The organism is Pseudomonas sp. SORT22, assembly GCF_018417635.1.
Lineage (GTDB): Bacteria > Pseudomonadota > Gammaproteobacteria > Pseudomonadales > Pseudomonadaceae > Aquipseudomonas.
In genome coordinates this window covers 3220854-3336196 of sequence record NZ_CP071007.1, presented here as the reverse complement: position 1 = coordinate 3336196, position 115343 = coordinate 3220854, and the positions used below count along the sequence as shown (strand labels likewise).

The 115343-nt window shown below is 64.0% G+C and carries 87 protein-coding genes (2 of these 87 cut by a window edge); 36 read left to right on the top strand and 51 right to left on the bottom strand.

What is annotated here, in order from left to right:
- The 8 genes from JYG36_RS15200 to JYG36_RS15165 all read right to left on the bottom strand — a co-directional run.
- Positions 1 to 380, bottom strand: the start of a protein-coding gene (locus JYG36_RS15200; protein WP_093383373.1) for a FepA family TonB-dependent siderophore receptor. Its footprint begins 1867 nt before the window's first position; only the first 380 of its 2247 coding nucleotides appear in the window; the start codon lies at positions 378 to 380; its stop codon lies beyond the left edge, outside the window.
- A 183-nt stretch (positions 381 to 563) separates the two neighbouring features.
- Complete coding sequence (locus JYG36_RS15195; RefSeq protein ID WP_213601447.1) at positions 564 to 3488, bottom strand: TonB-dependent receptor; 2925 nt, start codon at positions 3486 to 3488, stop codon at positions 564 to 566.
- Positions 3489 to 3603: 115 nt separating this feature from the next.
- Positions 3604 to 4548: a FecR domain-containing protein gene (locus JYG36_RS15190; protein ID WP_213601445.1), complete on the bottom strand. Its 945-nt coding sequence runs from the start codon at positions 4546 to 4548 to the stop codon at positions 3604 to 3606.
- Positions 4545 to 5057 (bottom strand): sigma-70 family RNA polymerase sigma factor, encoded by a 513-nt coding sequence (locus JYG36_RS15185; RefSeq protein ID WP_249744355.1) that lies wholly within the window; start codon positions 5055 to 5057, stop codon positions 4545 to 4547. Before JYG36_RS15185 ends, JYG36_RS15190 begins: the two co-directional genes overlap by 4 nt.
- A gap of 149 nt (positions 5058 to 5206) precedes the next feature.
- Positions 5207 to 6652, bottom strand: a complete 1446-nt coding sequence (locus JYG36_RS15180) for a curlin (RefSeq protein ID WP_213601443.1) — start codon at positions 6650 to 6652, stop codon at positions 5207 to 5209.
- Between the two features lie 16 nt (positions 6653 to 6668).
- Positions 6669 to 7139, bottom strand: coding sequence for a curlin (locus tag JYG36_RS15175; protein ID WP_045198721.1), 471 nt, complete (start codon positions 7137 to 7139; stop codon positions 6669 to 6671).
- 16 nt (positions 7140 to 7155) lie between these two features.
- Positions 7156 to 9384, bottom strand: coding sequence for an Ig-like domain-containing protein (locus tag JYG36_RS15170; RefSeq protein ID WP_213601441.1), 2229 nt, complete (start codon positions 9382 to 9384; stop codon positions 7156 to 7158).
- Between the two features lie 35 nt (positions 9385 to 9419).
- Entirely contained in the window at positions 9420 to 10766 is a 1347-nt protein-coding gene (locus JYG36_RS15165) for a hypothetical protein (RefSeq protein ID WP_213601439.1), read from the bottom strand.
- A 249-nt stretch (positions 10767 to 11015) separates the two neighbouring features.
- Here JYG36_RS15165 and JYG36_RS15160 point away from each other — a divergent pair, with 249 nt between their 5' ends.
- The 5 genes from JYG36_RS15160 (at position 11016) to JYG36_RS15140 (ending at position 19442) form a co-directional block, all read left to right on the top strand.
- The gene (locus JYG36_RS15160) at positions 11016 to 12473 is read left to right on the top strand and encodes a sensor histidine kinase (RefSeq protein WP_213601437.1); all 1458 of its coding nucleotides are present in this window, start codon (positions 11016 to 11018) and stop codon (positions 12471 to 12473) included.
- A gap of 235 nt (positions 12474 to 12708) precedes the next feature.
- Positions 12709 to 15489, top strand: a complete 2781-nt coding sequence (locus JYG36_RS15155) for a multicopper oxidase domain-containing protein (protein WP_249744354.1) — start codon at positions 12709 to 12711, stop codon at positions 15487 to 15489.
- Between the two features lie 15 nt (positions 15490 to 15504).
- Positions 15505 to 16440 (top strand): SCO family protein, encoded by a 936-nt coding sequence (locus tag JYG36_RS15150; RefSeq protein ID WP_093383339.1) that lies wholly within the window; start codon positions 15505 to 15507, stop codon positions 16438 to 16440.
- 112 nt (positions 16441 to 16552) lie between these two features.
- Positions 16553 to 18040 (top strand): sensor histidine kinase, encoded by a 1488-nt coding sequence (locus tag JYG36_RS15145; protein ID WP_213601433.1) that lies wholly within the window; start codon positions 16553 to 16555, stop codon positions 18038 to 18040.
- Positions 18015 to 19442: a sigma-54-dependent transcriptional regulator gene (locus JYG36_RS15140; RefSeq protein WP_093383333.1), complete on the top strand. Its 1428-nt coding sequence runs from the start codon at positions 18015 to 18017 to the stop codon at positions 19440 to 19442. Before JYG36_RS15145 ends, JYG36_RS15140 begins: the two co-directional genes overlap by 26 nt.
- 88 nt (positions 19443 to 19530) lie before the next feature.
- Here the strand turns inward: JYG36_RS15140 and JYG36_RS15135 are convergent, their stop codons facing one another.
- From JYG36_RS15135 to JYG36_RS15120, 4 genes are all read right to left on the bottom strand, one after another.
- Positions 19531 to 19836, bottom strand: a complete 306-nt coding sequence (locus JYG36_RS15135) for a hypothetical protein (protein WP_213601431.1) — start codon at positions 19834 to 19836, stop codon at positions 19531 to 19533.
- 80 nt (positions 19837 to 19916) lie between these two features.
- Complete coding sequence (locus JYG36_RS15130) at positions 19917 to 21110, bottom strand: DUF8534 domain-containing protein (RefSeq protein ID WP_213601429.1); 1194 nt, start codon at positions 21108 to 21110, stop codon at positions 19917 to 19919.
- 83 nt (positions 21111 to 21193) lie between these two features.
- Entirely contained in the window at positions 21194 to 21661 is a 468-nt protein-coding gene (locus tag JYG36_RS15125; RefSeq protein ID WP_093383327.1) for a VOC family protein, read from the bottom strand.
- Positions 21662 to 21770: 109 nt separating this feature from the next.
- Positions 21771 to 23390, bottom strand: coding sequence for an NADP-dependent glyceraldehyde-3-phosphate dehydrogenase (locus JYG36_RS15120; protein WP_213601427.1), 1620 nt, complete (start codon positions 23388 to 23390; stop codon positions 21771 to 21773).
- Positions 23391 to 23529: 139 nt separating this feature from the next.
- Here JYG36_RS15120 and JYG36_RS15115 point away from each other — a divergent pair, with 139 nt between their 5' ends.
- Entirely contained in the window at positions 23530 to 25788 is a 2259-nt protein-coding gene (locus tag JYG36_RS15115) for a putative bifunctional diguanylate cyclase/phosphodiesterase (RefSeq protein WP_213601425.1), read from the top strand.
- Here JYG36_RS15115 and JYG36_RS15110 read toward each other — a convergent pair.
- The gene (locus JYG36_RS15110) at positions 25761 to 30092 is read right to left on the bottom strand and encodes a dermonecrotic toxin domain-containing protein (protein WP_213601423.1); all 4332 of its coding nucleotides are present in this window, start codon (positions 30090 to 30092) and stop codon (positions 25761 to 25763) included. The genes JYG36_RS15115 and JYG36_RS15110 overlap by 28 nt on opposite strands.
- A gap of 66 nt (positions 30093 to 30158) precedes the next feature.
- Entirely contained in the window at positions 30159 to 34337 is a 4179-nt protein-coding gene (locus JYG36_RS15105; protein ID WP_213601421.1) for a dermonecrotic toxin domain-containing protein, read from the bottom strand.
- A 334-nt stretch (positions 34338 to 34671) separates the two neighbouring features.
- On the opposite strand from JYG36_RS15105, the gene JYG36_RS15100 reads away from it, so the two are divergent.
- The 4 genes from JYG36_RS15100 (at position 34672) to JYG36_RS15085 (ending at position 41068) form a co-directional block, all read left to right on the top strand.
- A complete protein-coding gene (locus tag JYG36_RS15100) occupies positions 34672 to 34869 on the top strand; it encodes a hypothetical protein (RefSeq protein WP_213601419.1) in 198 nt (65 codons plus the stop codon).
- Between the two features lie 286 nt (positions 34870 to 35155).
- A complete protein-coding gene (locus tag JYG36_RS15095; protein WP_213601416.1) occupies positions 35156 to 35512 on the top strand; it encodes a hypothetical protein in 357 nt (118 codons plus the stop codon).
- A 175-nt stretch (positions 35513 to 35687) separates the two neighbouring features.
- Complete coding sequence (locus tag JYG36_RS15090; protein WP_213601414.1) at positions 35688 to 36425, top strand: hypothetical protein; 738 nt, start codon at positions 35688 to 35690, stop codon at positions 36423 to 36425.
- A 167-nt stretch (positions 36426 to 36592) separates the two neighbouring features.
- A complete protein-coding gene (locus JYG36_RS15085; RefSeq protein WP_213601412.1) occupies positions 36593 to 41068 on the top strand; it encodes an RHS repeat domain-containing protein in 4476 nt (1491 codons plus the stop codon).
- Between the two features lie 215 nt (positions 41069 to 41283).
- Here JYG36_RS15085 and JYG36_RS15080 read toward each other — a convergent pair whose 3' ends face one another.
- The 16 genes from JYG36_RS15080 to JYG36_RS15005 are packed head-to-tail and all read right to left on the bottom strand — an operon-like array spanning position 41284 to position 59190.
- Positions 41284 to 42072 (bottom strand): carbohydrate deacetylase, encoded by a 789-nt coding sequence (locus JYG36_RS15080; RefSeq protein ID WP_213601410.1) that lies wholly within the window; start codon positions 42070 to 42072, stop codon positions 41284 to 41286.
- Complete coding sequence (locus JYG36_RS15075) at positions 42044 to 43216, bottom strand: GNAT family N-acetyltransferase (RefSeq protein WP_213601408.1); 1173 nt, start codon at positions 43214 to 43216, stop codon at positions 42044 to 42046. The genes JYG36_RS15080 and JYG36_RS15075 overlap by 29 nt, the downstream gene beginning before the upstream one ends.
- Before the next feature lie 4 nt (positions 43217 to 43220).
- Complete coding sequence (locus JYG36_RS15070; RefSeq protein ID WP_093383306.1) at positions 43221 to 43910, bottom strand: N-acetyltransferase; 690 nt, start codon at positions 43908 to 43910, stop codon at positions 43221 to 43223.
- Positions 43911 to 43944: 34 nt separating this feature from the next.
- The gene (locus JYG36_RS15065) at positions 43945 to 45864 is read right to left on the bottom strand and encodes a hypothetical protein (protein ID WP_213601406.1); all 1920 of its coding nucleotides are present in this window, start codon (positions 45862 to 45864) and stop codon (positions 43945 to 43947) included.
- Positions 45861 to 47165, bottom strand: coding sequence for an oligosaccharide flippase family protein (locus JYG36_RS15060; RefSeq protein WP_045198756.1), 1305 nt, complete (start codon positions 47163 to 47165; stop codon positions 45861 to 45863). Before JYG36_RS15060 ends, JYG36_RS15065 begins: the two co-directional genes overlap by 4 nt.
- Complete coding sequence (locus tag JYG36_RS15055; RefSeq protein ID WP_213601404.1) at positions 47162 to 48172, bottom strand: polysaccharide deacetylase family protein; 1011 nt, start codon at positions 48170 to 48172, stop codon at positions 47162 to 47164. Before JYG36_RS15055 ends, JYG36_RS15060 begins: the two co-directional genes overlap by 4 nt.
- A 9-nt stretch (positions 48173 to 48181) precedes the next feature.
- Entirely contained in the window at positions 48182 to 49318 is a 1137-nt protein-coding gene (locus tag JYG36_RS15050; protein ID WP_213601401.1) for a glycosyltransferase family 2 protein, read from the bottom strand.
- Positions 49311 to 50276, bottom strand: a complete 966-nt coding sequence (locus tag JYG36_RS15045; protein WP_213601399.1) for a glycosyltransferase family 2 protein — start codon at positions 50274 to 50276, stop codon at positions 49311 to 49313. The genes JYG36_RS15050 and JYG36_RS15045 overlap by 8 nt, the downstream gene beginning before the upstream one ends.
- Positions 50273 to 51643, bottom strand: a complete 1371-nt coding sequence (locus tag JYG36_RS15040) for an O-antigen ligase family protein (RefSeq protein WP_093383291.1) — start codon at positions 51641 to 51643, stop codon at positions 50273 to 50275. The genes JYG36_RS15045 and JYG36_RS15040 overlap by 4 nt, the downstream gene beginning before the upstream one ends.
- Positions 51640 to 52728 (bottom strand): glycosyltransferase family 4 protein, encoded by a 1089-nt coding sequence (locus JYG36_RS15035; RefSeq protein WP_213601397.1) that lies wholly within the window; start codon positions 52726 to 52728, stop codon positions 51640 to 51642. Before JYG36_RS15035 ends, JYG36_RS15040 begins: the two co-directional genes overlap by 4 nt.
- Entirely contained in the window at positions 52725 to 54314 is a 1590-nt protein-coding gene (locus tag JYG36_RS15030; protein WP_045198768.1) for a GumC family protein, read from the bottom strand. Before JYG36_RS15030 ends, JYG36_RS15035 begins: the two co-directional genes overlap by 4 nt.
- Positions 54315 to 54334: 20 nt before the next feature.
- The gene (locus JYG36_RS15025; protein ID WP_045198770.1) at positions 54335 to 55357 is read right to left on the bottom strand and encodes a polysaccharide biosynthesis/export family protein; all 1023 of its coding nucleotides are present in this window, start codon (positions 55355 to 55357) and stop codon (positions 54335 to 54337) included.
- A 22-nt stretch (positions 55358 to 55379) separates the two neighbouring features.
- Positions 55380 to 56027 (bottom strand): CpsD/CapB family tyrosine-protein kinase, encoded by a 648-nt coding sequence (locus tag JYG36_RS15020; protein ID WP_045198772.1) that lies wholly within the window; start codon positions 56025 to 56027, stop codon positions 55380 to 55382.
- The gene (locus JYG36_RS15015; protein ID WP_045198774.1) at positions 56028 to 56774 is read right to left on the bottom strand and encodes a sugar transferase; all 747 of its coding nucleotides are present in this window, start codon (positions 56772 to 56774) and stop codon (positions 56028 to 56030) included.
- Positions 56771 to 57841: an NAD-dependent epimerase gene (locus JYG36_RS15010; protein ID WP_093383288.1), complete on the bottom strand. Its 1071-nt coding sequence runs from the start codon at positions 57839 to 57841 to the stop codon at positions 56771 to 56773. Before JYG36_RS15010 ends, JYG36_RS15015 begins: the two co-directional genes overlap by 4 nt.
- Positions 57838 to 59190 carry a UDP-glucose dehydrogenase family protein gene (locus tag JYG36_RS15005; RefSeq protein ID WP_093383285.1) on the bottom strand — a complete coding sequence of 451 codons (1353 nt, stop codon included), beginning with the start codon at positions 59188 to 59190 and terminating at the stop codon, positions 57838 to 57840. Before JYG36_RS15005 ends, JYG36_RS15010 begins: the two co-directional genes overlap by 4 nt.
- A 405-nt stretch (positions 59191 to 59595) precedes the next feature.
- Between JYG36_RS15005 and JYG36_RS15000 the strand changes: the two genes are divergently transcribed.
- Together JYG36_RS15000 and JYG36_RS14995 are read left to right on the top strand one after the other, a co-directional pair.
- On the top strand, positions 59596 to 61305 hold the full coding sequence (locus JYG36_RS15000; RefSeq protein WP_213601394.1) for a sulfatase-like hydrolase/transferase: 1710 nt from the start codon (positions 59596 to 59598) through the stop codon (positions 61303 to 61305).
- An 85-nt stretch (positions 61306 to 61390) separates the two neighbouring features.
- Entirely contained in the window at positions 61391 to 66481 is a 5091-nt protein-coding gene (locus tag JYG36_RS14995; protein ID WP_213601392.1) for a dermonecrotic toxin domain-containing protein, read from the top strand.
- Positions 66482 to 66514: 33 nt separating this feature from the next.
- Here the strand turns inward: JYG36_RS14995 and JYG36_RS14990 are convergent, their stop codons facing one another.
- Positions 66515 to 67474, bottom strand: coding sequence for a LysR substrate-binding domain-containing protein (locus tag JYG36_RS14990; protein WP_093383275.1), 960 nt, complete (start codon positions 67472 to 67474; stop codon positions 66515 to 66517).
- Between the two features lie 146 nt (positions 67475 to 67620).
- Between JYG36_RS14990 and JYG36_RS14985 the strand changes: the two genes are divergently transcribed.
- On the top strand, positions 67621 to 68997 hold the full coding sequence (locus JYG36_RS14985) for an L-serine ammonia-lyase (RefSeq protein WP_213601390.1): 1377 nt from the start codon (positions 67621 to 67623) through the stop codon (positions 68995 to 68997).
- A gap of 114 nt (positions 68998 to 69111) precedes the next feature.
- The gene (locus JYG36_RS14980) at positions 69112 to 70410 is read left to right on the top strand and encodes a serine/threonine transporter (protein WP_176794261.1); all 1299 of its coding nucleotides are present in this window, start codon (positions 69112 to 69114) and stop codon (positions 70408 to 70410) included.
- On the opposite strand, the gene JYG36_RS14975 is transcribed toward JYG36_RS14980, so the two are convergent.
- The 4 genes from JYG36_RS14975 to JYG36_RS14960 form a co-directional block, all read right to left on the bottom strand.
- Positions 70407 to 71171, bottom strand: coding sequence for a hypothetical protein (locus JYG36_RS14975; protein ID WP_213601387.1), 765 nt, complete (start codon positions 71169 to 71171; stop codon positions 70407 to 70409). The genes JYG36_RS14980 and JYG36_RS14975 overlap by 4 nt on opposite strands.
- A 76-nt stretch (positions 71172 to 71247) precedes the next feature.
- Positions 71248 to 72336, bottom strand: a complete 1089-nt coding sequence (locus JYG36_RS14970; protein WP_093383266.1) for an HNH endonuclease — start codon at positions 72334 to 72336, stop codon at positions 71248 to 71250.
- A gap of 44 nt (positions 72337 to 72380) precedes the next feature.
- On the bottom strand, positions 72381 to 74039 hold the full coding sequence (locus JYG36_RS14965; RefSeq protein WP_213601385.1) for an alkaline phosphatase D family protein: 1659 nt from the start codon (positions 74037 to 74039) through the stop codon (positions 72381 to 72383).
- Between the two features lie 91 nt (positions 74040 to 74130).
- Positions 74131 to 74808: a DUF3313 domain-containing protein gene (locus JYG36_RS14960; protein WP_093383260.1), complete on the bottom strand. Its 678-nt coding sequence runs from the start codon at positions 74806 to 74808 to the stop codon at positions 74131 to 74133.
- Positions 74809 to 74973: 165 nt separating this feature from the next.
- On the opposite strand from JYG36_RS14960, the gene JYG36_RS14955 reads away from it, so the two are divergent.
- Together JYG36_RS14955 and JYG36_RS14950 are read left to right on the top strand one after the other, a co-directional pair.
- The gene (locus JYG36_RS14955) at positions 74974 to 76047 is read left to right on the top strand and encodes an NAD(P)-dependent alcohol dehydrogenase (protein WP_093383257.1); all 1074 of its coding nucleotides are present in this window, start codon (positions 74974 to 74976) and stop codon (positions 76045 to 76047) included.
- Positions 76048 to 76125: 78 nt separating this feature from the next.
- On the top strand, positions 76126 to 76626 hold the full coding sequence (locus JYG36_RS14950; protein WP_213601383.1) for a GNAT family N-acetyltransferase: 501 nt from the start codon (positions 76126 to 76128) through the stop codon (positions 76624 to 76626).
- 126 nt (positions 76627 to 76752) lie between these two features.
- Here the strand turns inward: JYG36_RS14950 and JYG36_RS14945 are convergent, their stop codons facing one another.
- The 3 genes from JYG36_RS14945 to JYG36_RS14935 are packed head-to-tail and all read right to left on the bottom strand — an operon-like array spanning position 76753 to position 80125.
- The gene (locus tag JYG36_RS14945) at positions 76753 to 77499 is read right to left on the bottom strand and encodes an enoyl-CoA hydratase-related protein (RefSeq protein WP_213601380.1); all 747 of its coding nucleotides are present in this window, start codon (positions 77497 to 77499) and stop codon (positions 76753 to 76755) included.
- Positions 77500 to 77523: 24 nt separating this feature from the next.
- On the bottom strand, positions 77524 to 78129 hold the full coding sequence (locus JYG36_RS14940; protein WP_045198793.1) for a helix-turn-helix domain-containing protein: 606 nt from the start codon (positions 78127 to 78129) through the stop codon (positions 77524 to 77526).
- Positions 78130 to 78175: 46 nt separating this feature from the next.
- Positions 78176 to 80125, bottom strand: a complete 1950-nt coding sequence (locus tag JYG36_RS14935) for an oxidoreductase (protein WP_213601378.1) — start codon at positions 80123 to 80125, stop codon at positions 78176 to 78178.
- Positions 80126 to 80309: 184 nt separating this feature from the next.
- Here JYG36_RS14935 and JYG36_RS14930 point away from each other — a divergent pair, with 184 nt between their 5' ends.
- The 17 genes from JYG36_RS14930 to JYG36_RS14850 all read left to right on the top strand — a co-directional run bounded on the left by JYG36_RS14930 (position 80310) and on the right by JYG36_RS14850 (position 101341).
- On the top strand, positions 80310 to 81347 hold the full coding sequence (locus JYG36_RS14930; protein ID WP_213601376.1) for an ABC transporter substrate-binding protein: 1038 nt from the start codon (positions 80310 to 80312) through the stop codon (positions 81345 to 81347).
- A gap of 71 nt (positions 81348 to 81418) precedes the next feature.
- A complete protein-coding gene (locus JYG36_RS14925) occupies positions 81419 to 82174 on the top strand; it encodes a class II aldolase/adducin family protein (RefSeq protein ID WP_045198799.1) in 756 nt (251 codons plus the stop codon).
- A 206-nt stretch (positions 82175 to 82380) separates the two neighbouring features.
- Entirely contained in the window at positions 82381 to 83025 is a 645-nt protein-coding gene (locus JYG36_RS14920) for a TetR family transcriptional regulator C-terminal domain-containing protein (RefSeq protein WP_093383240.1), read from the top strand.
- A 69-nt stretch (positions 83026 to 83094) separates the two neighbouring features.
- Positions 83095 to 83811, top strand: a complete 717-nt coding sequence (locus JYG36_RS14915) for a response regulator (protein WP_045198803.1) — start codon at positions 83095 to 83097, stop codon at positions 83809 to 83811.
- A gap of 4 nt (positions 83812 to 83815) precedes the next feature.
- Positions 83816 to 84589 (top strand): substrate-binding periplasmic protein, encoded by a 774-nt coding sequence (locus tag JYG36_RS14910; RefSeq protein ID WP_045198805.1) that lies wholly within the window; start codon positions 83816 to 83818, stop codon positions 84587 to 84589.
- A complete protein-coding gene (locus tag JYG36_RS14905; protein WP_213601374.1) occupies positions 84586 to 86841 on the top strand; it encodes an ATP-binding protein in 2256 nt (751 codons plus the stop codon). The genes JYG36_RS14910 and JYG36_RS14905 overlap by 4 nt, the downstream gene beginning before the upstream one ends.
- A gap of 202 nt (positions 86842 to 87043) precedes the next feature.
- Positions 87044 to 88447 carry an amino acid permease gene (locus tag JYG36_RS14900; protein WP_045198808.1) on the top strand — a complete coding sequence of 468 codons (1404 nt, stop codon included), beginning with the start codon at positions 87044 to 87046 and terminating at the stop codon, positions 88445 to 88447.
- A gap of 255 nt (positions 88448 to 88702) precedes the next feature.
- Entirely contained in the window at positions 88703 to 89494 is a 792-nt protein-coding gene (locus JYG36_RS14895) for an enoyl-CoA hydratase/isomerase family protein (protein WP_213601372.1), read from the top strand.
- Positions 89495 to 89525: 31 nt separating this feature from the next.
- Positions 89526 to 90686, top strand: a complete 1161-nt coding sequence (locus JYG36_RS14890; protein WP_045198812.1) for an acyl-CoA dehydrogenase family protein — start codon at positions 89526 to 89528, stop codon at positions 90684 to 90686.
- A 14-nt stretch (positions 90687 to 90700) separates the two neighbouring features.
- Complete coding sequence (locus JYG36_RS14885; RefSeq protein WP_093383225.1) at positions 90701 to 92791, top strand: acetate--CoA ligase family protein; 2091 nt, start codon at positions 90701 to 90703, stop codon at positions 92789 to 92791.
- A 4-nt stretch (positions 92792 to 92795) separates the two neighbouring features.
- Positions 92796 to 94409, top strand: coding sequence for a 5-guanidino-2-oxopentanoate decarboxylase (locus JYG36_RS14880; RefSeq protein WP_213601370.1), 1614 nt, complete (start codon positions 92796 to 92798; stop codon positions 94407 to 94409).
- 28 nt (positions 94410 to 94437) lie between these two features.
- On the top strand, positions 94438 to 95628 hold the full coding sequence (locus JYG36_RS14875) for a pyridoxal phosphate-dependent aminotransferase (protein ID WP_213601368.1): 1191 nt from the start codon (positions 94438 to 94440) through the stop codon (positions 95626 to 95628).
- Positions 95621 to 97036 carry an aldehyde dehydrogenase family protein gene (locus JYG36_RS14870; protein WP_213601366.1) on the top strand — a complete coding sequence of 472 codons (1416 nt, stop codon included), beginning with the start codon at positions 95621 to 95623 and terminating at the stop codon, positions 97034 to 97036. Before JYG36_RS14875 ends, JYG36_RS14870 begins: the two co-directional genes overlap by 8 nt.
- 40 nt (positions 97037 to 97076) lie before the next feature.
- On the top strand, positions 97077 to 97778 hold the full coding sequence (locus tag JYG36_RS14865; RefSeq protein WP_195883949.1) for an NAD(P)H-dependent oxidoreductase: 702 nt from the start codon (positions 97077 to 97079) through the stop codon (positions 97776 to 97778).
- A 113-nt stretch (positions 97779 to 97891) separates the two neighbouring features.
- Entirely contained in the window at positions 97892 to 98995 is a 1104-nt protein-coding gene (locus JYG36_RS14860) for a polyamine ABC transporter substrate-binding protein (RefSeq protein WP_213601364.1), read from the top strand.
- 32 nt (positions 98996 to 99027) lie between these two features.
- Positions 99028 to 100446: an aminotransferase gene (locus JYG36_RS14855; protein ID WP_213601362.1), complete on the top strand. Its 1419-nt coding sequence runs from the start codon at positions 99028 to 99030 to the stop codon at positions 100444 to 100446.
- 73 nt (positions 100447 to 100519) lie between these two features.
- The gene (locus JYG36_RS14850) at positions 100520 to 101341 is read left to right on the top strand and encodes a helix-turn-helix domain-containing protein (RefSeq protein WP_045198827.1); all 822 of its coding nucleotides are present in this window, start codon (positions 100520 to 100522) and stop codon (positions 101339 to 101341) included.
- A gap of 7 nt (positions 101342 to 101348) precedes the next feature.
- On the opposite strand, the gene JYG36_RS14845 is transcribed toward JYG36_RS14850, so the two are convergent.
- Complete coding sequence (locus JYG36_RS14845) at positions 101349 to 102245, bottom strand: universal stress protein (RefSeq protein ID WP_213601360.1); 897 nt, start codon at positions 102243 to 102245, stop codon at positions 101349 to 101351.
- Positions 102246 to 102400: 155 nt separating this feature from the next.
- On the opposite strand from JYG36_RS14845, the gene JYG36_RS14840 reads away from it, so the two are divergent.
- On the top strand, positions 102401 to 104017 hold the full coding sequence (locus JYG36_RS14840; RefSeq protein WP_213601358.1) for a mechanosensitive ion channel family protein: 1617 nt from the start codon (positions 102401 to 102403) through the stop codon (positions 104015 to 104017).
- 2 nt (positions 104018 to 104019) lie between these two features.
- On the opposite strand, the gene JYG36_RS14835 is transcribed toward JYG36_RS14840, so the two are convergent.
- The 10 genes from JYG36_RS14835 to napE form a co-directional block, all read right to left on the bottom strand.
- Positions 104020 to 105117 (bottom strand): AI-2E family transporter, encoded by a 1098-nt coding sequence (locus JYG36_RS14835; RefSeq protein ID WP_213601356.1) that lies wholly within the window; start codon positions 105115 to 105117, stop codon positions 104020 to 104022.
- 30 nt (positions 105118 to 105147) lie between these two features.
- Positions 105148 to 105693, bottom strand: coding sequence for a PqiC family protein (locus JYG36_RS14830; RefSeq protein WP_213601354.1), 546 nt, complete (start codon positions 105691 to 105693; stop codon positions 105148 to 105150).
- Positions 105694 to 105709: 16 nt separating this feature from the next.
- A complete protein-coding gene (locus tag JYG36_RS14825) occupies positions 105710 to 107362 on the bottom strand; it encodes a PqiB family protein (protein WP_093383180.1) in 1653 nt (550 codons plus the stop codon).
- Positions 107355 to 107981, bottom strand: a complete 627-nt coding sequence (locus JYG36_RS14820; protein ID WP_213601352.1) for a paraquat-inducible protein A — start codon at positions 107979 to 107981, stop codon at positions 107355 to 107357. The genes JYG36_RS14825 and JYG36_RS14820 overlap by 8 nt, the downstream gene beginning before the upstream one ends.
- On the bottom strand, positions 107978 to 108577 hold the full coding sequence (locus JYG36_RS14815) for a paraquat-inducible protein A (RefSeq protein WP_093383177.1): 600 nt from the start codon (positions 108575 to 108577) through the stop codon (positions 107978 to 107980). Before JYG36_RS14815 ends, JYG36_RS14820 begins: the two co-directional genes overlap by 4 nt.
- A gap of 205 nt (positions 108578 to 108782) precedes the next feature.
- Positions 108783 to 109379 (bottom strand): cytochrome c3 family protein, encoded by a 597-nt coding sequence (locus JYG36_RS14810; RefSeq protein ID WP_045198838.1) that lies wholly within the window; start codon positions 109377 to 109379, stop codon positions 108783 to 108785.
- 9 nt (positions 109380 to 109388) lie between these two features.
- Complete coding sequence (locus JYG36_RS14805) at positions 109389 to 109874, bottom strand: nitrate reductase cytochrome c-type subunit (RefSeq protein ID WP_093383174.1); 486 nt, start codon at positions 109872 to 109874, stop codon at positions 109389 to 109391.
- Positions 109875 to 109885: 11 nt separating this feature from the next.
- Positions 109886 to 112390: a nitrate reductase catalytic subunit NapA gene (napA, locus tag JYG36_RS14800; RefSeq protein WP_213601350.1), complete on the bottom strand. Its 2505-nt coding sequence runs from the start codon at positions 112388 to 112390 to the stop codon at positions 109886 to 109888.
- A complete protein-coding gene (locus JYG36_RS14795; protein ID WP_045198844.1) occupies positions 112387 to 112647 on the bottom strand; it encodes a chaperone NapD in 261 nt (86 codons plus the stop codon). The genes napA and JYG36_RS14795 overlap by 4 nt, the downstream gene beginning before the upstream one ends.
- Before the next feature lie 22 nt (positions 112648 to 112669).
- Complete coding sequence (gene napE / locus JYG36_RS14790; protein ID WP_213601349.1) at positions 112670 to 112840, bottom strand: periplasmic nitrate reductase, NapE protein; 171 nt, start codon at positions 112838 to 112840, stop codon at positions 112670 to 112672.
- Between the two features lie 150 nt (positions 112841 to 112990).
- Here napE and JYG36_RS14785 point away from each other — a divergent pair, with 150 nt between their 5' ends.
- Together JYG36_RS14785 and JYG36_RS14780 are read left to right on the top strand one after the other, a co-directional pair.
- On the top strand, positions 112991 to 113359 hold the full coding sequence (locus JYG36_RS14785; RefSeq protein WP_093383165.1) for a DUF3302 domain-containing protein: 369 nt from the start codon (positions 112991 to 112993) through the stop codon (positions 113357 to 113359).
- 2 nt (positions 113360 to 113361) lie between these two features.
- Positions 113362 to 114321 (top strand): HlyD family secretion protein, encoded by a 960-nt coding sequence (locus JYG36_RS14780; RefSeq protein ID WP_045198850.1) that lies wholly within the window; start codon positions 113362 to 113364, stop codon positions 114319 to 114321.
- A gap of 28 nt (positions 114322 to 114349) precedes the next feature.
- On the opposite strand, the gene JYG36_RS14775 is transcribed toward JYG36_RS14780, so the two are convergent.
- Together JYG36_RS14775 and JYG36_RS14770 are read right to left on the bottom strand one after the other, a co-directional pair.
- Positions 114350 to 115090, bottom strand: a complete 741-nt coding sequence (locus JYG36_RS14775; protein WP_093383161.1) for a Crp/Fnr family transcriptional regulator — start codon at positions 115088 to 115090, stop codon at positions 114350 to 114352.
- Between the two features lie 60 nt (positions 115091 to 115150).
- Positions 115151 to 115343 carry the end of a glycoside hydrolase family 94 protein gene (locus tag JYG36_RS14770; protein WP_213601348.1) on the bottom strand. Its footprint extends 8408 nt past the window's final position, so only the last 193 of its 8601 coding nucleotides appear in the window; its start codon lies beyond the right edge, outside the window; its stop codon occupies positions 115151 to 115153.

Here is a 115343-nt window from a genome sequence, read left to right as displayed (position 1 = left end):
AGGGTGTTTTCCGGGCCCATGCCGCGCAGGTCGATCTGGCGGTTGTTGCCACGCGCGCCGCTGCTGCTGTTGCCGGTGAGGTTGACCCCCGGTTCGCGGCGGATGATGTCGGAAAGATCGTTGACCGGCGGACGCTTCTTGATGTCTTCAGCGGTGATGATCGACACGCCTGGCGCTTGCTTGAGCTCCTCTTCGGCGGTGCCCAGCACCCGGGTGTTCTCCAGCTCGATCGCCTGCCGGCTGCCGTCCACTGGCAGGTCGGTGGGCTGCACCTGGACTTCATCCGGTTGCAGCTCCAGGGGCGCTGCGGCCAGTGCCGTGGAACCCAGGGTGGCCAGCAAGGCAATGCTCAAGCGGCTGAGGTTGAAGCGCGACACCATGTCAGATCTCTCCTGAAACAAAGGGTGAACGGCCTGGACGGAAGGGCCGGGCCGTTCGGGAAGTCGAGAATGATAAGAATTACCATTCGCGTGTAAACCCTTAAGGAGAAAAATAAAATATTAACGAAGCAGGGCGGTAAAACCCTGCTACGGCGATTCCGACAGATTAATGGCAAAAGGCCTTTAGAACTGTAGGGATGCTGCCAGGCTTGAGGTGCGGCCGGGTGCTGGCATCATGCTTTGCGACATGGGGTCGAGGTAGTACTGGTCGGTAAAGTTGTAAACATTGAAACTGACCTTGAGTTCATCGCTGACCTGGTAGTCGGCGAAAAAATCATAGATGCGCGCTTCCAGGTAGTGCTGCTGCGGTGTGGTGGTGCCTACGTGCCAGCTTTTGTCCAGCACGTACATCGGCCCGCTGGTGTAGCGCATGCGTATGCCACTGGCCAGTTTCTGCTCGAAGGCCTTGGCCCCCAGCACCAGGTTGACGCTGTAGCGCGGCGGGTTCTGGGTGTTGGTGTAGGAACCCTGGAAACCGCCGGTGGTGCAGTCCGGCGTTTCGCTCTTGCCGCCGTCGCGCAGGGCCTGGGCAAAGGCGCGGTCGCAGGTTTCGGCCTTGATGTTGTAGACGTACGAGGCGTCGGCGAACCACCAGGCGCTGTCGTAGTGGCTTTGCAGCTCGATGCCCTGGGTGGTGAAGCTGTCGACGTTGCGGATCTTCAGCTCGCCGTTGAAACCGGGGCGGCCCTTGGGGTTGTAGCGGTAGTTGCGGGTGACCATGTCATCGATGGTGTTGTGAAAGTAGGCCAGCTTGAACCCGGCCTGGTCGTTGTCCAGCAGCAGGTTGCTGCCCTTGAACGATGCGCCGACCTCGAAGGTTTTCATTCGCTCCGGGCGCAAGTCGTAGTTCGGTTCTGCCGACCAGCTGCCCAGGGTGGTCTCGAACAGCGACGGCATGCGCATGCCCTGGTTGTACAGGGCATACGCCATGACATTGGGGGTAAAGGCATAGCTGACGCTGTAGGCCGGGGCGAAGCCGTGGCCAGACAGTTCGGCGTTGTCGGCGAAGCCTGCAAATTCGGCGTTCCACCATGGCTCGTCGGGGCCGGCCCCGGCCGGCGCGGCATACAGCGCCTGGCGGTTGCGGTCGTAAATGCGGTAACCGCTGTAGCGCCCGCCAGCGGTGAACGTCAGCTGCGGGACCGGTTTGTATTCCAGGGCGGTGCTGAGGCTGTATTCGTGGCGATAGCCATTGCGTTCGATGCGGTTGTTTTCCAGGTCGTCCTGCCACGGCTTGCGGCTCGGGTCGATGCTTTCGTACTGGTACGAGGCGCCATAGGTCAGGGCATAGTCACCACTGCCGGTGACGAAGCGGCTGGTGTTACTGAGGTCGGTGCCGACCTTGAGGTTGCTCAGGTCGGACTTGAGCGATTGGCGGTAGTGCTCGCTTTGCTCGTCCTGATAGCCCTGGCCGCGTTGCGGCGCGGTAAAGCCGACGTTGTTGTACATGATGCTGCGCCCGAAGGTTGCCCAGGCATGACCGTTGAGGTCGATGTAGCGGGCCAGGCTGTCGTCCTCGGGGCGCCATTTGAACTCGCTGGTGAGGGTGTGCAGCTTCATGTTGCCGGGCTTGAACTGGATCATCTGGTTGGCGCCGCTGTAGTCGTAGACCGGGTCGAGGGTCTCGCGCACAAAGCAGCCGGTGCTGTCCCACATATTGTCGCCGTCCGGCACCGGGGCCGCGATGGCCGAGCATTGCTGGTAATACTCGGGGGCGGCGCTCATCCAGAAGGCTTCGTCGTAGCGGTCGATGTCTTTTTTGAAGTCGCCCAGTGGCTGGGTCATCGACGGGCCTGAGCGGCCAATCTGCGAGGGCATGATTTCGCCAAAGCTCGAATCCATGTAGCGGTAGCCCAGGCCCAGCTCCAGGCCGTTGTCGCGGTACAGGGTGCCCTTGAGCATGAAGGATTTGTTGTGGGTGCTGGAGTTGAGCACCTCTTCGCCGGGCCAGTAGTTGCGTGCCACGGTGTTGGCATCGACCAGGGCGCCGCCACTGATTACCGAGGTGTCGTAGCGCGAATAACCGTGCTTGCCGGCAAAGTAGTTGTTGTTACGTCGCTCGGCGTAGGCGGCGACCACATCGAAGGCTTCGTCCTTGTGGGCGAAGGCCAGGCTGCGCGACCAGTCGTGCGCGTGCAGCAGGTCATTGCGCTCGGTGCGTGGGCGCACCCGATAGTCGCTGGGGACGTCGGCGCTGCTGTTGTCCGCCAGCGAGCCGCGCAGGCGCCAGCCGGTGGTTTCGCCGGGTTTGAGGATGTCATCGACGGTCAGCGTCTGCATCTCGACCGAGCCGCCGATGGCGCCGGAAGCACCGGCGTCCAGGCTCGGGCCCTTGTTGACGGTGACGCTGCTGATCAGGTCCGGGTCGATGTAGGCGCGCTGTGCAGTGCCGGCGTAGCCGCGGTAAACATCCAGCGACTGCTGGCTGCCATCGACCTTGACCGGCACCCGGCCCTGGCCCTGGATGCCGCGGATGTTGACTTCGATGCCGCCGCCGTTGCGCCCGTCGGAGGTCTGCACGCCAGCGATGCCGGCGAGCAGGTCGGCATTGGAGCGACCGCGAAAACGCTCCAGTTGCTCCAGATTGCGGGTTTCCACCGAGCGCGGCACGCCGTAGTCCTTGAGCCCGTCGTCCTCGGCCTGGCCCTTGACCCGGGTGGCGCCGAGCTCCAGGGCATCACTGGCGTGCGCGGACTTTTCGATCAGCACCCGGCCGTCGTCACTGAAGTAGGCGCTCAGGCCGCTACCGGCCAGCAGTTTGCTCAAGGCCTGGGCCGGCGCGTAATGGCCCTGCAGGCCCAGCGACGGCTTGCCGGCGGTCAGGCGCGCATCCACCGACAGCAGCAGGCCGGCACTGGCGGCGAACTGGGTCAGGGCCTGGTCGAGGGTGCCAGCGGGAATCTGGTACAGGCGTTGTTCCTGGCGGGCAGCTTCGGCCTGGGCGGGCATGGCCAGGCTGCAGCAGGCGCTGCCGAGCAGGCCGGCGAGCAATCCGCTGCGGATTGCCAAGCTCAGGGGGGACGGGCAGGGGGGCGGCAGGTTCGGCATCCCGAAGACTCCTTTGAGAATGCGTATTGGTTAGTTTTGATGACTAACCCGAACGAGCGGCGCAAACCGACAACGGCTTGCGCAGTTATTTTTGCGAAAGTGCAAGCACGGGCGGTCAACGCGCGGTGACGGTCACCCAGTAGCGGCTCAGGTAGTGCACGCGGATCGGCAGGCTGTCTTGCAGGGCGGCGAGGGTGCGCTCGCTGTCGGCGAGGGCAAATACGCCGGTGATTGGCAGTTCGGCGATGGCCGGCTCGCAGCGGATGACCCCGCGCCGATGGCGGCCCAGTTCCTCGAGAAAGCGCCCCAGCGGCTGGCGCTCGGCAATCAGCCGGCCGTGCTCCCAGGCAATGCTGTTGCTATCGGCCGGATGCTGTGGCCCGCAGCCCTGGCGGTTGAACCACAGGCCGTGGCCGGCCGTGAGCAACTGCTCGGTGCCCGCTCCGGGTCGAATCATCAAGGCGCCTTCGAACAGCTCGACGCGGCTGCCACCCCGCAGCTCGCGCACGGCAAAGCGGGTACCGAGGGCCTGTACTTCACCGGCCAGGGTCTGGACCTTGAGCGGCCTTGGGTCTTTGCCGCTGGTCAGCAGCAGCTCGCCTTCGAGCAGGTGGATGCGCCGCTCTTGTGCGCTGAACTGGATGTTGACGCTGCTGCGGCTGTTGAGCAGCAGCTGGCTGCCATCGGCCAGTTGCAGGCGGCGCACTTCGCCGGGGGCGCTGCGCTGGTCGGCCATCGCCTCGCGCCACGGCAGGTGCTGCTGGCCCAGATAGCCACTGCCGCCCACCAGCAGCAGGACGCACAGCTGCCTGAGCAGAGTACGCCGGCTCTGGCGCTCTTCGAGCACGCTGCGGGCAGTTTGCGCAGGCACGGCGGCGAGGGTCTGCTGCAGGGTTTGCAGGCGCTGCCAGGCGCGCCGGTGCTCGGCATCGGCCGCTTGCCAATCGGCAAACGCCAGGCGTTGCCCGGCATCCAGCGGGCCGTCCCAGTGCAGCATCAGCCAGTGGCTGGCCTGCTCGACAATCGCCGCGTCGATCGGTGCATCGTTTACCGCGCTCATTCGCTGTAGAGCACCTGGTAGCAGGCCTGGATGGCGCGGATCATGTACTTTTGCACCGAGCTTACGGTGACCCCCAGGCGCTCGGCGATCTCGGCATAGCCCAGGCCTTCGAAGCGCGACAGCAAAAAGGCGCTGCGCACCTTGGCCGGCATGCTGTCGAGCATCTGGTCGATCTGTTGCAGGGTCTGCAGGATCATCGCGCGGGTCTCCAGCGACGGCGTTTGCGGTTCGTCCAGGTGGGCGATGCTGGCCAGGTACGCCTGCTCGATGCGTTGCCGGCGCCACTGGTCGATGACCAGGTTGCGCGCCAGTTGCACCAGGTAGCTGCGGCCCTCGTCGTGGCCGGGCAAACGGCCGCTGACCAGCAGGCGCAGGAAGGTGTCGTGGGCGATGTCGGCAGCACGCTCACGGTCGCCCAGGCGCTTGCGCAGCCAGGCCTGCAGCCAGCCGTGGTGATCGCGATAGAGGCCATGGAGCTGTTGCTGGGGAGCGGGGGAGGTAGGGGACACCCGGAGATCCTGAAACATGAAAGATGCAGTTGCGAATTGTTCGCATTATAAGGGCAAAAAAAGAACCGTGACCAGCCTGTCGGCGAGTCACGGTCAAGGGGGGGAGAATCAGATTGCCGGCGATGGGGCGCGAAGCGGCCCCGAATTAATTACTGCTGCAACACCGTCGCCTGGTTACCCGCACCAAACTGCTGGATGGTCGCGGCCATGTTTGCGCCGCTCTGGTCGACCATCGCCTGGTTGGCCGAGCCGCCCTGGGTCACGTAGGCGACGTTGACGCCGTCGGTCTGCTTGATGTTGGCCTGGTTGTTGTCGCCGTACAGCTGCCAGGTGTAGCTCTGGTTGCCGCTGCCCGATTGCTCGACCTTGACGCTGTTGCCGGCGCCGCTGCTGACGCCGGTGGCGTAGTTGGCGGTGCCGCGCTGGTCGGCGATCAGCAGGTTGTCGCTGCCGTTCTGTTCAAAATACAGCTCGTTGTTGTTGTCGACCTGGGCAAGTTCGGCGCTGTTGCCGCTGCCGTTCTGGTTCAGGCGGGCGAGCTGGGTGCTGCCGTCCTGGGTGAAGTTGGCACTGTTGCCGCTGCCGTTCTGGTTGACCTCGGCGCGCTGGGCGCTGCCGAACTGGCCGCCGGACTTGTCGCCCTTCCAGTTACTGGCGAGGATCTTGTTGCCGGTGCCGGTGGAGCTCACCGTGAGCACGTGGTTGTCGCCATTCTGGTAGGTGTAGTGGACGTTGCCCTGGCCGTTCTGGAACACCGTGGTGGTCGACTGCTGCGATCCGAACTGGTCGGCATAGCTGGCGTTGAGGCTGCCGGCCTGGGTGATGCTGGCCACGTTGCCCTCGCCGAAGCTCTGGTCGAGCACGCTTTCGTTGGTTTGCCCGTACTGGGTCACCGTGGCCTGGCTGCCCAGTTGGGTGTCTTGCCAGACTTCGCTGGAGTTGGCGCTGCCGGTCTGGCTGATGGTGACGCTGCCATCCTGGCCTTCGCGCTGATCGCCATAGGCCCAGTTGTCATCGCCGGCCTGGTAGATGCCGATCTGGCCATTGTTGTAGTTCAGGTGCTCGGCGGCGCTGTAGTTGCCGCTACCGGCCTGGATGCTCAGGGCGTTGTTGCCGCCACCACCGTACTGTTGCTCGACAAAGGCGCGGTTGTTATCGCCAAACTGCAAGGTGGTGCCCTGGCTGCCGGCCTGGGTGTCCTGGTAGATGAACGAGAAGTTACCGGTGCCTTGCTGGGTCTGCTGGGCGCTGTTCTCGACCCCCAGCGACTGGCTGGCGTGGGTGTTGTTCAGGGCCCCGGCGTTTTGCTGGTTGATCTGGCTGCCGAACTCGTACAACTGCTCGGCGTAGCCGGCGTTGTAGTCGCCGGTGCCGCTTTGCTGGATCTGGCTGTTGCCGCCGTCCTGCTTGGCGGCGTGGTTGTTGCCCAGGCCCAGCTGGTTCTGGGTGGTGGTACTGAGCGGCGCGGCGGTCTGCTTGACCTCGGCGATGTTCTCGGTGCCGAACTGGCTCTGGGTCGACTGGCTGTCGTCAGCCATGGCCTGGCCGGCAACGGCCAGGACAATGGCGGCGCTTAAAGGAGCGAGCTTGAACATGGTGGTGCCTCCAGGTTTAACGGTATTGGTTGACCTGCACGCGCTGACCGTTGCCGGCCTGGATCACCGAGCTGGAAAGCCCGCTGCCGGCCTGCTCGATGCTGGCGCTGTTGCTGTTGCCGTATTGCTCGATCTGCGCGCGGTTGTTGCTGCCGCTCTGGCTGATCGAGGCGCTGTTGCCGTAGCCCTGCTGGCTGATCGAGGCCATCAGGTCGTTGCCTTGTTGCAGGATGTACGCCTCCTGCGCGCCACCTTGCTGGACGATGCGCCCGAGCAGCGCCTGGCCGTCCTGGCCAATCGCTGCGCGGTTGCTCTGGCCGTTCTGCTCGACCAGCGCCTGCTGGCCGCTTGAAGGCGCCAGTGGCTGCATCGACAGCTCCCCCAGGTCGCTGCCCATGGCCAGGTCAGCGTTGTCCATCAGGTCGTCGGCCAGGGCGCCCTGAGCGCTCAGGCTCAGGCACAGCAGCAAGGTGGTCAGGCGCGCCATGGTCGTTCTCCTGTGGTTACTGCACGGTGACCGGCACAGTGCGCACGGTGCCCAGGCTGGTGGTGACGGTTGCCGTCGGTGCCGGTGTGCTCGGCGCGACGCTGTTGGTGACGCTCAGCCGCCAGCGTCCGGTCAGCGGTACCGGGGTGGTGCCCAGGCTGACCAGGCCGGTCGGGGTGCTGACCTGCACGGTGACGGCGTTGAGCAGGATCGCCGAGGTGGTGCCGGAGATGTCCCAGGTAAAGCGACCGCCAGCCCGCGCCGTGACCGTTGCGGCGGTGACGGTGAAGTTCTCTGCCGGTGGCCGTGGCGACACCTGCACCGTGACCGTGGCCGGTGCCGACAGGGCACCTGCGCTGTCGCGGGCGATGTAGGTGAAGGTGGTGCTGAACGCGGCCAGGATCACTGCCGGTGGGGTGTAGGTGACCTGGTTGCCGTCGCTGCTGACCGTGCCGCGGCCCAGCGCCGGCTGGGTAACGCTGGCGACCGTCAGCGGTACGTTGCCATCCGGATCGCTGTCGTTGCCCAGCACGTTGATCGGCAAGGCCACGCCGAGGGTGCTGGCGGTGTCGTTGACAGCCAGCGGCGGCTGGTTGGCGGCGACATTGACAGTAACGTTAGTGACGGGTGATTTCAGCCCTTTGCTGTCCTGGGCACGGTAAGTGAAGGTGGCCACCAGCGGCGCATTGACCACCGCCGGTGGGGTATAGGTGACGGCCGTGGTGCCGTTGAGCACTACCGTGCCCTGGCCGCTGGCCGGCTGGGTGAGGTCGCTGATGCTCAGCGGCACGTTTTCGTCAGGGTCGCTGTCGTTGGCCAGCAAGTTCAGGCTCAGCGGCACGCCAACGCGGGTGCTGCCGACGTCGGCCTGGGCCACTGGCGGCTGGTTGGCGGCGTCGACCGGGGCATTGCCGATTACCACCACCGGCTCGCTGTCGCTGCCGCCGGCGGCGGATTTCACCGTCACGATCGCAGGCGGCTGGGGCAGGTCGTTGACCGTCAGGGTCTGCAGGGTGCCGGACTTCGACAACCGCCCGTAACCCTGGGCGACCAGGTCGGGCACCTGCACTTCATCGCTGGAGCTGGCCTCGATGCGCAGGCGCTTGTTGGCCCAGTCATAGCGGGCGGTGGTGACCTTGACTACGTCGCTGAGCTTGCTCGACAGCGCGGTGGGGCGGGTGGCGCCGGTCGGGTCGCTGGCGGTGATGACGATGACTGGCGGCGGTGCGGCGCTGCTCAGGTGCTGGGCGAAGAACAGGCCATTGTTGTCGGCCAGCAGGTTGAACTGGCAGGGCGAGGGCGGGGTGCCCGGCACCAGCGCAAGGGTCTCGCGCATGCACAGCGTGGCGTTGTTCGGCGCCTTGGCGAACACCTCGACGCGGGTGCCGTCCGAGGTGCGCCGGTAGCTGGCCCGCTGCAGTTCGGCAGGGGTTTGCTTGCGTGGGTCGAGGACCTTGCCTGAGACCGTGAACAGGTTGGTCTGGATGGTCCCGGCCGGGCCCTGGATGCGCACGAAGTTGGTGTTGTTGGGGCTGCCGGTGACCGCTTCGGTGATGTTCGGGTCGCCGACGTAGGTTTCGCTGGCGCCGGTGTCCGGGTTGATCTCGGTGTAGGGGCCGCCGACGCCGCGCAGGAACGGCCCGATCGCGCCGTTGAGCACGCCGCTGAAGTTGCCCGGGGCGCCGATGCCGATGTCGCGGGTAATGTTGATGGCGCGGCGCCCGGCGGTGGTGACGTTGACCGTCTCGACCCCGTACGGGTGGGTGATCACGTAAGTGCCGGTGCGCGGCACCGAGGCGCGGATACGGATACGGGCGAAGCTTTGCTGGTCGCCGTCCACCGGGTTTTCGGCGGCAAACGCCGCCTCGATACCGGCGACATAGACTTCCAGCTCGTAACCGCTGTTGCCCACTTCAGGGATTTCGGTCTCGGCCAGAAACCAGAACATCTCCGGCGGCCAGTTGTCGGGGAACACCAGCGGCAGGGCGTCGTCGTACACCCCGGGCTCCGGCAGCAAGGTACACATGTAGGCCGGCGGCACCGAAACCGCTACCCGCGAGCTTGCCGCCCGCGACTGGCACAGCTCCAGCGACAGGTTGCCGTGGTCCTGGTACCACATCGGGTAACGCCCGGTGGCCAGGGTGTAGGGGCCGGGATCGACCGCCTTGAGGCCGGCCCAGGCAGTGCCGGCCAGCGAGAGGGAAAGCCCGGCTGCGCAGAGCGCCAGGCGTGGCCAGTTGTTCATGCTGCCTCCTGCTACGGGACGTGGCGTAAGAGTGTTCATGGCACGAGCACCACTTCTTCGCTGTCGCTACCGCCGTTGGTGCTGGTCACCGTGACCTTGGCGGGCGGAATCGGCGACAGGCCGGTGGTGAGGGTCTTGACCGCGCCATTGCCGCTCAGGGTGCCGATCGTGGCGCCGTTGCCGGTGCGGGCGCTGAGCACTGGCGGGCTGGTTTCGTCGCTGGTGCTGGCAACCAGGGTCAGTTGCCCGGAGGCCAGGCTGTACTCGGCGCGCTCGATCACCACCAGGTCGGTCAGCGCCAGGGTCAGGGTGGTAGGGGTACTGGTGGAGATCGCCAGGCTGTTGTCGGCGGTCACCTGCAGGTTCAGCGGCAGCGACGGGTTGAGCACCGACTGGGCGTACCAGGCGCCAGTGGTGTTGGCCTCGCTGAGGTTGAGGTTGGGGGTCTGGCTGACCAGGGTGGCGGTCGCCGGTGGCGGCGGGGCCTGTACGAACAGGTCCTGCTGGGCGCGCAGGTCGCCGTTTTCGCTGTGCCGCGAATAGGTGCTGCGCTGGGCGATCACCGGGGTCGGGCGGGCGACGGTGGAGAGCTTGCCCGAGACCGAGAACAGTTCGGTCCGCAAATCCAGGCCGTTGGGGCCCTCGATGCGCACGAAGTTGGTGTTGAACGGGCTGCCGGTCACCGCTTCCTGCAGGTTCGGGTCGCCGATGAAGCGTTCGCTGGCGCCAGTGGCCGGGTTGGTTTCGCTGTAGGGGCCACCGGCACCGCGCAGGAACGGGCCGACATCGCCCTTGAGCGCGCCGGTGTAGGTTTTCGGCGCGCCGATGCCGATGTCGCGGGTCATGTTGATTGCCCGCCGCCCGGCCGCCGGTACATCGAACACTTCGACGCCGTAGGGGTGGGTGACGATGTAGGTGCCTGGCGTGGGCACGTCGACGCGGATACGCACCCGGGCAAAGCTGACCTGGTCACCGTCGACCACGTCTTCGGCAGCGAAGGCGGCCTCGATGGCGGTGCCGTAGGTCAGGTCGATGCCGCTGGCGGCGTCGGTGATGGCGGCATCGGCGGTGAACCAGAAGGTTTCGTCGGGGTAGTTGCTCGGGAAGCTGATCGGCCGGGTGTCGTCGAACACCCCGGGGGCGGGGTTGAGCACGCACATGTACGACGGCGCCCCGGGTGCACCGGGCACCCGCGAACTGACCGCCTTGGACAGGCACAGGTCGAGCACCCGGCCATGGGTGTCCTGGTACCAGGCAGCAAAGCCGCCGGTAGCGGGCAGGTAAGGGCCGGGGTCTACTTCGAACAGGGCGGCCTGGGCCGGTGCCTGGATAATGCTCGCCAGGATCAGCAGAGCCAGTGGGTGGGGCGTTGGACGGTGCATGAGTCTTCCCTCTTGCAATCGGGCCCATGGACTTGGGTCGTCTGCACAGGCATCGGCAACATCCGTACCAATTTATTCTCAAGACCCTGCAGGCCTTGCTGCACAAGGCCTGGCGTGCGGTTACAGGGTGTCGGCAGAGCCACTCGACTCGGGGCGCTGGCCCCAGGGTTGGGGGCAAGTGGGGCAAGCGGGCGGGGGAATTGCGCGGGCTGGGCTATAACCTAAGGAGCGTTCATTCGGGAGTCAGTGATGAGCAGCCAGCCACGCCTCGATTCGTCGTCCCTGCAGCTCGCAAGCCCGGCCCCGGCCGCCGCGCGCAAGCCGTTCAACCTGCTGCGCTGGTACGCCTTCGTCAGCCTGGCGATCATCCTTTCAGTGGCCGTGGGCCTGGGCTTGATCTCCAGCCGCTTCGTGATCAACGAAAGCGTCGAGCGCGACGCCTTGCTCACCGCCCAGTTCATCCAGGCCATCGCCCTGGCCGAAGTGCGCCACGTGTCGATCCCCAACGTGCGGACCATGGGCGAATTGCTCGACCCGCGCCTGGACCAGGCCTTCCCGGATGTCGACCCCGAGGCCCGGCGCAGCGCCCGGGGCGAGTTCCTCGACCATATCGCCCACCTGCCCGACGTGTTGCTGGCCAATATCTACGCCCCGGACCGCATGGTCATCTGGTCGAGCAACCCGGCGCTGGTGGGCAAGATGATCGACGCCGATGACGACCTTGACCATGCCTTCGACCAGAAGATGCGCGTCTCGGCCAGCTACCACGACGTCGACCAGGCGCGCAGCGAGCAGAAGTTCATTACCCCGCCCGAGCAGTTGTTCATCGAGAACTACATCCCGCTGTTCGATGCCGAGGGCGGCAACGTCACTGCCATGGTCGAGATCTACAAGGAGCCCCGCGACCTGATTTTGCGTATCGAACGCGGCCTGTTGCTGATCTGGCTGGCCACGGCGATCGGCGCGGGGCTTGTGTACATCGGCCTGTACGGCATCATGCGCCGCGCCGCCCGGCAGTTGGCGGTGCAGCAAAAGCGCCTGATCAACAACGAAACCTATGTGGCCCTGGGCGAGATGTCGTCGGCGGTGGCCCACAGCCTGCGCAACCCCCTGGCGAGCATTCGCTCCAGCGCCGAACTTGCCCAGGAGATCGAAGAGGGGCCGGCGCAGAAGAACATCGGCGACATCATCAGCCAGGTCGACCGCATGTCCCACTGGGTGCGCGAGCTGTTGCAGTCGCTGCGGCCCTTGAACGATACCCCGGAGCCGGTAGACCTGCTGCGGGTGCTGCAGGACAGCCTGCAAGGCTTTGCCCCGCAACTACTGCGCCAGGGCGTGCGCCTGCAGATGGGCGAGTTGCCCCAGGTTCAGGTGCTGTGCCAGCCGGTACTGCTCGGGCAGATCTTCAACAGCCTGATCGCCAACGCCCTGGAGGCCATGCCCGAAGGCGGTGAGCTGCGTGTCGAGCGGCGCCGGCACACGCGCCAGGGCCTGACCCTGCAGTTGTGCGACAGCGGCAAGGGCATGACCGAGGAGCAGCAACGCATGGCCTTCAAGCCGTTCTTCAGCACCAAGCAAGGCGGACTGGGGGTTGGCCTGGTGCTGGTGCGGCGGATCATGGAGCGCTTTGGCGGAACGGTGAAGCTCAGTAGCGAGGAGGGGCAGGGTACGTGTGTGTTGCTGACGTTCAGGGTGGTGGGGAAGTAACGGATAAAGAACTTTAATAAATACTAATAACTATATGAATTTAAACACATTGCTGTTTTTTAGCTCCCGCAGGGTAAAGACCCAGAACTGGGGGTGGTTTTCCAGCATCACTCTTCGTAAATAATATTAGGTAGTAGGAATAACCTATTGATAATTAACGAATACACATCCTGATACAGATGTGGCCAGGTAATTGCAAAACGACATTACCGGTCCCTGAATCTGGGTGAAGATGATGAAAACCCCAACCCCCACGCCTCTTGTCCTGAGCATCGCCCTGGCCATTGCCTTAATGGCTGATGCCAACGCCAGCCGCCTGGATGATGTCGAGCCGCCAGAGCCTGGCGACCCCTCGGCCTTCAGCGATCCACCCGCCGACAGCGCCGCAGCGTTGAACAACCTGCTGTCGCTGCCCGAGGCCAATCTCGGCGCCTTCGACCTGCCCGAGGGCGAGGGCGACCGCACCACCCCGCGCCAGGAGAACGAGCGCCCGCCAGCGCTGCAAACCAGCTTCAACTACCCCACCAATGGCGCCCCCAGCCCGATGTTCGGCGCCCAGCCGTTCAGCCAGCAACTGCTGCTGTTCGAAGAATTCGGCCCGACCCGCCTCGACCCGACCACCCCCGCCGGGCTGCTGGTGTTCCCGGCGCCCAGCACCGGCCCGGCGCCGCAGCAAGACCCGCTCAACGTCGCGCGCAGTGCGCCGTCCGGGCCGTTGCTCGATGCCTTTCTCAAGCAGCCGGGCCTGACCCCGTTCCCCGGCCAGTTTGCCAACGTTGTCGACCGCAACCCCTGGCAGCAGCAGATCGAGCTGTTCCTCAACCGCCACATCGGCTCTGCCGCCGAAGGCCGGCCACCAGGAAAGGGCTGGTCGCACCAGCGCTGGAACGAGTTCTACCCCCAGGCCGCCTACAAAACCGCGCAAGCCGGGGCGCGGATCAACAGCGGCCTGCGTGACGCCATGCAGATGCACCACTACAGCGTCGGCGAGTTCGGCCCCGGCGGCCTTTACTACAACACCGCCGGCCAGGCCAACACCCTGGGCACCACCAAGGGCGTCGATACCCGCTTCCACCCCAACATGCCGCTGCAGGATCACAAGTCGCTATGGACCTTCGACGGCACCTTGCCGGCCAAGCTGTTGATGGTGCGATACGGCCAGCCGCTGCTGATGCGCCATTACAACGCCTTGCCGATCGACCCCGCCGCCAACCACGGCTTTGGCCTGCACACCATCAGCACCCATGAACACAACGGCCACGCCCCGGCCGAAAGCGACGGCTACGCCAACGCGTTCTTCTTCCCGGGCCAGTACTACGACTACCGCTGGCCGATCCAGCTGGCCGGCTACGACAGCATCAACACCCGCGCCGAAGACCCGCGCGCGGCGTTCCCCTGCACCCCGGGCGAAACCCTGTGGGTCAACGACGCCAACCCGGGGCTGAAAACCTGCGAGAACGGCAGTATCCGCATTCGCGGCGACTGGCGCGAAACCATGAGCACCCACTGGTTTCATGACCACATGCTCGATTTCACCGCGCAGAACGTCTACAAGGGCAACGCTGCGATGATGAACTACTACAGTGCCCTGGACCGCGGCAACGAGGCCTTCGACGATGGCGTCAACCTGCGCCTGCCCAGCGGCTCGGCGCTGTCGTGGGGCAATCGCGACTATGACCTCAACCTGCTGGTCGCCGACAAGGCCTGGGGCCAGAACGGCCAGCTGTGGTTCAACCCGTTCAACACCGACGGCTTTCTCGGCGACCAGATCCTGGTCAATTGGCAATACAAGCCATACCTCGACGTGCGCGCCCGCAGCTACCGCCTGCGCATCCTCAACGGTTCGGTGTCGCGCTACCTGAAACTGGCGCTAGTGCGTGAAATCAAGGGCAGCGGCGGCGAGTTCGCCGGGCCCAAGGGTTCGGGGCTTTCCTATGCGCGGGTGCCATTCCACATGATTGCCAACGACGGCAACATCATGGAGCACGCGGTGCCGTTCGACGGCAGCATGGACCTGGACGCCAACGGCGACAAACAGGACCACAACGCCATCCTGCCGACCCAGGGCATCGCCGAGCGCTTCGACATTGTCGTCAACTTCGCCAAGAACGGGATCAAGCCCGGCGACAAGCTGTTCCTGCTCAACCTCCAGGCCCACGACACCGGCAAGGGCCCCAAAGAGGCCATCGCCCTGGCCGACGTGCTGTCGGAGAAGTACCAGGCGGTGATCAAGCAGACCAGCAAGGGCCCGCAATGGGATAAAGGCGACCCCACCGTCAACAAGATCCTGCAGTTCAACGTCAAGCCCTACAGCGGCCAGGACCTGGCCATGGACCCGGCCGCCTACGAGCCGGCCAAACCCGGCAAGGCCGAGGGCAAGGTGATGATCCCGCTCAAGCTGCACCGCGACAACCCGGCAGACATCGCCCGCCTGGCCCAGGCCCGCCATCGCACCTTCATCTTCGGCCGCTCCGATGGCACCGACCAGGCGCCGTGGACGGTCAAGACCGACGGCGGCTTTGGCTATCACATGGACCCGCGCCGGCTCAACGCCGCGCCTCAGCTGGCCACTGGCCCCACCGACGCCGGCGCCAGCGGCTTCGGCACCCTGGAAATCTGGAAGATCCAGAACGGTGGCAACGGCTGGAGCCACCCGGTGCACGTGCACTTCGAGGAGGGCATCATCCTCAGCCGCGGCGGCAAGGCGCCGCCGGAATGGGAAAAGTGGGCGCGCAAGGACGTCTACCGGATCGGCAGCGAAGCCGACGGCCTGGACAACGTCGAGGTGGCGATCAACTTTCGCGAATTCGCCGGCACCTACATGGAGCACTGCCACAACACCCAGCACGAGGACAACTCGATGCTGCTGCGCTGGGACATCGAGCACCCCGGCCAGTTGCAGTTGATGCCAACGCCCTTGCCCAGCTGGGACGGGGTCAAGTACGTCAACTCGGCGGCGCTGCCGACCTGGCGCAACGGTGATGGCAAGGGCCCGCAGGTCAAGGTCGGCAAGTAGCCGGGGGAGGTTGCCATGGGCGTTATCGCACGTTGCCTGTTGCTCTGCTGGCTGTGCAGCAGCCTGCCGGGGCTGGCCGAGGAGGCCACGCCCTGGGGGGCGCAGTACTTCCCCAATACCGAGCTGATCGACCACAACGGTGAGCACCTGCGCTTTTTCGACGACCTGATCAAGGACAAGGTGGTGGTGATCAACTTCATCTTCACCGGTTGTGGCGATTCCTGCCCGCTGGAGACCGCGCGCCTGCGCCAGGTCCAGCAGCTGCTGGGCGAGCGGGTCGGGCGCGAGGTGTTCTTCTACTCGATCAGCATCGACCCGCTCAGCGATACCCCCGAGGTGCTCAAGGCCTACGCGGCAAAGTTCAAGGTGGCGCCCGGCTGGCGCTTTCTAACCGGCGACAAAGGCCAGATCGATGCCTTGCGCCGCAGCCTGGGCCTGTTTATCGAAGGCGTCGACAACGGCCGCAGTCGCGACCACAACCTCAGCCTGATCGTCGGCAACCAGGCCACCGGGCGCTGGATGAAGGCCTCACCCTTCGAAAACCCGTGGATTCTCGCCGACCAACTGGCCAACAGCCTGCAGAACTGGAAGCAACCCAGTAGCGAGCAGAGCTACGCCGATGCCCCGCAGATTCGCCCGCCGAGCAGCGGCGAAGAGCTGTTTCGCACCCGTTGCGCCGCTTGTCACAGCCTCGGCCCGGAAGATGGCCAGGCTACCGGCCTGCGCGCGGTCGGCCCGGACTTGCTCGGCGTTACCCGGCGCCGCGAGCAGCGCTGGCTGAGCCGCTGGATCCGCGAGCCGGATCGCATGCTCGCCGAGCAAGACCCGCAGGTCATGGCGCTGTACCGGCAATACAACGGCGTGGCCATGCCCAACCTGCGCCTGAACGAGGCCGATGCCCAGGCCTTGCTGGCGTTTCTCGAGCAGGAGGCCGAACGCCAACAGCCATAAAGGCAAAATACTATCACTGGCGCCGTGGCCATTAGTTTTGATGTGCCACGCCTGTGTGCACGCTGGGCTATAAGTTCTAAGAAAAGAAGCATCCACGGCAGGACCAGACCCGATGCAGATGCTCAACGGAAAACTGGCCGATGAGGGCCTCGACAGCCAGGCAGCCGACCGACCCTTGCGCCAGTTCAACCTGTTGCGCTGGTTCTCGTTGGTCAGCCTGTTGATCATCGCTTCGGTGGCGGGCGGGCTGGGCTATGTCTCGACCCGCTTTGTGGTCACCGACAGCGTCGAGCGCGATGCCATGCTCACCGCCCAGTTCATCCAGGCCATGGCCCAGGCCGAAGTGCGCCATTCGCGCATTCCGCCGGGCACCACCATGGGCGAGCTGCTCGACCCGCGCCTGGACCAGCACCACCCGGGGGTCAGCCCGACCCTGGCCGAGTCCACCCGGGTGGAGTTTCTCGACCATGTCGAACACCTGCCCGACATCTTGCTGGCCAACGTCTATGCCCTGGACCGGACCATCGTCTGGTCGACCAACCCGCAGCTGATCGGGGAGAAAATCGTCGGCGACGACGACCTGGATGAATCGTTCGCCTCGAAAGTGCCGGTCTCGGCCAGCTACCACAAGGCCAATGAAGACCGCGATGAACAAAAGTTCCAGCGCGCGCCGCAGTACCTGTTCATCGAGAACTACATCCCGATGTTCGACAGCGACGGGCAAAAGGTGCTGTCGATGGTCGAGGTGTACAAGGAACCCCAGGACCTGGTGCGGCGCATCCAGCGCGGCTACGTGCTGATCTGGGCCTCGACCCTGGTCGGTGGGGCGCTGATCTACTTCGGCCTGTTCTGGATCGTGCGCCGCGCCGCGAGCATGCTGCAGACCCAGCAAACCCAGCTGGTGGCCAGCGAAACCTTCGTCGCCCTTGGCGAAATGTCCTCGGCGGTGGCCCACAGCCTGCGCAACCCGCTGGCCAATATCCGCTCCAGCGCCGAACTTGCCCAGGACATCGCCAGTGCCCCGGCGCAGAAGAACATTGGCGACATCATCAGCCAGGTCGACCGCATGTCGCGCTGGGTGCGCGACTTGCTGGTGTCGCTGCGCCCGGTCAACGACGATGCCGAAGCGGTCGAGCTGGTGGCAGCGATCGACGACACCCGCCATGCCTACGCCCAGCAACTGGAGCGGCATAAGGTCCAGGTGCAGATCGACACGCCCGAGGCGGCCTGGGTGATCAGCCAGCCGGTGCTGCTGACGCAGATTCTCAACAGTCTGTTCGCTAATGCCCTCGAAGCCATGCCCACGGGCGGGCGCCTGAGCGTGGTGGTGCAGGCGCTGGAAGACGGCAAACAGCTGCAACTGACCTTGAGCGACACCGGCAAGGGCATGACCCAGCAGCAGGAGCGGATGGTCTTCAAGCCGTTTTTTACGACCAAACAGGGCGGCCTCGGGGTCGGCCTGGTACTGGTCAAGCGGATCATGGAACGTTTTGGTGGCTCGGTGAGCCTGGCCAGCCGCGAAGAGGAAGGAACCCGCGTGTGCCTGATCTTCAATATTGCAGCGGGAGGGGACCATGGAGCAGAGCATCCTGGTGGTTGAGGACGATCAAATCCTCGCCGAGAACATCCAGACCTACCTTGAGCGCAAAGGCTTCGAGGTCACGGTTTGCCACAGCGCCGAAGAGGCCCTGGAGCAGCTGCCGCGCTGTCAGCCCGATGCGGTGCTGACCGACAACTCGCTGCCGGGCATGAACGGCCACGAGCTGCTCAAGGCCCTGGCCCAGCGCGCGCCGGAGCTCAAGGTGATCATGATGACCGGCTACGGCAACGTCGAAGACGCCGTGCTGGCGATGAAGGAGGGCGCCTTCCACTACCTGACCAAACCGGTGGTGCTGGCCGAGCTCAAACTGATGCTGGAGAAGGCCCTGGCTACCGAGCGCATGGAGCGTACCCTGTCGTTCTACCAGGAACGCGAGGCGCAAAAATCAGGTGGCCAGGCGCTGATAGGCGAATCACCGGCCATGCTCGGCCTCAAGCACACCATCCGCCAGTTGCTCGATGCCGAGCAGCGCATGGCCAGCGGCGACCTGCCGCCGGTGCTGGTAGAAGGCGAGACCGGTACCGGCAAGGAGCTGGTAGCCCGCGCCCTGCATTTTGACGGAGTGCGCAGCAAGGGGCCGTTTATCGAGTTCAACTGCGCATCGATCCCGGCCAACCTGCTGGAGGCTGAACTGTTCGGCCATGAGAAGGGCGCGTTTACCGATGCCAAGGATCGCCGGGTGGGCCTGGTCGAGGCGGCCGACGGCGGCACCTTGTTCCTCGACGAGATTGGCGAAATGGACCTGCTGCTGCAGGCCAAGCTGCTCAAGCTACTGGAAGACCGCACCATTCGCCGGATAGGCGCGGTGAAGGAGCGCAAGGTTGACCTGCGCATCATCAGCGCCACCAACTGCAACCTGGAGCAGATGGTCCAGCAGGGCAAGTTTCGCCGTGACCTGTTTTTTCGCCTGCGTATTATCTCGATCAAGGTGCCCAGGCTGTATGCCCGGGGTGAAGACATCCTGCTGCTGGCCCGGCATTTTCTTGCCCTGCACGGCAAACGCTATGGCAAGCCCAACCTGCGCTTTTGCGACGAGGCCGAGGAGTTGATGCTCAACTACAGCTGGCCGGGCAACGTGCGCGAGTTGCGCAACATGCTTGAACAGACGGTATTGCTGGCGCCCCAGGACCTGATCGCCCCGCACCAGCTCAACGTGTGCATGAGCCTGGTCGACGAGCCGCTGGAAATGCCGGCGCCTGCCGTGCATGAAGCGTTCGGCAATGCTGAGGCCATGGCCTCGGCGAGCTTGCCGGAAGTGGAGCGCGACATGGTGCGCAAGATGCTCGACCGCACCGACTGGAACGTCACCAAATCGGCGCGGCTGCTGGGCCTGAGCCGGGACATGTTGCGCTACCGGATCGAAAAGCTCGGCCTGACCCGGCCGGACAAGCGCCAGTGGTAGGCGTACATAATGCCAAACCTGTGGGAGCGGGCTGGACCCGCGATCGAGCGCGCAGCGGTCGTAATCAGATCCACATTGGAGGTCAGCCCTAGTAGCTACCGGCACTGCCCCCAGCGTCGCCGCCATTCTCCGAGCCGCTGCCGTCTTTCTTCGGCTCGCGCCGGCTGCCATCGGTCTCGCTACCACCCTGGCGCCCGGCGTCATTGCCCTGGGTGCGCGGGTCGGTGCCGCTGGGCAGTGGGGTGTCGGTGGGGTTGGTGCCGGTGTTGATGCCCGGCAACGGCGTGGTCGGGGTGGTGTCCGGGTTGGGGTTGGTCGGGCCGGTGCCGGCGGCAACCGCCTGGGTGCCGAGCAATGCGGCAAACAATAAGGGAGCGAGGGCGCTACGGGTCATGGTCAAACTCCTTTTCAGGGCAGGTGCCAGAGGTTAGGCCCAGCCGCGAAGGGAAGGTGCGACGCACGCGACCAACGGCGCTACTCGCGCCCGCGCATGAAAAAACCTGCCACGTACTTGCGGAAGGTGTCCAGGCTCTTGAAGTCGGCATAGCGCTTGAAGGCCTCGCCCTCCGGCTCCGGCCCCAGTGGCTGCTCGGTCAGCGACACCGACAGCACCCGGTCCTGGTCGGAGCTGAGCACCAGCGCGTCCATGCCCTGGCCACCGAGCACCGGCCGGCGCATGATCACTTTGACGCCCTTGCTGGCCATCCAGTCGATCAGCGAGATGAGCATTTTCAGCGGCTCGCGCTCTTCATCGCGGTACACCGCAAACAGCTGCCCGCGCGACAGCACCGGCACGCTGGCGACATGGATCAGCTCATAGAAATGACTGCCGGCACTGGCCGGCGAGTAGATCGCCAGGGCCAGCAACGGCCCCGGGGTCTTGCTGCCGCCCCAGAGCAGGTGATGGCCCTGAAAGTCGAAGCCGTCCTCGCTGCGCTCGTTGAACACCTTGCGCGCCTTGATCTGGCTGACGCAGTCGAGCAGCAAGCCATGCCGGCGATGGGTGCCAAAGGCCGTGGACTCGCGCAGCCGCGCCTTGAGCATCATCATGTGCTTCATGTCCAGGCGGGTTTCCAGGTAGTTGCTGGCCGGCACCCGCTCGATCAGCGGATAACGGCTGGCCACGCCGCGCAACTCGGCAAACTGCCCGGTGAGGTCTTTTTTCAGGTGAGTGGCGTAGACGTTCAGGCCACTGGCCTCGATCAGGGTCAGCAGCAACGACAGCAATCGGTGCTGTTCGCGTTTGTCGCCAGTACCCGCGGATTCGCTGCTGGCTTCACTGGCGCGCTTGAAATCGCCAATCAGCCGCAGCGGCGCATCGGGCGCCAGCCACGCGGCCGGTGGTGCATCAGTGTCGCTGTCGCGGCTGGCGCTTTCACGCTCGTCCTTGATGAACGCACAGTCTGGCGCGTGCTCGGCGGTGCCCGGGTTGTTCTTGAGGAACAGGGTGCCGGTGTTGCCGTTGAGGTTGACGTTGAGCACCGGCATGGCCTTGGGCTGGCAATCACAGGCCAGCCAATGGCCGGCAGCGCGCACCTTGATCAGCAGCTGGTTGGCCTGCAGCAAGCGCGGGCCTTCGAGGTTGCCCTGGACAAACCCACGCAACAGCTCGTCTTCAGCAGGGGTGAGGGTGCGCACCAGCGCGGCGTTTTTTTCGATGATTCGCATGGACAATCCTGGCCTGCCTTCCTGTGCCTGCCACCTTAATGCAAAGCCCGGCTGGCGAACATGCCCGCCAGCCGAACCTGGCCCTACTGGCCGCCAAACAGCTTGGCGGCGCGCTCGCGGATCTCTTCCACGCTCAGGTCTTCCTTGTGGGTGGAGACGAACCAGAGGTTGCCGAACGGGTCTTTCAGGGTGCCGCTACGGTCGCCGTAGAACTGGTCTTTGACCTCGGTAACCTGGCTGGCACCGGCGGCGAGGGCCTGGGCATAGGTGGCATCGGCGTCCTCGACATACAGGTGCAGGCCAACGGCCGTGCCATTGAGCGACTGGCTGCTGACCAGCCCGCCAGACTGATCGCACGGGTCGGCAAGCATCAGCGAGGAATCGCCGATTTTCAGCTCGGCATGGCCGACGCGCCCGTCGGGGCCGTCGAGGCGGAACATCTCGAGCGCGCCGAAGGCCTTCTTGTAGAACTCGATGGCCTTGGCGGCATCCTTGATGCCCAGGTAGGGGGTAATGCTGTGCTGTCCTTCGGGGATTGGTTTGACTGCCATTTTATTGATCCTCCTTTAAGGCGCCGCAGGGTGAATGGCGCGAAACTGTATATTTATACAGTTTCGGCGATTGGGCAAATCAAAAATCGCGGCGCTGGACGAGCGGCAGTCAGAAAATGTAATCGGTGGTCAGGAAGCTCGACTCGCGGTTACGGATGATGTCGCTGATCAACTGCTTGTTGCTGTCCTGGAACTTGGTCGCCACCAGCGTACGGATCGAGAACACCCGCAGGGCGTCGTGAACCGAGAGGGTGCCCTCGGCCGAGTTCTTGCGCCCGTTGAACGGATAGGTGTCGGGGCCGCGCTGGCACTGGGCGTTGAGGTTGATGCGCCCGACCTGGTTGGCGAAGGTATCGACCAGCCTGCCGACCTCGGCCGAATGAGTGCCAAAGATGCTCAGTTGCTGGCCGAAATCGGAATCGAGCACGTAGTCGATCACTGTCTGCAGGTCGCGATAAGGCACCACTGGCACCACCGGGCCGAATTGCTCCTCCTGATACACGCGCATCTGCGCGTTCACCGGGTATAGCAGGGCGGGGTAGAAGAACGAGCCACGGCTGACGCCACCGCCTTCGTTGATGACCCTGGCGCCTTTGTCGATGGCATCGGCCACCAGGCCATTGAGGTAATCGATCTTGCCGGCCTCGGGCAGCGGCGTCAGGGCTACGCCCGGCTCCCAGGGCATGCCTGGCTTGAGCGCGGCCAGCTTGCGCTGGAATTTATCGAGGAATTCATCGACCACGTCTTCATGGACGAAGAGGATTTTCAGCGCCGTGCAGCGCTGGCCGTTGAACGACAGCGCGCCGGTGACCGCCTCGTTCACCGCGTTGTCCAGGTCAACCTCGGGCAGCACGATGCCCGGGTTCTTGGCATCCAGGCCCAGGGCTGCGCGCAGGCGGTGCGGGCGTGGGTGGAGTTTTTTCAGGTCGCTGGCGGCCTTGTTGGTGCCGATGAAGGCGAATACGTCGATCTTGCCGCTGGCCATCAGTGCGCTGACGGTCTCGCGGCCACGGCCGTAGATAACGTTGATGACCCCGGCCGGGAAACTGTCGCGGAAGGCCTCAAGCAGCGGACGGATCAACAGCACGCCGAACTTGGCCGGCTTGAACACCACGGTGTTGCCCATGATCAGCGCCGGGATCAGGGTGGTGAAGGTCTCGTTCAGCGGGTAGTTGTAGGGGCCCATGCACAAGGCCACGCCCAGCGGCGCGCGGCGGATCTGGCCGAGGGTGTCCTGCTCCAGCTCGAAGCGGCTGGAGCGGCGGTCCAGCTCTTTGAGGGCGCCGATGGTGTCGACGATGTAGTCGCAGGTGCGGTCGAACTCTTTTTCCGAGTCCTTGAGGTTCTTGCCGATTTCCCACATCAGCAGCTTGACCACCGCCGCGCGCTGTTCGCGCATCTTGGCCAGGAAGGTTTCGACATGCTGGATACGCTCGGCCACGCGCATGTTGGGCCAGGCGCCGCGGCCCTTGTCGTAGGCCTGCACGGCGGCGTCCAGGGCGGTGAGGGCGGTGTCGGCGTCCAGCAGTGGCGTGTTGCCGAGGATCACCTGGCGTTCTTCATTGCCCTCCTTGAGCCACACCGGGCTGCGCACCGTGGCCAGCGGCCCGTCCCATTGCTGCAACTGGCCGTTGACCAGGTACTCGCGTTGCACCAGCGGCTCACCCAGGCGGTACGCCTCAGGGATCTCGTTGGCGGTGGGAAACAGCGAATCGAGCAGATGGTCCATGGGCGCAGCACCTCTTTTTCGGTAATGGGTGAAACGTTTCAGTTTGAGCATAACGCCAGCGCGCTAAAAAAAGCCAGCCTGGCTAAACAATGCGCCGCCGGCGCCGATAAAGCAGTAATGCGATGCGAACTACGGACCTATGAGCACAAGAATCCTCGCCCTTGATGACAATCCGGTCCTGTCGAAGAACCTGCGCACCACCCTCAATCGCCTGCTGCCCGTAGGTTTTGCCCTGATCGGCATCGGCCTGTCGGTGGTGCTCGGGCGCCTGGACGTGCAGCGCCAGGAAGCCGAGGTGATCGCCAATGCCAGCGCGCGCCTGTCGGGCGTGCGCGCCAGCATCGAGGCGCAGTTGCGCTCGGCGTTCGGCGAGACCGAAGGCATTGCCCAACTGCTGAGTGCCGATGGCGAAATCAGCCCCGAGCATTTTCACGACATGGCCCGCCAGGCCATCGCCTCGGTGCCGCACATCCGCCATGTTTCCCTGGCGCCCAACGATGTGATCGCCGACGTCTACCCGCTCAATGGCAATCAGGGCGTGCTGGGCATGGACTACCGCCGGCTGCCCGACCAGTACCCGCTGCTGCAGCGTGCCCGCGACAACTACAGCCCGGTGCTGGCAGGCCCGGTGCAGTTGCTGCAGGGCGGGCGCGGGCTGATCTACCGGCGCCCGGTGTTCCTCAAGGGCCACAAGGGCGTCAACCTGTACTGGGGCAATGTCTCGATTGTTGCCGATATCGACCGCTTGCTCAGCACCGCCGGGCTCGATCTGGACCCGGGCTTCGAGCTGGCCCTGCGCGGCGCCGATGGCCAGGGCCCGGCGGGCGCGGTGATCTGGGGTGACCCGCAGTTGTTCGAACAGCACCCGGTGACGGTCAATGTCGATGTGCCCGGCGGGCTCTGGCAACTGGCGGCCAGCCCCCTGGGCGGCTGGCCGTCGATGAGCCTGTTCGCCTCGCCGCTGTTTTTGTTTGCCCTGACCTGCACCGGGCTGTTCAGCGTGTTCGTCGCCCAGCTCAACCGCAGCAATCACCTGATCAACCTGCGCAACCTGGAACTCAAGCAGTCCCAGGCGCAACTGGAGCGCCTGGCGCATTTCGATGCCATTACCGGGCTGCCCAACCGCCTGCGCTTTCAGCAGCAGTTGCTCGAAGCCATCAGCCAGGGCCAGCGCCTGGCCGTGCTGGTGCTCGACATCGATGGCTTCAAGCAGATCAACGACAGCCTCGGCCACGCCATGGGCGACCTGTTGCTGCAGCAGGCCACGGCGCGCTTCATGCAGATCATCGAGCCTGAGGATTGCCTGTGCCGCCTGGGTGGCGACGAATTTGCCTTTGTTCTCAAAGGGCCGGATGACCGTTGCATCGAGCGTATCCAGGCCCTGCTGCAAACCCTGCAATTGCCGTTTGACCTCAAGGGCAACGCCGCGCTGGTGACCGGCAGCATCGGCCTGGCCTGGTGCCCGGAACACGGGCAGAGCGCCGACCGCCTGCTGCGCCACGCCGACACCGCGATGTACGCGGCCAAGGAGAGCGGGCGCAATGCCTACCGCCTGTACCAGCCGGAAATGACCCAGCGCCTGCAGCAGCGCCTGGACCTGGAGCACAACCTGCGCCGGGCGCTCAAGCACAATGAATTCGAGCTCTGGTACCAGCCCAAGATCGACCTGTTCAGCGGCCGCGTCGAAGGCGCCGAGGCGCTGCTGCGCTGGCGTGACCCCGAGCACGGGCTGGTGTCGCCGGCGCAGTTCATCCCGCTGGCCGAGCGCACCGGGCTGATCATCCCCCTGGGCGAGAAAGTGCTGGATCTTGCCTGCGCGCAGATCGCCGCCTGGCGCGCCGCCGACTGCCTGCCGGGGCCGGTGGCAATCAACGTCGCGGCCCTGCAGATCGAGCGCAGCGACTATGTCGCCAGCCTCAGGCGCAGCCTCAAACGCTATGACCTGGGGCCGACCCTGCTGGAAGTCGAGATCACCGAAAGCCTGCTGATGGAAAGCCAGCAGCACGCCTGCGCAGTCCTGGCGCAGTTGCAGGAACTGGGCGTGACCACCGCAGTGGACGACTTCGGCACCGGATATTCGTCGCTGGCGTACCTGAAGATGCTGCCGATCGATCACCTGAAGATCGACCGCGCTTTCATCAAGGAGTTGCCCGAAGACGATGACGGCGCCGCCATTACCCGGGCGATCATCGACCTGGGCCACGCCCTGGGCTTCAAGATCACCGCCGAAGGCATCGAAACCGCCGAGCAGTATGCGTTTTTGCGTAATGCCGGTTGCGACCAGGGCCAGGGCTTCTGGATGGGCCGGCCGATGCCGGTGGCCGAGTTTGATAGCTGGCTGGCCGCGCGCACGGTCAGCCAGCATGGCAGTTACTCTTCGTTGGGCGAGTCGCGGTAAACACGCTGTGTCAATTCGCTGAGCAACTGGTGCTCCTCAGCTTCATGGTCTTGGCGTACCAGTTGCTCGTTCAATAAGCGCTCATCGGGGTTGGCGATTTCTTGCTGGACGGCCTGCAAGCGTTGATTCAGTTCGTCGTCCAACTCATCAAAGCGCTCGTCAAAGCGCAATCGCAAGTAGGTAACCCAATCCCGGTTAAGGTACTGGTGCTGTTCATTACGGCGCAACACCGCCTCGACTCCGACGTCGCTGTCGGGGGTGAGTGTCAGCAATTGTTGGTGCAACTGCTCGACCCAGTCGGCGGGCAGTTGTTGCAAGGTCATCTGGATCGAGTCGGTCACCAGTGCCTCCGCCGGCAGTGGCGTTTGCGCAATGATCATCGCCGGGTCTTCGGCCAGTTGCCGCAAGGTCCAGTAATACAGCGCCTCGAGACGCTGGGCGCGCGGCGCGAATTGTGCGTCCTCCAGCGGTGTTTGTCGCTCGACATGCGCCTGGATGGCTTGGCGCCAGGAACGCCGCTGCATGACCTGCAGCAGGTTACGGCCGAGTTGCCGAGCGTCGTTGCCGTTGAAGGCGAGGACGCCATCGACCATGTCTTCCAACAGCAGAATGCGCGCGCCACCGGCATACTGGGCGAGCCACTCATCGACAGGCGGCTGTGTTTCGACCACCTCCAGAATCCGCCACAGGCGCCTGCGCGTGGTGGCCGGTGCCAGCAAGTAGCTGAAGCTGTCATAGAGCTCGCGCAGGCGCCGGACGAAACTCAGGCGTTGCGGTACCTGCAGGCGCTCCCACAGTAGCAGTTGATCGTCCGACGCCTGAAAAAGCAGATCGCTGTAGGCATCTTGAGACACCAGTAGATCGACCCGGTTATCGGCGAAGTAGCGTTGGATCTGCAACGCTGTCTCTTGCGTAAAAGGGTTGCGCTCCAGCTGCAACGCATGGCCGACCGCCCGGGGTGGGTCGAAGTGCTCTGGCAGGTGCGTCAATAGGTTATCCGACAGGTCGATCAGAGTCGGGGCCTGCAGGTTTTCCAGGCCGCGCGGTAGCTGCGTCAGGCCACAGCTGGTCAGCGAGAGGTGACGCAAATAGAGATGACCGCTGAAGTCAGGAGCGGTGGTTATCGGGTTGCCTTCCAGAAACAGGTGCTGCAGGCGCGGATAGGTTGCCAGCCGGGCCTGGTTGCTGGCTGTCCAGGTCAACTGGTTATCACCCAGGTCGAGCGATACCAGCTGTTCACCCAGGCCTTGGGGGATTTCGCTGAATAGGCTACTGCGCAATGACAGGTTGCGCAGCTGTGGAAAGTGATTGGCGAACCCTGCGGGCAGTTGGCCCAGCGGGTTAAAGTTGAGTGACAGCAGTTGAACGTGAGCGAAGATACCCGGCTCGAGTTGCGCCAAGCCGTCAAGGTCTTCGCCAGCCAGGTCCAGCTCGTTCAGGTACAGGGCAAACAGCGGTTGCCCCTGGGCCGTGGGTGATAAGTGCATGCGCTGCCAGGCTTCGATCAGGTTGGGTATCGCATCCTGGCGCCGCGGGTTGTCGATGGCCCACCTCTGCAGATCGATGCGCAGGCGTTGCAACTGCATTTCAAGCCGTTGCAACGCGGCGATGGGTTCGACGTTGGCGGCGCGCCAGCCATCGATTGCTGCCCGTATCTGCGCTAGGCTGCTTCGCGGATACAGCGCCCGATAGCGTGCCAGCAGCGAGGTGCTCGGCGACGTTGGCCCGTAACTCATCGGCGCCCCGCCGCGCAAACCGATAGAGTCCGACCAGCCTGGCGCGTAGGACCACAACCATTGAGAAAGCTGGTCGCGGTTGGCCTGTGTCAGGTCCAGGATACGCCTGCCAAGCTGGTCGCCGTCGCCGGCCCGTAGTGCCAGGGCCTGGCGATCGGCGTCGGGCAGGGCATCGAGGATCGCCTGGTAGCGATTAATACTTGATTCCGCCAGCGGCAGGCCGGCCCGGTAGGCGCGCCAGCCGTGGCCACCCCAGCGCCCGGCTATGACCAGCACCCGGCGCTCGCTGGCCTGCTTGGGGCCGACCTGTGCAATCAGCGGGCCGTCCGGATTACCCCGGCGCAGTTCAAGGCGCAGTGAGTCCGGCCAGCCTGGCAAGCGCTTGAGGCAGGCGAATACCAGGCGCTCGCAGTCGTCGTTGGCCAGGCGGGGCTGGTACAGGCCTTCAAGGGCCCGCGGCAAGGCCAGTTGTAAGGTGCTGACCCCGGCCGGTGGGCCGGCGTAGTGCTCGGCGAAGGTGTCATCGAACCTGATGTCGCCAAGGCGATCGACCTCTGCTTCGCTGGTGTTTGCCGCCTGCAAGCGCTCAAGGCAGTCGAGGAGCAACTCAGGGGGCTGCTCGTGTTGCACATGCACACGGCGCAGGGTGTCTTCGCTGACGCCGCTGATCCACGCCGCCTGGCTCAGTTGCTGGTCGCTGTAGGCCTCGACCGGGTGCCCCAGGCGCCGCAGCAAGGTCGTCCGCGACCATTGCAGCGGCTGTTCGTACATATGCCGCCAGGCGCCCTGATTGTTGTGCAGCAGCGGCGGCTGGTAGGCCCCGGGGTCTTGGGGGTGGACGATCCGCCATTGCCGCGAAGCGGGGTCCAGCTGCTGCTCAAACAGTTCGCCCTCCAGGCGGATGTAGTGTTTGCCGTCGGCTACATACTGGCCCATGGCATTGGCCCGTAGCCCCTCAGGCAGGCGTATGTCGCTGCGATAGCTGGCCAACGAGGGCTGCCACAGGCGCTGGCTGCCATCGGCACGTTGCACGCTGATCAACGACTCCATCAACTCGCCATTGATCAGCTTGCCGGCCACACCACCCGCTGCCGCCAGGCCTCCGGCGACTGCCACGTTAAGAGCGATTGACTGCAGGTGTGCCAGGGCGGTGTCGACGTCACCCTCTTGCCAGGCCTCGACACCCTCGAAGGCGCTGTACAGCATCTGCGCGGCGAACACGCCCATCATCACCTGGCCCAGGCCCGGGACAAAGAATGCCGCCAGGTTGAGAAAGTTCAGCCCCAGGTCTTCCAGACCCTGCAGCAGCGCCTGGCGGGCCTGTTCGTCGACATCGGCGGTAGGCACCGCCAGGGTCCGGGCTTCGTTGCGCAGGCGGCGCAGCTGGGCGCTTTGTAGGTAATTGAACAGTTCGCCTTCGATCAGTTGGCGCTTGAGGTGCAGCTTGGCAAAACCGGGCAGCGGCCAGTCGGCATCGGCCGCCGCCTTGGCGGCCAGGTTGTGCCTGAGCACGCTGGCAAAGTGCGCACGTTGTTCAAGGGGTACGAAGTGCATGAACAGCGCACGAAACTGCGCCTGGCACAGCTTGCCCTTGAGGTCATGGAGCAGCGCCTGCAACGAGGGATACTGCTGCACGGCGGGCGTGGTTCCCGGCAGGTACAGCAACACCGGGCCGACCGACTTCAGCCGGTTGCGGTCGAGCACGCCCTGGCGCGGCGAAAAGACCGACAGCGGGTTGAACAGCGCCAGCGGCGTGGACAGTTGCTCCGACACCCGGGCGATACGTTCAGCCTCGGATTCGGCGGGGGCTAGCATCCAGGCATCGTGCAGATCGATGCCGAACAGGCTCAGCGACCAGCAGCGCACGGGCCGGCTACCGATTTTCACGGCTGTTCGGCCGGCGAGCAGGTCGTTGAGGGCGCTCATGCCGTTATCACCCAGGCGTTTTTGTTCATGGGCAAGGTGCAGGTCCAGGCGCAGCTGGTCCTTGTGTACCTGCTCGAAGGCGTCGCGCACCTGCCTGGCTTGGTCGCCATACACCAGCAGCCCGTCGAGGTGATCCTGGTAGCGCCGGCCCAGGTCGAGCCTGCGGCACTCAGCGGCAAACGCCGTGACACTGATTGCCAGGGCCTGGCCTTGGGCGTCGCGGATGGCGCTGGGTGGGTCGAAGTAAATGCCGCTGAAGTTGTGCAGCGCGTATTGCAGCAGGCTGGCAGTAGGCCCGCTGACGTCACGGCCGGTCAGCAGGCCGCCGACGTTGCTGCGCACCGGTGTCAGGGTGCAGCGGGTAACGTCCAGGGCCAGGCCGAAGGCGTCTTTCAGGCGCGCCGCGAGCAAGGGCTGGGTGAAGGCCATGACGCCTTGCAAAGGCTTGAGCAAGGCGTGCAGGGCGTTGCGCGAGCGACGTAACTGCAGTTGATACTGCCTTGCCCGGGTACTGGATAGCGCGTCGGCGTCTGTTGTAAGCAGGCTCTGGCGCAGCTGCTGCCAGTTGTGCTGGCTGGCATGCAAGGCCCAGCCGGGTAGTTGCTGGCTGAGGAAGGCGTGGTGCGGGTTGCTGGAAGGCATGCGGGAGGCTCCTGTGGCATGAAGCCGTCAGCAAGCTCCCGCACGCCTGTCAGCGGGTGGTAGTTATTACTCTTCGTGGGGTTCGACCTCGATATTGCGGGTCAGGCGCCGCACCAGGGCATCGAGGCGCTGCAAAAACTGCTGCTCGAGGTCCTGGCGATACACCTGCAGGTGCTGCGGATCTTCAATCATTCCCTCGGCCAGTTCCAGGGTGCGTGCGTACTGGCTTTCCAGCTCGATGAACTGCGCGGCAAAGCGTTGGCGCAGCAGGGCGACCCAATCGGCATGAACGAAAAGTCGCGTGCCCTGGTAGCGTTGCAAAATCGCGTTCAGGCCCGCCTCGGTACCCGGGTTGAGCTGTTCGATGTGCTCGCGCAACGGTTCCAGCCAGGTGCCTGGTTGGTGCTGCAGATAGGGTTCGATCAACTCGGTGGACAGCGGCTCGCCAGCCAGGGGCGTAGGTGCCATGACCAGGGTCGGGTCTTCGCCCAGTTGCTGCAAGAACCAATAGAAAAACGCTTGCTGAATCGGCTCGCGGTTCACCGCTGCGGCGGCATCACCCAGAATCAACGCCGTACTGGTTTGTTCGGCGGCGCTCTGCACCGCCTGCAAACGCACGCGCTCAAGCACCTGGCGCAGCAGCCGTTCGGCCCGTAAGGCCGGGTTCGGCGCCGCCAGGGCGAAGGCGCTTTGCGCCTGGGGCTCGAGAACCAGCAGGTTGCGGGCGACCTCAGGCACCATCAATGTCTGATTGGCCGGGGCGTGTTCGAGCCAGCCCATTACCCGCCACCAGCGCCGCAAAGTGGCGTGGGGGGCGGTCTGGTAGTCCAGGCGGCCATATAACCCGCGCAGGTGGCGCAGGAACGGGCGCGGGGCATGCACCTGCAGGCGCTGCCACAGTGCCCGTTGCTCGAGGGTGGCGGTGAACAACAGGCCGTCATAGTTGACGTCGGCGACCATCAGGTCGACCTGGTGGGTGGTAAAGTACTGCTCGATGCGCTCCAGGGTCACCGCGTCGAAGGGGTTGTTCTCCAGGCGCAGGGCCCGCGCGATGGGCTCGGGCAGCACGAAACCGACCGGCAGGCGCTGCAGCAGGTTATCGCTGAGGTCGATCAACTGCGCCTGTTGCAAGCCTGGCAGGCCGGGCGGCAGCGCGCTGATTTGCGTGTGCGACAAGTCGAGCATGCGCAGCCGCGTCAGGGCGCTGAGGTCCGGCGGTGTCTCCAGGGGGTTGGCCGACAGTTGCAACTCTTCCAGGTTGCGGTATTGCTGCAGGGCGGCCTGATCGTCGGGGCTCCAGATCAGGGCACTGTCCGACAGGTCCATGACCCGCAGTTGCGGGCCCAGGCCACTGGGTACGCTGCTCAGCTGGGTACTGCTCAATGACAGGCGCTGCAGGTTGGGGAAGTGCCGGCTGAAGGCCCTTGGCAGCGCGTCCAGCGGGTTGTCGTCCAGCGACAGTTCGCGCACATGGGCGAACGACGCCTGGATGGCCGGGAAACTGCGCAGGTCGTCGGTGTTCAGCCCGGTTTCGTCCATGTTCAGCTGGAACACCCGCGAGCCATCGGGCAATTGCCGATAGCGTTCCTGCTGCCAGACGCTGATCAGCTCGTCGCGCAGGGTCTGGCGCGCCTCGTTGGCGGCGGACCAGTGCGCCAGGTCGCGCTGCAGGCCGGTGAACTGTTGCTCCAGGCGGCCGAGCTGCTCGGCGGCATTGAGGTTGACCCCGGCCCAGCTGTCCAGCGCCCTTTGCGCCTGAGCGTCGGTCAGTGCCGGATACAGCCTGCGGTAGCGCGCCACCAGCGAGGCGAGGGCATGGCTGCCCTGTGGGTAGCCACGGCCACTGCCGCCGCGCAAGCCGCCGGTTTCAGGCCAGGCAAAGCGCCGGTACGACCACAGCCATTGGCTGAGCTGGTCGCGGTGCTGCAAGGCCAGGCTGCGCACCTTGGCCATTAATGCCGTACTGTCGGGCACGGCCAGCACCTCACGCGCGTCGCTGTCCAGGCTGTTGAACGCTGCCTCGAACAGGTCATCGACCGATGGCCCGGGCTGCGCCTGGTAACCGTCCAGGGTCTTTACCACCACCGTGCGCCGGGGCGCCGAGCGCAGGCCAATCTGTTCCAGCAGCGGACCATCAACAGCACTGCCGCGCAGCTCCAGGGACAGGTCTTCAGGCCAACCGGGCAGGCGCTGCACACAGGCCAGCAGCAGGCGATCACTGTCGGCACTGGCCAGCACCGGGCTGTACAAGCCTTGCAGGGCGCGAACCAGAGGCAGTTCGCTGCTCGCTGCTGCAGGCGACTGCGCCGTGTAGCTCTGCGCGAACTGCGCGCGGCTGCCGGCCCGGCGCGCGGCCTGCAGGCGAGCCAGGGTATCGGCGAGCAGCGGCGGCGGTGGCGCGTTGCTCACCAGCGCCTGGCGCAGCTGCGCCTCGGACGTGCCGCTGAGCTCCAGCGCCGCCAGCAGCTCGGCATCGCCCAAGCCCTCGCTGAGCGGCCCGAGGCGGCGCAGCAGTTGCCCGGCCGACCAGTTCAGCGGCCTTTCGTGAACCGAGCGCCAGGCGCCATGACTGTTATGCTCCAGCTCGGGTTCATAGGCGCCGGGATCGCTGGGGTGAACAAGGCGCCACCGCTTCACCGCCGGATCGAAGCGTTGCTCGTGCAGGTGACCGTCAATCCGCACGTAGGTCTTGCCGCCTTGCAGGTACTGGCCCAGGTCATTGGCGCTCAGTTCAGCGGGCAGCTCGACGGCGCTACGGTAAGGGGTCAGGTCTGGCTGCCACAAGCGCACCCGGCCATCGGCCAGGCGCACCTCGGCCAGCTTCGACAATTGCGCCGCCGCCTTACCGGCCACGGCCAGGCCGCCGATAAAAGCCACGTTCAACGCCACCGATTCCATATGCTCCATGGCCGCATCGATATCGCCGACCTGCCAGGCCTGCACGCCTTCAACCACTTCCTCGACCAGTTGATAGGCCACCACGGCCATCATCACCTCACCCAGGCCGGGGACAAAGAACGCCGCGGCATTGAGAAAGTTCAGCGCGCTGCTTTCCCAGAACGCCTTGATTTGCGCATGCCGCGCCGCATCGGCATCGGCGCTCGGCACCGCCAGCAGGCGGGCATCGTCCAGGGCCTGTTGCAGGTGCTGCTCGAACAGCAGGCGAAAGGGCGGGCTGGGCAGCTTGGCGGTGCTCAGGTGCAGGTCGGCGCCGGCTTGCAGCGGCCAGTCTTGGTCCGCCCTGGCGTCGCCGCCATCGAGGTTGCGCTTGAGCACGCTGAAAAAATGCGCCTGTTGCGCGGTGCTGACAAAACGGGCGAAGAACTGCCGGAAGTCAGCCTTGCACAAGCGCGCTTGCAAGGCCGCCGTGCACTCGGCCAGCGATGCATATTCAACCAGCTCGCCGTCTGGCGCTGCGGGTAGCCACAGCACTACGGGTTGATCATCACCCAGGCCTTGCGGATAGAACAGCAACACTTCACGCAAGGCGATGGCGAACAGGCTCACCTGCTGCACCGGCATCGACTGGGCGTTGCCGTCCAACAGGTCCAGCAAGCGGTCCTGGGTTATGCCGCGAACATGCCGGCGCAGGCGTGCCAACTGCACGGCGGCACGCAAGCGGTCCTGGGTGGCACTGATCCACAGCTGGGCGACCAAGGGCGCGCTGTACTGGCTGAGTAAATGCGCCTGATAGCGCTGGCCCAGGTCCAGGGCACGGCAGGAGGCGGCGAAGGCTTGTACTGAAATCGCCAGCGTGCTCCCGGCGTCGGTGCGCAAGTAGCTCGGCGAAAGAAAGCCCTGATCGGCATAAAAATTATGCAGGGCGGCCTGGAGCAGGCTGATCGGCGCCTTGGCCACGGCCTTGGGTGGCTGGCGGGGTGAAAACAGCACCTCTTCGTAATCCACCCATTGCGCCTTGCTGACCTCAAGCAGTACGCCGAAGTCGGCCTGCAGGCGCTCGGCGAGCAGCTGCTCGGCAAAGCGCGTCAGGCCTTGCAGGCCACGCAGTTTATTGGCCAGTGCCGCTGTCGAGGCCCGGCTGCGCGCTTGGGCGGCCAGCACCGCCTCGCGCAGGTCGGGGGCGGCATTGGCGAACCAGTCGGCCTCAAGGCCGGCGTGGCCCTGGGCTGGTTGCTGGGCTTGGCGCAGGCGTTGCCAGTGGTCGGCGGTGGTGTGCTGGGGCCAGGTGGGGAGGTTTTGCTGGATGAAGGTGTGGTGGGGGATGGGTGGGTTGGGCGGGGTCATGGTGGTGGTCCTGTGGGGGTAAAGGCCGACAGGAGACGATGGGGGAGGGGGGGGCGGGTGGTAGTTATTGCAGGGCATCAAGTCCTAGGAGCATTCCTGCAACGCCTATCGCTTGTGGCCGATTGCCTGGGCAAGGCTTGCCCACTGGCTCGATCAACTGCCGGAGGCTCGGTGGTCGGGTTTGGCGATCCGAACAACACTCATGGTGCCGGTAAGGAACTCACCATGGATAACCGCAATTCAAGCACTTCAAAAATGCAGTTCGTTGAGACCGTCGAGAAGCCGGTCAAAAGCTGCCCTGAACACCCCCCCTCTGTTTTGCGTACGCGCCGGCGTGAGTGCCGAAGATGCGCTGGTGCATGCGTTGGTGTATTTGCGCTGTGCCAGCTCGACCATTGCTGAAGCGGTGCAGTACAGCAGTGAGGCGGGGAAGGGCCTTGTGTGGTCGACGCAGCATTCGGTGGAGATGGCGGTGGCGTTGATTGATGCGGTGTTGGATGGAGTTGAATCCACAGCGATGAATAAATGTTGAGGCTTCTCCTATGGCACCCAGCTGCCGGCTAAATCAGGAGTTTCGTAGCCTTTAACCATGATGGTCTCTTTCTGCAACGGACAGGGACTCCACCGCCTATCAGTACTCCGGTGCTGTGATGGCGGTTGTCTAGATTCTTGTACAACGCTTATTTGCTTGAAAATACTGTACGTACGAACACTGTTATTTTTGCTAGTTGTTCGGAGTGGAAAAAAACTTTAGATTTTTTGCGTGGCATAAAGTGAAATGGCGGCGCTGGGTGTTTAATTAAATTTGAGGTGTCATTATGGCTATTGAAACTGTGATTGGTCGGTATAAAAATGCCATCGAAGATGTAGTAATTGAGATAAGCACGGTAGAGAATTTGAATGCAGTAGAGGGGTCGGACGTCTCAGGGGAGGTAACTTTTAAAGGGGAAACCCTTGGCTGTAGAGGGAATGTGCGGCTAGATAAGGGGGGGGCGCCAGCTAGTCTGGCTTTGTTTGTGCAGGATTATTTTGGGTCTGACCAAAGATTTGGCTGTGCTGGTGCATTCAATATTTCAGATGGGGCTCTTACAGGGGCTTTGGTAATGGCGAATCTACATGCCCAAGAATCATTTCTTGTTGGCTATGAATGGGGCGGCATCTGGCAGAAAGAATAGCGTACGGCAAATAATTCCCATGGACTCCGTTAACGGCGACACGGGCTGGAGTCCTGGGCGTTTCCAGGCGAGGTCTCTTACTATGCTTGGGGTGATCGTGGATCACCCGCCTACTATTTCTCCGTAGCCACTGATTCTGTCTCTTCAGCGTTATTGCCAATTGTGGAGCACTACCATGAGCGAACAACTGCAAAAGTATATCCAGGTAGATGAAAATTCCGGTGGCTATGGCGCCACCATTCCAATTGCCACGCTGGTGGGCAATGCCGGGTGTGGGCCGGAAGTGGAGGTGTGTTATCGGTATTCGGCGGCGGAGGGGACATGGGGGCCGGGGGTTTCATGGGCGCATTATGTTATTAATTACGACCAAGGAGAAATTAATCCTATAACATACGGAAGGGTGTTTCTGTACTTAAGTACAGGGGAGCAGATTAGCTTAAATCACGGAGAGAGTGTTGTTTTACCTAATTATAGAATTATTTCAAAAGATAACGAGATTTGGGTGTTCTCCAAGGACGGGCGTACTGAGGTGCTTGGTAGCATTGGGTCTGTTGGAGTTAGGGGTTCAGGAACCCTGAAAGTTGTGTACTGCGCTGCAAAAAAAATCACTACAGTAGAAGGGCGTTCTGTCTCCATTAATTGGGCTGGGGACTCGGCGGCAGGTTGGATTATTAAAAGCATAGAGGATGACGGGAAGTGTTTACTGTTTGAGCAAGAAGTGGCTGAGAAAGCTATTAAGTGTAAAATTTATACGGGGAAAGACGTGAGTAGGTCGGTGGTGATGAAAACCACCGCGCTCGATACCTATGCCACTCAACGCTTGCGGAAATTTAAATTTACGGGTGTGGTGTATGATGCGACAGAGGTAGAAGACGCCAGCACGAAAAAAAGACGTACAACGGAAGAGAAGTAACGATAAAAAGTGCTTACCCCTTAAGGTCTCTAAGTATCAGCGCTGACACACACACTGAAAGTGTTGAAGCGATTGCAGACGGTAGCAAGAGCAAGGTATCAAAGTACTCATGTTCGTTTGCTGGCGACTTAATAGCGAACCAAGTGACTTCTTACAGTTACGGCTCCATGCCCTTGCTGCCCAACTACAAAACAATTACCGCTGAGTTCGTGGCTGGCGATAAAGAAAGCACGACGGTTAAGTGTTTTAATTTGGAAGGTCGAGTCTTCAAGGAAACGATAACCGAAGGGGGTGAAGTAACGGAAATTGTGCAAGATGTCATTCCGGTAAAAGAGTGGGATTGTTTTCTGGGGTACACCAAAATATCCAAGCCAAATGCACCTGCCAATGAACAGAATACCACCTGCTGGATTATGGACCTTGAAGGTAATATTACTTACAAATCAAACAATGGCATCGCCATGCAGTGGACTTACTACAAAACCCGTGCGCTGTCAGTGGAGGCAAAGAACCAGATCAAGATCACCGACCAGTCGCTCTTTGCCTGGATGACCTATCTGATGCCTGTGCTGCACTTCGCTAACTGGATGACAGAACTCACCTCCCAAGGTAAGAAAGGTGTGTGGCACGGTACGCGAGTCGATCGCGTCGTCGCCACAACCCCTTACCCTGCACCCAGTGCCTCGAAGCGCTTCAATTTGCCATCAGCCGCCAACTTGAGCTGCCCACTTGACCCCAACTACCAAAACTCACACCTTGAGTCCGAGCGGGTGTACAAGTGGGTAGGGGGTGAGGTTGTGGACCTGAGCCTTACATTCTATGGATACACCAAACTAAAGCTGAAAGGGCCAAAATACAATGTTGCCGATGTCGATTGGGCAGTAAAGCCTTCACAAAAGTTGGTGGTCTACAATGCCGACTGTGGGCAAGATGATTACTCGGAAATAGCGAAAAAAATCACCCATGCAGAAATTCTCGAAGCGACCGGCGTCGATGGTAAAAAACTGCTTGAACAACTCAGTGCCGCGCAAAAAACAGCGGGATTCAAAGAGGAAATTGTCAAGCAAACCATTGAGGGTTTCTTGCCGGCGTTTAAGCAAACACTGGAAGCCAAGCTCAAGAGCTATAAAGCCAATTCGATGACGTTGGAGGAGACCCGTTATGTTAATGATATCAATAGCCCCTTTCATGGTCAGGTAAAGTCGACGATGTCGGCGATTTTGGACAATGAAGGTAAGGTGGTGGCCGACTCTGCACAGCACCTGAATTTTTCTTACAAAGTAGTAGGTGACAATGTTGAGCGGAGCACGAGTTATCCTGGCAAGGATGCTTCGACATCGGCAAATAGTAAAATATGCACATCAATTTATACCGGTCAGTTAATTTCAAGTGCGGGGCCGGACGGGTATACTGCCTATGCTTATGATGCACAGCGCCGGTTGATTTCTGTTGCTTACAAGGCAACGGATAAAAGCGAGGAAAAGACGACGACCTATGAGTACCCTACCGCCGGTGATAGCTTCTATTACATTACCCCCGCTGAAGGTCGCAGGATGGCGATTGGTGTCGACGCGCTGGGCCGCGAAGTAAACACCTTCATTATGGGTGGCAAAGGGGAGTGGCTGAAATCGTCAGATAGTGAATACGCCAAGGATGGACGGCTGGCGAAGTCGACGAGTGAGGATTACAGCTTCGATGATAAGCCCATTTCTACAGTGATTGTCAGCTACAGCAGCGAGGGTGATACGCAGATCGTAGAATATGCTATGCAAAACTTTGACGGAGTTCCGGTCAAGGAACGCAAACACTACCGTTATGACAAAGACACCCGTCAGTTGCAAGAGTGGACAGAGATAAAACGCAGTTCCAGCACTACCAATCCGCCGGTAGATGAAACGCTGAAGTACGCGAAAACAATTACCCAGTATAACCTCGACGGTGCGGTTGCCAGTGTGCAACTGCAGGGCAGTGATGGTACGGTGTTACATACCAATACCTACAGCTACGATGCATGGGGCAGGGTCAGCACCGCCAGTAGCACGGGCCAGCCCGAGATCAGCTACCAATATGATGATTTTGGCCGGGTGACGCAGACGACCTGTGATGGGGTCAACACGATTACCGAACGTCCCGCGCATGTGCTGGCGGACATTGTCAGCAAGACGAAAATTCAGAAGGTAGGCGAATCAAACGTTTATGAAGTTGGGCGCCTGTCCCTGGATCGGCTGGGGCGGATCATCAGTACCAACATTGGTGGGCGCGAGGTGAAATACCGCTATCAAAAAGGTGATCGCTGGGGCGTCGGGGCGTTTACCACACCCACAGAATTGGGGACCAGGCTCAGTGATTTTGGCAGTTGGTCATTCAACGAAAAATTTAACCTAGGGGTTATTGAGACGACCCAGTCTGGCGAAGAGCATAGTTGGAGCTCGAAGGTGAAACACACACTGGGCGGCCTGGTGCATGAAGAGACTGACGCCGCAGGTGGTGAAACCCGGTATTCCTACAGCGGCGGGCGCTGCACGAAGTCGCTGCGATTGGCTGATAACAAGGCCTTTGGTGCGAAAACCCATTACTATCATCGAGGCGATGTACTGGTAGGTGAAGAGGTAACCCGTTCCAGCACCGATACCTGCCTTAGCACCACGTTTACCCACGATAAAATGGGGCGGGAAATAGAACGTACCTTTACCTGTGCTGGTTTTCCCACTATCAGCCTCACGCGCGAATATGATGAAGGTGGTCGGGTAACGGCATCGGAGCTGAAACAGAATAACAGTTCCTTGCGCAAGGAAAGCTTTAGCTACACAACAAAAGGCCAGTTGTTGAAATACACCTGCTCGGGTCAGGAGCGACCTGTAACGCCTTGGGGGGCGTTGCTCAAGCAACAGGACTTTACCTACGATACCTTGGGTAACATGCTCACGTGTGTCAGCAATACAGATGCAGGGAGCAACACCAGCACGTATACCTATGACACTAACGATAAAACTCGCCTGCTCTCCGTGGCCAATAGCGACGAGAACATTGACGACATCAAGCTTGAATACGATAGTGAAGGACGCTTGAACAGTCGCAACGGCCACCGTTACGATTACGATGTGGCCGGCAGGGTTAACAGTATTGCGCATGAGGGTGGCAAAGATTGCTTTGTGTACGCAACCGACGGCCGCTTAGTGGGGAAAAAAGACCAGCGCACCATCAAGTATGAATACTGTGGTGAGCGTATTACCGGGCGAGTTTACTTGACCGGGGATGCCAACACTCAGCGGACCACGCGCCTGCTCACGCTCGGCACGGGCGCGGTGTTGCAATCGACCCAGGTTGGCAATGCGGACGCGGCCTTCAGTTTCGAACTGTGCGACGCTAATGGCAGCTTGATCGCCACACTTGATCATGCAAGTAAGTCCCCGACGTTCTTTTCTTATACTCCCTTTGGCTATCGCGCCAGTGCTGACGACGACGACCACTGGCTGGGCTTTAATGGCGAGGTGCTAGACACCGGCAATCAGGTGTATCACCTGGGGCACAGTTACCGGGTTTATGATCCAGAGTTGCAGCAGTTTACCAAGCCTGACAGTGAAAGCCCGTTTGGTATCGGCGGCACCAACCCATACAGTTACTGCTCGAATGACCCGGTCAACCGCCATGACCCCAGTGGACACGTCACCGTCACCCACCAGTCCAGCTCCTATACCCATATGCCGCTAACGTACGACCCAGTCTTCAGGGCCGCATTGTTTGCCGGTATTGGTGTTGCCTTGGCGCCGTTCACGGGCGGCGCATCGATAGGCTGGACGCTGGCTGTAGTAGGGCTGGCGGCGGTGTCGGCCGCCTTTGATATCGCCTCGGCAGCGACAGCGGAAAGTGATCCGGAACTGTCTGCGTGGCTGGGCCGGGCCGGGATGGCGTCGGGGATCTTGAGCGGGGCAGTGGCCATGACCGGGGCAAAAGTGGCGGCGTTGTCTTCAAAAAAATGGATAAGCGTGGTGATGGGGGAAAAAGCAACATTGGAGGCTTCAGGCTCTAAAGTGCAAAACTATATTCATAGATTTAGCGAAGATTTACATTACTTGGAGGATATTCATAAGGGCGGTAAACGCCTGACCATTCAGGCTCACGGAGTGATGCGGCCTGGGGATACCTCAGCCAGTCTGAGAGTTGGGGATGACTATTGGGGTGCCTATAGTCTGATCAGTAATTTGAAGCACCATAGTATAGATTTACAAAAATATAAGAGTATCCGTTTGCTCGTGTGCAACTCAGCCAACGCGGAGTTAGGCTTTCCTTCGCTTGCAGAACAACTTCATAAGATGACGGGCAAGCCCGTTAAAGGCTTTCTCGGTACCGTGCGCGCTAACTTTGAGATGAATGAGGTGGTTGCTGCGCTCAAGGCTGCGGGAAGTAGAGAAGGGAAGGATGCTTATATTCTTAAAATAAAAACTGAGGGCATGGGTGTGAAAAAGTTTAGTGAGTTTAAAGGTTCTAAAGATCGATATTTTGGCTGCCGTCCAGTAAAGTTTCCGAAACAGGCTTCTGCTAGCCCAGTGGAACGTGCAAGCTGGGTCCCGGCTGCCCCGGTGGAACGCGTCGAAGTTACTATTGATGAGGCGGTAGATTTCGGTAGCGGTTTGTTGACGTAACTGCTGCATGTGTAGTCGGCGGCCTAGGCTCTGTACGAAACCCCAGAAAATCCTACTGTAGTCTCTCGGAAACCAAGGTTTTGTAGAGTCCCAACTCATCGAAGGAAAGGAATCCTTTGATGACAGAGCGTTATCAGTGCTAAATTCTTAAAGGTAAATATTTTTATAGGCAAGACTGATCACTCGTCATAACTCTGACGGGTGATCAGCCTTCACTATTGCAAGTCGGTAACGTTGTCATTGGAATACAATACTTGGTATCCAACTTTTGGTATGCCAACCAGCCTTAACTCCACCAACGCCTTCAACGACTCCCCACTGCCCAAATACGCATCGCCAAAATCATGCCCCCCCAACGCACTCGGATGCGCCACCACCTCCAGCAACCCATCCGCCGGCGCTAACCCCGCGCGTAAATCCGCCGGCGTACACACATAATCCGCCGTCGCCCCCGCCAACTGCTTCAAGCGCCTATTTAGCAACGTTTTGAACACCCGCTTCAGCGGCCCGATGTTATGCCCAAGATTACGCGCCAACCTCACCGCCACGCCTTCGCGCGCCGCAAAACGGGCGACGATTACGCCAATGGGCCAGATGTTGTGCACATGCTGGTGCGAGTCCAGGTGGCTGGGCATCAGGCCCTGGTTCAGGCAGTGTTGCCACTGCGCCTGCAGTTCCTGCTCAACGGCGTCGCGCTCGGCGCGGCTCAGGCGCAGGGTGCGTTGTTTCAGGCGCAGGTCGAATTCGCCGTTGGGCGCGCAGAAGCGCGGCTGCTGGCGAATGGCTTGGCTTAGCGGCCGGCCGTAGGTGAGGTTGAAGTGCAGGCCGATACGCCCGCGCAAGGCCGGCAGTTGCGCCAGGCTGCAGGCGGCGCTGAAGGCCGGCATGTTGGCCATGGCCGTGGCCGAGCTGATCAGCCCGGCCTGGAAGGCATGCAGGATGACCGCGTTGGTGTGGGCGCTGAGGCCGAAGTCGTCAGCGTTGACTATGACCTGTGAGGGCATCCGGGTTCTCCTGTGGCGAGTCGGGCTCGGCGGGGGTGGCCGAGGGTGTTTGGCGCAGGCGTTGCAACTGTGGCTTGAAGCGTTGCCACAGGCGCAGGGCCAGGCCCAGGGCCAGGCCGCTGGGGCGCCAGCTGTAGAAGCTTCGGCGCTGGTGTTCAACGGCGCCGCTCATGCGTTCGTGCAGTTGGTGGCTGGAGTTGTGCAGGCTCACCCGCGAGGCGTCGACCCATTCCCAGCCGTCGTCCAGGCCCCAGTGAATCCATTCCTCGAGCAGCACCCGGCCACTGCCAAGCTCGGCATAGGCGGGCACGAAGGCCAGGTTGTAGTCGTACACCCGGCCGCGCTCGAACACCCCCAGGCGGTAACTGATGCAGCGGCCGTCGAGCTCCAGCAGCACCATGCGCACCAGGCCTTGGGCCGCCAGGCCGCTGAAGGCCTGGTACATCCACTGGCGGCGCAGGCGGCCAGAGAAGATGCCGACCTCGTCGTCGCCTTTCCAGCTGAGCTCTTCGACAGCGCTGATGGCATCGAGCAGTGGCGTGATGGTGTTGGCATCCGGGGTAACCCTGCGTACCTGGGCGCCGCAGGCGGCAATGCGCTTACGCGCGCGGCGCAGTTTGTAGCGCGGGTCGCCGCTGATTTCCTGACGGTCTTCGGGCACGATGCGGTGCACCGGCACCCGGCAGTTCAGGCGCTGCTCATGGGTGGAGCTGCGCCGCGCCCAGCGGCTGAGCAGGCTGTGGGCCGCCGCGTCGTCGGGCACTTCGTCCAGTTGCAGCAGGGCATGGGGCAGTTGCTTGCGGATTGCCCTTAGCACTTGCGCGGCCGCTTTGGCCGGCAGGTCGCAGAGCAGGGCGATGCGGTCGCTGAGCGGGTAGCCCAGGTGCCGCACCACCTGCACCGTCAATGGGCCGAAGCGCTCAGTGCCGCGTACCAGCGGCAGGCACAGGCACAACCGGCCCTGGTCGCGGCCCACCAGCACCTGCAGTTGTTGCCCGGCCATCAGTGACGCTTCGGCCGCCAGCAGCCAGCCCAGGTGGTTGAACGGCGTGCTGTCGGCCAGTTGCTGGCGCAGTTGCTCGTAGTCGGCGGCGGGGAAGTCCGCCGCCGCCAGCGACGGGTACCACTGCAGTTCAAGGCTCATGGGTTCAGGTCACCGTGGCCGGGGCGGGGCTTGCTTCAGGTTTGCGCAGGGGCTCCAGGCGCGATTCGCTGTAGCGGGTTTCGCGGTAGAACTTCCAGCGGCCGAACAGGCAGTACACATTCATCACCCGTCCTTGTTCCTTATAGCCCATGCGCAGGTGCAGCTTGAGCGCCGGGATGTTGTGGCTTTCGCACACGTCCACCACGGTGTCGCAGCCCTGGGCGGCCATGGCCTTCCACAGCTCCAGCTGCAGGTCGACCGAAAGCTCGGTGCCCCAGTACTTGCGCGCCAGCTCGCCGCCAAATTCAAAGAACTGCCCGGGCTCGACCGGGAACCAGCAGCCGTAGAAGTGGCGGTCGTGGTAGTGGCGCAGGCTGCCCCAGATGAATGCCACCACGTCACCGGCGTCATCGAGGAACATCAGCCCGGTGTGGCCCTCGGCGGCCAGCTCGCGCATGGTCTCGATGCGGTCGCCAAAGTGTTTGGCGAAAGCCCGCACGTTGTGCACGGTGATCGGCTCGACCCGCAGCGGCGGGTAGGGTTTGAGTTTGTGCGGCGGCACGGGGCTGACCAGGTCGCGCTCCATCCACAGCAGCTGCCAATGGTAGAACAGGTAGCGCTTGACCCCAGCGTTGATGGTATTACGCAGTCCTTTGCGCTGGATGCGATCCTGGATCTTGCTCAAAGCACTCATGGTGCCTCCTGTTTCTGGCAGGTGAGGTGCGCGCTCATGACGCGCTCCAGGTCAGGGCGAACAAGGTTTGCCCTGGCAATTGAAAATGGATACGGCCTTGCTCGCAGACAAACTGCGCGCGGCGTGTGCTGTTGTCGGGGCCGAAAAAGCTCAGGGCGCCTGCAGCGCAGCGTTGTTCGGTGGCAAGGGTCACCTGTTGCAGGCGCTCGCCCTTGTTCACCCCCAACAGGCTGCGCTGCTTGCCACGGGCCATGGCCAGGGCGTCGACTTCGAAGGCGTCGTTGTCCAGGGCCAGCACCTGGTCGAGCCAGTGCTGCTGGATGAACTGCTGGGCCAGGCCCACGGGCTTTAGTTCAAAACGGTTTTCGCCCAGCACCCGGACCATGCCCTTGGGCCATTCGGGCTCGTCGGCGACGTGGAACCAGTTGAGCATGTCGAGCAGGCCGTCCTGGGAGGCGTTGATCACCACCGAGGCCCACCACAGGGCGGTGAAGTGGGTTTCCTGGTCGTAGGGGCTCAGGCTCGAGCCGCTGGAGAGGTTGGTCTGGTCCAGCAGCAGCGCCTTGTTCGGCCGCCCCTGGGCATCGAGGCCGACCAGCCTGGCGGCCTGGCGCACCGAGTCGCGGTAGCTGCGGGTGGCCAGCAGGTCGCGGACCATCCATTCGTGCCAGGCCAGGGCGTCGATCTGCGCACCGTGCTCCTTGAGCAGGCGCTGTGCCCAGTCAAGGCCGATGCGCTTTTCGCTGTCGCTGTGCAGCGGGCCGTTGACCAGTCGCGAGCTTGCCGGCATGGCGATGCGCACCCCGGCTTCGCGGGCGCCGGGGCTGCGTTGTACGCGCTCGGCCATGGCCTGGAAGTAGCGGCTGAAGGTGGGGTAGTCGCTGTAGTTGAGGTTCGGTTCGTCGGCGAAGGCCAGGTAGTGCAGGCTGTTGCCGCCCAGCGTGCGGGTGGTGTTCAGCCAGTCGTCGAGGCCGTCGTTGCGGATGCGGTCGGCGGCCAGTACCGATTCGCGGCCGGTGCCGGCCAGCAGGGTGATGTCCTGTTTGATGTTGTAGCGTTGCTGATAAAAGCTGCGAAAGGCCGTTTCATAGCCGGGCTTGCGTGCCAGCAGGTCGGCGAAGCTGTAGTAGCCGGCTGCTTGCGGTTGCAGGGCATCGAGCACGGCGTAGCTTGATGGCGGCGGCAGTACATAGGGCAGGTTGACGCCCAGGTCCGGGGTGCGGCCCAGTACGGTGTGGCCAAGGCTGAGCGCGACCTTGCCGTCGCTGTTGTGTAGCGGGCGTAGTTGCCCGGGCTGCTGGGCGAACAGGTTGGCGCTGCCGTCGAGCCAGAACGCCACCTTGCCACGGCCTTGCAGTTGCAGGCGGAAGGTCTGCTCTTTGCTCGACTGCGGCAGCGCCAGGCGATCGAACTGCCAATAGGCGGGGTAGGGCTTGAGCGCCAGGCTCAGTTGCTGGCTGTCGCCCAGGCGCTGCACCTGCAGGCTGCGTACGCCGCCATGATATTTGCCGGCCAGGGTGGCTTTCTCGCCCGCGGGCACTTTGAAGTACAGCTCGACATTGGGCCCGACCTCGGCGCTGAAGTGCACCTTGGCCGGGGCGAACAGCACCCGGGTGCTGTCGGCATGCTCGATGCGGTAACGGCGAAAGCTGTAGCCGGGGATTTCCACCTGGTAGTCGCTGGCGCTCGCCGTCAGCGGCCATTGCACCCGGCCTCGGCTTTCATCGGCCTTGATCGCGCGCTCGGCCTGCAAGTGGCCCTGGCCGTCGAGCAAAAAGATGCGCTCGGGGTTGGCCTCGGCCTGCCAGGCCGGTTGCCAGCTGACCGTGACGGTGTCGGCCTTGCTCGCTTGCAGGTACAGGCTGCCATCGCGCAAGTCGCCCCATTGCAGGGGCGCAGCCTGTAGCGTGGCGCTCACCAGCACGCCGCTCACCACCAGGGCCAGGGCTTTCATGCCGGCCGCCGTTGCAGCATCTGCCGAAGCGGCGCGAGGTCGCTGGGCAGTACCAGCAGGGTTTGCCAGAACGGCACGCCGCTGAGCTTGCAGTACAACAGCAGCATCGCCAGGGTCACCGCCAGGTAAGCGATGGATGAGGCCGCCGCAGCGCCGACGATGCCATAGGTGGGGATCAACAGCACGTTGAGCAGCAGGTTCAGCGCTGCGCCCAGGCCCATCATCAGCGATACTGTGCCGGGGCGGTTCTTGCCCAGCAGGTCGAGGCGCAGGATGCTCGCATAGCACAGGCCGAACAGCCCCGGCAGCAAGGCCAGAAGCGCCGGATAGGCCGGTTGGTACTCGGCGCCGAACAGGGTGACGATCAGCCACTCGCCAATCAGCGCCATGCTCAGGCAGGCGCCGAGCATCACCGTGGCGGTCAGGCGCAGGGCCAGCGGGGTAAGCTTGTCCATGCCGGCGTCCTGCTGCAGCAGGCGTTTCATCAGCGGTGTGGTCACCGCCTCAGGGACGATCAGCAGCAGTTCGGCGGCGGCGCTGGCCATGGCGTAATGGCCCAGCGCGGCGCTGCCGAGCATGGCGCTGATGAACAGGTAGTCGGAGCGCAGAATCACCTGCTGGAACAATAAGTCCGGGTGGCTCTTGGCGCTATAGGAGAGCAGCTCGCGCTGGCCGCTGCGGTCCCAGCACAGGCGGATCGAGTGCTGCCGGCCGAGCCAGTACAAACCGAGCATGACCACCAGGCTCAGGCCCAGCAGCCAGCTGATCAGCGCCGCTTCCAGGGCCGCGTGCTGCCACATCCAGAACAGGCCGACAAACAGCAGCAGCGGCACCAGCGACTCGGTCAGGCGCAGGGCGTTGAAGGCGCCGACGCCGCCGGTGGCGTTGTGCAGGGTCAGCAGGCCGCTTTTAAGCACCGTCAACGGCACCGCCAGCAGCAACAGCCAGGCCAGCAGGCCCAGCTGGGTGGTCACTTCCAGTTCTGTGCCGAACTCCCGGGCCAGGGCCACGCAGACCAGGGTCAAGGCGCCGGCCACCAGGCAGCCGTAGATCAGCACCTGGCTGAGCAGCAGGCCCATGCTGCGCTGCTTGGCCGCCTGGTAACCGACGGCGGTGTTGAGCCCGCCGCTGGTGGCGGCGCTGATCAGGTCGGGCAGGGTGCTGAGCAGGGCGAACAGGCCGCGCTCGCTGGGGCCCAGGATGCGCGCCAGCAGCACGTTGCGCATCAGCCGCAGGGCGATCATCGCCAGGCGCGTGCCCATGCTCAGCAGCAGGTGGCGCACGTAGTGGCTGCGGCTCATGGGCGGCCTCCGCGGCTGATGCGCCAGGCCAACAGCGAAGGGCGGCTGGCGCTGCGCTGGCTGACACTGATACGCGGCAGGGCCAAGGGGTCGTCATGGCCCTGGCAGATCCCGGCGCGGGTGCTCAGGGCAAAGGGGTAGCGGTGCGCGGCCAGGCGCTCGCGCACCCGCGCGTCGTGGTCGCCGTTGGGGTAGCAGTACACCGGCAGCGGCTGTTTGCAGCCCTGTTGCAGGGCGTAGTGGCTGCGGCTCAGTTCTTCTTCCAGGCGCTGGTCGTCCAGGCCCGGCAGCAGCGCGTGGCTGGCGCCGTGGGGGCCGAAGCTGATCAGCCCGGAGTTTTCCAGGTGGCGCACCTGGTTCCAGTCCAGGGCCTGGGGCAGGGATTCAGCCGGGCAGGCGTCGGTGAGGTGATGCAGGGCCATCGGGCTCAGGCTTTTCAGGCTTTGCAGGTATTTGCCCAGGGCCTGGCTGCGGGCATGGGCTCGATCGCTCATGAAGTAGGCTGCCGGCAGCGGCCGGCCGATCTTGCGCAACTGCTCGATCAGCGCCCGGCGCGGTGTTTCACCGTGGCTGCCCCACAGGGTTTCGCCCAGGCTCTCCCACCAGAAGCGCTGGCGGCTGCCGATGTAGTCGGTGGACAAAAAGATGCTCGCCGGCACCTGGTATTGCTGCAGCAGCGGGAAGGCATTGAGGGCGTTGTCGCGCCAGCCGTCGTCGAAGGTCAGGGCCACTTTCGGCCGGTTGCCGCTGCGCGGGTGTTCGTGGGCCTTGAGCAGGTCCATCAGGTGTACGCAGTCAAAGTGGCGTTGCAACCAGCGCAGCAGGCGTTCGAAGGCCTGGGGGCCGACGCACAGTTCATTGCGGTGCGGCAGGGCGGCACTGTCGTCGTCGGCCAGCACCCGGTGCAGCATGAGGATCACCCCGGCGCCGCGCAACTGGCTGCGGCCCTTGGGGGAGTTGAGGTACAGCCAACCGCTGGCACGCTTGATACTGGTTTTTATCGGCATGTCAGGTGCTCATCGAGTCTGGTCGGGGTTCCATTGGTTGTAGCTGTGCCCGCGTAAAAACTGCCACAGGCCGACGCTCATGCCGGCCAGGGTAACCAGCACGAAGGCCGCCAGGCGAAACGGTTTGGGCAGGCGCTGGCGCACGTCCAGCAGGCCGGCGATGGCGATGGCATAGCCGAGCAGTTGCGCGGCCAGGGTCAGTTGGTAAAAGCCGTGGCCGTCGAGCAACCACAGGTTGGCCAGCAGCAGGGGCAACAGCAGCACCGGCGCCAGGCGGCGGATCAGCTTGTGGCTGATCAGGGCAATGGCGTACAGGCCGTGGCGCAGCGGGTTGAGCAGTTCGCGGCGAGCGGCCAGGCTGATCAGGCCGCCGACGGTGACGCGCTGGCGGCGGCTGAACTGGCGGTCGGCCTCGTCCACGCCCTGGTCGAGCACCTGGGCTTCGTCAACGTAGACCACCCGTTTGCCGGCCACCGGTGCGCAGGTGTTGATGTAGAAGTCGTCGTTGACCCGCGCCGGAATCGGCTGGTACAGCTCGCGGCGCAGTGCCTGCAGGGCGCCATCGGCCGACACCGTGCAGCCGGTGCGGCTCTCCACCCGGCGCAGCCAGGCTTCGTAGTGGCGGTACAGGCTTTCGCCCAGGCTCAGGCCCTTGCCGGCCTCGGGGATGATCATCTTGCCCACCGTGCCGCCCACTTCAGGGTCGGCAAAGGGTGCCAGCAAGGCGGCGAGGGTGCCGTCAATCCAGTGCACATCGGCGTCGGTGAACACCACGATGTCGCCCGTACACTGGGTGACGGCGACGTTGAGCACGCTGTTCTTGCCCATGCGCGGCAGGTCGAGGACCTGGATGCGCGGGTCGTCAAAGCTGCGCGCCAGGGCCACGGTGCTATCCGTGGAGCCATCGCTGGCGACGACGATCTGCAGGCTCTGGGCCTGGTAATCCTGGGCCAGCAGGTTGCGCAGCTTGTTGTCGATATTGCGCGCTTCGTTGTGCGCGGCCACCACCACGCTGACCCGCTGCGGCGCCAGCGGCGCGGGGCGGTGACGGGGGAACAGCGGCGCCGCCACAGTCAGCAGCAGCGGGTAGCCCAGCCAGGCATAGAACGGTAGCAACAGGCACAACCAAAAGATGAACTCAGCCACGGGCGGGCCTCCTTGCGTTCCAGTTGAACAGGCTGAGCACGAAGGCCGCGCCGGCCAGGTGCAGGCGAATCCAGTGCAGGCCCCAAAGCTGCAGGGCGAACAGCAGGTCGCGGTGTTTCAGGCTCTGGCGCAGGCTCAGGGCCAGCGCGGGCAAGCTGGTGACCAGCAGCAGCAACAGCGCCAGGTGCGGGTAACCGTCGAGCAGCGCCGACAAAGCCATGAAGTCGAGCAGCCAGGCGCCCAGCGACAGCAGCGGAAAGCGCAGCAGGCGCAGGCTCGGGCCGTTGCTGCGCAGCAGTTGCAGGTTGCTGCCCTGGCGCCACAGCTCCTTGCCCAGCCACTCGCGCCAGCTGCCCTCAAAACCCCAATGCAGCACCACCGGCTCGCGCAGGGCCAAAAGCCGCGCGCCGGCCTTGTTCAGGTGCCAGGTAAAGTCCTTGTCTTCGCCGGTGCGCAGGGTTTCGTTGAAGCCGCCCACCTGATCGAACCAGTGGCGCTGCATCAGCAGGTTGGGGGTCGGCAGCCACTGCATCGGGTGCAGTGCCGGCAAGCCTGCACGCAGGGTCCGGCGTTGCCAGGCGCGGGCGAACCAGGGCGCCTGGCGCGGGGTGTCGCAGTCCAGGGCGAAGACGTCGCCACGGCCTTCGCCATGCAGCTTGAGCAGCAGGCTCAGCCAGTGCTCGGGCACTTCGATGTCGGCATCGAGAAACGCCAGCCACTCACCGCTGCTGGCCTGTACGCCACGGTTGCGCAAGGCGCCGATGGTCAGCCCCGGTAGGCTCAGCACCTGGGCACCGAGGCTGCGGGCGATCTGCGGGCCGTCGTCGCAGGAGCCGTTGTCGACCACCACCAGCTCGCAGTCAAGGCCGGCATCGGCGGCGGCGTTCAACGCTGATTGCAGGGTCCGGGCGATGTGCCGGGCTTCGTTGAACATCGGCACCACGACACTGACCTTCATGCCTTCACCTGCGCCGGTTGCGCCTGTTCGGCCTTGAGCCGCAGCACGCTGGACAGCGCCAGCATGATCCACAGGTACTTGTGGTTGGGCGCGCTGAGGAACATCAGGAACAGGCTGATGGCGAGCATGCTCATGCACAGGTGGGTGAGCAGGTCGGCCTGGCCCTGCTCACCCTGGCGCAGCCACAGGCGCCGGGCGTACCAGACGTTGTACAGGGCCAGCAAGACCATGCTGACAAAGAGGATGCCGGCCGGTATGCCGACCTCGCTGAAGATCTCCAGGTAGGTGTTGTGCGCGCGGCGGTACAGGTCGCCGACCTTGCGGTTGGCTGAAAACGCCTTGGCGTAGCCGGTGGTGGCGTAGTGCAGGGGGAAGGTGCCGGGGCCGGTGCCGAGCACCGGGTGTTCGCGGATCATCTTGCTGCCGACCACGATGTACGACGAGCGCCGGCCCAGGGAATCGTCCTGGAAGGCATTGACCCCGGACTTGAGCAGCGCCAGCGACTGGATGCGTGCCACGTAACTGGCCGGCATCAGCGCCACCATGGTCGGCAGCAGAATGGCCAGGCCAAGCATGGCAAAGCCCAGGTGCCGCGGGCGCAGGTGGGCGACCTGGGTGCGGTAGTGCACCAGCACGATGCCCAGGCTGATCAACAGCACCACCAGGCCCGAGCGCGAGTTGGTCTTGGTCATGCCCGCCAGCAGCAGGATGCAGCAGGCGATCCAGAACAGCTTGTGCAGCCGCCGCGGGCTGTTGAACACCAGCCACAAGGCCATGGGCACGGCGATGGCGATGAGCATGGCGAACACGTTGGGGTCTTCCAGCAGGCCGGCGGCGCGGCCCTCGTCCTGGTACTTGGCCGAGGCCATGGCCATGATGCAGGTCAGGCTGACGCTGAGGGTCACCAGCCGGTACATCATCGGCAGGTCGAGGTCGCGGCCAACCAGCAGGGTGATGCCGAACAACAGCAGGCCCACGGCCAGCTCGCGAAAGTGCCCCAGGGACATCTCGCTGCTGTCGCTGGCCCAGAAACTCAGCAGGTACAGCGCCATAAACCCCAGCAGCAGCCGCCACATGCTGCTGCGCAGACGCTCGGCGGGCAGTTGCTTGACCGCCAGTTGCAGCACCAGCACCAGGGCCAGGGCCGCGCCGATCATTTTCGAGGCGGTCAGCTCGCTGTCCTTGAACAGGCCTTCCAGCGGCACCAGGGTGATAATTGCCAGCAGTCCCCAGGCCGGGCGTTTGTACAGCGCCAGCAGGCCGGCCAGGCCGATTACCGCGCCGGGGGCGAGAAACGGGTAGGGGCTGGCCAGCAATGCCACGCAGGCGATGGCCAGCAGGCCGATCAGGGACAGGGGAATGATCATGCGCAGGTCTCCGTGGCCGCGCCCAGGTAAACCCGGGCCCAGCGTTGCGCCAGCGTCGGCAGGTGATAACGTTCGCGTTGGGTGCGCCGCGCCTGGGCGATCAGCTCGCCGGCCTGGGCCGGGTCGAGCATCAGCGCCTCAAGCTGGGCGGCCAGCTCTTGCACCGCCAGGGGCCGGGCCAGCAGGCCGCTGCGCCCGTGCTCGATCACATCGGGGATACCGCCGACCGCAAAGGCCACCACCGGCACGCCATCCTGCATGGCTTCGAGCAGGATCATCGGCGTGCCTTCGGTGCGCGAGCTGATCACCAGGGCATCCAGGCGCGCCATCCACTGGCGCATGTCGGCCTGAAAGCCGGGCAGGCGGATGCGCTGGGTCAGGCCGGCGGCGTCGATGCGCGCTTGCAGCGCCTCTTGCTCCGGGCCATCGCCGAGCATCACCGCATCGAGCTGCGGGTGGCGCTGGCACAGCGGGATCAGCGTATCGAGGAACAGGTCCGGGCCTTTCTCGCAGCTCAAGCGGCCAACATAGCCGGCCAGCCAGCGGCCAGCGCCAGGGTGGCGTGCGGGCAGGGCGTCAGCCTCGGGCAAGCCGTTGGGGATCACCTGCAGCTTGTGCTCGGCGACCCCGGCCTGGCGATGGATGCGCTTGATGCTCTCGGCCACGCAGACCACCCGCTCGATGGTGGCGGTGCGGCACAGCTGCAGGCTGATCCAGGTGTACAGGCGCTGCTTGCGGCTGCTGGGGGTAAAGCCGTGCTGGGTGGCGACCATCGGCAGGCGCCACAACTGCGCGCCCAGCCAGCCGAACAGCAGGCCCTTGAAGTTGTGGCTGTTGATCAGCGGCTGCTGGTCGTGGCGCCGGCGCAGTTCAGCCAGCAGCTCGCCGACTCCGTCGCAGGTCTGGCAGGCCACGCCGGCGGCGCGAAAACGCGCCACCAGTTGCTCCGGGGCCCCGAGAAACAGCACCTGGTGCTGCCCCGGGGTGGCCTGGCAGTGGTCCAGCAGCATCCGCTCGGCGCCGTAGAAGCCGCCACTGCTGAGCAGGTGCAGGATCGGCCGTGGCGGGTTCAGGGCTGCGTTCAATTGCGCACCCAGTGCACCAGCCGCGGCAGCGACCAGCCCTTGTAAGGGTTGGGGGTTTCCGGGGTCTGGTCGTTGATCACCAGCAGTACCGGCAGGTCCAGTTGATGGCTGATTTGCGCCGGGTGCTTGAAGCGCCGGTCAAAGAACTCTTTGACGTACACCAGGGCAATCGCCAGCAGCAGGCCGGTGAGCATGCCGAACGGCACGATCAGCAGCGGCTTGGGAAACGCCGGCTCCGCAGGCTCGTACGGGGCGCTGAGGATGCGCGCGTTGGACAGGCCGTTGAGCAGGTCGGCGCCGCGCGATTCTTCGTAGCGCTGGGTGTAGGTGAAGTAGGCCTTGTGCAGGGCGTCGATCTCGGTGTCGAGCTGGCGCGCCTTGCTCTGGGTTTCTTGCAACTGGTGCACGCGGCCTTTGAAGTCGGCGATGCGCGCGGTCTTCTGGGCGATCACGTCCTGGACCACGGCCAGGTCTTTCTCGCGCTCCTTGATGCGGTTGGCGACGATCTTCAAGAACTGCTGGCGGGTCTTGGCGATCTGTTCGCGTTGCAGCAGCATCTGCTCGCTGCCGGGCTGGAACACCGCCAGGTCGCTGACGTAGGTCAGCACCAGGGTGGTCAGCTGTTCACCGAGCTGCTTGATCTCGCGGTCTTCAAAGGCCACGTTGTCGACCGTGGTGGTGAAGGTGTAGGGGAAGGCGAAATCGCGCATGTTGGCGTTGCTGGCCGCGGCCAGGCTGGTTTTCAGGTAGTCCAGCCACTGCTGGCTTTGCAGCAGGCGGTCGCGGTACTGGTTCAGTGCCTGTTCTTCGGTGTTGATGGCGTTGAGGCGGAAGGTGATCTCTTCTTTGGGGTCCGAGGAGCCGATGCTTTCGAGCATGCCCAGGCGCTTGCCTTCGAGGTCATCCATGCGCACCTGGTACTGCAGTTTCTTCTGCTCGTAGAACTGCTCGGGCAGCTCGTTGGACTGCAGGTTCTGGCGGTTGCGCAGGTAGTTGTCGAGCAGGCGGCTGACGAACAGCGTGCCCAGTTTCGGGTCGGGAAAGCTATACGTCACCGAGACCACGTTGGAGCCGGGCAGGGTTTCGACCTTGAGGTCCTTGATGGCGTCGTCGGTGAGGGTGTCGAGCTGGGTGTCGCGCACCGGGTCGACCTCGAGGCCGAACAGCGAGCGCACCGGGTTGACCACGTACTCGCGCAACGGGTTGATGATGCCGCTGCGGATCGGCCCGAACACCACCCGCTGCATGAAGCTGGGCGGGATCTCGTACTTGCCCTCGGCGCGCAGCTGGCTGATGGTTTCGCGGATCAGGGTCGGCGAACGCAGGATATTGCTCTCGGTCTCCATGTCGGCCAGCGACGGCGGGATGAACTTGTCGGTCTCCTGGGCGAGGGTGGTGTTGGTGTCGCTCTGGGACAGTTTTTTCGACTGCACGATCACTTCGGCGGTAATGTCGAAGCTCTGCTTGAGCACCAGCGGCAACAGCAAGGCGATCACTGCGAAGACCAGGAACACCCGTTTGACCAACTGGCGGTTGGCAAAGAAGATCCTGAAGAATTCATGCAGGTAGTTTTCTTTTGTATTCATGCTCGGATACCCGCCTGGAATTAGTTGTTGTCGCTGTCTTTGTTGTCAACGCGATAACCGAAGCTGAAGCCGACCCCCTGGAACAGCACCACGTCAGCCAGTTGCCGGGCCAGGTCGCCGGCGCTGGCGAGCTTGGTCTTGGGCACGTAGAGCATGTCGTCCGGCTGCAGGTAGGCGACTTGCGCGGCGCTGGCATCCAGGGCCTTGTCGACGTTGTAGGGCACGGCCTGCACCTGGTTGCCGTTGCGGCGCATGATCACCACCGAGTCGAGCCGCGCCTTGACGTTCGGGCCACGGGCCAGGGTCAGGGCTTCAAGCACCGACACCGGGCGGCGGATCGGGTAGGCGCCGGGCTGGCCGACTTCACCCAGTACGTAGATCTCGTTGACGGCGGTGGACTTGAGCATCACGTCCACGGTCATGCGCCCCGGCAGGTCGGCGTAGCGCTTGTTCAGGTAGGTCTGCAGCTGGGTGACGGTCATGCCCTGCAGCGGCACCGAACCGATTTCCGGGAAGCTCGCCTGGCCGTCGCTGCCGACGGTGATTTCGCGGCTCATGCCGGTGGCCGGGTGGTTGAGGGCGCTCTTGAGGTTCTGCTCGTTGGTCAGCGGACTGATCACCTGCACGGTGACGTTGTCGCGCCCGGGCTGGAACAGACGCTTGTTGCGGTAGGCCTGCTGGATGGTGCGGCGGGCTTGGTCCGGGGTTTGCCCGGCAACGTTGACCGAGGTGTTGGCCCGCGGCAGTTCGATGGTGCCGTCGGGCAGCACCAGCTGGTTGCCGTTGAGCGAGCTGGCTGCCGGGAAGGCCAGGCCGACGGTGTCGCCGGACTGGATACGGTACGACGCCGAGCCGCTGGTGCTGATGTGGAAGATCACATCGAGCACGTCCTGCGGGCGCAGCACCTGTTCGCTGCGCGGCAGTTCGGCGTCCTGGGCGTTGGCGGCATTGGCGGTCATGATCTGTACCGGCATCTGCCGGGTGTCCTGATTGGCGCAGCCGGCCAGGGTCAGCAGGCACAGCGCGAACGTCGTGTATTTCATGTGAGGCTCCTGGTCTGCTGGCCTAAAGGTTGTTGTACAGCCACTTGGGCATGTAGTACTTGCGCCGGTTGAAGACGCTGCCGATCAGCCTGGCGCCGGCCTGGGTCAGGCGCTGGGCGGCGGCCTGGGCCACTTCCCAGCGGGTTTCCTCGGCGCACACGACGAGAATCACGCCATCGACCAGGGTGCCGATGATCAGGCTGTCGGCGCTGGCGTACACCGCCTCGCCGTCGATCACCACGAAGCGGTAGTGCTCGCCCATGTGCTTGAGCAGCACCCGCAGCAGGTCGGGGTTCAGGCGCTCCTTGCCGCGCTTGTAGGTGCCGGCCGGCAGCACGTCGAACGGCTGGTCGGACAGGCGCACGATGCAGTCCTGCATCAACGGCGGGGTGTCCTGGTCGAACATCAGGTCGTTGAAGCCGCGCAGCTTGTGCAGGCTCAACTGCTGGCTGAGGTTGTTGCCGCTGGGGCTGCTGTCGACCAGCAAGACCGGGCCGCCGCTCATCAACGCCAACTGGCTGGCAAAGGCCAGGGCGCTGGTGCTGGTGCCGCTGCCGGTGTTGGCAGCGGTCAGCAGCAGGATGCGCTGGTCTTCATCGAGCACCGTGGAGGTCAGGTTGGTTTCGCTCGGGGTGGCGATCGTCAGACTTCTTGAAGTAGAACCGTCCATTCAACTTGCTCCGTGGCCGCTGAAGACTTTGAAGGGAGTCTTGAAGAGGATCTTCAGATCCAGCATCAAGCTCTGTTCGTTGATGTAGCTCAGGTCCAGTTCGACTCGCTGGTCGAAGTCTATGTCGCTGCGTCCGGAGATCTGCCACAGGCCGGTCATGCCGGGGTAGATGCTCAGGCGGGCGAGGTGGTTGTCTTTGTAGCGATAGGCGTTGAACGAGGTGGGGCGCGGGCCGACCAGGCGCATGTCACCGAGCACCACGTTGAACAGGTTGGGCAACTCGTCCAGGCTGCTGCGCCGCAGCCACTGGCCGATCGGGGTGACGCGCGGGTCTTTGTCGATCTTGAAATCGATGGCATCGGCGCCGTGCTTGTTGAGGTGGCGCACCGAGTCCTTCAAGGCCTCGGCGTTGGCGACCATGGTGCGGAACTTGTACATGCCGAAGGCGCGGCCGCGATAACCGGTGCGTTTTTGCACGAAGAACACCGGGCCGGGGCTGCTGAACTTGACCAGCACGGCCAGGCCCAGCAGCAGTGGCGAAATGATCGCCAGAATGCACAAGGCACCAAAGCAGGCGACCACCCGGTTGGTGCGCGACAGGGTCCAGGGGCGCCCGCCGGCACGGCCGGTCAGCCAGCCACGGCCTTGCATGTGAATCGCCGCGTCGATGCGCTGGCGGTGCGCGGGGTCCATGCGCTTGTCTTGATACAGTGCCTGCAGTTGCGCACTTTTAGGTTGTCCTGTCATACCGTTCTCCGTTGCTGCGCGGGCAAGTGCCCGTTGACCCGCACCGCGTCCCGGTCAAGTTGCGGGTAGTACTGATGAAACCAGGCAATAAAACGCCCGAGCCCTTCATCCAGCGAAACCTGGGGGGTGAAGCCGGTGACCTGTTCCAGGGCGCTGGCATCGGCACAAGTGGCCAGCACATCACCCGGTTGCAAGGGCAGCAGCTCGATGCTGGCGCTGCGTTGCAAGTGTTTTTCCAGCAAGGCCACGTAGTCGGTGAGTTCCACCGGGCGCTGGCCGCCGATGTTGAACAGGCGCCACGGCGCGTGGCTGCTGGCCGGGTCCGGATGCTCGCGGTCCCAGGCCGGGTTGGCGGTGGGCGCCAGCGGGATCAGGCGTACCAGGCTTTCGACGATGTCATCGATGTAGGTGAAGTCGCGCTGGTGCTGGCCGTAGTTGAACAGCTGGATCGGCCGGCCTTCGGCAATCGCCCGGGCGAACTGGATCGGCGACATGTCCGGGCGGCCCCAGGGGCCGTACACGGTAAAAAAGCGCAGGCCGCTGGTGGGGATGCCGAACAGGTGGCTGTAGCTGTGGGCCATGGCCTCGTTGGCTTTTTTGGTCGCCGCGTACAGCGACAGCGGGTGGTCGACGGCATCCTCGACCCGGTACGGGGTGTGCTGGTTGGCGCCGTACACTGAGCTCGACGAGGCATACAGCAGGTGCTGCACCGGATGGCGGCGGCAGCCTTCGAGAATGTTCAGAAAGCCGCTGAGGTTGCTGTCGATGTAGGCCCGCGGGTTTTCCAGCGAGTAGCGCACCCCGGCTTGCGCCGCCAGGTGAATCACTACCTCCGGTTGCTCGCTGGCAAACAGCTCGGCGATGCCGGCGGCATCGTTGAGGTCGAGGCGGTAGAGGGTAAAGGCTCTGGCCTCAGCTTCGACCCAGCGCACCCGCGCATGCTTGAGCGCCGGGTCGTAGTAGTCGTTGAAGTTGTCCAGGCCGATCACCTGGTGGCCGTCGCGCAACAGCCGCAGGCTGCAATGGGCACCAATGAAACCGGCGGCGCCGGTGACCAGGATCTTCATGGCGCCGGTACCTCCGGCTGCACCTGGCGCAGGCCGATGCCACTGTAGCTCAGGCCGAAAGTGGCGACCTGCTCGGGGTTGTACAGGTTGCGCCCGTCAATGATCAGGCGGCTGCGCAGCTTTTTCGCCAGCAGGGCGAAGTCGACCACGCGAAAGTTTTTCCACTCGGTGCAGATCACCAGGGCGTCGGCGTCTTCCAGGGTGTCGTCGCGGGTGGCGCACAGCTGCAGGTCTTTGCGGTAGCCGTAGATGCGCCGGCATTCGGACATCGCCTCAGGGTCAAAGGCGCACACGGTAGCGCCTTCGGCCCACAGCGCTTCCATCAGGTAGCGGCTGGGGGCTTCGCGCATGTCGTCGGTGTTGGGCTTGAAGGCCAGGCCCCAGACCGCTATCGACTTGCCGGCCAGGCTGCCAGGAAAGCGCTGCTTGAGCTTGGCGAAGAGGATCTGACGCTGGCTGTCGTTGACTTCACTGACGCTTTGCAGCAGGCGCAGCGGCATGCCGCTGCGTTCGGCGGTGTGCAGCAGGGCGCGCAGGTCCTTGGGAAAGCACGAGCCGCCAAAGCCGCAGCCGGGGTAGATGAAGTGGTAGCCGATGCGCGGGTCGGAGCCGATGCCTTTGCGCACCGCTTCGATGTCGGCGCCCAGGTGCTCGGTGAGGTTGGCCAGCTCGTTCATGAAACTGATGCGCGTGGCGAGCATGGCGTTGGCCGCGTACTTGGTCAGCTCGGCGCTGCGGTTGTCCATGAACATGAGCTTTTCATGGTTGCGGCAGAAGGGCGCGTAGAGCTCGGCGAGCTGGTCGTGGGCCTGGTCATCGGCGGTGCCGACGATGATCCGGTCCGGGCGCATGCAGTCGGCCAGGGCGCTGCCTTCTTTAAGGAACTCGGGGTTGGACACCACCCGCACCTTGAGCGCGCCCTTGCCCAGGCGCTGCAGTTCTTCGCCGGCCAGGGCGGCGACCTTGTCGGCGGTGCCGACCGGGACGGTGGACTTGATGATCAGGGTGCGATCGGCTTCCATCAGCCCGGCGATCTGCCGGGTCACCCCCAGGACATGGGAGAGGTCGGCCGAGCCGTCTTCATCCGGCGGCGTACCGACGGCGATAAAGATCAGCTCGGCGTGACTGACCGCATCACTGGCCTGGGTGCTGAACAGCAGGCGGCCTTCCTTGATGTTTTCTTCGAGCATGGCCGAAAGCCCCGGCTCGCTGATCGGCGGTACGCCCTGACGCAGTTGACTGATCTTGTGCGCATCGACATCGACGCACAAAACCCGGTGTCCTACGTCTGCGAGGGCCGCAGCTTGCACAAGACCGACATAGCCGGTGCCAAATACGCTCACGTCCATGTCGGCGTGCCTCGTATGGAGTAATGAGGATGAAACAGTGGTGTGATTTCGGTATAGCCCACCCGTGGGAAGTCGTGTCAATCAAATGGCATGTTTCGTCGGATTTACACTCGCTGTGATTTGGGCTTTTTGCTATCAAGCCGTTCTAAATCCGGGGGTTAGCATTGGTGAGCACTGGCCAATTGCCGCATCGCAAAACGATGAACGGTCGAAGCCCGCGATAAACAAGGCGTTTATGGATGTGGATGTTTCACGAATGCAACGCTTTCGCGTTTTTGAACTGTCAGAATTGGCACCGCCAAGTTAGGTCAAAAAACTGACGTTGTTCCGGTTTGCGCTTTGGGTGGCGACTGCTAACGTGTCAATGTCCGGGTGCTTGCAAGGTCAAAATTGGGCGAGGGGAAGATGTTCAAATACGTCAAGGAACTGCTGCTGGCGCTGTACCTTTTGAGCAATTACCCCTATTACCTGGAGCGCTTGCAGGCCATCGGCCTGAGCCCGGCGTTGCTGTTGTACCTCGGCGTCCTGGTGCTGCTGGTGCTGGCCTTGCTGCTGTGCGCCAACATCCGCCAGGCCTGGCTGCGCTGGGGCTTTGCCCTGGTGTTCAGCGCCAGCGCGGTGTTCTTCGATGCCTACACGCGTATTACCGCTGACTACCTGACCTACAGCGGCTTTATCTCGATGGTGTATTCCGGTGGTTTTATCGGCGAGGCCATCGAGCAGTACCACAGCGTGATCCTCCGGGTACTGGGCAGTTCGCTGCTGTTGCTGCTGGGCCTGGGGCTCAAGCCACGCCACCCTGTGCCCGGGCCCGGGGCGCTGCCGTGGGCGGCGCCGCTGCTGGGCATTGCCTTGCTCACGGCGATTCTGTTCGTGCGCGCCGGCGAAGGCGCGCGCGGCCTGCCGATCATGTACACGCCGCTGGCCTATGCCAACCTGATGCTCTACGAGTCGCTGCACGACAGCGTCGGCCCCCGTGAGCCGGTGACCCTGGCACGCAGCGGCCCGGCCCTGGCCCGCGACATCGTGCTGATCATCGACGAAAGCGTCTCGGGCAATTACCTGGACCTGAACACCGCCCATGGCGTGCGCAGCCAGCTCAACCAGGCCCGGCCCGGGGTGAGCATTTTCAATTATGGCTACGCCGCCTCGATCGCCAACTGCAGCTCCGACACCAACGTCACCCTGCGTTATGGCGGCACCCGCGACGACTACCTGCGCATCAACTCGACCCTGCCGTCGATCTGGCAGTACGCCAAGGCCGCCGGCCTGGGCACCGTGTACATCGACGCCCAGCGCACCGGCGGCAACCTGCAGAACCTGATGAACGCGGCGGAAAAACGCGACATCGACCAGTTCATCCAGTTCGACAGCACCCCGGTGCGTGATCGCGACATGGCCGCTGTGGCCAAGCTCACCGAGCTGCTGGCCGACGGCAAGGCGCAACTGATCGTGATCAACAAGGTCGGCGTGCATTTCCCGGTGCACGACAAATACCCCGACGACTTCATGACCTACCGCCCGGCCTTGCCGCGCGGGCAGTACACCGACATCACCGACACCGGCCGGCGCGACGGATTCAATGGCCAGCCCGAAGACTGGGTGCTGTACCGCAATTCGTACATGAACAGCCTGCTGTGGAACGTCGGCGAGTTCTTCAACCGCCTGTTCGCCAAGGCCGACCTCAGCCAGGCGGTGCTCATCTACACCTCCGACCACGGCCAGGACCTGCACGAGCGCGGCAACCCGGGGCTCAACACCCACTGCGACAGCAACCCGGTGGAAGAGGAGGGCCTGGTGCCGCTGGTGGTGATCCAGGGCCAGGGCCTGCAAACCCTTGACTGGCAGGCGCAACTGGCAACCAACAAGGACCGCTCCAGCCACTACAACATCTTCCCCACCTTGCTGCAGCTGCTCGGCTACGACCCGGCCGGCATCGCCGCGGTGTACGGGCGCTCGCTGGTGGTGCCGAGCGACGACCCGTTCAGCTTCAATACCCGCTTCAATGCGCGGCTGGGGGCGAAGCCTGTGTTCAAGCATATTGACCTGAGCGAAGTGGTGACCCCGGGGGCGGCCTTGCCGAATGCGCAGATGCCGGTGGGCCAGGCGGATTGAGCGGGTGAAGGCACTATTTATCTAGCTCCGCCGTCAACGGCGGTGCTGCTCTCCTGACAGCCCCTCACTGTCAGGAACTTTTCCAATGACACCTGCAAAGCCAAACCCTGCGTTGATTTTCCACCGCACCTTGATCGGCGCGGCGATTCCTGCCTGGGTCAGCCATCTGGCGGCCAAAGACTTTCAAACCCTGCTGCAGAGCCAGCAACTGCCGTCGACGATAGAGCCGCAGCTACAGGCTGCGCTCAAGGCTTCGAGGGCTGCACGCCAGGCGCTGGCAGTGCAGCTTGCCGTGCTCAAGGGCATCAGCCAGTTCTGTGCACCACTGTTGGCCCGTTCATTACGTGAGGCCCATGGGGTGGAAGTGGATGTGCTCAAGGCGCAACTGCACCAGGTCGGTTTTGAAACCCTTGGCGGGCGTACCTTGCCCAAGGGCGCGACCCACAGCAGCAGCCTGCTTGAGGCGGCGCTGCAGAATTTCAGCGCCAACGAAGACCTGGGCCCTTTCAGCTACCTGGCTGACGCGCAAGGTCAAACCGTGAGCCTGAGCTGTGAGCGTTTCGTCGCCCTGTGCCGCGAACTCGACCTGGGTCGGCAGTATCAGCAGCACCTGGCCGAGGTGCTGCAGGACCCCGTCAGGGCCGCCAGCATGACGGCAGCGACCCGGGCCGACTTCGTCGCGCAAGTGCAGCGGGCGCGAAGCTACGGTGAAATCACCGACGCAGTACAGGCCGCGTTATTGCTGCTGGCCAATGGCGCTGCGCCCCGGCTCGATGGCAAAGCCGTGGTCTGTCGGCAGATCAGCGTGCTGGGCAGCGTGCTGGACGGAGCGCTGTTGATCGGCCCGGATCCGGCGGCGAGCAATGTCACTGAACGCTGTGTGGCCTGGATCGCCGGCGCGCCGCTGTACCCGATCAAGGAGTATTCCTCGACCAGCGCCTTTGCCCACGACCTGGCTACCAGCCTGCAAACTGACGATTACCGCCAGGCAATACTCAAATGTGTGCCCCAGGCCGAGCGCCCGGCATTTGTGCGCGCCTTGAATCAGGCGCTGTACGTCGAACGCTTTGAGGGCGAGGAAAAGATCCGCCAACCGATCCGCAATCCGCGCCTGAAGGTCGAGGAACATGCGCTCGACGGCGAGCTGTGGAGCCGCTTGCAGCGCCTGCAGGTGCGCAGGCTCAAGGCCAATGCCCGGGTACTGGCGGTGCCGACCGCCGATGAAGACCGCGCCGCGCGCCTGGCGCGTTTGCAGCATTGGCTGGATATCGGCCTGAATGTGCTCAACGCTGCGGCGTTTTTAGTCCCGGCGCTCAATCCGCTGATGCTGGCGGTGACCGGCGCGCAACTGATGGCCAACGTGTTCCATGGCGTCGAGGCCTGGGAAGCCGGGGAAACCGCCGAAGCCCTGGCGCAGGTCGAGTCGCTGGTGGTCAACCTGGGTTTGATCGCAGGGCTGGGGGTAGCCGGCAGCGCCGCCGAACCGTCGCTGTTTGTCGATGGTCTGGAGCGTGTCGAATTGGCCAATGGCCAAGTGCGCTTGTGGAAGCCCGACCTGAGCGGTTATGCAAGCCCGGTGCAACTACCCGAGGGCCTGGCGCCCAATGCCCTGGGGCAGTACGCGCTGAACGATCAGTTGTACATCCGCCTGGATGGCAAGCTGTACCAGCAACGCTATGATGCCGGTCTTCAACAATGGCGAATCAGGCACCCGGACAACAACGACGCCTTCGAGCCGCCGCTCAAACACTACGGTAACGGCGCCTGGCAGTTCCAGGGTGAACAGCCGCTGCATTGGGAGCGTGGCCAGTTGCTGCGGCGCATCGGCGTTCTGGCCGAGGGCCTGGACGATGCCAGCCTGGCACAGGCTGCCGAGATCAGCGGGGTCGACGACGACGTGCTGCGCCACATGCATGTCGAGCAGGGGCCGCTTGCACCGCTGCTGGCCGATACCTTGCAGCGCCTGCAACTGGACCGGCGCATTACCCGGATGGTCGCCGATATCCGCAGTGGTGCGGCGCTGGAGGCGGGCATGACCTATCCGCTGGCGTTGCTGGTCGAGTTGCCCAAATGGCCGGCCAACCGGGTACTGCAGGTGTTCAGGGGGCCGGAGCTGTGGGGTGAATCGCAGACCTATGGCCTGGAGCGCTGGCCCCAGGGTCACGCCTTCAAGGTGCTGGCCGCCGATGTGCGCAGCGGCAAGCTCGCCCAGGTGCTGTTGCAGGCCTTGAGTGAGGCGCAACGCAGCGAGCTGCTGGGTGAGCATTTGCCCGAGCAGGCACGCTTGCCGGCCTTGCGCGAGCAATTGGCCGATCTGGCAGAGCGCAAGCGCAGCGCGGTGTTCGACAGTCTGTACGCCAGTATCGAAAGCGCCCCCGGCCTGGGCGCCAAGACTTTGCAGCGTGACTTCGCCTCGCTGCCTGATTCGCTTGCCGAGGAAATTGTGCGGCACGCCACTGCCCAGGAGCGTGGGCAACTGATTGGCGAGCAAGCGCGCGTACCTGGACGCTTGGCCGAAGAAGCCCGGGCCTATCAGCGCCAGTTGCGCCTCAATCGTGCCCTTGAAGGGTTGGTGTTCCCTGCACGAATGGCCCTGGACAGCGAGCGCCTGGCACTGCAATTGCTCGCCGATTTGCCCGGCTGGAACAGCGGTATTCGCCTTGAGCTACACCAGCAGACGCTGGCCAGCGCGGTGCTGGCCAGCGTCGGTGACACCGAGGCTGAGCTGCGCTCGATACTCAAGTACGAGGGTGGCTATCGCGTTTTCGATGCCCGCGGTAATGAACTGGGGCTGAGCGATGACTTTTTTGCTGCGCTGTTACGCGCACTGCCCGACACCCTGCGCCAGTCACTTGGGGTAGAGATCTACGAGCCCGCGCAACTGCGCCAGCGTCTGACCCAGCAAGCCCTGGGCAATCGCGCCCGCTGTTCGACCCTGATCGGCCAGCAACCCTCGCGGCCCTGGTTGCAATCGCCGTTGCGCCTGGCCGACGGGCGCCGTGGCTACCCGATGGGCGGCGCGGTGGGGACCTTGCGTTCCAGCGAATATCGCCGTTTGAGTGCCTTGTACCCCGAGTTGCGTGCCAATGAAATTTCCGAGATCAAGAACCAGCTGAGACTCGCCAATGAAGACCTTGGTGTTGCGATCCAGGGCCTGGAAGATGAGTATCGCCAGCTCGGGCAGACCCTCGACAACTGGGTGGCGCAGCGACCCAGCGCTGGCGAGCGGGTGGACCGGGAAATGCTTCGTGACCGGCTAAAAGCCGCCTGGCGCCGTGTGGGTGGCGATCATAAACATGAACTGGACCTGTCCTCCTGGAGGCCTGGCGGATTGCCAGCGATCAATGTGCGCTTTCGCCATGTCACCCGCTTGTTCCTGCATCGGATGGAACTGAGCGCAGTGCCGGAGCAATTCCTTTCGTCGTTTACCGAACTCAGGGAACTGAACCTGGACCACAACCGCCTGACCGAGATACCCGCTGCGCTTGGCACCCGGACCAAGCTGCGGTTGCTCAGCCTCGAGGGCAACCAGATCGCGGTCAATGCGCGCATGTTCGACCCGCTGCAAAGCTTGCGGGCCTTGCGTGGGCTGGGCCTCACCGGTAACCAGATGGCCACGCTGCCGGTTGAAGCGATCAATGCCCTGGGCAAGCTCGATAGCCTGACCACGCTGGGCTTTCGGGCCAATGGCGCGACCCTCGATGCCGAGCAGTTGCAAGCCCTGGCGGCAATCCCGTTGCAGGAGCTGGACCTTGCCCGCAATAACATCCAGCTGGACGAAGACGGGGCCACAGCCTTTGCCGGCCTTGTGCGGTTGCGCAAGCTCAACCTGGCCGACAACCCCCTGGGCCGGGCGCCGCAGCTGGCCGGCCTGCGGATGCTTGAGCACCTGAGCCTGCGTGGCTGCCAGCTCGAAGACTGGCCTGATGGGTTGCTGGAGCTGATGCAGCCGCCAGAGCATCGGCTGCGCACGGTGGACCTGAGCAGCAACGAGCTGAGCGAGCTTCCCGACCTTGCGGCCACGGCCTTTGGCGCTGCGTTGCGTGCCGACGGCCAGCGCAGCCGCTGGCTGCTGCTCAACCAGAACCCGCTCAGCGAGGCCGCTGCCACTCACTTGCGCGGCCTGGGGATGCCGTTCAGTCGCCGTGCCAGCGGCCTGGCCGCCGGCTGGTTACGTGAGGCGAGCGCCGAACAGCAGCAACTGTGGGACACCTTGTTCCCCGATGAAGACACCCATCGCCCGCTGTTGCTGGTGCTCGACCGGGCGCTGGAGTCCAGCGAGGCCCGGTTCGATTTCAACAACATGTCCGCCAGGGTCTGGGAGCTGCTGCGCGCCGCACAAGGTTGCGACCAGCTGTTCAGTGATTTGCAGGCGGTTGCCGACGCTTACCCACCAACCTGTGGCGACGCCGGGGCCGACGGCTTCAGTGCCCTGGAAGTCGAGTTTCTCGCCTATCGCCAAAGCCAGGAGGCGCTTGACCCGCTGCAGCGCACGGCGGCAGTGGTCGGCTTGTACAAACAGCTCTATCGCCGCGAGCTGGTCAACTCCCTGGCCCAGCGTATCGGCCTTGCCCGCGATCTGCGCCGCGATGCCATGCGTGCCGGCAGCCGCCCGTTGCCGGCCTTCGACCCGCTGGATAACCTTACCGACCAGGACCTGGAGCATGAGTCCGACCCGGTGGAAATTCGCCTGAAGTTGCGTCAGGAACTGGCCACCCGGCTCGACTTCCCCGAGCCGTCCAGCGGCATGCTCTATGCGCACAGGGCCGGTGTTGACGCGCGTGTGGTCAAGAATGTCGAGCGCGAAGTCCAGCGCCTGAGCAGCCAGGTGGAGGCCAGGCAGCAATGGATGGTGCTGCAACATGGCTGGAAGCGCTACTTGCGCAAACTGCACGGGCAGCGCTTTGCGACCTTCGAACAGCAATGGCGCGATGCCGCCGACTACCTGTTGAGTTGCCTGTACGACTGGCATGAGTTCGACGGGCCGCTGGCGCCCGAGGTGCGCAGTGCGGTGCAGCAGATCCTGCCCGATGCACCCGTGGACGGGCAGGGGCACCTGCAGCGTCTGGCACTGTCGGAAGGGCGCTACTTCACCGCTGAGCAGCAGTTGAAAGAAGTCAGCACTGCGGCCGAGCACGGCCTCATCCGCGAGCTGACCCGCAGCAGCGAAAGCTAAGCGGCCTGAACGGCCTTGCCTTGCGTCGCTGCACTAACGGCGCAAGGCAAGCGCACTGGCGTCCTGGGCATGCAACACGCGAAAGCCTTCGGCTTCTTCCACCAGCCAGTCATGCACCGCCCGCGCCCCCGGATGCGCCAGGCCACCGGGCGGGTATAGCAACACATAACGCTTGTGGTTGGCGATCGGCAGGCCGAACGGCACGATCAGCGCGCCGCGTTCCAGCTCGTCATTGAGCAGGGTACGCCGGGCAATGGCCACGCCGATGCCGGCAATCGCCGCCTCGATGGTCAGGTGGTTGCGGTTGAAGGTGTGCCCACGGCGCACGTCCAGGCCACTGGCGCCAATCCCCTCGAGGTAAAACTCCCATTCGGCGTATTCCGAACTGCCGCGCCAGGCGGTGATGTCGTGCAGCAGCGGGTAATGCGCCAGGTCCGCCGGGCCATGCAGCGGCGGGCGGCCGCGCAGCAGTGAAGGGGCGCAGACCGGGAAGATCTGTTCGTCGAGCAGCGGTGTGGAATGCATGCCCGGGTAGCTGCCGTCGTTGAGGTCGATGGCCAGGTCGAAGTCGCCTTCGTGCAAGGCCTGGCTGCTGTCTTCGGCCACCAGGCGCAGCTGGATGTCCGGGTAGCGTTGCTGCAGGCGCGGCAGGCGCGGGGTCAGCCACTTGGCCAGAAACGACGGGATCGAGCGCAGGCGCAGGGTGCCGCGGATTTCGCCAGCGTCCAGGCGGCGCAACTCGGCATCGATGCTGCCATAGGCTTCGCCGACGGTCTGCGCCAGGCGCTGGCCTTCGGCGGTCAGCTCGACGCCGCGGGCGCGGCGCAGGAACAGGCGAAAGCCCAGGCGCTCTTCCAGTTGGCGGATCTGCTGGCTGACCGCGCCGGGGGTGATGTGCAGCTCTTCGGCGCAGCGGGTGAACGACAGGTGCCGCGCCGCGCAGGCAAACACATGCAGCCAGACGTACATCTGGCCATTCATTTGTCGCTTCATCGTTTAGCTCTGCTAAAGGCTTGCTTAGAAAGTTTCGTTGGTCAACACGCAAGTGACCGGGCAGTATCGCGCAACTTCGCGACACCCATCAATTTTTTAACAGTGCCGTTGCGTGACATGGATTGTTGCCTCGGTCAGGCATTAGCATGGCTATCAGTGTTTTCGACCTTTTCAAGATTGGCATCGGCCCCTCCAGCTCCCACACCGTAGGCCCCATGCGTGCGGCGGCAACCTTTGCCCAGGCCCTGCGTGAGCAAGGCCTGCTGGAGCAGGTCAGCCGGGTCGAGGTGCGCCTGTACGGCTCGTTGTCGGCCACCGGCGTCGGCCACGCCACCGACCGCGCCTGCCTGCTCGGGCTGATGGGCGAATGGCCGGACCAGATCGACCCGCAAAGCATCGAGCCGCTGATCGCGCAACTGCAGCAAAGCCAGGTACTGATGCTCGACGGCACGCAGGCGATTGCATTCGACTACGCCAGCGACTTGCTGCTGCTCGATGAAAGCCTGCCGTATCACCCCAACGCCATGACCCTGGAAGCCAGCAGCGCATCGGGCTCGTTGCTGCAGCAAACCTACTATTCGGTCGGTGGCGGTTTTATCGTCGAGGCCGCGCAAGTGGGCACGGCCGGCAACAGCGCCGAGCAGGTGCAACTGCCCTATGACTTCGACAGCGCCGCCCAGTTGCTGGCGCTGTGCAAGCAGCACAAGCTGCGGGTCAGCCAGGTGATGATGGCCAACGAGCTGGCCTGGCGCGAGGAAGCCCAGGTGCGCAGCGGCCTGCTGAAACTCTGGGCGGCGATGCGCGAGTGCGTCGACAACGGCCTGCGCAACGAAGGCATCTTGCCGGGCGGGCTCAAGGTCAAGCGCCGCGCCGCCAAGCTGCACCGCAGCCTGCAGGAGCTGGGCAAGCCCAACGTCATCGGCTCGACCCTGAGCGCCATGGAGTGGGTCAACCTGTTCGCCCTGGCGGTCAACGAAGAAAACGCCGCCGGCGGGCGCATGGTCACCGCACCGACCAATGGCGCCGCCGGCATCATCCCGGCGGTGCTGCACTACTACATGAAATTCAACCCCGAGGCCTGCGACAACGACGTCGTCGACTTCCTCCTCAGCGCCGCTGCGGTGGGCATCCTGTGCAAAAAGAACGCCTCGATCTCCGGCGCCGAAGTCGGCTGCCAGGGCGAGGTCGGTTCGGCCTGCGCCATGGCCGCGGCCGGCCTTGCCGACGTGCTGGGGGCAACGCCCATGCAAGTGGAAAACGCCGCCGAAATCGCCCTTGAGCACAACCTCGGGCTGACCTGCGACCCGGTCGGCGGCCTGGTCCAGGTGCCGTGCATCGAGCGCAACGCGATTGCTGCAGTCAAGGCCATCAACGCCGTGCAGATGGCCTTGCGTGGCGATGGCGAGCACTTCATCTCCCTCGACCGGGTGATCCGCACCATGCGCGACACCGGCGCCGACATGCATGCCAACTACAAGGAGACGTCACGCGGCGGCCTGGCGGTCGCCTTCGTCGAGTGTTGATCCCATCGCGGGTCAAGCCCGCTCCTACATGTGGGAGCGGGCTTGACCCGCGATAGCTGCACCCCTGTTCCAAAGTTATTCATACGCAACAAAAACAACTACAAGGCAATATCGATGACTGATGTAAATAGCACCACGACCGTTCGTGTGGACTCGGCCGCGCCTGCGCAAAGCCGTGCCTGGAGCCGTCACGACACCACCTGGGTCCTGGGCCTGTACGGCACCGCCATCGGCGCCGGTACCCTGTTCTTGCCGATCAACGCCGGGGTAGGGGGCTTCTGGCCGCTGCTGGTCCTGGCGGTACTGGCCTTCCCGATGACCTTCTACGCTCACCGCGGCCTGACCCGCTTCGTGCTTTCCGGCAAGCGCGGCGCCAGCGAAGACATCACCGAAGTGGTCGAAGAGCACTTCGGCGTCGGCGCCGGCAAGCTCATCACCTTGCTGTACTTCTTTGCCATCTTCCCGATCCTGCTGGTGTACAGCGTCGCCCTGACCAACACCCTGGGCAATTTCATGGAGCACCAGCTGCACATGACCCCGCCGCCGCGGGCGCTGCTGGCCTTGCTGCTGATTTGCGGGCTGATGATCGTGGTGCGCAGCGGCCAGGGCATTATCGTCAAGGTCATGAGCCTGCTGGTCTACCCGTTCGTGGCCGCGCTGTTGCTGCTGGCGGTGAGCCTGATCCCCAACTGGAACGGCGCCTTCTTCGCCCAGGCCAGCGAGGGCATGCCCCTGGAGCTGTTCTTCAAGACCCTGTGGCTGGCCATCCCGGTAATGGTGTTCTCGTTCAACCACTCGCCGATCATCTCCGCCTTTGCCGTTGACCAGAAGCACCGCTACGGCGAGCAGGCCGACGCCAGGAGCGGCAAGATCCTCGCCAGCGCCCACGTGATGATGGTGCTGACGGTGATGTTCTTCTGCTTCAGTTGCGTGCTGGCCCTGAGCCCGGCGGACCTGGCCGCTGCCAAACAGCAGAACATCTCGATCCTGTCGTACCTGGCCAACCACTTCCAGACCCCGGTGATCGCCTTTGTCGCGCCGCTGATCGCCCTGGTGGCAATCACCAAGTCGTTCCTCGGCCACTACATCGGTGCCAGCGAAGGCTTCCAGGGCATGATCGTGAAAAGCCTGCGCAGCCGTGGCAAACAGGTCTCAAGCAAGCGCCTGGAACAGATGACCGCGTTGTTCATGGTCATCACCTGCTGGGCCGTGGCGACCCTCAACCCGAGCATCCTCGGCATGATCGAGAACCTCGGCGGGCCGATCATCGCCTGCCTACTGTTCCTGATGCCGATGTACGCCATCCACAAGGTGCCGGCGCTGCGCAAATACTCGGGCAAGGCCTCGAACGTGTTTGTGGTGCTGATTGGCCTGATTACCCTGTCGGCGATTCTGTTCTCGTTTTTTGCCTAGATCCGAGCTGTACCAGGGAAGGGCTGGTGCGGGCCGTTGCCGAGAAAGCCTGCGTGGTGTTCCAGGGGCTGGACGGTAATGGCCAGCTGGCCCAAGGGGATCGGATCAAACACCTGTTGCAACTGTTCATAGGGCAGGATGGTTCCTGCGGCTGTCCGGCAGGTGGACCAGAAGCCCACTGTGCCGACAAGCAGCCGCAACTGCTGGAGCCCAGCTTCTCTGACCGCTTGCGTCTGGCTTTCATTGATCCTCATGGCTGCTTCCTGGGTAAAATTCCAGGCATCGGTACGTTGATCCAGGCGCCGGTCAAGCAACGACAGATAGTCCAGGCCAGGGATCCTCAACTCGTTGGCATCTGCATTGATGTATGACGTATTGAGCGCGAAGTAACGCAGGGTGGCTTGGGCCCGGTAGTGGGTTGTAGAGATCAGCACAGCGCCGATTGGCTCGCGTTCATACTCGCTGTTGTCTTCGTCAAGCAAAACCCTCTGAATCGACTGGAATGAGTAGCTCAACGGATAGTTGGCGCCATGAGGGTAAGACACGAGCGATTCGGTCGGCAGCATCAGCAACGGCAACTCCTGTTGATCGGCCTGTTGTTGCGCTTGGTGGCAATCATGATCAAGCAGATAGAGGTGCTCCCAGTCCTGGGCACTGCAGTTGTCCCCTTCAACGCATGCGCCTGTCCGGGCATTCCACACCCAAACGTCATCGAGCAGCGGGCGCTCGCAGAATGAACAGAAGTTGCCGAAAGCGCTCAACAACAGTCGTGCTGCGGGAGCCTGGCGTAGCCGATTCGGCAGCAATGGGCGTACTAAGGGTCTCATGGCGCCTCACTCAGCAGGGGAGCTGGCTGATGTTGGTGCTGGGGTAATACAACTTGCTGGCGGAGTCATTGACGAAAGCTTTTGCATAGTGGGTGCCGTGCGAGTTGTCGAACGCCTGCATGACCGTCAGCCAGACTGAATAGAATCCGGAACTTGCTGCGCGTCGCAGAGTGATCGGCCACAGCCAGTTGTGTTTGGGGTCGGGGTCGACGCGGCTGAGCAATCGGCACTCCTCCAAGGCATCGAACCAGGCCCTGGTGCGATTCATCAGCCGTCGATCGAAGACGCTGGAAGAGTCGGCATTCAAGCCCAGCAAGTCGATCATCTCTGTCGCCCGGCCGTTGGCGTCACTGACAACCACGGCAACCTCCACGTCGCCGAAGGGGCCGCCGCCGATACTGGCATCGAGGTTGGCCAGGACCTTGTGCTGTATCACGTCATAAGCAGTGAGCCTGATTCCCGCACTGACCGATTCTGCTGCATTCAACACAGTCCATGTCTGCACTTTAGGGTCCAGGTACTGCAGTTGGTTGGGCAATGCCTGCCAGCAGCCAGCGTTCAGGTCCGGCCAGATGTAGTGTTGCTGACGGATACTGTTATGCAATTGTTGTTCGGTCGGGGAAAAAGCCTGTGCCCAGCTTGTTGCGGTTTTTCGATCCGGGTCATCGGCTTTGCACGTGTTGCATGGGCTGCAGGCCAGAAGGAAATTCTTCCACTCCACGGCGTAGTAAGGGAAATGGCTCTTGGGTAGGGCGTGTTCGACTTCGATCAGGCCAGGCAAGGCAGTACCGCAATAAGAGCAGAAGGCGCCCAGTTCGTCAGTCAGAGGCAATGCAGCCGTTTTGTAGATTTTACTGATCCGTTGCATCAGCCCACTTGCCAGCACGGTTTGCTCGGCAGGCGTAATGCGCCGGATACGCAGGCCTGTAACGTGGTCCAACAGTACTTGCAAGGCCAGAGTCAGGGGTATCTGGTAGGTTGGCGTCGCAGACGTGACACCGGCGATTTTCTGAAAAAGGGCCGCCACGGTGCCGCCTAGCAAGAGCTTCTGCGGCGGCGAGTATTTCGCATGGCGTGGCTGCTTGGTGACCGGACGCATGACTCAGCCCTCATGGGCAACGGTGACACCCAATCAGTGTAGCGCTACTTGAGCAACACCCGGCGCTTGGTCAGTTCGCCGTCCTCGCCACTGGGCCAATGCAGTTCCACCAGCACTTCAGTCTGCTGGCCGTCCAGCGACGGGCGCACGCTGAGCATGGCGAAGTTCTTCGAACCGGCCATGGCGTACCAGCGCTCGCAGACCATGTTGGCAATGCCCGGCATCTCGCCGCCGCCGCTGATGGCCAGCTTGAGCATGCCTGGCGCTGGTACGCGCGAGATGGCACTGGAGGTGACCTGGAACACCTTGGCCGCCGGGTATTGCTTGTGCAACAGGCGAAACACCGCCGCGCAGTGCACGTCGCCGCTGAGAAACACCACCGGCCTGGCGCTCTTGCCCAACGCTGCGTAGACCTGATCGAGCAGCACCTTGCGTTCGGCCTGGTTGCTCTTGTGGTCCCACTCATCCATGCAGTCATCCTTCAGCGAGCCGAAATCGGCGCCGTTGGTGACCACGTTCTTCCAGTGCATGACCGGCACCGGCGAGACGATGAACACCGCCTTGGCGCTTTGCACCACGGCACTGTTCAACCAGTCCTTGAAGCGCTTCATCTGTGCGCTGCCAAGAATCTTGTGCGGGTCCTTGGCCTCGACATCGTGGTGGCCACGCATGTCCAGCACGTAAAAGGCCGAGCCGCCTTGCTCGAAGGCGTAGTCCCAATGGCAGTCGTCGGGCTTGTCGAGGTTGATCGAGGTAATCGGGTTGCGGCTGTGCTCATACTCGTAGTAGGCACGGCAGGCGGCACGCCACATCAGGTCGACGAGCATTTGATTGGTGGCGCCGTTACTGGAGCTTTCGAACAACAGCGAGATACGCTTTTGCCGCTCCTTGTTGGTCAGCGAGCCCCAGCCGTCCATGATTTCGTGATCGTCCCAGATCATGTACTGGGGGAACTGCTCGTACACCTCGCGCAGGGTCGGGATGTTCCAGTACACCCGGTAGTACCAGCGGTAGATGTTCAGCAGGTACTTCTCGATGCCGGCCTTGTCGTAGCTGCTGCCTTGCTTGAACTGGGCCAGCAGCGCCTGCTTGTTGTCCTTGAGCCATTCCCAGATATCCAGGAAGCCGTTTTTCTTGTTGGTGTCGACATACATCTGGTCACCACCGCCGATGACGAATTGCGCGCGCTGGTCGACCAGTTGCTGGTGCAGCAGCGGCCAGGCGCCGGCACTGCCGTCGGCGCTGATCGGGTCGTGGCAGCTGTAGAAGCCGAAGGTCAGGGTCTGCGGGTTGGCCGCCGGGGTAATCAGGCTTTTCGGTCTGTCGCCACCGATTTCGGTACGCCGGCGAATGATGTCGCGGTCGCTGATGTTGCTGATCAGGGCGTAGTAGTAGGTGCTTTGCGCCTTCAGGCCAGTCACCGCAAAGACACCGGTGAGGTCGCTGTCGAAGCTGAAGGTTTGCGCCTGGGTGAACACCGGCTTGATCTTGTACTTTTTCAGGAAATCGGCCACCGGCAGCTCATCGAGTCGCTGCAGGTCGCCGCTCAGCGGCGCCGTAGTGACCACCAGCACCCAATCGCCGGGCAGGTACACGCGAAACCACAGGCGCACGCTGGTGGGGGTGATCGCGCCGATGATCGCGGTGCTGGCGAGCTTGGCGTACTTGCTTTCGTTGGAGGTGGGGTCCAGGAGCTGGGACATGGTCGATTTCCCTATCAGTTCGCACGCCGAAAAGCCCTGCAGCGCACACCGGGATCAACGCAGTGAACCCGGTGCGCTCCAGTGTCAGTAGCTAGCGCGACTCGCTCTTGAGCTTGGCGAAGCTTTTGCGCAGGTCACTGGCCCAACCGTCCAGCACCGGCTTGACGTTCTCCAGGGCCAGCTTGGAGGTGTCGTTTTCCAGGGCCTCGCCGGTGCCTTTGCGCACCACCTGAGCAATCACCTTGTTATTGCCGCCGTCGAGGAAGGCCGCCTCGGTGGCGATGTCGACTTCCTGGTCGCGGCCGCCGGCGGCGGTATTGACCGCAGCGGCCACCAGGGCGATGGGGATCACTTCGTAGGGTTTCAGGCCTTCGGTCTTGGTCGATACCGCGGTGATCGCCGGGCGCACCACCAGCACGCCGGGGCCCGGGCCCTGAGCCAAGGGCAATTCGGCGCCCAGTTCACGCTTGAGCGCGGTGTTGTAGTACTGGGTGATCTGGCTGAGGATTTGCGGCGAAATCGCCGCGGTAGGCTGGGGCTTGGGGTAGAACTGGCTGGGCTCGATAAACACCTGGGTAAAGCGCGCGGCCTTCACTTGTGGGTCGATCCAGCGCATCACCGGCTTGCCGGAGCTGCTTTCGGCGGGCTTGAGGCGGCTATAGTCCTTGAGAAACCCGGAGTACTGGCTGGGGTCGACCTGGCTGCTGGAGCAACCGGCAAGGACGATAAGGGCAGAGCAGAGCAGGGTGGAGCGCAAGGTGGGTTTCATCGACGTTCGTATCCTTGGCAATGACCGCACGGGACGGGGAATTGATCGCCTGAACAACGCTAGCAGCTCTTGGCCTGGCCGCCAGTTCATTGACCCCGGTCAAGCGCACCCGGGCCTGTCGGGCGCAGGGTGGACAATCACTACCGCCCCGTCGAGGACACCGCCATGGCCAAGATGAAAGCTGCGATTTTCGTTGAAAAGAACCGCATCGTGCTGGACGAAAAGCCGATCCCCGAAGTGGGCCCGCTGGATGCGCTGATCCGCATCACCACCACAACCTTGTGCGGCACCGACGTGCACATCCTGCGCGGTGAGTATCCGGTGGCCAAGGGCTTGACCATCGGCCACGAGCCGGTGGGGGTGATCGAAAAGCTCGGCTCCCAGGTACAGGGTTTTGTCGAAGGCCAGCGGGTGATCGCCGGCGCCATCACCCCAAGCGGCCACAGCTTTGCCTGCCTGTGCGGTTGCGGCGCCCAGGACGGGCCGGATACCCGCCACGGCTTTCGTGCGGCGGGCGGCTGGAAATTCGGCAACAGCATCGACGGCAGCCAGGCCGAGTACCTGCTGGTGCCCGATGCCACTGCCAACCTCTGCGCCATTCCCGATCACTTGAGCGACGAGCAGGTACTGATGTGCCCGGACATCATGTCTACCGGGTTTTCTGGCGCCGAGCGTGGCGAGGTGCAGATAGGCGACACGGTCGTGGTCTTTGCCCTCGGCCCGATTGGCCTGTGTGCCGTCGCCGGCGCGCGGCTCAAGGGCGCGACCACGATCATTGGCGTCGATACCGTCGCGGCGCGGATTGCAGTGGCGCACAAGCTCGGTGCAACCCATGTAGTGGATTTCAACCAGGGCGATGTGGTCCAGCAGATCATGCAGCTCACCGATGGCCGTGGGGTTGACGTCGCCATCGAGGCGCTGGGCACGCAATCGACCTTCGAATCAGCGTTGCGGGTGCTGCGCCCCGGCGGCACCTTGTCGAGCCTGGGCGTGTACTCAAGCGACTTGCGCTTGCCGCTGGACGCCTTTGCCGCAGGGCTTGGCGACTACCGCATCGTCAGCACCCTGTGCCCCGGCGGCAAGGAGCGCATGCGCCGGCTGATGGAAGTGGTAGGCAGCGGCCAGGTGGACCTCAAGCCGTTGGTGACCCATCACTTCAAGCTCGATGACATTGAGGCGGCGTATGAGTTGTTTGCCCATCAGCGGGATGGGGTGATGAAGGTGGCGATTACCCCTTGAGTGTGTCGAGCGCAAAGCGCTCGCAATGATTTTGACTATGCAATACTGGTCAATCCTTACCCACCCCTGGACCCCGCAATGGACCTGCCCCGCCGCTTGCGCAGCAAACAGCTGAAACTCCACGCCCCGGAACTGACCTTCGCTGCGCAACTGCAGGCGGTGCTCAACGCCAACTACGACTTTCACCGTGAGTTTCTGCCCTGGGCCCGTGACGACTGGACCCTGGAGCAGGCGCGTCAAAGCCTGCTCCAGGCCCGGCAGAACTGGGCCGCGCCCCAGGGTGAAAAACGCTACTACCTGTTCCTCGCCAGTGGTGAGCTGATCGGTTGCCTCGGTGTGCGCCCGGATGCCCAGGGCAAGGTCGGCCTGGGTTACTGGATCGCCGAGGCCCATGCCCGGCAGGGCTTGATGACCGAGGCGCTGGAAACCCTGCTACCACTGCTCGAAGGTTCGCTGTTGTGGCTGACCACGTCGCCGGCCAATGTTGCGTGCCAGCGCCTGGTGGAGGGATTGGGGTTCAAGCGGGTGGCGTCGGCGGCTGGGGCGAATGCGCGGTTGCGCTATGAGTTGAGGCGTTGATTCAAACTCGGTGCTCAATCGCGGGTCAAGTCGGGTCGCCGCACCGCCGCTCCCACAGGATCGATGGTGCCTCTGTGGGAGCGGCGGTGCGACGCCTCGACTTGACCCGCGATGAGGCCGCCAGCGTCAATCCTTGACCAACGCCCGCAACGCCGCCTTCGCCTCCGGCGTTTGCAACCGTTCGATAAACAGCAAGCCTTCACGTTGAACCGTCGCTTCCAATTCCTGGCGATGGGCATCCTTGAGCAGGCGCTTGCTGATGCGCAGCGCATCCTGGGGCAGGGCCTGTAGCCGTGCCGCCAGCTTGCGCGCCGCCGCCAGGCACTGTTCGCCATCTTCATGCAGCTCATTGGCCAGGCCCCATTCGACGGCCTGTTCGCCTGTGAGCAGTTCATTGCACAGCAACAATCGCGCGGCCCGGGCATGACCGAGCAGGCGTGGCAATAGCAGGCTGGAGCCAAACTCCGGGCACACCCCCAGCGGCACGAACGGCATGCGCAGTTTAGTGCACCGGCTGACCAGTATCTGGTCGCAGTGCAGCAGCAAGGTGGCGCCGATGCCGATGGCGGCGCCGGCAACCGCTGCGATCAGCGGCTTGTCCAGCGCCAGCACTACGCGCATCAGGCGAAACACCGGGCTGTCCATGTCGCCGGGCGGGTTGTCGAGGAAGTCCTTGAGGTCGTTGCCGGCGCTGAAGCACTGCGCGCCGCCGGTCAGGAGGATGACCTCGACCTGGGCGTCCTCCTGGGCCGCCAGCAATAGCTCGCCCAGCTGGCTGTACATGGCGTTGTTCAGCGCATTGAGCTTGTCCGGGCGGTTGAAGGTCAGGGTCAGCAGGCCCTGGTGCAGTTCGCGGGTGATCAGTTCGTTCATGGCGTGCCTGTGTTGTTGTAGGTATCAGAACGTCGGCGGGGTGATCACCCAGATCACCACCGCATCCACTTCGCCGGGGTTGCCGTAACGGTGCGGCTCCTGGCTGGAAAAACTGAAGCTGTCGCCTTCGCCGAGCTGAAAATAGCGCTCGCCAACCCACAGCTCGAAACTGCCGGACAGCAGGTAGCCGGCTTCTTCGCCGTCATGGCTGTAGCTTTGCTGGCTGTAGGTGCCCGGCGGGAAGCGCGAGTGGAGGATTTCCAGCTGGCGGTTGGGTTGCGGGGTCAGTAACTGGTCGACGATGCCGTCTTCGTAGTGCACGCTCAGGCGGCTGTGCTTGCGCACCACGTAGCCGTTGTCCTCCGGAGCGGTGCTGGCCTCGCTGGCGAAAAACCACTGGATGGTCACGCCCAGGCTGCGGGCGATGTTGAACAGCGCCGGGATCGACGGGTAGGAGAGGTTGCGCTCCAGCTGGCTGATGTAGCCGGCGGTCAGCTCGCTCTGCTCGGCAAGCTCGGCCAGGGTCATGCCGCGGCGCTTGCGCAAGCCGCGGATACGGGTGCCGAGAAAATGCGCGGTGCTGGTGCCTTCCTGGCTGGCGGCGGGCGGCGTCTTGCTGCTGTTGCTCATGGCGTGCTCCGAACCGCACTGTCAAAGCCCCGGAGTATAAACAGGCTTACAGGCTCCAGGCGACCTTCAAACCGTCGTAGACGGCTTCTTCCACCGTGCGCGGGGCCAGGCAGTCGCCGATGCGTTTTACCTCGACCAGGCCGTGCAGTTCAGCGGCCAGGGTATCGACCGGCTGATGGCCCTGGCACAGCACCAGGGTGTCGATGTCTTCGAAGATCATCGGCTCGCCGCTGGCGGTGTGTTGCAGGTACACGGTGGTGTCGTCGCAGCCGTACAGGCGCGCATAGGGGGTGATCGGGATACCCAGCTTGTGCAGTTCGCCGGCCATCTGGTCGCGCACGTACAGCGGCAGGCTTTCGCCGCAGTGGGTGCCATTGACCGCCAGTTGCACCTGGTGGCCTTCACGCACCAGGCGCTCGGCGATGCCCGGGCCGATCCAGTCGCAGCGCCAGTCGACCACCAGCACCGAGCGCCCGGGCCGGGCCTCGCCACGCAGGATCTGCCAGGCATCGAGCACCTGCAGTTCGCCACCGCGCTCGAAGGCCGGCCAGTAGGGTTCGGCGCCGGTGGCGACGATCACCAGGTCTGGCTGTTCGCGCTCGACCAGGGCGCGATCCACCCGGGTATTACGCACCACCTTGACCCCGGCCAACTGCATCTCCCGTTGCAGGTTGGTGCTGGCGCCGCCGAATTCGGCCCGGCGCGGCAGCAATTGCGCGAGCAGCACCTGGCCGCCCAGCTGTGTGCTGGCTTCGTACAAAGTCACGTCGTGGCCGCGCGCTGCCGCCACTGCCGCCGCCTTCATGCCGGCCGGGCCGCCACCGGCGATCATGATGCGCTTGCGCACAACTGCCGGCTGCAGGCTGCCGAACTGCTGCTCACGCCCGGTTTCCGGATGCTGGATGCACGAGATCGGCAGGCCCTTGTGAAAGTGGCCGATGCAGGCCTGGTTGCAGGCGATGCAGGCGCGTACATCTTCAACGCGCTCAGTGCGGGTCTTGTTGGGCATTTGCGGGTCGCAGATCAGCGCGCGGGTCATGCCGCAGACATCGGCCTGGCCACGGGCGAGGATCAGTTCGGCTTCCTGGGGCTGGTTGATGCGCCCGGTGACGAACAGCGGAATGCTCAGTTGCGCCTTGAAGGTCCCGGCCTCGCGCGCCAGGTACGCCGCCTCGATAGCCATGGGCGGGACGATGTGCACGGCGCCGCCGAGCGAGGCCGAGGTGCCGGCGACGATATGCACGTAGTCCAGCTCTGCTTGAAGCAGCTTCACCGCCGCCAGCGACTCATCCTCGGTCAGGCCCTCGGCGTCGCGCTCATCGGCGCTGATGCGCAGGCCGATGATGAAGTCGTCTGCCGTCGCCGCCCGCACTGCGGCGATTACTTCACGGACAAAGCGCAGGCGTTGCTGCAGCTCACCGTTGTAGCCATCGCTGCGGCGGTTGACCCGTGGGTTGATGAACTGCGCCGGCAGGTAGCCGTGGCTGGCCACCACCTCAACGCCATCGATGCCGGCCTGGTGCAGGCGCCGGGCAGCAGCGGCATAGCCAGCAATGATCTCGTCGATCATGGCCTGGTCCAGCGCCCGTGGCATCACCCGAAAACGCTCGTTGGGCACCGCCGAGGCCGAGTAGGCCACGGCCAGCAAGCCGTCGCTGGACTCCATGATTTCCCGCCCGGGGTGGAAGATCTGCGACAGCACCACGGTGCCGTGGGCATGGCAGGTCTCGGCCAGTTGGCGGTAGCCGTCGATGCAGGCATCGTCGGTGGCCATCAGCACGTGCGAGGTGTAGCGCGCACTGTCGTGCACCCCGGCCACCTGCAGCACGATCAGGCCGACGCCGCCGGCGGCACGGGCCTGGTGGTAGGCAATCAGGCGCTCGTTGACCAGGTTGTCGGTGGGCATCGAGGTGTCGTGGCCGCTGGACATGATGCGGTTCTTCAGGCGTTTGCCACGGATGTGCAGCGGTTCGAACAGGTGCGCGAAGGTCGACATGCGGGTCAGGCTCCAGCGGGGTGTTGTTATTATTTTTCTATAGAAGTGTACCGCCAGTAAAAAATCAACTTGTTTTTTTACTGGCCTTTGACTAGTTTGCAAATCACCCCGGGTCCTGGGGCACACCTCACAACAACAAGAAAACGGGCCACGCATCACGTGGTACCGGCAAGAGGAAGCATTGATGAAATCGAACCTGCTCAAGCTCTCTCCCTGGTTGCTTGCCCTTGCGGTCGGCGGCGTCCAGGCAGCACCGGACATGGTCGTGGTCGCCTATGGCGGCGCCGGCCAGAAAGCCCAGGATGCGGCGATCTTCAAGCCTTTCAGTGCCCAGGACGGCAGCACGTTGATCCAGAGTGAATACAACGGCGAAATGGCCCGGATCAAGGTCATGGTCGATACCGGCAACGTCGATTGGGACCTGGTGCAGATCGAAGGCCCGGACCTGATGCGCGGCTGCGACGAGGGCATGTACGAGCGCCTCGACTGGACCCAGCTCGGGCGTGCCGAGCAACTGATACCCGACGCCGCCCAGGAGTGCGGCTCGGCGGTGCTGGTGTGGAGCGTGGCGATTGCCTACGACCGCAACAAGCTGGCCCAGACGCCGGCCTCGTGGGCGGATTTCTGGGACGTCAAGAAAATCCCCGGCAAGCGCGGCCTGCGCAAGCGTGCGGTGTACAACCTGGAGTTCGCGCTGATGGCCGACGGGGTCAAGGTCGAGGACGTCTACAAGGTCCTGGCCACCCCCGAGGGTGTCGACCGCGCCTTCAACAAGCTCAGCGAGCTCAAGCCCTATATCCAGTGGTGGGAAGCCGGCGCGCAACCGGCGCAGTGGCTGAGCGCCGGCGACGTAGTCATGACCTCGACCTACAGCGGTCGGGTCGCCGTCGCCGCCCAGGAGGGCAGCCCGCTGGCCCTGGTGTGGCCGGGCAGCCTGTACGGCATGGACTACTGGGCAATCATCAAGGGCTCCAGACATGTCGACCAGGCCAAGCGCCTGATCGCCTTCGCCAACCAGCCCGACACCCAGGTGCGCTACGTCAAGCAAATCCCCTACGGGCCGACCAACACCCAGGCTGCCGCCGAGCTTGATCCGAAGCTGGCGAGCTGGGTGCCGACGTCCAGGCAGAACCTTGAGGGCGCACTGTCGATGAACGTCGAGTTCTGGGTCGATCACGGCGATGAGCTGGAAGAGCGCTTCAACGCCTGGGCCAGTCGCTAACCCCTGTGGCTGGACATCGTACGGTGTTCAGCCCTATTGTCTGGCCAGTTTTTCGCCTGAGGACAACAATAATGACCGAGACCGAAATCCGCCTGCGCCAGGAACTGGCCGCCTGCTATCGATTGATCGCGCACTTTCGCATGACCGATCTGATCTTCACCCATATCTCGGTGCGCATTCCCGGCCCCGAGCATCATTTTCTGATCAACCCCTATGGTTTGATGTTCGATGAAATCAGCGCCTCTAACCTGGTCAAGATCGACCTGGCGGGCAGGGCGGTGGAGGCGTCGCCGTACCCGGTGAACCCGGCCGGTTTTGTCATTCACAGTGCCATCCACGGTGCCCGCGAAGACGCCCAGTGCGTGCTGCACACGCACACCAAGGCCGGCTGCGCGCTGGCGGCGCTCAAGTGCGGGTTGCTGGCGGTCAACCAGATTTCCATGGAATTCCACGGCAAGGTTGCTTACCACGACTACGAAGGCATCGCCCTGGACATGGCCGAACAAGCGCGCCTGGTCGATGACCTGGGTGACAAGGCGGTGCTGATTTTGCGCAACCATGGCTTGCTCAGTGTCGGGCGCAGTGTCAGCGAGGCGTTCCTGCGCATGTACTACCTGGAAAAAGCCTGCGAGATCCAGCTCACGGCGATGGCGGCCGGCGAGCTGGTGCTGCCATCGGAAGAAGTCTGTGCCCACACCGAACGCCAGTTCAACGAACCGGCGCGGCCGCTGAAGGAAGGTGAGCTGAGCGATCCGGACGGCATGCAACTGGCCTGGTCGGCGTTGCTGCGTCTGCTCGATCGGGTGGCGCCGGGCTATCGCGACTGATCAGCAGTTGTTGTACAGTCGTTCAATACGCAATCCTGTGGGAGCGGGCCTTGCCCCGCGATCTGCTGCGAAGCAGCAGTAAAACCTGTCGACACGGTGCAAACAGACACACCGCATTGGCCGCTTTTACGACCGCTTCGCGCTCGATCGCGGGGCAAGGCCCGCTCCCACCGGGTTCCTGCAACTCACTCTGTTCGAGAAACCCTATGTCTCAGGAAGCCCGTTACAGCCGTATGGTCCCGGAGTTGCGCAAGGCCAACCTGGTCGAAGCGACCCTGGTGTGCCTGAAACGCCACGGCTTCCAGGGCGCCTCGATCCGCAAGATCTCCGCCGAGGCCGGCGTCTCGGTGGGGCTGATCAGCCATCACTATTCGGGCAAGGACGAACTGGTCGCCGAGGCCTACATGGCGGTCACCGGCCGGGTCATGGGGCTGATCCGCGAAGCCATGGCCCAGGCCGCACCCAATGCCCGCGAACGGCTGTCGGCGTTCTTTCGCGCCTCGTTCTGCGCCGAGTTGCTCGACCCGCAACTGCTCGATGCCTGGCTGGCGTTCTGGGGCGCGGTGAAAACCGCCGAGGCGATCAACCAGGTGCACGATCATTCCTACGGCGAGTACCGCAACGAACTGGGCCGGCTGCTGGCGGACCTGGCCACAGAGGAGGGCTGGCAGGCATTCAACGCCGACCTTGCGGCCATCAGCCTGAGTGCCTTGCTTGACGGCCTGTGGCTGGAATCGGGGCTCAACCCCGGGACCTTCACCCCCGAGCAGGGCGTGCAGATCTGCGAGGCCTGGGTCGATGGTTTGCAAGCCGGTGGGCGCCGGCGCTTCACCCTGATCGAGGGCTGTTGATCGGTCGTTCAGTAATGGGTACGCTGCTGTCGTGAGTCATACAACAATTTTTATAAGAGACAACACGCAATGACGCCTCGGGTACTGGTCGTCGATGACGATCCGCTGATTCGCGACTTGCTGCACGCCTACCTGTCCCAGGAAGGCTACGACGTGCACTGCGCCGCCACGGCGGAGCAGGCCGAGCATTTTCTTGGCGAGCAGGCTGTCGACCTGGTCATGCTCGACATCCGTCTGCCGGGCAAGGATGGCCTGACCCTGACCCGCGAACTGCGGGTGCGCTCGGAAGTCGGCATCATCCTCATCACTGGCCGCAACGACGACATCGACCGCATCGTTGGCCTGGAATGCGGCGCCGACGATTACGTGATCAAACCGCTGAACCCGCGCGAGCTGGTGTCGCGGGCCAAGAACCTGGTGCGCCGGGTGCGCCATGCCCAGGCCGGCAAGCCGCCCAGTGGCGCCAATCATCCGCTCAAGCAGTTTGCCGACTGGGCCCTGGACACCGACCGCCGGCGCCTGATCGACCCCCAGGGCGGCGAAACCCTGCTGACCCATGGCGAGTTCCAGCTGCTCAGCGTGTTCCTGCGCAACAGCGGCCATACCCTGAGCCGCGACCAGTTGATGGACCAGATCCGCAACCGCGAATGGGTGCCCAACGACCGCTCCATCGATGTGCTGGTCGGCCGCTTGCGGCGCAAGCTGCACGATGACCCGGCCGAACCGCAGCTGATCATCACCATTCACGGCGCCGGTTACCTGTTTACCGCCAGCGTGGCGGCCTGAGCGCATGTGGCGGCTGTTCTGGCTCGCCCTGCTAGTGCTCGGCGCCCAGGCTCAGGGCGCCGAGCGCATCCGCTATTGCGACTACCCGGTGTACCCGCCGGTCTCCTGGAGTGACGGCAAGCAGGTGCGCGGCCTGGCGCCGACCGTGGTACGCCAGTTGTTCGCGCGCCTGGGCTATGAGGTGGAGATCGTCGTGCTCGGCAACTGGAAGCGCTGCCTGCTCGATGCCGCCGAAGGCCGGGTCGACGTGGTGTTGGCCTACAACAGCGACCAGCGCGACCAGGGCATGCGTTTTTCCACGGTGCCAGTGTTGCGCGAAGAGGTGGCGGTGTTTTTCAACCGCCAGCGGCCGGTGAAATTCGAGCGCCTTGAGGACCTTGCCAGCTACCGCGGCGGGCTGTTGTTCGGCGAAAGCTACGGCCCTGACTTCGACCGCTTCGTCGCCCGCCACCAGAACATCGAGTGGGTCTCCGACAGCCAGCAGAATTTCGGCAAGCTGATTCGCGGGCGCATCGATTTCGTCATCCAGGAGCGGCGCACCGGCCAATTGTTTGTCGAACACCTGCCTGGCGCCCAGGACATCCAGGCCTTGCCCACCGCGCTGAGCGTCGACTACCTGCGGGTGGCGGTGTCGCGTCATTCACCCTTGAGCCAGCACATGGCGCAAATCGACGAGCAGTTGCAGCGCATGACCGACAACGGTGAGATCCAGCGCTGGCTGGAACAAAGCGAAGTCACCTACCGCGACATGGTCAACCTGCCGGCGGACGCCCGTTGATGCGCCTGCAACCCGGTGGCCTGCTGCGGCGCCTGCTGCTGTTCATCCTGTTGTTCAGCCTGTGCTTTACCGTGCTGGCCAGCACCGTGCAGTTGTATTTCGAGTACCGCCGCGAGATGCGCGACATCGATTCGCGCATGGCGCTGATTCGCGCCGGCTACCTGGCAAGCCTTGAGCGCAGCCTCTGGGACCTCAACCAGGAGCAACTGAACGTGCAATTGCGCGGCCTGGTGGACTTCTCCGATGTGGCGCGGGTGCGCCTGAGCAGCGCCGATTTCGACTTGCTGCAGGGCGAGGCCGCGCCGCAAGGGCCGCTGCGCATCGAGCGTTTCGCCCTCGACTACCAGCCGCCGTCAGGGCCGCCACGCCATTTGGGCGAGCTGGAAGTCAGCATCGACCTGGGCGCGGTGCACCGACGCCTGTTCGCCACCGGGCTGACCAGCCTGTTGTGGATGAGCGTGTTCCTCTGCGGCCTGGCCGTGGCCCTGTCGGGGTTGTTCTACCGCCTGGTCACCCGCCACCTGCAGGTGATGGCCGAGTTTGCCCGCCGTATAGGCGCCGGCGATTTGCAGGAGCCGCTGCGCCTGGACAAGCGCCGCTACAGCCGCGAAGACGAAATCGATACCGTGGCCCACGCCCTGGACGACATGCGGCGCAATATTCTCAGCGATATCGATCGCCGTGAAATCGACCGCCTGGCCCTGCAGGACAAACGCGACGAACTGCAGAAGATGGTCGAGCGCCGCACCGCCAGCCTGATGCATGCCAAGGAGGAGGCCGAGGCGGCGAACCTGGCCAAGTCGCGCTTCCTGGCAACCATGAGCCATGAACTGCGCACCCCGCTCAACGGCATCCTCGGCATGGCCGAACTGCTGCGCGAAGCGCACCTCGACGCCCGTGACCGCAAGCGCCTGGATGCCCTGTACAAAGCCGGCGAAGGTTTGCTGACCATCCTTAACGAAGTGCTGTATTTCGCCCGCCTGGAAGAGGGCGAAAGCCACCCGGAGCCGGTGGACTTCTCCCTGCGCCAATTATGCGACGAGGTCATGACCCTGCTCGAGCCGCGAGCGCTGAACAACGATACGGTGCTGCGCTGTCGCATCGATAGCCAGTTGGCGCCTCGCCAGCACGGCGCCGAGCAGTTTTTGCGTCAGGTGCTTAGCAACTTGCTGGCCAACGCCATCAAGTTCACCGAGGCCGGCGAGGTGAGTGTCGATGTCCAGGTGCTGGACCAGGCGCAAGGCCGCCAACAGTTGCGGGTCAGCGTGCGCGACAACGGCATCGGCATCGCTGCGCCGGTGCAGGGGCGGATTTTCGATCGCTTCGTCCAGGCCAGCGACGCCGTGGCCCGGCGTTACGGCGGCACCGGCCTGGGCCTGGCGATCTGCAAGCACCTGGTCGAGCTGCTCGGTGGGCGCATCGGTCTTGAAAGCGTTGAGGGCCAGGGCAGTTGTTTCTGGTTCGAGCTGCAGCTGCAAGCGGCTGCCGCCGAGGCCCCGGCGCTGCTGCCGGCAGCAGCGGTGCAGGCCCTGGATATTCTTGTGGTCGAAGACGTCGAGCTCAACCGCGAGGTGGTGCGCGGCCTGCTGCAGCGTGACGGCCACCGCTTGTGGATGGCCGAAGACGGTGAACAGGCGCTGGAGCTCTGCGCCCAGCGGCGCTTCGAACTGATCCTGCTCGATGTGCACCTGCCGGGTATCAGTGGCGTCGAGCTGTGCCGGCAGATCCGCCGCATTCCCGGGCCGAACCGCGCTTGCCGGATCCTGGCGCTGACCGCCAGCGTGCAACCGGCGCTGGTGCGCGGATTTCTTGCGGCGGGCATGCAGGGCATCCTCGCCAAGCCGCTGAAGCTCGACAGCCTGCGCCAGGCGCTGGCGCAACAGGGGGTGGTGGTCGAGGCGGCGACGGCCGGGCAGGGCATGGACTGGGCGCTGCTCGATACCCATCGCAGCCTGCTCGGCGAACAGAAAGTCCAGGGTTTGCTGACGGTGCTGCGCGATGCCCTCGAACAGCACCAAGGCGCGCTGGCCGAGGCGCTCAAGGCCGGTGACTGTACCGAGGTCGCACACCTGGCCCATCGCCTCGCCGGCAGCAGCGACTCCCTGGGTTTTAGCGGCCTGGCGACGGTACTGCGCGAGCTCGAAGCAGCAGCGCTGGGCAAGCACCAGGCGGCCCTGAAAGCATTGCAAGCACCCTTGACCGAGCAGTTGCGCCTGGCCGCACAGACCCTCAAACAGTTGATCCAGAGCTGACGTACAAAAACCTTACGACTTTTTACATCTTCGATCTTCAGGTACAACGCCAGCTTACATCGCTTTCCAATAATCGACGGCAACCGCTGCACGCGGTCTTCGAAGCTTATTGGAGATAATAATAATGAACTGCCGTAAAGCTCAGCCGTCCCCGCACCATCGCCTGTCCCTCCCGCGCTTCAACCACTGTTGAGGTGCCGACATGACTGACTCTACTGACCGTAAAGGCATCCACCTGACCCGCGCGCTGAAAAGCCGGCACATCTTCATGCTGTCGCTGGGCGGGGTGATCGGTACCGGGCTGTTCATGGGCTCGGGGGTGACCATCAACCAGGGCGGGCCCATGGGCGCAATCCTTGCCTACCTGGTGGCCGGTTTCCTGATGTACCTGGTGATGGTCTGCCTGGGCGAGCTGTCGGTGCAGATGCCGGTGTCCGGCTCGTTCCAGACTCACGCGACCAAGTTCATCGGCCCGGCCACCGGCTTCATGATCGGCTGGGTGTACTGGATGAGCTGGGCCACCACCGTCGGCCTTGAGTTCACCGCCGCCGGCATGCTGATGGTGCGCTGGTTCCCCGAGGTGCCGATCTGGTACTGGTCGGCGCTGTTCGTGGTGGTGCTGTTCGGCCTCAATGCCCTGGCCACCCGCGCCTTTGGCGAAGCCGAGTACTGGTTCTCGGGGATCAAGGTGGCGGCGATCCTCGGGTTTATCATCGTCGGCGTGCTGGTGATCTTCGGCGCGATCCCGCTGACCAGCGGCGAGCCGGCGCCGATGATGAACAACCTGATCGGCGACTCGATGTTTCCCAACGGCCTGTCGGCGGTGTTCGCGGTGATGATGACCGTGGTCTATGCCTTCCAGGGCTGCGAGATCATGGGCGTGGCCGCCGGTGAAACCGACCAGCCGGAGAAGAGCATCCCGCGTGCGGTGCGCAACGTGGTGTTCCGCGTACTGATCTTCTACGTGCTGGCCATCGTTGTGCTTTCGGCCATCGTGCCGTGGCAGCAGGCCGGGCTGATGGAGAGCCCGTTCGTGCAGGTGTTCGACATGGTCGGCATTCCCTACGCGGCCGACCTGATGAACTTCGTCATCCTTACCGCGATCCTGTCGGTGGGCAACTCCGGCCTGTATGCCTCGACGCGCATCCTCTGGGCCATGTCCAAGACCGGCATGGCACCCAAGAGCCTGTCGCCCTTGAGCAAGCGCGGCGTGCCGCTGCGGGCCCTGAGCATCACCCTGTGCTTTGCCCTGGTGTCGCTGATGACCAGCTTCGTTGCCGCCGACACCTTGTTCATGGTGCTGATGGCGGTGAGCGGCATGTCCGGCACCGTGACCTGGATCGTCATTGCCCTGGCCCAGTACAAATTCCGCCGTGCGTACCTGCGCGATGGCGGCAAGCTGGCCGACCTCAAGTACCGCGCGCCACTGTTCCCGCTGGTGCCGCTGCTGTGCATCACCCTGTGCAGTTCGCTGTTCGTGTTCCTGGCCCTGGACGAAACCCAGCGGCCGTCGCTGTACTGGGGTTTTGGTTTCATCGCCGTGTGTTACGCGGCGTACTTCATCATCCACCGCAAGCGCCAGGCGGTGTTGGCGCCGTCGGTGTAAACCCATCGCGGGGCAAGCCGCTCCTACCTGTAAATGTAGGAGCGGGCTTGCCCCGCGATAGGTTGTACAAAGTTGTAACAGGCGCGGCCATTACTTCTTCATGTAAATATTTAAATCTTTTAAAAACAAAAAGATAGCTCTGTTACTTCACCTGTTACAGCAAGTAGTGCAACCGATTGTCTCCTTGTTGAACACTCGTTTAGTATGGCCTCACGTCATACCTCTAACGCCAACCACAATAATTCGAGGCCACCCATGACCCCTCCTGCGTCGCTGCTCAGCCAGGTCGAAGCCGGCATTGCCTGGATCACCCTCAACCGCCCCGACCAGCGCAACGCGCTGGACATCCCCAGCCTGAAAAACCTGCATGCCTTGCTCGACGCCCATAACGCCGACCCGGCCGTGCGTGTGGTGGTGCTGACCGGTACGGGCCGCAGCTTCTGCGCCGGCGCCGACCTTGCCGAATGGGCCGAGGCCGAAGCCCGCGGCGCGCTGGAAAGCTACGGCTGGACCGAAACTGCCCATGCCTTGATGCAGCGCCTGCACAGCCTCGACAAGCCAACCATCGCCGCCATCAACGGCACCGCCGTCGGCGCCGGCATGGACCTGACCCTGTGCTGCGACCTGCGCGTAGCAGCAGCCTCGGCGCGGTTCAAGGCTGGCTACACCAGCATGGCCTACAGCCCGGATGCCGGCGCCAGCTGGCACCTGCCACGGCTGATCGGCAGCGAACAGGCCAAGCGCCTGCTGTTTCTCGATGAGCTGTGGGGCGCCGAGCGGGCCCTGGCGGCCGGGCTGGTCGGCGAGGTGTGCGCCGATGAGCAGTTGCTGGCGGTGACCGCAGACCTTGCCGGGCGCCTGGCCAAGGGCCCGACCTTCGCCTTCGCCCAGACCAAGCAGCTGATCCGCGACGGCGCCCAGCGCACCCTGGGCGAGCAGCTACAGGCTGAGCTTGCCGCCGGGCTGCTGTGCGGGCGCAGCGCAGACGGCGCCGAAGCGTTGCGCGCCGCCGTCGAGAAGCGCACTGCTAATTTCGTTGGCAAATAAACACTTACAAGCACTTCTTCAGGATCGACTCATGAATTTCCAACTGACCCAAGAACAACAAATGTTGGTGGAAGCGGTACGCAGTTTTGTCGCCAAGGAGTTACTGCCCCATGAAGAGGCCGTCGACCGCGCCGACGAGGTCTCGCCAGAGCTTGCCGCGCAGATTCGCGGCAAGGCCATCGCCGCCGGCTTCTATGCCTTCAACATGCCCGAGGAAGTCGGCGGTGGCGGCCTCGACTACCTGTCCCAGGCGCTGATCGAACGCGAGCTGTCGAAGGTGTCGTGGGCCCTGCATGTGTTTGTCGCGCGGCCGTCGAAGATCCTCATGGCCTGCAAGGACGAACAGATCAACGACTACCTGCTGCCGTGCATCCAGGGCGAGAAGACCGACTGCTTTGCCCTCACCGAGCCTGGCGCTGGCTCCGATGCCAACGCGATCAAGACCCGCGCTGTGCGCGAGGGCGACAACTTTGTGCTCAACGGCAGCAAGCACTTTATCAGCCATGCCGGGCATGCCGATTTCGCCATTGTCTTCGCCGTCACCGACACCTACCAGCACAACGGCAAGACGCGCAACGCGGTGACCGCCTTTCTGGTCGACCGCGGCACCCCGGGCATGACCATCCGCCGCGGCCCCAAGTGCGTGAGCAACCGCGGCTATCACACCTTCGAGCTGTTCTTCGATGACTGCAAGGTGCCGGCCAGCAAGGTGCTGGGTGAGGTCGGCAAGGGCTGGGAAGTGGCCAACGCCTGGCTAACCGCCGGGCGGGTGATGGTCGCCGCCAACTGTGTTGGCCAGGCCCAGCGCGCCCTGGATGTGTCGCTGCAATGGGCGGCCGACCGCAAGCAGTTCGGCCAGCCGATCGGCACCTACCAGGGCATTTCGTTCAAGCTCGCCGACATGGCCACGCAAATCCGCGCCGCTGAGCTATTGACCCTGCACACTGCCTGGAAAATGGACCAGGGCACGATGACCGACGGCGAGGCGGGCATGGCCAAGCTGTTTGCCAGTGAAGTGCTCGGCAAGGTCGCCGATGAGGCGGTGCAGATCTATGGCGGCATGGGCCTGATGGACGAAGGGCCGGTCGAGCGGATCTGGCGCAATGCGCGCATCGAGCGGGTCTGGGAGGGCACCTCGGAGATCCAGCGGCACATCATTTCCCGTGAACTGCTGCGCCCGCTGCTGCGCTGACCAGGAGCCTGCTCATGTTACGAGACAACCTCAAACGCCTGCTCGCCCCGCGCCACCTGGCCTTCGTCGGCGGGCGCAGCATGGCCCGGGCCTTCAAGCGCTGCGCCGAAGGCGGCTACCCAGGGCAGATGTGGCTGGTCAACCCGCAGCACGACAGCCTCGATGGCGTGCCGTGCGTGCGCAGCGTCGCCGAGTTGCCCTGTGCGCCGGATGCGGTGTTCATCGCCACCAACCGCGAACTGACCCTGACCTGCGTGGCCGAGCTGGCCGCCAAGGGCGCCGGCGGGGCGATTTGCTACGCCTCGGGCTTTGCCGAAACCGGCGCCGAAGGCCTGGCCCTGCAACAGCAACTGCTCAAGGCCGCCGGCGACATGGCGCTGCTGGGCCCCAACTGCTATGGCCTGCTCGACTACCTGCACAGCTCGGCGCTGTGGCCGGTGGCCCATGGCGGCAAGGCGGTGGAGAAGGGCGTGGCGGTGCTGACCCAGAGCGGCAACTTTGCCTACAACCTGTCGATGAGCGACCGCTCGCTGCCGGTGGCCTACATGGCCTCGGTGGGCAACCAGGCGCAGATCGGTATCGCCGAACTGATGGACGCGCTGCTCGATGAGCCGCGGGTGACCGCCATCGGCCTGCACCTGGAAGGCCTGAAGAACGTGCCGGGCTTTGCCCGCGCCGCGCACAAGGCGCTGGAAAAGGGCATCCCGATCATCGCCCTGAAAACCGGGGTGTCGCAGATCGGCGCGCAACTGGCGCTGAGCCACACCAGCTCGCTGTCCGGCTCCGATGCGCTGTATGACAGCCTGTTCGAGCGCCTCGGGGTGATCCGCGTCAGCGGCCCGGTGAGCTTTGTCGAAACCCTCAAGGCCGCCGCCTGCGGCCAGTTGCCCAAGGGCGGCAGGCTGATTGCCCTGGCCTGCTCCGGTGGCGACGCCGGGCTGATTGCCGACTATGCCGAACGCAACGCGCTGAGCCTGCCGAAGCTGGATGACGGCCAGGTCGGCGAGCTGACCCAGGTGTTGCCAAGCTATGCCAACCTGGTCAACCCGCTGGACTTCACCACGGCGATCTGGGGCGACGCCTGCGCGCTTGAGCGCATGCTCGACAGCGCCCTGCGCACCGAGGCCGATGCCGCCATGCTGGTGCTCGACTACCCGGCCGAGTTCACCGGCGAGCGCAAGGAGTGCGACCTGCTGCTGGAGCTGTACTGCGCGGCGCTCAAACGCCACGGCAAGAGCGGTTTTGTCACCTCGGCCTTGCCCGAGCTGCTGCCGGCCGTTGCCCGCGAGCGCCTGCATGGCCACGGCATTGCCGCGCTGCAGGGCGTCGAGGATGGCCTGGCGGCCTGGGGGCGGATTGCCGCGTACCAGGCCAGGCGTCAGGCGCTGCTTGATCTGGGCGAGTCGGCATTGGCGCCGTTGTGCCCGCAGGCACTGCATGGCGAGGGCGAGCTGCTCACCGAGTGGCAGTCCAAGCAAGCCTTGCAGGCGTTCGGCCTGGCGGTGCCCAAGGGCGTGTTGAGCAGCCCTGAGCAAGCCCTCAAGGATGCTGAAACGGTTGGCTATCCTTTGGTGCTCAAAGCGGTCAGCGCGCAACTGCCGCACAAGACCGAAGCCGGCGCCGTCGCCCTCAACCTGCGTGACCCCCAGGCCCTGGGCGCGGCCCTGGAACAGATGCGTACGCGGATCGCGGCCTATGCACCGGGTGTAGTGTTCGACCAGGTGCTGCTCGAACCCATGGCCAGCGCGCCGCTGGCCGAGCTGATCGTCGGCATCAAGCGCGAGAACGACTTCGGCCTGGCGCTGGTGATAGGCGCGGGCGGCATCCTCGTCGAGTTGCTCAAGGACAGCACCAGCCTGCTGCTGCCGACCACCGACGGCGCCATCCGCAAGGCCGTGCTCGGCCTGCGCAGCGCCGCCTTGCTCCAGGGCTTTCGCGGCCGTGAAGCGGCCGACCTCGAGGCGCTGGTGGCGGCGATTCGTGCGGTGGCCGACTACGCCTGCGAAAACGCTGCGCAATTGCTCGAACTGGATGTCAACCCATTAATGGTCGGTGCCCAGGGCACCACCGCGGTCGATGCGTTGATTCGCCTCGGCCAGGTGTAAGGAGATGAACATGCACAACAGCCCATCGACCGGTGGCCAGGCCCTGGTGCGCCTGTTGGCCAACTACGGCGTCGATACCGTGTTCGGCATTCCCGGGGTGCACACCCTGGAGCTCTACCGCGGCCTGCCCGGCAGCGGTATCCGCCACGTGCTGACCCGCCATGAGCAGGGCGCGGGTTTCATGGCCGACGGTTATGCGCGAGTCAGCGGCAAGCCGGGGGTGTGTTTCGTCATCACCGGCCCCGGGGTTACCAACGCCGCCACCGCCATCGGCCAGGCCTACGCCGATTCGATTCCGATGCTGGTGATTTCCAGCGTCAACCATACCGCGAGCCTGGGCAAAGGCTGGGGCTGCCTGCACGAAACCCAGGACCAGCGCGCCATGACCGCGCCGATCACAGCGTTTTCTGCGGTGGCCCTGAGCGCCGAGGACCTGCCCGAGCTGATCGCCCGTGCTTACGCGGTGTTCGACAGCGAACGCCCGCGCCCGGTGCATATTTCGGTGCCGCTGGATGTGCTGGCCGCACCGGTCGCCCGCGACTGGAGCAATGAAGTGGTGCGCCGCCCGGGCCGGGGCGTGCCGGCCAGCAGCGCGCTGGATCAGGCCGCAGGCAAATTGGCCGGCGCCAAACGGCCGATGATCATCGCCGGTGGCGGTGCCCTGGCCGCGGCCCAGGAGCTGCAACAACTGAGCACCCGCCTGGCCGCGCCGCTGTTCACCAGCGTTGCCGGCAAAGGCCTGCTGCCACCCGATGCGCCGCTCAATGCCGGCTCAGCGTTGTGCGTGGAGCCAGGCTGGCAACTGATCGCCGAGGCCGATGTGATCCTTGCGGTCGGCACCGAAATGGCCAACACCGACTTCTGGCGTGAACGGTTGCAACTCAATGGTGAGTTGCTGCGGGTGGATATCGATCCGCGCAAGTTCAACGACTTCTACCCCTGTGCCGTGGCCTTGCAGGGCGATGCCCGGCAGACCGTCGCCGCCTTGCTCGAACGTTTGCCGCCAGCACCGCGCGATGCCGCTGCCGCCAGTGATGCGGTCGCCAGCCTGCGCCAGGCGGTCAAGGCCAGCCACGGCCCGCTGCAGGCGATCCACCAGGCGATCCTTGACCGTGTCGCGGCCGAGCTTCCGGCCAACGCCTTTATCAGCACCGACATGACCCAGCTGGCCTACACCGGCAACTATGTCTATGCCAGCCGCGCGCCCCGTAGCTGGCTGCACCCCACCGGCTACGGCACCCTCGGTTACGGCTTGCCTGCCGGTATCGGCGCCATGTTCGCCACGGATGACCGCCCGGGCCTGGTGCTGGTCGGTGATGGCGGGTTCCTCTACACCGCCCAGGAACTGGCCACTGCGGTCGAAGAACTGGAGCGCCCGCTGGTGGTCCTGCTGTGGAACAACGATGCCCTGGGGCAGATTCGCGACGACATGCTCGGCCTGGATATCGAGCCGATCGGCGTGCTGCCGCGCAACCCGGACTTCATCGGCCTGGCCCGGGCCTTTGGCTGCAACGTGGCGCAGCCACACAGCCTGGATGACCTGCAACGGGAACTGCGCAGCGGCTTTGCCCGCAATGGCGTGACCCTGATCGAGCTCAAGCACGCCTGCGCGCGCTGAGCCTACACCGTATTTTTGGGAGACTGCCATGCGTTTTTCCGCTCTGACCCAACGTATCGCCGGTGACGGCGCCGCTGCCTGGGAGATTCACTACCGCGCCCTTGAGCTGCTGGAAAAAGGCCAGGACGTGTTGCTGCTGTCGGTCGGCGACCCGGATTTCGACACCCCGGCGCCGATCGTTGAGGCCGCCATCGACAGCCTGCGCAGCGGCCACACCCATTACTCCGATGTGCGCGGCAAACTGGCCCTGCGCCAGGCCATTGCCCGCCGCCATCAGCAACGCAGCGGCCAGCAGACCGGCGCCGATCAGGTAACCGTGCTGGCCGGCGCTCAGTGCGCGCTGTTCTGCGTGGCCCAGTGCCTGCTCAACCCCGGTGATGAGGTGATCGTCGCCGAGCCGATGTACGTTACTTACGAAGCGGTGTTCGGCGCCTGTGGCGCCACGGTGATCCCGGTGCCGGTGCGCCCGGAGAACGGTTTTCGGGTCCAGGCTGAAGATGTCGCCGCGCGCATCACCCCCAAGACCCGCGCCCTGGCTCTCAACAGCCCGCACAACCCCTCCGGCGCCAGCCTGCCGCGCAGCACCTGGGAGGCCCTGGCCGAATTGTGCATTGCCCATGACCTGTGGCTGATTTCCGATGAGGTCTACAGCGAGCTGCTGTACGACGGCGAGCACATCAGCCCCGGCAGCCTGCCGGGCATGGCCGAGCGCACCGCAACCTTGAACAGCTTGTCCAAGTCCCATGCCATGACCGGCTGGCGGGTGGGCTGGGTGGTCGGCTCGCAGGCTTTGGCCACGCACCTGGAAAACCTCGCACTGTGCATGCTCTACGGCTCGCCGGACTTCATCCAGGACGCCGCCGTGGTGGCCCTGGAGCAACAACTGCCGGAGCTTGCGGCCATGCGCGAAGCCTACCGCCAGCGCCGTGACCTGGTCTGCGAGTGCCTGGCCGATTGCCCGGGCTTGCGTGCGCTCAAGCCCGACGGCGGCATGTTCGTGATGGTCGATATCCGCGAAACCGGCCTTAGCGCCCAGGCGTTCTCCTATCGCCTGCTCGATCACCATGGCGTCTCGGTACTTGCCGGCGAAGCCTTCGGCCCCAGCGCCGCCGGGCATATCCGCCTGGGCCTGGTGCTCGGCGCCGAACCGCTGCGCGAGGCTTGCCAGCGTATTGCCCGCTGCGCCGCCGAACTGATGGAGGGCAAGGCCCATGGCTGACTATTCGCGGCTGTTTATCGATGGCAGCTGGCAACTGCCGTCGGGGCAGGGCCTGGCCGAGGTGATCAACCCGGCCACCGAAGCCGTGGCCGGCAGGGTGCCGCTGGGCGACGAGCACGACGTCAACCGCGCGGTGGCAGCTGCGCGCCATGCCTTTGGCAGTTGGTCGCAAACCCCGTCCAGCGTGCGCGCAGGTTTCATCCGCGCCCTGGCCGAGCAGCTCAAGGCCCGCGCCGATGAGATGGCCGCCGTGATCACCAGCGAGCTGGGCATGCCGGTGCAATGGTGCCGGGCGGTGCAGGTCGACGGGCCAATTGTCGGCCTTGAGCAGTACATCGAACTGGCCGGGCTGATGGATGAGGTGCGCGAGGTCGGCAACTCGCTGGTGGTGCGCGAGGCCGTCGGTGTGTGCGCCTTCATCAACCCCTGGAACTACCCGCTGCACCAGTTGATCGGCAAGCTCGCCCCGGCCCTGGCCGCCGGTTGCACGGTGGTGCTCAAGCCGAGCCAGGAAACCCCGCTGCATGCCTTTTTGCTGGCCGAGATGATCGATGCCATCGGCTTGCCGGCCGGGGTCTTCAACCTGGTCAGCGGCCCCGGCGCCAAGGTCGGCGAGGCGCTGGCCCGCCACCCGCAAGTCGACATGGTGTCGTTCACCGGCTCTACCGGCGCTGGCGTGCGCGTGGCCCAGGCGGCGGCGCCGTCGGTCAAGCGCGTGTGCCTGGAACTGGGCGGCAAGTCGCCGTTGTTGATCACCGCCGACGCCGACCTGGAAGCCGCGGTGCGCTATGGCGTGCAGGACGTAATGATCAATTCCGGGCAGACCTGCACGGCACTGACGCGCATGCTGTTGCCGGCCAGCCGTTATGAAGAGGCCCTGGCAATCGCCGTGGATGAAACCCGCGGCCTGGTCATGGGCGACCCGCAAGACCCCGGCAGCTTCCTCGGCCCGATGTGTTCGGCAGCGCAGCGGCGCACCGTGCTGGACTACATCCGCATCGGCCAGGAGGAGGGCGCACGGCTGTTGTGTGGCGGCGACACGGCGCCGGGTTTCGAGCGTGGCTTCTACGTGGCGCCAACGCTGTTCGCTGACGTCGACAACCGCATGCGTATCGCCCAGGAAGAGATCTTCGGCCCGGTGCTGTGCCTGATCCCCTATGCCGATGAGGCGCAAGCGCTGGCCATCGCCAATGACTCGCCCTTTGGTTTGTCCAGCGCAGTGTGGGCGGCCGACCGCGAGCGGGCCCTGCAACTGGGCCGGCAACTGCGCGCCGGGCAGTGCTTCATCAATGGTGCGGCGTTCAACTACCAGGCGCCGTTCGGCGGCTACAAGACCTCGGGCAATGGCCGCGAATGGGGCGAGGAGGGCCTGGCCGAGTTCGTTGAATTCAAGGCGATCCAGTGCTGATGCGCTCTGTGTTTTTGTCCCAACCGTTTAAGGACCCCTCATGAATGTACTGATCGTTCACGCTCACCCCGAGCCGCAATCCTTCACTGCCGCCCTGCGCGACCAGGCCGTTGCAACCTTCACCGCCCAGGGTCACCAGGTGCAGGTCAGCGACCTGTATGCGATGAACTGGAACCCGGTGGCCAGCGCCGCTGACTTCGTCAGCCGCGAGAACCCCGATTACCTGGTGTATGCCCTGGAGCAGCGCCTGGGAGTCAAAAGTCAGTCGATTGCCGCCGACATCCAGCAGGAGCTCGACAAGCTGCTGTGGGCGGACCTTGTGGTGCTGAACTTCCCGATCTTCTGGTTCTCGGCACCGGCCATGCTCAAGGGCTGGATCGACCGCGTGCTGGTGTCCGGGGTGTGCTACGGCGGCAAGCGCTTTTATGACCAGGGCGGGCTGGCGGGCAAGAAGGCGCTGGTCACCGTGACCCTCGGCGGGCGCGAGCACATGTTCGGCGAAGGGGCGATTCACGGGCCGCTGGAGGACATGCTGCGACCGATCCTGCGCGGCACCCTGGCCTACGTCGGCTTCGAGGTGCTGGAGCCGTTCGTGGCCTGGCACGTGCCGTATATCAGCGACGAGGCGCGCAAGGACTTTTTGCGCAGCTATCAGCAGCGCCTGGAGCATCTGTCCGATGACCAGCCGCTGGTGTTTCCGCGCCTGGCGCAGTTTGACGAGGCGTTGTATCCGCGGGCTTGACCCGCGATAAAAACGACACCTACCCATTCGGGGTATGGTCGCCATCAACGGCTCCCGCGATAGTAACTCCGTCGGCTCACACCGAGCAGATCTGGTGACACGACGGAGTGGCTATGCGAAAGACACTGAAGGTGATTTCCAGTCTGTTGCTCGCGCCCCTGGCAGCGGCGGCCCTTGCCGCCGACGACGGGGCGGGCAACACACTCAGGCTGTACAACTGGACGGACTACATCGGCGAAACGACCCTCGCCGACTTTGAACAAGCCACCGGCATCAAGGTGATCTACGACACCTTCGACGGCTACGAAACGGTGCAGACCAAACTGCTGACCGGGCGCTCGGGCTACGACCTGGTGGTACTCAACGCCTCCCTGGTGCCGCCGCTGATCAAGGCCCGGGTATTCCAGCCGCTGGACAAAAAGCAGCTGCCCAGCTGGAACAACCTCGACCCGCAGGTGCTCAGCACCCTGCAAGGCTACGACCCGGGCCTTGCGTATTCGGCGCCCTACACCTGGGGCAGCTCGGGGGTGACCTACAACGTCGACAAGATCAAGGCACGCATGCCCGATGCGCCCATCGGCTCGCTGGCCATGCTGTTCGACCCGAAGATCGTCTCGCGCTTCGCCGACTGCGGCGTGACCTTGATGGATGCACCCAGCGAAGTCATCCCGCTGGCCCTCAAGTACCTGGGGCGCGACCCCAACAGCGCCAGCGCCGATGACCTCAAGGCGGCCCAGCAGTTGCTGCTCGGCGTGCGGCCGTTCATCAACAAATTCGACTCGGTCAACTACCTGACCAGCCTGCCCAACGGTGATACCTGCCTGGCATTGACCTGGTCCGGCGACTACGCCACCGCCCAGGCGCGGGCCGAGGAGGCGAAGAACAACATCAAGCTGTCGTTCTTCATCCCGCAGGAAGGCTCGCTGATCTGGTTCGACAACCTTTACCTGCCCAGCGACGCGCCGCACCCGGCCAACGCCCACCGTTTCATCGAATTCCTCCTGCAGCCGCAGAACATCGCCAAGGTCAGCAACTACATCCACTACGCCAACAGCAACGCCGCTGCCACGCCCTGGGTGCAGGCCGAGATTCGCGACGACCCGGCGATCTACCCGGACGCCGCCACCCGCCAGCGCCTGTTCGCGCAGAAAACCCAGAGCGGCAAGGACATGCGCGCCATCACCCGGGTCTGGAGCACGGTCAAGACCGGTAGCTGACATTTCAATTTCCCTTCGCCAAGGACACTGCCATGGCCACGCCAAACCAAGCCTTGCCAACAAATGCTGCCAACGATGCCCTGGTGGCCGCCGACAAAGCCCACTACATGCACGGATACCACGTGTTCGACGAGCATGCCGAGCAAGGCGCGCTGAACATCGTCGAAGGCGAGGGCGCCTATATCTACGACACCGAGGGCAACCGCTTTCTCGACGCTGTCGGCGGCATGTGGTGCACCAACATCGGCCTGGGCCGCGAAGAGATGGCCCTGGCCATCGCCGACCAGGTACGCCAGCTGGCCTATTCCAACCCGTTTTCGGACATGGCCAACAACGTCGCCATCGAGCTTTGCGCAAAACTGGCCAGCCTGGCCCCGGGCGATCTCGATCACGTGTTCCTCACCACCGGTGGCTCAACCGCGGTCGATACCGCCTACCGGCTGATCCAGTACTACCAGAACTGCCGTGGCAAGCCGGATAAAAAGCACGTGATCGCCCGCTACAACGCCTACCACGGCTCGACCTGCCTGACCATGTCGATCGGCAACAAGGCCGCCGACCGCGTGCCCGAGTTCGACTATGCCAACGAGCTGATCCACCACGTCTCCAACCCCAACCCCTACCGGGCGCCGGATGACATGGACGAGGAGGAGTTTCTCGACTTTCTGGTGGCCGAGTTCGAAGACAAGATCCTCTCGCTCGGCGCCGACAACGTCGCGGCGTTCTTTGCCGAGCCGATCATGGGCTCGGGCGGGGTGATCATCCCGCCCAAGGACTACTTCCTGCGCATGTGGCAGGTGTGCCAGACCTACGACATCCTCTTCGTGGCCGATGAGGTGGTGACCTCATTTGGCCGCCTGGGCAAATTCTTCGCCAGCGAGGCGCTGTTCGGCGTGCAGCCGGACATCATCACCACCGCCAAGGGCCTGACTTCGGCGTACCTGCCGCTGGGCGCGTGCATCTTCTCGGCGCGCATCTGGAAGGTCATCGCCGAGCCGGGCAAGGGCCGCTGCTTCACCCATGGCTTTACCTACAGCGGCCATCCGGTGTGCTGCACGGCGGCGCTGAAGAACATCGAAATCATCGAGCGCGAGCAGCTTCTGGCCCATGTCGATGAGGTGGGTGGTTATCTGGAGCAGCGTCTGCAGAGCCTGGCCGGGCTGCCGCTGGTCGGCGAGGTGCGCTGCATGAAGCTGATGGCCTGCGTCGAGTTCGTCGCCGACAAGCGCAGCAAGGCGCTGTTTGCCGATGAAGTGAACATCGGCGAGCGCATCCACCGCCGGGCCCAGGCCAAAGGTTTGTTGGTGCGGCCGATCATGCACCTGAACGTGATGTCGCCGCCGCTGATCATCACCCGCGCGCAGGTCGACGAGATCGTTGAAACCCTGCGCCAGTGCATCATCGAAACCGCTGAAGAACTGCGCCGCGAAGGGTTGTACGCGGGTGCATGACAAGCCCTTGCGGGAGCCGGCCTTGCCGGCGATGGGCTGCATCGCAGCCCCCCGGCGGGTTAGACTGCCGGGCATGACCCGAGCCACTGCCGACACCCCGATCTGCCTGTCGTTCTCAGCCCTGCAGCAATGGCATGCGGCGCTGCAGCATGCCATTGCCCGCAGCGGCGAGGCCGACGCCCTGGCAAGCCTCGCCGCCGCCCTGAGCCAACTGGTGGCGGTCGAGTCGATGATGATCAGCCTTGAGCGCCAAGGCCAGCCACCGCAACTGTTATACCAGCAGGGCATCCCCGAGCGTCACCGCGACGCCATCCTCAACCGTTACTTCAGTGCCGGCTACCTGCTCGACCCGTTCTGCCTGGCGGTAGAAAAAGGCCTGGCCCAGGGTTTTTACCACCTGCAGGACATCGCCCCGGACCACTTCTTCGACAGCGACTACTACAAGACCTACTACCTGGGCACCGGCTGCAGCGAAGACAGCTACTACATCGTCGACATCGACCCGCACAGCAAAATATCCCTGAGCCTGTTCCAGGGCTGTGGCGGCAGCAGCCTGAGCGTCGAGCAACTGCACGTGTTGCAGGCGGTCGAGCCGATGGTCCGCGAACTGATCCGCCGCTTTGCCCAGCATGGCCTTGAGCCCGGCAGTGAAGCGGCCAGCCAGGGCAGCGTCCAGGCCGCCTTCGACAGCTTCGGCTGCAACAAACTGACCGAGCGCGAACGGCAGGTGGCGCAGATGATCCTGCGCGGCCACTCGGTGAAGTCCACCGCCGGCGAAATGGGCATATCGCCAGAAACCGTGCGCATGCACCGCAAGAACCTCTACCTGAAGCTTGAGATCAACTCCCAGTCCGAACTGTTTGCGCGTTTTATCGACTGGCTGCGCCTAGGCTGAGGCTATCTCACGCTGCCCCCCTGATCGCCAAAACATTGCACAAGCGCTGTTCCAGCACATGCTCGGTGGTGCTGCCGGTCAGGCGTTCGAGCAGTTTGCGCGGGTGGTTGCCCATCACCAGCACGTCGGCGCGGCTGTGGGCGATGAACTCGGCGATGCTGCGGGTGATCGGCGCCGACAAAAAGTGCTGGCGCTCAACCGATACGCCATGGCGCGCGGCCATTTGCTCGAACGCCTTGTGGATCGACTTGCGCACGTCACTGCCAAAGCCCGGCATGGTCACGGTGCCGGCGCCGAAGTCAGCCATGTGGGTGTGGGCGCTGTCGCATACGTGCAACAGGTGCAGCTCGGCGTTGCACTGGCGGGCCAGGTCGGCGGCGGCGTTGATCACGCTTTCGTTAAGATCGTCGTGGGGGTGTTCGGGGTGGGTCGGGTCGACCGCGGCAATCACGATGCGCGGCAGCGGGCAGTGCACCTCGCTGACCAGGTGCACCGGGCACGGGCATTCGCGCAGCAGTTGCCAGTCCAGCGGCGCGACCACCAGGCGCTTGAGCAGCGGCTCGTGCTGTACGTCCTTGATCAGCAGGTCGGGGGTGATTTCGGCCACTTGCGCCAGGGCCGCTTGCAGCACGTCGCGGGCGAGAATCACCTCGGTACTGACGCGAATACCATTTTCGTGCAGCAAGGTCGCTTCATCGGCCAGCCACTGGCGGTTGTTCTGCATCAGCGTATCGAGGCGGTGTTCGTCACCGCTCATGAGCCCGAGGGTATCGATTTCGTCGACAAAGGCGCAGATATGCAAGGTGGCGCCGGTGGCGAGGGCCAGGGCAGCGGCGCGCTCCAGCGCCGGGGTGTGGCGCAGGTCGGAACCTACCATCAGGAACAGGCGTTGGTACTGGCTCATGGGGCACCTCCGGTAGCGTTGTGTTGCCAGCCCCCCGGTGCTTGAAGTCTAGTCCATCGCAGCGGGGCGCCCGCAGGCTCCGGAGCGGGCTATCTGACAAGCGGTCCGCGCTGGTCTAGGCTGCGCTACAGGACCGGGCGGGCGAGGGTGAGGGCATGAGCAATGCGGTACTCAAGGCGTGGCTGCTGATTGGCGGGTTGCTGCTGGGCGCCCTGACCTGGGCCCAGGAGCCAGGCGCGGCGGCGGCCAGCGCCGAGCCGGTGGAGCTGAAGGTGTTCAACCGCAGCATCATGCTGTTTCGCGCGACGGTGCTGGGCGAAACCCCGCAGTTGCGGGTCAAGCGCGCCCGCACGGTGATCGGCGAAACCCTGGATGACAGCCCCGACCCGCAGGTCAGCCTCGACCCGGTGCAGTCCAGCTATTTGGTGCTGCTGGGCGACAAACGTGCGTTCATTGTCTCCAGCCGCGACATTGACCCGCTGAGCCAGGGCACGGTGCGCGAGGCCGCCGAGCAGGCCGCGGCCAACCTGCGCCAGGCCGTGGGCGAGCAGCGCGAGGCGCGTAACCTGCAACGGCTGGCACGCGCGGGGCTGGCAGCAGCGCTGGCCACCGCGCTGTACCTGGCGCTGTTGTGGGCTATCGCGTTTACCAGAGGCAAGCTGCAAGCGCGCCTGCCGCGGCTGATGCGCCGTCACGCGCGGACCCTGAGCGTGGGGCAGACGCCGGTGATCGAGGCGAATTTCTTCTACACCTTGATACGCCGGGTGCTGGAGAGCGTGCGCTGGTTGCTGATCGCCTTGCTCAGTTATGAATGGCTGGGTTTTGTCCTGTCGCGCTTTCCCTACACCCGGCCATGGGGCGAGCGCCTCAATGAATACTTGCTGGAGCTGCTGCGCTACCTGCTCGAAGGCATGATCAGCGCGGTGCCGGGGCTGGTGGTGGCCCTGGCGATTTTTTTCATTGCCCGTGGCGCGGTCGCTTTCAGCCGCCGCTTGCTGCGCCGCCTGGCGGTGCCCGGGACCCTGAGCTGGCTCAACCAGGAAACCTTGGCCCCGACCACGCGCCTGACTGCCCTGGCGATCTGGTTGTTCGCCCTGGCCATGGCCTACCCATACCTGCCTGGTGCGGGTACCGACGCGTTCAAGGGCTTGTCGGTATTGATCGGCCTGATGATTTCCCTGGGCGCCACCAGCGTCGTCGGCCAGGCCGCTGCCGGGCTGATCCTGACCTACACGCGCACTTTGCGTCCTGGCGAATTCGTGCGCATCGGCGAGTACGAGGGCACGGTCACCGAGCTTGGCATGTTCACCACCCGCATCCGCACTGGCCTGGGTGAAGTGCTGACGCTGCCCAATTCGTTGATCACTGCCAGCGTGACCAAGAACTACTCGCGGATCGTCGAGGGCGAGGGCTATGTGGTCGACACCACCGTGACCATTGGCTACGACACGCCCTGGCGACAAGTCGAGGCGATGCTGCTGGAGGCGGCGCGGCGTACCAATGGCATCCTCGAGCAACCGTTGCCGCAGGTGTTCCAGACCGCCCTGTCGGACTTCTATCCCGAGTACCGCCTGGTGGCCCAGGCCATTCCCAGCCAGCCCCGGCCGCGGGCGGTGCTGCTCAGCGAACTGCACGGGCATATCCAGGACGTGTTCAACGAGTACGGCGTGCAGATCATGTCGCCGCATTACCTGGGCGACCCGCAACAGCCCAAGTCGGTGCCCCCGGCGCAGTGGTACAGCGCCCCGGCGCAGCCGCCCGGGGCGCCCTGAACTCAGGGCTCTTCGGCCGGGCTGTCGGCGGCCAGCGGCTGCGCCACCCAGCTCATGAACAGCTCGTAACCCACGGCCAGCACCACCGGGCCGATGAACAGGCCGATGATGCCGTTGGTCAACATGCCGCCGAGCGCGCCGATCAGCACTACCGGCATCGGCACGGCAACCCCGCGGCCCAGCAGCAGTGGCTTGAGGACGTTGTCGCACAGCCCGGCGAGCAGGGTCCAGATGGCGAAGATCACCGTGCTGGCACTGACTCCGTCATGGGCAAACACGTAGATCACCACCGGCAAGGTCACCAGCAGCACCGGCAGCTGGGTGATGCCCAGCAGCAACACCAGTAGCGCCAGCACCCCGGCCGCGGGCACGCCCATGACCACCAGGCCGATGCCCACCAGCAGCATCTGCACGAAGGCGATGCCGACCACGCCCTGGGCCACGGCGCGAATGGTCGCGGTGCACAGCGCGGCCAGTTGCTCGCCGCGCTGTGGCCCGGAAATGCGCATGGCAATGGCCTCGGCGGTGCGCTGACCATTGTCGCCCTTGGCCATGATCACCCCGGCGACCACCAGGGCAACCACGAACACCAGGATGCCCGAGCCGATCCCGGCCAGTTGCGTCAGCAAGGTCTTGCTCACGCCCTTGAGGTGCGGGGCCACCTGCGACAACGCCCAGCTCAGGTCGCTGCTGGCATGGGCCCAGATACCGTACAGCGGTGCGCCGATCAGCGGCCAGTCACGCACGTTGTCCGGCGGCGACGGGATTTCGATGCGCTGGTCCTCGAAGCCGTGGATGCCTTGCTGCACGGTGTCGGCCACCGAGGTGCCGAGCAGGCTCAACGGCCCGATCAGGCAGGCCAGGCCGATAATCACCAGCACCACCGCGGCCCAGCCAGGGCGGCCACCCAGCCAGCTGCCCAGGCGCTGGTTGAGCGGGTAGAGGGTGATCGCCAGGATCACCGCCCAGAGCATCAGGCTCAAAAACGGCCGGAAGATCTCGAAGCAGAACATCACCAGCACCGCGATCAGGCCAGCGCGGATCAGCACATCCAGCAGTTCGCGGGAGGTGCCCAGGTGCAGGGGGCGGTTGTTGGCCATCGGCGTCTCCTTGGGCGGGCAATCGGCGCTTTAGCGCAGCGCCGGGCAGCGACTGGCGCCGCCGCTGGCCGCCTGGCTGACCAGTTCGGTGAAGCGCTTGAGGTTCTGCTGGTGGGCCAGCACCAGCGCGTCGATGCTGGCCCCGGCCGGGGTCTGGATCACGCTGCGACAGTTGAGCGCCGCGCCGCCGTTGGCGGCCCGCAGACGCCAGCGGGCATCGAACAGGGCGTATTGCCCAGGCACCGAGTCAAAGCGCTGGACTTCCACGCGCAGGCCCAGGCGTGGCTGGGCGCTGCTGCTGGCGAACTGGTTGACCAGGGCGTTGCGCAGCTCGTCGGCGAGGCTTGCGCCCCACCATTCGGTCTCAAGGATCGCCAGGCTGCTGTTGCCCTGACGAATCACCACCTGCGGGCGATCGACCTGCGGCGGCACGCTGACCTGTTCCAGTAGCACATCGGCACTGCTGGCCGCGGCCGGCTGTTGCGGGATCAGCGTGTGGTAGTGGATCGGGTCGCTGCGGCAAGCGGCCAGCAGCAAGGCCAGGCTCAACACGGCAATCTTGAAGGCATGCGCCATGGGTGTGCTCCTGCGGTCAGTTGCGCGACGAAGGTTTCAAAGCGTCAGCGGGTGCATCCTTGGGCCGGCCGCGCAGCAGCGACTCGGGGTTGCGCCCCAGGTAGTCGGCCAGCTCCCGGAGCGAGCGCGACATGCGCCCCAGCTCGTCGAGGGTCTGGGTCAGTTGCTCGCGTTGCGGCGAATCCTCGGCCAGGGTCGAGTTGGCCGACTGCAGGGTCTTGCTGACCTCCTGCAAGGTGCCCTGGACGCCCGGCAAGGTACGGCTGTTGAACTGCTGCAGGCCCTTGCGCAGTTCCACCAGGTTGGCGTCGAGGTTGTTGGCGATGCGCTCGATCGGCAGGCGGTTGAGCTTCTCGACCATGGCCTGGAACTGCTCCTGCAGTTGCTCCAGGCTACCCGGTACGGTGGGGATGGTAATCGGTCGGGCGCTCGGGTCGAACACCACTTTCGGCGCCTTGGGGTCGAAATCCAGGGCGATGTACAACTGCCCGGTGAGCAGGTTGCCGCTGCGCGCCTGGGCACGCAGGCCGTTGTCGACGAAGGTGCCGAGCAACTGCGCGGCGGCTTTTTCGTCGTCGGGGTCGTGGTTCAGCGCCTTGAGCAGCTTGGTGTGGGCGCGGCCCAGGCGTTGCGGGTAGATGACGATGCCGACATTGACCGGAAAGGTGCGCTTGTCGACGTCGAAATCGAGGTTGACCGACACCACCGAGCCGATCTCGACGCCGAGGAACTCCACCGGCGCTCCGACCTTGAGGCCGCGCAGCGCCTGGTCGAAACGCAGGCTCAGGTACTGCGCCTTGCCATGCGGCGGCGACAGGGCCCGGGCGCGGTCGTCGAACAGTTCGAACTGGCGGTCTTCGGCGGCCACCTGGTCATCGGGGCTGTAGTCGGGGGCGCGAAAGGCAATGCCGCCGACAATCACCGACGACAGCGATTCGGTACGAAAGGCAAAGCCGTTGGCGCCGACCTCGACATCGACGCCGCTGGCGTTCCAGAACCGCGTGTTGTCGGTGACGAAGGCATCGCTGGGCGAGTTGATGAACACCTCGATACTCACCCCTTTGCCGTTCTCGTCGAGGTTATAGGCGACCACCTGGCCGACCGGGATCTTGCGGTAGTAGACCGGCGAACCGACCCCCAGCGAGCCGAGGTCGCTGGCGTGCAGGAAAAAGCGCTTGCCGGGCTCGCCGTAGGTGATCGGCGGCGGCGATTCGAGGCCGACGAAGGCCTTGGCGCGGGTGTGAGATTCGCCGGAATCGGCGCCGATGAAGTCGCCGGACAGCAGGGTGTCGATGCCCGACACGCCGCCGGCGCCGATGCGCGCGCGCACTACCCAGAACTTGGAGTCCTCGCGGGTAAAATTGTCGGCCTGCTTGACCAGCTTGACCGTGGCGGTGACGCTCTTCTGGTCCTTGCTCAACTCCACTGCGGTGACCTGGCCGATCACCACGTTGCGGTACTTGACCGCGGTCTTGTTGGCCTCCAGGCCCTGGCCGGTCTTGAAGGTGATCTCGATGGTCGGGCCTTGCTGCATGACGTTGTGGACCACCAGCGACAAGCCCACCAGCACCGCCACCAGCGGTACGATCCACACCAGCGAGATGCTGAAGCGCCGGGTCTTGACCCCGGGCTGGCCGGGTTGGGGGCTGTCTTGGCGGGTATCAGTCATCGGCCTGCTCCTTGTCGTGGTGCCAGATCAGTCTAGGGTCGAAGCTCATTGCCGCAAGCATGGTCAGCACCACCACCATGCCGAAGAACAGAATGCCCGGGCGCGGTTCGATATCGCCCAGGGCCTGGAACTTGACCAGCGCCGCCACCAGGGCGACCACCAGCACATCGAGCATCGACCAGTAGCCGATCAGCTCGACGAAGCGGTACAGGCGCGCCCGTTGCGTCTGCGCCCAGGTGCTGCGGCGCTGCACGGTGATCAGCAGCAGGGCGAGGGCAACGAATTTGGTCGCCGGTACAGCGATGCTGGCGATGAAGATGATCAGGGCGATGTCCCAGGCGCCATGCTCCCAGAACTCCATGACGCCGCTCATGATGGTACTGTCGGCGCCGCTGCCGAACAGCGTGGTGTTCATCACCGGCAGCAGGTTGGCGGGGATATAGAGCACCAGCGAGGCGACCAGGTAGGCCCAGGTGCGGGTCAGCGAATCGGGCTTGTGCGCATGCAGCGGCGCGCCGCAGCGTTCGCATTCGTGCGGCTGATGAGTGTTGTCGCAGGCCATGCCGCAGGCATGGCAGAGCACCAGGTTGAGCTTGGCGGCGCGCGGTGGGCGGCTCATGGCAGCACGTCCCAGAGCTCGCGGATGTCGCGCCCGGCGATGCGCAGAATCAACAGGCTCAGGGCCGCCAGTGCCAGCAGGCCGATGCCCGGCAGCACATCGAGCATGCCGGCCAGCTTGAACACCGCGACCATGGCGCCGAGCAGGCAGACTTCGAGCATGCTCCACGGGCGCAGGGTTTCCAGCCAGCGCATGCACAGGCTGAAGCCCGGGGCGCGGCCGCCGGCCAGGGCAAAGCCGAGCACCCAGATCAACAGCAGCAACTGGAACACCGGGGCGATGATGATCGAAATCGCCGCCACCAGGGCGATAAAGGTGATCGGCCCATTGGCCAGGGCCCGCACCGAGTCCCACAGGGTGGCGCTGTTGTGCAGGCCTTTTAGGCTGATGCTCATGATCGGGTAGAAATTGGCGAACACCCAGAGGATTAGCGCGGTGACGCTCAGGGCCAGGCGTTGCTGCACGCTCAGGCCGTTATAGCGCTGCAGCACCGCGCCACAGCACTGACACAGGGCCTTCTGATGTTTGCCGAGGCTGACTTTCTGGTACACGCAGTCGCAATGTTCGCAGATGATCAACTGATGGGTATCCAGCATGGCGCGCGCTCTGGCTGCGGGCGGGGACTAGCTCAATATAGTCGGCGCTGGCGCGGGGCTTCGGATTTTTTACCCACTGCGGGAGTTGGCTGCACCGGCCTCATCGCGGGTCAAGCCCGCTCCCACAGGTCCGGTGTACACAGTTCCACTGTAGGAGCGGCGGTGCGGCGACCCGACTTGACCCGCGATGAGGCCGGTGCAGCGGCTACCAACCCGGCACCCCGCGCATGTCCGGCAGTTTGTGGGCGATGCCCTTGTGGCAATCGATACAGGTCGCCTGCCCGCTGGCCAGCGAGGTCGAGTGCATGGCTGCGGCGCGTTTGCTCTGGCGGGTGAAATCCATGAACTCGAAGTTGTGGCAGTTGCGACATTCGCGCGAATCGTTGGCCTTGAGCCGCGCCCATTCGTGCTCGGCCAGTTCACGGCGGTGCGCGAGGAATTTGTCGCGGGTGTCGATGGTGCCGAAAATCTTGCCCCAGACTTCCTTGGACGCCTGCATCTTGCGCGCGATCTTGTGTGTCCATTCGTGCGGTACATGGCAATCCGGGCAACTGGCGCGTACCCCGGAGCGGTTGCTGTAGTGAATGGTCTCCTTGAGTTCGACAAAGACGTTGTCGCGCATCTCATGGCAGGAGGTGCAGAACTTCTCGGTGTTGGTCACCTCCAGGGCGGTGTTGAAGCCGCCCCAGAAGATGATCCCGGCGACGAACCCGCCGAGGGTCAGAAAGCCCAGGCTGTAGTAGACACTGGGCCGCCAGAGAATGCCCCAGTATTGCTTGAGTAGCCCGAACAGTGCTCGCATGGCGCCTCCTCAGGGTTTTTGCGCGGCGTTGGCGTCGTCTTGCAGCAGCTTGTCGATGGTTTCGAAGCTGTTGCCCACCAGTGGCTGCACCTCTTTTTGCGGCACATGACACTGGGTGCAGAAGTAGCGCCGTGGCGATACCGCCGCCAACGCCTGGCCGTCGCGGTCCATGTAGTGGGTGATGCTGATCATGGTCGCCTGGCTGCGCGCACTGTTGGCGCGGCTGTGGCAGGACAGGCACTTGTTGCCGTTGAGGTCGACCTGATAGCCGCGAATCGTGTGGGGGATGGTCGGCGGCTGGTCGGGGTAATTGCGTTCGCGCTTGAGGTCCTTGTTCTCGTCGTTGGCCAGCGGCGGCGCCGGCAAACTCTGGGTCAGCGTGCCGCCCGGGCGCCGGCCATCGGGGCCGGGGGCATCGAGGGGGTAGTCGACTTCGGCGGCGACCACCAGGCCGATGACCGCGAACAGCAGCAAAGGCAGGCTGCGAATGGGCATGACGGTTCTCCTCAGGCCGCGCTGATCAGCTCGATGCGTATGGCGCATTTCTTGTAATCGGTTTGCTTGGAGATCGGGTCGGTGGCGTCCAGGGTGACTTTGTTGATCAGCTTGTTGGCATCGAAAAACGGCACGAACACCAGGCCGCGCGGTGGCTTGTTGCGCCCGCGGGTTTCGATGCGCGCGCGAATCTCGCCGCGCCGGCTGATCAGTTTCACTTCGCTGCCGCGCCGTGCATTCAGGGCCTTGGCATCGTCAGGGTGCATGTACACCAGGGCATCGGGCACTGCTTTGTACAACTCTTCAACGCGCTGGGTCATGCTCCCGGTGTGCCAATGCTCCAGCACCCGGCCGGTACTCAGCCAGAACGGGTAGTCGGCATCCGGTGCTTCGGCCGGCGGCTCGTAGGGCAGGGCGAAGATGATCGCCTTCTTGTCCGGGTAACCGTAAAACTGCACTTCACTGCCTTTCTCCACGTACGGGTCGAAGCCTTCGCGGTAGCGCCAGCGGGTTTCCTGGCCGTCGACCACCGGCCAGCGCAGGCCGCGCTCGCTGTGGTAGCGATCAAATGCGGCCAGGTCGTGACCATGGCCCCGGCCGAACTGTGCGTACTCTTCGAACAAGCCCTTTTGCGCGTAGAAGCCAAAGGCCTTGGCTTCATCGTTGTGGTAGCCGGCTTGCAGCTGCTCGACCGGGAACTGGTCGACCTGACCATTTTTGTACAGCACTTCGAACAGGGTCTTGCCTTTGTACTCGGGGGCCTTGGCCAGCAACTCGGCAGGCCAGACCTCGTCGGTGGTGAAGCGCTTGGAAAACTCCATCAGTTGCCACAGGTCTGAACGTGCTTCGCCCGGGGCGGTCACCAACTGATGCCAGAACTGGGTGCGGCGCTCGGCATTGCCATAGGCGCCTTCCTTTTCTACCCACATGGCGCTGGGCAGGATCAGGTCGGCAGCCTGGGCCGACACCGTGGGGTAAACGTCCGAGACAATCACGAAATTGTCCGGCTTGCGCCAGCCCGGCAGCACTTCCTGCATGATATTGGGCCCGGCGTGCATGTTATTGCTGGCCTGGGTCCAGTAGACGTTGAGCACCCCGTCCTTGAGCATGCGGCTCTGTTGCACGGCATGAAAGCCGACTTTCTCCTGGATAGTGCCGGCGGGCAGCTTCCAGATTTTTTCGGCGCTGGCGCGGTGCTTGGGGTTGGTCACCACCAGGTCGGCCGGCAAGCGGTGCGAGAAGGTCCCGACTTCGCGGGCGGTGCCACAGGCCGAGGGCTGGCCGGTGAGCGAGAAGGGGCTGTTGCCCGGCTCGCTGATCTTGCCGGTGAGCAGGTGGATGTTGTAGATCAGGTTGTTGGCCCACACCCCGCGGGTATGCTGGTTGAAGCCCATGGTCCAGAACGACACCACCTTGCGCTTGGGGTCGGCATACAGCTCGGCCAGCGCCTTGAGGCGCTCTTGCGGCACGCCCGATTCGGTGGCTGCGCGCTCAAGGGTGTAGGGCCGCACAAAGGCGGCGAACTGCTCGAAATCGATGTCGCTCCAGGTGTTGGCCTTGTCGGCGTTCCTGGCCTTGGCTTCGCGTGGATCGTCGGCGCGCAGGCCGTAGCCGATGTCATCGGCGCCGAGGGCGAAGCGTGTGTGCTTGCTGATGAAGTCCTTGTTCACCGCGCCGCTTTCGATGATGTGGTTGGCGATGTAGTTGAGGATCAGCAGGTCGGTTTGCGGCTTGAACACCATGGGAATGTCGGCCAGGTCGAAGCTGCGGTGTTCGAAGGTCGACAGCACCGCAACCTTGACCTGCGGCTGGCTCAGGCGCCGGTCGGTGACCCGGCTCCAGAGGATCGGGTGCATTTCGGCCATGTTCGAGCCCCACAGCACAAAGGCATCGGTGGCCTCGATGTCGTCGTAGCAGCCCATGGGTTCATCCATGCCGAAGGTGCGCATGAAGCCCATCACCGCCGAAGCCATGCAGTGGCGGGCGTTGGGGTCGATGTTGTTGCTGCGAAAGCCGGCCTTCATCAGTTTGTTGGCGGCGTAGCCTTCCCACACCGTCCATTGCCCGGAGCCAAACATGCCGATCGATTCCGGGCCTTTGTTGTGCAGCGCTTGCTTGTACTTTTCGGCCATGATGTCGAAGGCTTTTTCCCAGCTGATCGGCTGGAATTCGCCCTGCTTGTGGTACTGGCCGTTGCGCATGCGCAGCAGCGGTTGGGTCAGGCGGTCATTGCCATACATGATTTTCGACAGGAAATAGCCTTTGACGCAGTTCAGGCCGCGATTGACCTCGGCTTTGACGTCGCCGTGGGTGGCCACCACGCGGTTGTCGCGCGTCGCCACCATGACGCTGCAACCGGTGCCGCAAAAGCGGCAGGGCGCCTTGTTCCAGTTCAGGGTCACCAGGTCGGCTTCGGTCACCAGGTTGCTGGCGCTGGTGAAGATCGGCAGGCCCGCCGCGGCGGCGGCAATGGCGGCGGCCTGGGCCTTGGCAAATTCACGGCGGGTCATGCTCATGGTGAGTCTCCTTCTGGGGCGAGGAGTTCGTGGTAAATCAGCGCGGCATTGAGCACCCCGGGCAGGTTGTTGATCTGCTCGATGCGCTGCAGGATCTGCTGTTCATGGTGGGCTTCGAGCACCACCACCAGCTTGCCGGCGGGGCTGTGCTGATGCAGTTCGAGGTTGTCGAGCAGCAGCAGGTTGGCCTTCACCGCCTCGAACAGTTCGGGGCGGGCATGTACCACCAGGCTGGCAATGTGCAGAACGTCGTCCATGGGCGGGCTCCGGCAGTCTCGGCTAGCCGTTGGGAGGGCCGGGTGGGCCATACAGCAACTGGAAAAACCAGACGAGAAAACCGTAGCCGCCAACGATGGCGACCGACATCAAGGGGAACAGGCAGACGATCAGAAACAGGAACAGCAGCGTTTCTCTTCTGCGGGCGATTTTCTGTTCTACAGCCAATGACATGGAGCGGCCTCCTGTCGAGCGTGAACTGAGCCTAGATCAGCGTGCTCTGCCCACGCCGGCTGGCGCGACCAACGGTCAACACGGCCTTGAAAACACTACAGGTGAACTACACTGCTGGCACGGACCCCCTGGCTGCGGTGGAAAGCGAACATGCTTGATTACTTCGCGTTGGGTATTTTGATTTTTGTCGGCCTGGTGCTGTTCTACGGGATCATCGTCCTGCACGACATTCCCTATGAAATCGCCGTACACCGCAACCACCCGCACCAGGATGCGATCCACGCCACCGGCTGGGTCAGCTTGTTCACCCTGCATGCGCTGTGGCCGTTCCTGTGGATCTGGGCAATGCTCTACCGCGAAGATCGCGGTTGGGGCTTTCGCGATGGCAAGTCGCCGCAAAACCACGTGGTGCGCCTTGAACAACAGGTCGCCGAACTGCAGCAACGCATCGCCCGCCTCGAAGGCGTGGCTCCCGCCGAGCCTGCGCCCGGCCACGACGATGGCAACGGAGGGCTCTGAGCATGGACTTGCTGCTGATCCTCACCTACGCGGCCATTTGCGTGGCGATCTTCAAGCTGTTTCGCATCCCCCTGAACAAGTGGACAGTGCCCACGGCGGTGCTGGGGGGGATCGTGATGATCGGCGCGCTGATCTTCACCATGAACTACAACCACCCGTATTCGGAAGTGGCGCGTTCCTACTTCGTCTCGGTGCCGGTGATCCCGGCGGTTACCGGCCAGGTGATCGAGGTGCCGGTCAAAGGCAACCAGCCGCTGGAGAAGGGCGATGTGCTGTTTCGTATCGATCCGGCGCCGTTCGAGTACCGGGTGCGCTCGCTCAAGGCGCAGATCGTTGCGGCCCGGGGCGATCTGTACCGCATCAACGAACTGATCAAGCGCAACTTCGGTACCCGCCGCGAGCAGGAAGCGGCCATCGCCCAGGTCGATGACCTGCAGGCGCAACTGGACAACGCCCAGTTCGAACTCGATAGCACCGTGGTGCGGGCGCCGAGCAAGGGTTACGTCACCCATGTGTCGCTGCGCACCGGGATGCGCGCGAGTGCCTTGCCGCTGCGCCCATCGATGGTGTTCATTCCCCAGGAAGGCCAGTACTTTGCTGCCTGGATGCGCCAGAACAGCCTGCTGCGCCTGGTGCCCGGGGATGAGGCGGAAGTGGCCTTCGACGGCATTCCGGGCAAGGTCTTTCATGGCAAGGTCAAGAACGTCATCGCGGTGATCGCCGAGGGCCAGGTGCAGCCGTCCGGCACCCTGATCGGCTACACCGGTTCACCGCCACCCGGGCGGGTGCCGGTCATCATTGAAATCGACGACCCGGCGTACGCCCAGTACAGCGCGCAGATGCCCGGTGGTGCCTATGGCCAGGCGGCGCTGTACAGCAAGCACTTTCCGCACATCGCCACCATGCGCAAGATCCTCCTGCGCATGGCGGCGTGGATGAACTATATCTTCCCGTTCCACTAGTGGAGTACAAATGTACTCCGCGCCGGGTTCACGCCTGCGGCCGGGTCGGTAGATACGGCAGCAGGCGCTCGGTTTCCTTTCTGACCACCGCGTAGCACTCGCAACTCAACTGCTCCAGGCGCGCCCGATCAAGGACCTTGATATGCCCGCGGCTGTACTCGATCACGCCCAGGCGCTGCAGCTTGCCGGCGGCATCGGTGACGCCTTCGCGGCGCACCCCGAGCATGTTGGCGATCAGCTCCTGGGTCATGGTCAGCTGGTTGCCTTTGAGCCGATCCAGCGACAACAGCAGCCAGCGGCACAGTTGCTGGTCAATCGAGTGATGACGATTGCACACCGCGGTCTGCGCCATCTGCGTGATCAGCGCCTGGGTGTAGCGCAGCATCAGCACCAGCAGCTCGCCGTGGCGGTTGAATTCGTCTTTCAGGCGCTGGCCGGGCAGGCGGTAGGCGTGGCCGGCGCTCTGCACGATGGCGCGGCTCGGGGTGCTTTCGCCGCCCATGAATACGGCAACGCCGATCAGGCCTTCGTTACCGACCACGGAGATCTCCGCCGAGGCGCCGTTTTCCATCACGTACAGCAGCGAGACGATGGCGTTGGTCGGGAAGTAGACGTGACGCAAGGCATCGCCAGACTCATAAAGCACCTTGCCCAGCGGCAGGGCGATCAGTTCCAGGTGCACCAGCAGGCGCTCCAGCGCGGTTGTCGGCAGGGCCGCCAGCAGGTGATTGTCCTGTGGCCTGACCTGTGGCTTGGGTGATGCGGGCATACGGAGCCACCGATGGCAGACGAGAGCTGTCTGGCCTCAGGGTACTCCTATCCGCGCAGGCTAGGGGAGGCTGGCAGTGGCCGGCAGGCAATGCGCGCTGATCTGGTGGGTTTGACCGTCATCCACGAGCCTGACCACGCCGTCGGCCAGGGGCTGGCCATCCAGGCTCAGGCTCAACGCGCCCGCGCCCGCATGGTGCACCTCGATGCGGTAGCGGCTGGCGCCATAGCGATAGTGCAGCACGTAGCCCGGC

Coding starts and splice junctions, on each gene's coding strand:
- napE (WP_213601349.1), bottom strand. CDS start 112,840: ATGTCATTGGCTGTAGAACAGAAAATCGCCCGCAGAAGAGAAACGCTG.
- JYG36_RS14915 (WP_045198803.1), top strand. CDS start 83,095: ATGACGCCTCGGGTACTGGTCGTCGATGACGATCCGCTGATTCGCGAC.
- JYG36_RS14840 (WP_213601358.1), top strand. CDS start 102,401: ATGAGCAATGCGGTACTCAAGGCGTGGCTGCTGATTGGCGGGTTGCTG.
- JYG36_RS15170 (WP_213601441.1), bottom strand. CDS start 9,384: ATGAACAACTGGCCACGCCTGGCGCTCTGCGCAGCCGGGCTTTCCCTC.
- JYG36_RS14835 (WP_213601356.1), bottom strand. CDS start 105,117: ATGGCCAACAACCGCCCCCTGCACCTGGGCACCTCCCGCGAACTGCTG.
- JYG36_RS14860 (WP_213601364.1), top strand. CDS start 97,892: ATGCGAAAGACACTGAAGGTGATTTCCAGTCTGTTGCTCGCGCCCCTG.
- JYG36_RS14945 (WP_213601380.1), bottom strand. CDS start 77,499: ATGAACGAACTGATCACCCGCGAACTGCACCAGGGCCTGCTGACCCTG.
- JYG36_RS15005 (WP_093383285.1), bottom strand. CDS start 59,190: ATGGACGTGAGCGTATTTGGCACCGGCTATGTCGGTCTTGTGCAAGCT.
- JYG36_RS15010 (WP_093383288.1), bottom strand. CDS start 57,841: ATGAAGATCCTGGTCACCGGCGCCGCCGGTTTCATTGGTGCCCATTGC.
- JYG36_RS14965 (WP_213601385.1), bottom strand. CDS start 74,039: ATGTCCCAGCTCCTGGACCCCACCTCCAACGAAAGCAAGTACGCCAAG.
- JYG36_RS14825 (WP_093383180.1), bottom strand. CDS start 107,362: ATGACTGATACCCGCCAAGACAGCCCCCAACCCGGCCAGCCCGGGGTC.
- JYG36_RS15120 (WP_213601427.1), bottom strand. CDS start 23,390: ATGGACCATCTGCTCGATTCGCTGTTTCCCACCGCCAACGAGATCCCT.
- JYG36_RS15030 (WP_045198768.1), bottom strand. CDS start 54,314: ATGAATACAAAAGAAAACTACCTGCATGAATTCTTCAGGATCTTCTTT.
- JYG36_RS14775 (WP_093383161.1), bottom strand. CDS start 115,090: ATGCCCGCATCACCCAAGCCACAGGTCAGGCCACAGGACAATCACCTG.
- JYG36_RS14910 (WP_045198805.1), top strand. CDS start 83,816: ATGTGGCGGCTGTTCTGGCTCGCCCTGCTAGTGCTCGGCGCCCAGGCT.
- JYG36_RS14865 (WP_195883949.1), top strand. CDS start 97,077: ATGAATGTACTGATCGTTCACGCTCACCCCGAGCCGCAATCCTTCACT.
- JYG36_RS15080 (WP_213601410.1), bottom strand. CDS start 42,072: ATGCCCTCACAGGTCATAGTCAACGCTGACGACTTCGGCCTCAGCGCC.
- JYG36_RS14885 (WP_093383225.1), top strand. CDS start 90,701: ATGTTACGAGACAACCTCAAACGCCTGCTCGCCCCGCGCCACCTGGCC.
- JYG36_RS14780 (WP_045198850.1), top strand. CDS start 113,362: ATGGACTTGCTGCTGATCCTCACCTACGCGGCCATTTGCGTGGCGATC.
- JYG36_RS14940 (WP_045198793.1), bottom strand. CDS start 78,129: ATGAGCAACAGCAGCAAGACGCCGCCCGCCGCCAGCCAGGAAGGCACC.
- JYG36_RS14845 (WP_213601360.1), bottom strand. CDS start 102,245: ATGAGCCAGTACCAACGCCTGTTCCTGATGGTAGGTTCCGACCTGCGC.
- JYG36_RS15130 (WP_213601429.1), bottom strand. CDS start 21,110: ATGCGAATCATCGAAAAAAACGCCGCGCTGGTGCGCACCCTCACCCCT.
- JYG36_RS15175 (WP_045198721.1), bottom strand. CDS start 7,139: ATGGCGCGCCTGACCACCTTGCTGCTGTGCCTGAGCCTGAGCGCTCAG.
- JYG36_RS15070 (WP_093383306.1), bottom strand. CDS start 43,910: ATGAGTGCTTTGAGCAAGATCCAGGATCGCATCCAGCGCAAAGGACTG.
- JYG36_RS15095 (WP_213601416.1), top strand. CDS start 35,156: ATGGCTATTGAAACTGTGATTGGTCGGTATAAAAATGCCATCGAAGAT.
- JYG36_RS15020 (WP_045198772.1), bottom strand. CDS start 56,027: ATGGACGGTTCTACTTCAAGAAGTCTGACGATCGCCACCCCGAGCGAA.
- JYG36_RS14955 (WP_093383257.1), top strand. CDS start 74,974: ATGGCCAAGATGAAAGCTGCGATTTTCGTTGAAAAGAACCGCATCGTG.
- JYG36_RS15190 (WP_213601445.1), bottom strand. CDS start 4,548: ATGAGCGCGGTAAACGATGCACCGATCGACGCGGCGATTGTCGAGCAG.
- JYG36_RS14810 (WP_045198838.1), bottom strand. CDS start 109,379: ATGCGAGCACTGTTCGGGCTACTCAAGCAATACTGGGGCATTCTCTGG.
- JYG36_RS15045 (WP_213601399.1), bottom strand. CDS start 50,276: ATGAAGGTCAGTGTCGTGGTGCCGATGTTCAACGAAGCCCGGCACATC.
- JYG36_RS14990 (WP_093383275.1), bottom strand. CDS start 67,474: ATGAAGCGACAAATGAATGGCCAGATGTACGTCTGGCTGCATGTGTTT.
- JYG36_RS15025 (WP_045198770.1), bottom strand. CDS start 55,357: ATGAAATACACGACGTTCGCGCTGTGCCTGCTGACCCTGGCCGGCTGC.
- JYG36_RS14855 (WP_213601362.1), top strand. CDS start 99,028: ATGGCCACGCCAAACCAAGCCTTGCCAACAAATGCTGCCAACGATGCC.
- JYG36_RS14815 (WP_093383177.1), bottom strand. CDS start 108,577: ATGCTGGATACCCATCAGTTGATCATCTGCGAACATTGCGACTGCGTG.
- JYG36_RS14985 (WP_213601390.1), top strand. CDS start 67,621: ATGGCTATCAGTGTTTTCGACCTTTTCAAGATTGGCATCGGCCCCTCC.
- JYG36_RS14900 (WP_045198808.1), top strand. CDS start 87,044: ATGACTGACTCTACTGACCGTAAAGGCATCCACCTGACCCGCGCGCTG.
- JYG36_RS15125 (WP_093383327.1), bottom strand. CDS start 21,661: ATGGCAGTCAAACCAATCCCCGAAGGACAGCACAGCATTACCCCCTAC.
- JYG36_RS15090 (WP_213601414.1), top strand. CDS start 35,688: ATGAGCGAACAACTGCAAAAGTATATCCAGGTAGATGAAAATTCCGGT.
- JYG36_RS14870 (WP_213601366.1), top strand. CDS start 95,621: ATGGCTGACTATTCGCGGCTGTTTATCGATGGCAGCTGGCAACTGCCG.
- JYG36_RS15150 (WP_093383339.1), top strand. CDS start 15,505: ATGGGCGTTATCGCACGTTGCCTGTTGCTCTGCTGGCTGTGCAGCAGC.
- JYG36_RS15115 (WP_213601425.1), top strand. CDS start 23,530: ATGAGCACAAGAATCCTCGCCCTTGATGACAATCCGGTCCTGTCGAAG.
- JYG36_RS14830 (WP_213601354.1), bottom strand. CDS start 105,693: ATGGCGCATGCCTTCAAGATTGCCGTGTTGAGCCTGGCCTTGCTGCTG.
- JYG36_RS14920 (WP_093383240.1), top strand. CDS start 82,381: ATGTCTCAGGAAGCCCGTTACAGCCGTATGGTCCCGGAGTTGCGCAAG.
- JYG36_RS15140 (WP_093383333.1), top strand. CDS start 18,015: ATGGAGCAGAGCATCCTGGTGGTTGAGGACGATCAAATCCTCGCCGAG.
- JYG36_RS14980 (WP_176794261.1), top strand. CDS start 69,112: ATGACTGATGTAAATAGCACCACGACCGTTCGTGTGGACTCGGCCGCG.
- JYG36_RS15075 (WP_213601408.1), bottom strand. CDS start 43,216: ATGAGCCTTGAACTGCAGTGGTACCCGTCGCTGGCGGCGGCGGACTTC.
- JYG36_RS15180 (WP_213601443.1), bottom strand. CDS start 6,652: ATGTTCAAGCTCGCTCCTTTAAGCGCCGCCATTGTCCTGGCCGTTGCC.
- JYG36_RS14820 (WP_213601352.1), bottom strand. CDS start 107,981: ATGAGCCGCCCACCGCGCGCCGCCAAGCTCAACCTGGTGCTCTGCCAT.
- JYG36_RS14890 (WP_045198812.1), top strand. CDS start 89,526: ATGAATTTCCAACTGACCCAAGAACAACAAATGTTGGTGGAAGCGGTA.
- JYG36_RS15110 (WP_213601423.1), bottom strand. CDS start 30,092: ATGCCTTCCAGCAACCCGCACCACGCCTTCCTCAGCCAGCAACTACCC.
- JYG36_RS14950 (WP_213601383.1), top strand. CDS start 76,126: ATGGACCTGCCCCGCCGCTTGCGCAGCAAACAGCTGAAACTCCACGCC.
- JYG36_RS15145 (WP_213601433.1), top strand. CDS start 16,553: ATGCAGATGCTCAACGGAAAACTGGCCGATGAGGGCCTCGACAGCCAG.
- JYG36_RS14795 (WP_045198844.1), bottom strand. CDS start 112,647: ATGGACGACGTTCTGCACATTGCCAGCCTGGTGGTACATGCCCGCCCC.
- JYG36_RS15015 (WP_045198774.1), bottom strand. CDS start 56,774: ATGACAGGACAACCTAAAAGTGCGCAACTGCAGGCACTGTATCAAGAC.
- JYG36_RS15085 (WP_213601412.1), top strand. CDS start 36,593: ATGCCCTTGCTGCCCAACTACAAAACAATTACCGCTGAGTTCGTGGCT.
- JYG36_RS15165 (WP_213601439.1), bottom strand. CDS start 10,766: ATGCACCGTCCAACGCCCCACCCACTGGCTCTGCTGATCCTGGCGAGC.
- JYG36_RS14875 (WP_213601368.1), top strand. CDS start 94,438: ATGCGTTTTTCCGCTCTGACCCAACGTATCGCCGGTGACGGCGCCGCT.
- napA (WP_213601350.1), bottom strand. CDS start 112,390: ATGAGCATGACCCGCCGTGAATTTGCCAAGGCCCAGGCCGCCGCCATT.
- JYG36_RS15105 (WP_213601421.1), bottom strand. CDS start 34,337: ATGACCCCGCCCAACCCACCCATCCCCCACCACACCTTCATCCAGCAA.
- JYG36_RS15000 (WP_213601394.1), top strand. CDS start 59,596: ATGTTCAAATACGTCAAGGAACTGCTGCTGGCGCTGTACCTTTTGAGC.
- JYG36_RS14880 (WP_213601370.1), top strand. CDS start 92,796: ATGAACATGCACAACAGCCCATCGACCGGTGGCCAGGCCCTGGTGCGC.
- JYG36_RS14995 (WP_213601392.1), top strand. CDS start 61,391: ATGACACCTGCAAAGCCAAACCCTGCGTTGATTTTCCACCGCACCTTG.
- JYG36_RS14970 (WP_093383266.1), bottom strand. CDS start 72,336: ATGCGTCCGGTCACCAAGCAGCCACGCCATGCGAAATACTCGCCGCCG.
- JYG36_RS15060 (WP_045198756.1), bottom strand. CDS start 47,165: ATGAGCCGCAGCCACTACGTGCGCCACCTGCTGCTGAGCATGGGCACG.
- JYG36_RS14925 (WP_045198799.1), top strand. CDS start 81,419: ATGACCGAGACCGAAATCCGCCTGCGCCAGGAACTGGCCGCCTGCTAT.
- JYG36_RS14850 (WP_045198827.1), top strand. CDS start 100,520: ATGACCCGAGCCACTGCCGACACCCCGATCTGCCTGTCGTTCTCAGCC.
- JYG36_RS14805 (WP_093383174.1), bottom strand. CDS start 109,874: ATGCCCATTCGCAGCCTGCCTTTGCTGCTGTTCGCGGTCATCGGCCTG.
- JYG36_RS14935 (WP_213601378.1), bottom strand. CDS start 80,125: ATGTCGACCTTCGCGCACCTGTTCGAACCGCTGCACATCCGTGGCAAA.
- JYG36_RS15065 (WP_213601406.1), bottom strand. CDS start 45,864: ATGAAAGCCCTGGCCCTGGTGGTGAGCGGCGTGCTGGTGAGCGCCACG.
- JYG36_RS15055 (WP_213601404.1), bottom strand. CDS start 48,172: ATGCCGATAAAAACCAGTATCAAGCGTGCCAGCGGTTGGCTGTACCTC.
- JYG36_RS14960 (WP_093383260.1), bottom strand. CDS start 74,808: ATGAAACCCACCTTGCGCTCCACCCTGCTCTGCTCTGCCCTTATCGTC.
- JYG36_RS15155 (WP_249744354.1), top strand. CDS start 12,709: ATGAAAACCCCAACCCCCACGCCTCTTGTCCTGAGCATCGCCCTGGCC.
- JYG36_RS14930 (WP_213601376.1), top strand. CDS start 80,310: ATGAAATCGAACCTGCTCAAGCTCTCTCCCTGGTTGCTTGCCCTTGCG.
- JYG36_RS15195 (WP_213601447.1), bottom strand. CDS start 3,488: ATGCCGAACCTGCCGCCCCCCTGCCCGTCCCCCCTGAGCTTGGCAATC.
- JYG36_RS14895 (WP_213601372.1), top strand. CDS start 88,703: ATGACCCCTCCTGCGTCGCTGCTCAGCCAGGTCGAAGCCGGCATTGCC.
- JYG36_RS15135 (WP_213601431.1), bottom strand. CDS start 19,836: ATGACCCGTAGCGCCCTCGCTCCCTTATTGTTTGCCGCATTGCTCGGC.
- JYG36_RS15040 (WP_093383291.1), bottom strand. CDS start 51,643: ATGATCATTCCCCTGTCCCTGATCGGCCTGCTGGCCATCGCCTGCGTG.
- JYG36_RS14785 (WP_093383165.1), top strand. CDS start 112,991: ATGCTTGATTACTTCGCGTTGGGTATTTTGATTTTTGTCGGCCTGGTG.
- JYG36_RS15160 (WP_213601437.1), top strand. CDS start 11,016: ATGAGCAGCCAGCCACGCCTCGATTCGTCGTCCCTGCAGCTCGCAAGC.